The organism is Plantactinospora sp. GCM10030261 (assembly GCF_042666615.1).
Classification (GTDB): Bacteria; Actinomycetota; Actinomycetes; order Mycobacteriales; family Micromonosporaceae; genus KBS50.
The window spans coordinates 115209-226904 of sequence record NZ_JBHTDD010000004.1; the positions used below are offsets into that span (position 1 = coordinate 115209).

Sequence of the window (111696 nt, forward strand, 5' to 3'; positions counted from 1 at the left end):
CCAGCAGGAACGGGAATCGGCTGGGTAGCTGGCTCAGGTCGACCGAGGCCCGGTCGAACAGCCGCACGGTTGGCACCCGTTGCCCGGTGGCCAGCAGGTCGTCGGCGAGGCCGCGGGCGTCGAGGAGTTCCAGGGTGCGGGCGTGCACGGCGAACGCCCGGGTCAGGTTGGACTGGTCGGAGCGCCGCTCCAGGATCGCGCAGCGTACCCCGGCGGCCGCCAGGTCGCCGGCGAGCAGCAGGCCGGTCGGACCGGCACCAACGATCAGGACGTCATGGTCGGGGCGCATCGCCGCCTCCTTGATTTGCCAACACTTGTTGACAACCGTACGTCGACCACGCTGCCGAAGTCAACGCGCGTTGATTTCGGTGGAGGGGTTCCTCGTTCGGCTTCAGGTGAGGCGGACCGGCATCAACACCGAGAACCGGCGATCGTCGTCCGGCGACCGGACGGCCAGCGGCCGGATCGGCCCGTCCAGCTCCAGCACCAGTTGACCCCCTGCCCCGGCGTCGAGCGCATCCAGCAGGAACTCCCGGTCCAGCCCGACGTACGGGTCGGTCCCGGTCACCGCCTCCGTGCCGGCCAACCGGACCGCGCCAGCCGGGTCGACCGTCAGCACGACGATCTCCCGCGGTACGCCGTCGTGTTCACGGACCACCGTCGGCGCCGCCCGGTCCGCCAAATGGCCGCGCAGCGCCGCCGCGTCGACGCTGACCCGGCGAGGACCGGCGCCCGCCCGGTCACGCAGCAGCCGGTCCACGTCCGGAAAGTCGCCCGGCACCGCCGCGCCGGCCGTCCGTCGGCCGTCCGCCGTGATCACCAGGTCCGCTCCGTCCACCTCGACCACGGCGTCCGCCGGACCGGCCGCCACGAGCATCGCGTACGCCTCGTCGACCAGGTCGGCGGGTGCGGTCGCCCGGACCGCGGGCCCGGCGGCGTCCCGGACGTCGGCCCGTGCCACGGCGAGCCGGTACCGGTCGGTGGCGACGAGGCGCAGCCCGGTGGGGTCAAGCTCGATCAGGACCCCGGACAGGACGGGGATCGCCGGGTCGGTGCCGACGGCGAAGCGGACCGAGGAGATGGCGCCCGCCAGGTCGGCGGCGCACACGATGTGGCGGCTGAGCATCGGCGGCTCCTTCCGGTCGAGCAGGGCGTGGGCGCGGGAGAGTTCCTGGCGGGCGTCGGACAGCCCGTCCTCGAGCCGGCGTAGGTGGGCGTCGAGCAGTGGCCTGGCGCCGGTCGGGTCACCCCACGAGGCGAGCACCAGGCCGATCTCGGCCAGCGGCATGCCCACCCGGCGCAGGTGGGCCAGCAGTCGGGCCGGGCCGAGCTGCTCCGGCGCGTACCAGCGGTAGCCGGTGTGCGGATCCACCGCGGCAGGGACCAGCAGACCCGCGCCGTCGTAGAACCGTAGGGCGCTCACCGACAGTCCGCTGGCCCGGGCCATCTCGCCGATGCTGCGCATGTCCCTCCCCACGACGACCGATCCTCGCGCCTCGACCGGGTCGAGGGTCAAGCGGGGGCCGGTCGGCGGAAATGCTCCTCGGGCCTCGGGCGGGTAGCGGGGTCAGGTGGACGGCGGCCGGTCGAGGGCCCGGGACATCGCCCGCCGGGCCCGGTCGACCGCGGTCCGGTCGCCGTGCAGCCGGAGTTCGTGGTTAAGCATCATGATGGACGCCCCCAGGGCGAAGATGATCTCCTGGGGGTCGGTCTCGGGTGACAACTCTCCGGCGCGGACCGCCAGTTCGATCTGCCAGCTCAGCTCGCGCCGCCACCGGACGACACAGCCGCGTACGGCGTCCCGGACCGGCCCCGGGCGGTCGTCGACCTCGCCGATCGTCGCCACGAAGAAGCAACCACCGGGAAACGCCGCGCGTTCCACGTAGTCGACCCACGCGTCACACACCGCCCGCAGCCGGGGCAGCCCCGGAGGAGTGTCGGTGACCGGCGTCCAGACCTTGTGCCAGAAGATCTCGGCGGCCCGCTCCACCACCGCCAGTTGCAGGGACTCCTTGGTGCCGAAGTGCCCCAGCAGGCCGGATTTGCTGATCCCGAGGTCGGTGGCCAGCCGGCCGATGGTCAGGCCGGCCAACCCTTCCACGGAGGCCAGGTCGACAGCGTGGGCCAGGATCGCGGCTCGGGTCTGCCGGGCGGCGGCGACGGACGCGCGTGGGCTCACCGGGTCACTATAACGGCTCCGGCGGGACTATAGGGTCCGACCGTTCGGTCGCTATATACTCACTCCCGCACCAGGCCGACGAGGGGGAACTGTGCTCTACCGCGTCACCCGAGGGCTGCTCGCGCCGCTGTCCCGGCTGGTCTACCGGCCGGTCGTCGAGGGCCGGCACCACGTACCGAGGCACGGCCCCGTCATCCTGGCCAGCAACCACCTGGCCTTCGTGGACAGCGTCGTCATCCCGCTTGTCGCACCGCGTCCCGTGGTGTTCCTGGCCAAGGCGGAATACTTCACCGGCCATGGCGTACGCGGCCGGTTGCGGGCCTGGTGGTTCCGCGCGCTGGGCGCCGTGCCGGTGCAGCGGGGAGCCAACCGGGCGGCCCGCTCCGCCCTGGACACCGCCCTGGCGGTGCTGCGCCGGGGCGACGCGTTCGGCATCTATCCGGAAGGCACCCGATCCCGGGACGGGCGGCTTTACCGGGGCCGGACCGGGGTGGGCTGGCTGGCGCTGACCGCGGGGGTGCCGGTGGTGCCGGTGGCTCTCGTCGGCACCGACCAGATCCAGCCGCCCGGCGCCCGGCTGCCCCGGATCCGGCGGGTGACCGTCCGGTTCGGCGCGCCGCTGGACCTCGCCACCCGGCACGCCCACCTCCCACCCGCCGCCGCCCGCCGGGCCGTCACTGACGAGGTCATGCGGGCCATCGAGGACCTCTCCGGCCAGGTGCGGGCGCCGGGCTACAACGAGGCCCCGGCAGCCTGACACCGGCCGGGCATCGGAACTGCGGCGCGACCGGACCAGGTAGCCCGCTGCAGTGCCGGGAGCGGGCCCGCGACGCGACGGTGGTCCGGGTCAGCCGGCCGGTTCCAGTACGCGGAACGCCAGGCCAGCCCGCTGTAGCCGGTACGTCAGCGCGTCACCCATGGCGACCGCCGTGGTGACCTGCCCGGCCGTTGACGGCAACGCGTCCAGCGCCAGGCACAGCGCGGACTCGGCGAGCATCTTGGCGGTCTCGTCGTACCCGGGATCGCCGCCGGAGACCTCGGTGACCACCCGGCGACCACCGCCCGAGCCGACGAAACGTACCGTGAACCAGCTCCTGGCCCGCCGCTGCGCGGACGGCCCGTGGCCGGACGCCACCCGGCCCATCAACCACGTCCGGGCCGGCGGGATCCGCATCAGGCCGGCGACGCCGGCCAGCCCGACCACTCCGGCGGCCACCGTGGGCAGCCGCTTCACCGCGGCGTAGTGCGAGTAGCGGAAGTCCGGCCCGTACACCGGCAGGGCCGCCGCCGACCGACGGATCACCTGCGGGTCGAGGGTGGGCAGCGGCAGCGCCCACATGCCCAGCTCGGCGACCTTGCCCGGCCGGCCGGCCACCGCCCGGGCCCGCCGGCCCTCCGGCCGGGGTTCGGCCGCCCGCCGCGCCCGTGCCGCCTCGCTGGCCTGCCGCTGCCGGGAGATCGCGCTGAGCGCCGACTGGTACGTCCCACCGGAGAACCTGGCGTCGGCCCGGACGTAGCCGGCCACCGTCAGCGGCACGTCCCGGGGGAGCTGGCGCACTGTGAAGTACGCCCCCAGGTCGTGCGGGACCGAGTCGAAGCCGCATGCGTGCACCAGTCGCGCGCCGGTGCGGACCGCGGTCTCGTGGTGGCGCAGGTACATCTGGTCCACGAACTCCGGCTCGCCGGTGATGTCCGCGTAGTCCGTGCCGGCCGCCGCACAGGCCGCCACCAGCGGTTCGCCGTACCGCTGGTAGGGCCCGACGGTGCTGACCACCACGCGGCTGTCGGCGGCGACCCGGCGCAGTGACTCCGGATCGGCCACGTCGGCGGCGAGCAGCGGCAGTTCGGCGAGCGCGGGATCCGTCTCCGCCAGCGAGTCGCGTAACGCACCGAGTTTGGCCTGGTTGCGTCCGGCCAGCGCCCAGCGGAGCCCGGCGGGTGCGGCCCCGGCGAGGTAGCGCGCGGTCAGGCCACCGGTGAAGCCGGTGGCGCCGAACAGGACGATGTCGTACGAACGGTCAGCAGGCACCTGCGCAGTCTCGCATCTTCCGCCGCCCATTTTCTTGGTCGATCAAGAGCCGTGCGTCGCTCGGACCCGGAACACGTGACGCGAAGCTCTTGATCAACTCGGGCCGGAGGTGGGTGAGACGGAGTCCTCCGGTAGGGGTGAACCGCCGCGGGCCGGGTATCCGGGCGCCGCCGGATCGACACGACGGCCACCGAGCGCGCCGGATCGACACGACGGCCACCGAGCCGTCACCGAACGCGCCGGATCGCCGAGGCGACCGGCGTCACCGCCAGCACCGGGAGGACAGCGGGGTGATCGAGGAACAGAGCGCCGTCATCGCCGGACCGTCCCGCGCGGTGACTTCCGACCCATCTCCGCTGCTGGCCGCCAGACTCTCCGCAGCGCCGCTGCCCGCCGCGCTAATCAGCAGGTCGAGGTTACACCGGATGCTGGACGCCGGCGCCGCCGGACCGGTCACCCTGGTCGTCGCCCCGGCCGGCTGGGGAAAGACGGTCCTGCTCAGCTCGTGGGCCCGCGCCGCGGCGGACGGAAACGACGGCCGGGCGGCGTCAACGGACCCGGACGGCCGGGCGGCGGCGGCCCACGACGGCCGGGCGCCGACGTCAACGGACCCGGACGGCCGGGCGGCGGCGGTCCACGACGGCCGGGCGGACCCGGCCCCACCGGACAGGGCGGGCCGGATCGGCTGGGTGGCGGCGGAGTCCACCGACCAGGCTGGGCGGTTCTGGGCGTACGTCGCCGCGGCGCTCGGCGTCGAGCCGGCCGGAGACCAGCCCGGTGACCCGGGGTACCTCGACCGGCTCGCCGACGCGGCGGCCCACCGACCCATGCCGGCGGTGCTGATCCTCGACGACCTGCATCGGGTCGCCGATCCCTCCCTGCTGGAGGGTCTCGATGCCCTGGTCCGGCACGCCGCGGGCGCGGTGCGGTTGGTCCTGAGCAGCCGCACCGACCCGCCGCTCGCCATGCACCGGCACCGGCTGAACGGCGAACTGACCGAGATCCGGGCCGCCGAGCTGGCCTTCACCGCCGAGGAGGCCGCCGACCTGCTCGGCGCGTGCGGGGTACGCCTGCCCCCCGAACTGGCCGGAGAGCTGTGGGCCCGGACCGAGGGTTGGCCGGCCGGTCTGCGGCTCGCCGCGCTGGCCCTGCGCGACCATCCCGACCCGGCGCGCTACGTCGCCACCTTCGGCGGCGATGTCCCCGAGATCGCCGGTTACCTGACGCAGGAGGTGCTGGCCGACCTCACCGCCGAGGCGCGGGACGCGGTGCGCCGCGCGGTCGTCTCGCGCCGGATCACGGGGGACCTGCTGGAGGCGCTGACCGGGCGCGGGGACGGGGACCGGCTGCTGGCCGAGGCGGAACGGACCGGTGTCGTCATCGCCGTAGGCACCCGGCCGGCCGCCTGGCGCTGCCACCGGCTGCTCGGTGACCTGTTCCGCGCGGAACTGGCCGAGTTGCCCGGCGACGAGCTGCTCGACCTGCACCGGCGTGCGGTCGCCTGGGCGGTCCGGCACGGCCGGCCCGACGACGGACTTCGGCACGCGCTGGCCGCGGCCGACTGGCACCGGGCGGGGCAGATCCTGCTCGACCACTGGCCGGTACTGGTGTCAGCCGCCGTATCGGACACCGATCCGGACCAGGCGGCGATGTCCGACGCGCCGGCGCCGCCCCCGGACCTGGTGCGGAGCCAGCCGGAGGTGGCACTGGCCCGGGCCGTCGACCGGTTGCGGGCCGGCGGCCCGACGGCAGCCGACGATGCCCGCACGCTTATCGAAGCGGCCACCGAGGTGCCCCGGCTCCGGCTCGTCGAAGCCGCGGTGGCTCTCGCCGCGGAAAGGGTCGACGCCGATCCGGTACGCGTGACCGCGGCCGCCGAGCGGTTGCTCGGGCGCGTCGACCCGACGGACAACACGGTCCCGGCGAGCGGCGCCCGGGCGCTCGCCCACCAGGCCCTGGCGACATGCCGCCTCGACGCCGGTGATCTCGCCGGAGCCGCGGAGCACCTCGGTGCGGCGAACATCGCGGCCCGCCGGGGCCCGGTCCGTGTCCGGGTCGCCGGCATCGCCCGGCTGGCCCTGGTTCACGCCCTGCGCGGGGCGCTCCGAGCCGCCGAGGAGATGGCCCTCGGAGCCGAGGAAGCCGCCCGGGGGACGGTGGACGCACCCGGTGGACGGCCGGCACACCTTGCGGTCGACTGTGCCGCCGCGTACCTGGCCCGGGCGCTGGTGGCCGACGAGCGGGACCGTCCGGACGAGGCCGAGACACATCTCGCGCTGGCCGACGCGGCGCTGACCGCGGCGGCCGACCCGACGCTCGCGGCCATCGCCGAGTTGGTCCGGGCGCGGCTCCGGCGAGCGCGCGGGGACCGGGTCGGCTGCTTCCGGGCGTTGCTGGCCGCGCGGGAATCGTGGACGGGGCCGACACCACCTCTGATCGGGTACGCGGTGCGGGTTGCCGAGGCCGACCTGCGGGCCGCGAACGGTGATCTCACCACCGCCCGCGGCCTGCTCGCCGGCGTGCCGGCCGGCCCGTGCGAGCCGGGCGGCGGATCGGCGGCGTGGTCCGGCACCGGGGCCGCCGCCATGGCCGACGTCGCGGCTGCCGTGGTGCTGGCCCGGATCGAGCTGCTGGACGGTGATCCGCGGGGGGCGCTGCGTGCGGTGCCGTCCTGGGACGGGCAGGCCGCGGGGGAGTGGCCGCTACCGGTCCGCCTGGAGGCAGGATTGCTGGAGTCCGTGGCGGCCCGCCGGGCCGGCGAGGTACGGCGGGCCGGACGGGTGCTGGAACGGGTGTTGGAGCTGGCCGAACCGGAGGGCTGCCGGCGGGTCTTCACCCGGGCCGAGCCGCCGGTCCGGGATCTGCTGGCCGAGCACCTGGACTCCGGCACGGCGTACTGGCCGTTACTGGACGACCTGCTGCGCGCCGATGCTCCCGACCCGCTCGCGGCACCGGTGGCGCCGGTGGCACTGGGCGAGCCGTTGACCGAACGGGAGCTGACCGTCCTCCGTTACCTGCAGAGCATTCTGTCCAACGTGGAGATAGCCAGCGAGATGTCGCTGTCGGTGAACACCGTCAAGACGCACGTCCGCAACATCTACCGGAAGCTGGACGCGAGCCGGCGTCGGGAGGCGGTTCGTCGCGCTCGCGAGTTGCGGCTCATCTGAGGAGTGCCGCCGCTCACTCACCGGCCGCCCGGTCCACCGCGGCGAGCAGGTCGGGCAGTGCGTGGCCGGCCTCGTGCCGGACCCCGTTGACGAAGAAGGTCGGGGCGCCGTGCACGCCGCTGCGGATGCCGCCGACGAAATCCCGCCGGACCCGGTCCAGCCGCCGATGCGCGTTGACCTCCGCGGATACCTCGTCGGCGTCCACACCGGCCTGTTGCACGCCGAGTGACATATGCACCGGATCGAGTTGTTCTTGGTGGTCGAAGAGCCAGTCGTGGATCGCCCAGAAATGTCCACGCGCGCCGGCCGCCTCGGCCGTCTCGGCCGCCATCTCGGCGTACGGATGCACGTTGGCGACCGGGAAGTGCCGGAACACCAGGCGCACCGTGTCCGCCCGTTGCCGCAGCACCTCCCGCAGGTTCGGGTAGGCCTCGCCGCAGTAGGGGCACTGGAAGTCGGCGTACTCCACAATGGTGACCGGGGCGTCCACCGGACCGCGGACGTGGTCCTCGGCGGTGACCGGGTCCCGCAGCCGGTCGGAGGTCACCTGAAGCGTCGTACGCATGTCGTCGTCCGTCCGCTCGGCACCACCGGATCGTGGCTCCCATGGGTCATGGAGACAGGCTCGCCGCTGTGTGGGTGAGCCGGGATCACCCCCGTGGGGTGGTCGTCGTCTCGCTCAACGCCGGACGGTGAGATGGTTGTCCACCGTCGCCACCCCCGGCGCGGACCAGGCAACTCGTTCCGCTTCCTCGCGTTCGAGGCGGGACCGGACGGCACCGCGCAGGACGACCGTGCCCTCCCGGACCTCGATGCCGATCCGCTCGGCGTCCGCCTCCACGGTACGGACCAGAGCGCTGAGGATGCGGTGCCGTAGCTCGTCCGGCGAGGATCGGGTACGGGGTCGGACCACGATGCCGTTGCTGACGCCCTGGACACTTGTGAGCCGCCCCACCGCCTGCTCGGCGGCACGACGCTGGTACTCCCATTCCACCTCGCCGCGCAGCGTCACCCAGCCGTTCGACACGGTCACCTCGACGTCGCCCACCGGTACGAAGGCGTCCCACTCCAGCGCCCGGGTGGCGGCGACCGCGAGATCACCGTCGGTGCGGGTGGCCGAGGTCGGAAGCCGTACCTCGATGTCGTTGGCCACGGCCCGGACCCGGGGCAAGCGGTGTGCCGCCCGCTCGGCCGCCCACTTCTTCGCGTAGCTGTCCACCCATCCGGTCAGCGTGACCACGCCCTCGGTGACGGTCACCCCGACCTCGTGCGGACGCAGTCGGGGCTCCCAGTCCAACTCGTCCAGGACGTCCCGCTGGATGTCCTGGTCGGTACGGGGGATCGTGGTCGCCATCGCCGGATACCTCCCTCTTCCGCCGGCCCGCCCGCCGGCCCGCGTCGATCGTGCCGGCCCGTCTGGTGAAGCGGCGCCACCCGATTCGGGTGAGCGCAAGGCGGGCCAGGTCGGATGTCCGTCTCGGCAATGGGGGAGAACGGACGCACGGTGAGATGATTGTCGCGTGGGGTAGCGACTGTCGATCGGCGGGTAGCCGGTCGCCTGCGGGTTACCGATTATCGGCAGCGACCGGCGAGCCGATGGGTCCGGTCCATCGGCGGGTCACCGGCTTGTCGGCGGCGGAGGTGGCGGATGGACCGGCAGGCGGCGGGCATCTTCGGCGGGATCGTGGCGGTCGGGCTGGGACCGGCTATCTGGCTCGGCGCGCAACTCTTCCGGGTGGACCCGCCGCCGCCGCTGCCGTCGGTGGCGGTCACCGGAGTGCCGGAGGAGCCCCGGACCACCGTCCCGGGCGCCGCGTCCGAACCGGCCGTGACATCGCGTCCGTCCGGTGCCGTCCACGGCGGCTCCGGGGCGGGCCCGTCCGCACATCCCGGCGCTCCGGCCGCGGCCGTCACCGGAGGCCCGGTCGAGTCGCCCGGCGCGCCATCGAGGAGCCCGGGACCGACGTCGAACAACCCGTCGCCATCGAACAACCCGTCATCACCGAACAACCCGTCACCATCGGACGAACCCTCGTCACCGGTCCAGTCGTCCGACGGCCCGACCGATCCGGACGACGAACCCGAGGCGCCGGACGCCTCGGGTTCGCCCAGCGAGGTGCCGTCCGGGACGGTGGGGCCATCACCGGGGGGCGGCCGGACGTCCAGCGGTCCGGCGAGGCAGTTCTGATCGCTCCGCCCGATCCTTCCGGGTACCGGGTGCCGGTGTTGGAGATCCGTCAGTTGTCCAGTGGTGTCGCGGGGGAGCCGGGCCGGTCGACGTCGACGAACTCCACCTGGTCGCTCGAACCAAGGGCGGCGTTGTCGCGGTCCATCGCCGAGCGGAGCGCCGTGCCGGCGGCCCAACCGATGACCGCACCGACGAGACCGGCGCCGATGACGTAGGTCCAGGGTAGGGCGGGCCGACGACCGGCGAGCGCGTCGAAGGCCAGGCTCGCCCGGTGCCACGCCTCGTCCGCGACGGCTCCGATCCGACCACGCGCCTCGTCGGTCAGGTCACCGGTCGCGGACCGGGCTGAGCGGGCGGTGTCCTTGGCGGTGTCCTTGACGGTGTCGCCGGCGGCGTTGACCGCCGAGACCAGGTATTCCCAGGCCTGGTCGGCGATCCGCTCGGTCCTGCCCCGGCGGTCCAGCAGGTTGCTTCCGAACATCGGTGTTCCTCCTCGGCTGCCGAACGTCGCTGACCACATCGGACAGGGTGTCACGGCGTGGTTGCGGCTGCTCCAAACGACGTGCCCCGACACGGTCGGCCGCAAACTCGTGATCACCGCCGGGCCACGCCCTGCTGTGACGCTGGGTAAGGGTAACAGTACGATTCCAGTTGTTCTGTCCCGGGAGCCGATCGGGAGGATGTGGCGCGACACCGGGTTCCCGGATCGCCTGCGGAGGATCGAGTGGCTCACCGCCTCCCGGCGCCGGGGTGCCGCCGCAGATCGTGCCGGCCGGTCGTACTCCGCACGGACGGTGGCGGCGAGCGGCTAGGGTGGCATGCTGCGGGCAGGCGAGGAACGATCTCGGCCGCACGCGTGTTTTCTGGTGGGTTGTCCGAAAATATGCTGGCAATCTGCTGTGCGCCGAATAGATTGCTCGGCCGGGGGGTAGCGACCCGGGCGTCGGAGGAATACGCTCGGTCGCGGCCCGCGTACTAGAGGCGCCCGTTCTGAGGGCGAGTGGAGGTGCTCGCGTGAGCCTGTTGATCAGCACGTCGATCCTGCCCGGTGGGATCGTGGAGATCTGTCCCGACGGTGAGATCGACGTCGACACGGCGTTCGAGGTACGCGAGGGCATCGCCGGCGTCCTTGCCAAAGGCCGGCCGACCCGAATCGAGCTGAACATGCGTCGGGTCAGCTTCATCGACTCGGTCGGCATCAGCGCCATGGTCGCGGGCTTCCAGATGGCCGAGGTCAGCGGCGTCAAGCTGGTCGTGACCGAGCCCAGCCGGTTCGTGCACCGGCAGCTGTGGGTGACCGGTCTGCTCGGTTTGTTCGGCGCGCCGGAGCCCTACTTCGCGGGGGCCGGCAGCGCCTCCTGAGCCACAGTCCCGACGGGCCGGGACGCCGCCTCGCTGCGGACGCCACGCACAGTCAGTCCAGGTCGGTGAGGTCCACCTCGGTCACCTCGGTGATCGCACGAATCGCGGTTACCGAGGCGTACCCCTGATTGAGCCAGGCCACGTCGGTGCCGGGCTCGATCTCGGCGCCGGTCTCCTCCAACGACGTCCGGACGAAGCCGCTGCCAGCCTCGGCCACGGTCATCTGCACCTGACCGAAGTCGGCAAGCGAGCCTCGTCGCAGGCCACGCAGCCGCTCGTACGGCACGTCGGGTGTGTTCACGTTGAGCACCGACCCGGCGGGGGCCGCGATGAGCCGGGGCAGCAGATCCAGCGCCACCCGCGCGGCGGTCGACCAGTGCCGGGCGTGGTCGTGCACCTTGTTCGCGGCGGCCACGGCGGCCCCGCCGCTGGCCGCGGTCGCCTCCCCGGCGGACAGCACGTCGAGCGAGACCGCCACGGCGGAGCAACCGTTGGCGGCGGCGGTGCACGCCGCACCCACCGTCCCGGAGTGCAGCACCGCCCGGCCGGCGTTGGCGCCCCGGTTGATGCCGGAGAGCACCAACTCGGGTGGCGGGCCGAACGCCCCGTGCAGGGCGATAAGCGTGATGAACCCGGGCGAGCCGGCCACCCCGTATCCGGTGACGCCGGGCAGGTCGTCGAACTGATGTTCCTCGACGACCACCTGCCCGTCCCGCTCCACGGCGGTCATCGCGGCGCTGGTGCCGCTGGCCTCCCGATGCGGTGCCGCGAGCACCACGTCCAGGCCACGCTCGACTGCCGCCCGGGCGAGCCACCGGATGCCCGGCGCGGTCACCCCGTCGTCGTTGGTGATCAACACCCGGGTACGCCGTCCGGCTTCCGCGCTCACCGGTGCCGCTCCGCGAGTTCGTCGGCGGTCCTCCGGCCCTGGTCCCGCTCGGTCAGCGGGACCAGTTCCACCCGGTCGAGCAGGCCCTCCAGGGCGTCGGTGCGGCCCGTGCCGAGGCCGTGCCGGGTGACGTTCAGGGCACCGGCGGCGGCACCGGTGCGGACGGCCGTACGGATGTCGCCGCCCTTGGCCAGCACGGCGGCCACCCCGGCCGTCATCGAGTCGCCCGCGCCGCGCGGGTCGGCCGCTTCCAGCTTGGGCATCCGGACCTCCAGCACCTCGTCCTCGATCAGGGCGAGCGCCGGCTCCCCGGCCCGGCTCACCACGACCGTCCTGGCACCCCGGCCGGCCATTTCCCGCATGGCCCGGGTCAGTTCCTCGGCGCTGTCGTCGTGGATCAGACCGTCACCCTGCAACTCCTCGTGGCTGACCTTCAAGAACGTCAGCTCCCCACTGTCCAGGACGGCCGACAGAAACGGCCCGGACAGGTCGGCCACCACCTGGCTGCCATTACCGCCCAGGTCGGCCGCGAGTCGGCGGTACATGTCGGCCGGTACCAGGGGCGCCTTCCCCGTGCCACTGAGCACGCTCACCGGTGCGCGCAGTCCCTTGGCGAGGGCGAGGTTGTACAGCTCGTCCAGGTCGTGCCGGCCCAGCGGCGCGCCCGGCACGTCGGCGATCTCCAGGCGCTTCCCGTCCCGCCGGTCGTGCACGTACCCGCCGCTGGCGGTGTCCCGCCGGATCATCGCGAGGTCGACCCCCTCGCTGGCCAGCAGCGGTTCGAGGACCTGGCCGATCTCGCCGCCCGCCGTGGCGCACAGCACCACCGGTACACCGAGCCTCATGATCATGCGCGCCTGCCAGACCCCCTGCCCGCCCGGATGCAGGTGGATCTCCACGTCGTCGGCGGGTTGGTCGACGGTGATCGTCAACTGGGGGGTGGGGGCGAAGACCATCGCATGCTCGTCCATGCGCCGGTTCCTTTCCCCGGTCAGGCGGGCGTATGCCGACAAGCTGACGTCAGGAGACCAACAGGGCCGTCCGGATCGCCAAGTCGCGGGCCGGGACGAGTCGGCGGACCCGCGCCATCCGGTTGAGCACCCGGGCGGCGCGGGTGAGCCGTTGCGTGCTCGGCCGACGTCTCCGGTCGTACGTGGCCAGCCCGTCCGCCACCGACGGCGCCTCGACGAGACACTCGCCCAGCACCGCCGCGTCGATAAGCGCCTCGCACGCGCCGCGCCCGATGTCCGGGGCCATCGCGTGGGCGGCATCACCGATGAGGGCGACGGTGCCGGCCACGAAGCTGGGCAACGGCCGAGCCAGGTCGTAGACGTCGTGCCGGAGGACCTCCTCCTCCCGGATGCCGGCCAGGACCTGTCGCACTCCGTCGTGCCAACCACCGAACCGGGCCCGGATCTCGTCGAGTTCGGCACCGGGGCGCCGGCCACCGGCCGGAGCGATCGCGGTGGCGTACCAGTTGGTCCGGCCGCTCTCCCGGGGGGTGATGCCGAACTTGCGGCCGGCCCCCCACGTCTCGCTCACCGTGTTGGTGCTGCCTTCGACGGTGCCCCGCCAGGCCGTCATACCGACGTACCGCAGCCCGGCTTCGGCGCCGAACAGGGTGGTGCGGGTCCGGCTGTTGATGCCGTCCGCAGCGACCACCACGTCGTACCGCTTCCGCAGGTCCGTCACGTCCGCCGTGACGCCGTACCGCACGATGTCTGCGGGCATGGCTCGGGTCAGCAGGTCCAGCAGGCCGGCCCGGGAGATCAATCGGACCGTGTCGCCGGTGCGCCGGGTGACCTTGGGTACGTCGATGGTGCCGATCCGGCTGCCGTCGGGTCGCAGGAACACGCCGGCCTTCTGTTCGGCGCCCTGCGTGCGGACCACGTCACCCAGGTCGATCGTGTCCAGCGCGCGCAGGGCCTCCGGCCAGATGCCGAGCGCGGTGCCGATCAGCTCCGGCTCGACCGACCGCTCGTAGACCCGGACCTTCCATCCGGCCCGATGCATGGTGATCGCCATTGCCAGCCCGCCGATGCCGGCGCCGATGATCCCTACCGTCCGCGTCATGGGACCCACCATACTACAGATGTAGTGTTGGCACTATGGCTGTTGTAGGGTGACTGCCATGTCATCGCGGCGGGAGCAGGTGATCGAGGCCGCCATCCGGGTGCTCGGTCGAGACGGCCTGCGCCAGCTCACCCACCGGGCGGTGGATGCCGAGGCCGGCGTGCCGTCCGGGACGACCTCCAACCACGTACGCACCCGGGACGCCCTGCTGCGGGCGGTCATCGAGCGACTGGGCGCGCTGGACCAGGCCGACTGGGAGCGGTTCGCCGGCGAGGTGTCACCAGGGGACCCGACAGAGCTGGCCCAGGCGCTGATCGAGGTGGTGCGGGGTGCGGTCGGGCCGGCGCGAGACCGCACGCTCGCCCGGTACGCGCTCGCGCTGGAGGCGGCGGTCCGCCCGGAGTTGCAGTCGCACATGCTGCGCGGCAGGGCGGACGTCCTCCGGTGGGCCGTGCCGTGGCTGCGCCGGGCCGGTTCGGCGCAGCCGGAGACCCACGCCCGGTTACTGCTCGACTACCTGGACGGGGTGATCATGCACCAACTCTCGTTCCCGGAACCCGATTTCGACCCCGGACCCGGTGTCCGGACGCTCCTCACCGCCCTGTCCCGCACCCAGTAGCCCTCGCCCCCCGCCGGTGGCCCCGTCGATCTAGGGCAGATGGTTGTGATTGGAGATCAAAACGCGACCATCTGCCCTAGATCGACAGGGGCATACGCGTCAGGGGCATACGCGTGGGGAGGGCGTGCGACGGGGCGGCCGGCGCGGTGCGCCGACCGGCCGAGGTGGTCCGTCGCGGGTCAGTTCATCGACAGGTGGACGTGGTTGGTGTGGTCGCTGGACGGGTCGCCGCCCGCGCCGCTGTAGGACTTCCAGCCGCTGCTCGGCAACCAGATCTCCTTGAACCAGATGACGTACAGCACGCCGAGCCGGTTGGCGTTCTTCACGAAGTACGCCGCCAGGTTGTTGCCGTAGGTGCGGTCGCCGCCAGTGGCCACGCCGCCGAAACCGCCCTTCTGGGCGGCGAAGTCGCACGCCCGACCCTTCGGGTGCTCGCCCGATCCGCCGCTGCGGAAGCAGGAGACGAACCGGGTGAACCCGGCGGCCTTGGCCTGGTTCATGGCGTGCAACGTGCGTGGGGTGATGCAGCCCGAGGTCGTCGGGTCGTTGACGCTGCACGACTCGCTCGGCCACGAACCGTCGGAGTTGCGCGGCGCCGGCTTCGCCGAGGCGGACGACGTACCGCCGCTGCCGCCGGTGGACCGGGCTGAGCTGCCGGCGACGGCCAGGGCTCGTTCGGCCTGCTGTTTGCGCTTGGTCATCACGGTGAGCTGGGCGCGTTGCTCGGCGATCTCCCGGTCGACCGCGGCCTTCGCCTCGGTCTCGGCGTTGCGGGACTCGACCAACGCGCGCAGCTGCCGGTCCTCGTTGGCCGCCACCGCTTCGAGCCGGGCGGCCCGGTCCATCAGTCCGTCCGGACCGTCGGAGTTCAACAGGGCGGTCACCGGGCCGAGCCGACCGGTGCGGTACGCGGTGTCGGCCAACTCACCGACCGTCTGGCTCCGGGTGGTCAACTCGGTTTCGATGGTGCCCAACCGGCTGGCCAGCTCCTGCTGGCGTTTGGTCGAGGCGTCGAGCTTGGCTTTCGCGTCGAGGAACCCCCGGGACGCCTCGTCGAGTTGTTTGCGGAGAGCGTCGGTGCCGCCCTCGTCATCGGTGCCGGGCGCGGCCTGCAGTCCGGCGACCGGGGGTGGTGCCGCGGCCGCTGCTACCGGCGTGGCGACGGCGAGTGCGAGTCCCGCGGCGATCAGTGCCAGCACGGCGCGTACTCGGGAGCCGCGCTCGGGGGGCGTCAGTCGCGCGACGAAATGTCGAGCAGGTGCCATGAACCATCCTTCCGTCAGCCGCCGACCGGGTTAGCTGACGGGTTCGGGACGGAAGATCCCTACCGCTGACGCGGATGCACCCCAGGAACGTGGTTCCCCGGCTCGCGCGAGGCGATTAAGCGGCGGCCACCACCGGCGCCGGAAGGCACCTCCGGGTGGAGACCGCCGCCGAGTTTACGGGCGGTGACGGGGAATGGTGGCGGGGAGGTGCGGCGGGTCTGGCTAAATGTCCAATTAGTCCGGCTGATCCGGCGAAATTTAAGGCCCCATTAAAGCGATACGTGAACGGAGAGTAATGAATCGATCTCATCTCCGTGGCGGGGTGCGGTGCGGACGTGGGCCCTACGACCTACCAGCCGGTGGGTCCACAGGCCCCGGGTCGGGAGTCCGGCTCCACCTGCAAAGTGGCGTGGTCGATGTCGAACTCGTCATGCAGCGCCCGGCGCGCGGCGGAGAGCACCGCGCCGACCTCGGCCCCGGCGCGCACGGTCAGGTGCGCGGAGGCGACCTCCATGCCCGAGGTGAGCGTCCACACGTGCAGGTCGTGGACGTCGGTCACGTCGGGGAGGGCGCACAGTCGCGCCTGAACGGCGGGAACGTCGAGGTGCTCCGGCGCCGCCTGGACCAGGATCCGGATCGCCGCCCGCCCCAGCCGCCAGGTGCGCGGCAGGATGAACAGGCCGATCCCGACGGCCACCAGGGGGTCGGCCCACCACCAGTCGGTCAAGGCGATCACGCCGGCGGCGACGATGACGCCCACCGAGCCCAGCAGGTCGCCGACCACCTCCAGGTACGCGCCCCGCATGTTTATGCTTTCCCGTGCGCCGGCGCGCAGCAGCCCGAACGCGACGAGGTTGGCGCCCAGGCCGAGCACCGCCACCACGAGCATCGGTCCGACCACGACCTCGGGTGGATCCCCGAACCGGCGGACCGCCTCCACGAGCACGTAGATCGCGACACCGGAGAGCAGGACGGCGTTGGCCAGGGCGGCCAGCACCTCCAGTCGGTAGAGACCGAAGGTGCGCTGCGGATCGGCGCTGGCCCGGCGGGTGGCGGTGATCGCGGCGAGGGCCATGCCGATGCCCAGCACGTCGGTGAACATGTGACCGGCGTCGGAGAGCAGGGCGAGTGAGCCGGTGGCGAACGCCGCCACCGCCTCCACGATCATGAGGGTGGTGAGCAGGATCAGGGCCATCCACAGCCGGCCCCGGTGCCGCTCCGCGACGCGCAGCACCTGCCCGCCGTGGTCATGACCCGCTCCCACGCCCCTACCCTCCGTCCGACGGTCCCTCCCGGACCAATGTATGCTCACATTGCAATACATGCAATATTTTGGTCGACGGAAGGACGGACCTCCCCGGTCGGAGACCCGCCCTACGCGTAGTCGATCGTGGTCAGCCGCTGGGTGGCCCGGGACAGGGCCACGTACAGCGTGCGTACCCCGGCGGACGAGTCGGCCCGGATCTCCCCCGGCGCGATTAACACCACCCCGTCGTACTCCATGCCCTTTGCCTGCAACGCGTCGACCACCTGCAGGCGCGGACCGGAGAGCTCACGCAGCCATTCGGTGACCTCGGCCCGCCGCGGACCGGGGGTGATCACACCCACCGTGCCGGCCACCTCGTCGAGCAGCGCACGGACCGCCGCGACGGTCGTCGCCGGCAGGTCGGCGGCCGGCACGGAGAGCGCCACCGGCTCGACGCCGGTGGACCGGACCGCCGTCGGCAGGACCAGCGTCGGGTCCAGCTCCCGGATCACCCGGGCCGCCACGGCGAAGATCTCCGCCGAGTTGCGGTAGTTGGTGGACAGCACGTACTCGTGCCGGCGTCGGCGACCCAACGCCTTGTCCCGGGCCCGGGCAAGCTCCTCCGGGTCGCCGGTCCAGGCCGTCTGCGCCGGATCACCGACCACGGTCCACGACGCGAGCCGACCCCGCCGGCCCAACATCCGCCACTGCATCGGCGACACGTCCTGCGACTCGTCGACCACCACATGGGCGTATTCGCGGTAGTCCTCCGGGCGTCGGACCGCCTCGGCGCGGGCCGCCCGCTGCCGATCCGCGTACGTGCTGACCTCGCGTACCCCGCCGGCCACCCGGAACGCGTCCCGCCGTCGGCGAGCCGGCTGTGGCGGCCGTCCCAGCAACTCGTCCAACTCGTCCAGCAGCGCGACGTCGGCGATCGTCGGACCCTCGTCGGCAAGTGACCGGTAGGACCCGGCCACCATGTCGATCTCCGCCCGGGACAGGATCCCCCCGGCGTACGACCGTAGCCGCACCGGCCGGGCCAACCAGGCCAACACGTGTCGCGGGTGCAATCGGGGCCACCACGCCCGCAGGAAGTCACGGAACTCGGCGCGCTCGGCGAGTTCGTCCTCGAACTCGGCCTGTCCGGGCAGCCCACCGATCCGCAGCGCGCGGGCCTGGGCCCAGAGCGCGTCGAAAAGGCCGTCGATGCCGGCCCGGCGCACCTCGTTGCGGCGGGCTCCGCGAGGCAACGCCCGCTCCCGGATCGCGTCGAGTTCGTCGCGGCGCAACCGGAGCAACTGCCCGCGGTAGAGCAGCCGCAGCTCGGCGGGCCCGTCCGGAACGGCGTCCCGCACCGCCCGTTCGAGCACCCGGCGCATCCGCAGCGATCCCTTGACGGTCGCCACGGCGGCGGAATCCGTCCGGGTCGCGGTCAACCCGGCGACCAGCGAACCCAGCGAGTGCAGGGTGGCCGTCTCCTCGCCGAGCGACGGCAGCACCGAGGAGATGTAGTTCACGAACACCCCGGACGGCCCGACCACCAGCACCCCGCCGCCGGCGAACCGGGCCCGATCGGAATAGAGCAGGTACGCCGCCCGGTGCAGGGCCACCGCGGTCTTGCCGGTCCCCGGGCCGCCGGACACCACGGTCACCCCGGAGGCGGGGGAGCGGATCGCCTCGTCCTGCTCCCGCTGGATGGTGGCGACGATGTCCCGCATGCCGCGGCCGGTCGTCCTGGCGAGGGTGGCCAGCAGCGCCCCGTCGCCGATCACCCGCATACCCTCGGGAGCGGCGTCCGGGTCGAGCAGGTCGTCCTCGATCCGGGTGACCCGTTCGCCGGACGAGGAGATCATCCGCCGGCGCACCACGCCGCGCGGATCCGTCGCCGTGGCCTGGTAGAACGCCGCCGCGGCAGGGGCCCGCCAGTCCACCACCAGCGGCTCGGAGCCTTCCCCGCGCACCCCGAGCCGGCCCACGTGCAGCACCGAGCGGTCCCGCAGGTCCAACCGGCCGAACACCAGTCCCTCGTGCTCGGCGTCCAACACGTGTCGACGCCGGGCGGCGTGGAAGACCATCGCGTCCCGCTCCACCAGCGCGCCGAAGTTGCCAACCCGGGCCAGCCGGTACCCCTCCTTCTCGGCCAGCGCCGCCGACTGACGCAGCTGGTCCAGCCGGGCGTACACCCGGTCCAGGTGGCGCTGCTCGGCTGCGATCTCCTGCTGGAGAACGGTGTGGTCGGTCAACTGCGGACTCCTGCCGGAGATGAACGGTGGGCCCGAGCACAGCCGGGACCGGCAGCCAGGTCCCACGGCCGGGTGGCGGCGGCCGGGGACCGGCGGCGGGTCGACGGCCGGGCCAGGGCACCGACATGTCACCCGATCGCGTCACCGATCGGCGAGAACACGTGGTCGAGTCACGATACGCGGTCGGCCGCCCGCGATCCGGTGGTGGTCCCGGCCCGGCGCACGGCGCGGCGCGGTCGCGGAGCCCCGGCCCGCTCGTCGGCCCCGGCCCGCTCGTCGGCCCCGGCGCGCTTGCCGGCTCCAGCCCGCGCGCGCTTCGTCGCCCGGGTCACCCGATCGCGGCGCGACCCGGCCGACAGCACCCGCCGCACCACACCGATCAGGGCGGCGTTGACCTCGGCCGGACGTTCCATCATCAACATGTGGCCGGCGCCCGCGCACACCGTCAACTCGGTCGCGGGCAGGGCCGTGGCGATCGACTCGGCGCACGGCGGCGGGGTGAGCCGGTCCCGGTCGCCCACCATCACCGCGACCGGCAGGTCGGGTAGCCGGGCCAGCGTCTCCAGCCGCCGCTGGGAGCCCACCGAGGCCCGGAAACCGCCGATCGAGCGCAGCGAGGCGCGCGCCACCGCCGACGTGGTCAGGCGGATGTCGGCCGGCTCGCACCGGTCACCGAAGAGCAACCAGCGCAGGGTGGGCCGCAGCGCGCGGAGCAACGGCCGTGGCGGTCCCCAGGTGCCACACCGGGCCAGTACGCCCGCACCGGCCGTCTCGGCGAGCCGGATCAACCGGGCGATCCGCGGCGACAGGCCGTACGCCGTGTGCGTGTGACCCTCCGCGGTCGTGCCGACGAAGGCCAGCCCGGCAACCCGCGCGGCGAACGATCCGGGGTGCCGGTGGGCGTACTCCATGACGGTCATCCCACCGAGGGAATGGCCGGCCAGCACCACCGACCCGGTGGGCGCCACCCGATCGAGCACCTCGGACAGGTCGTCGCCGAGCTGTGCGAGAGTGGCGGCGCACAGCGGGGTGCAGCCGGACCGGCCGTGCCCCCGGGCGTCGTAGCTCACCACCCGGACCGCGTCACCCAGCGCCGCGGCGAGGGCGGTCGTCTGGCGGTGCCAGATGCGCCGGTCCAGGGTCCAGCCGTGCAGCAGGACCACCGTGACCGGGGCGTCGTCCGGGCCGGTGACCTCCACGTGCAGTCGTACCCCGTCCGGCAGCCGCACCGGCACCACACCGTCCGGCGTCCGCACCGGAACCTCGTCAGACATGGCCACCTCCCCAACCCGGCCAGGTCGGGTGTCTCTACCCGTTCCGGTCGGGCGGCGAACCGTGACGTGAGAAGATTCGCAACCCACTTTGCGACTGGCCGGTAGGACGCCAAGCTGTGCAGATGTCGTCGCAGCTCAGCGGCTCCACGCCGGCCGCCCCGGAGCCTGTTCCGTCCAGTATCGACCCGCGTGCCCCACTGCCGCCGCCCGGAAACCGGACACCCGAGGTGGCGCTGGCGGAACTGCTGAGTGGTAACCGCCGGTTCATCAGCGCCCAGCCGGTCCACGGCCACAACGTCACGGCCGCCGCGGCCGCCTCTGGTGACCAGCAGCCGTACGCCGTCGTGGTGGGCTGCCTGGACTCGCGTGTGCCGCTCGAAGCGATCTTCGACCAGACCTTCGGATCGATGTGCGTGGTCCGCTCTGGCGGTCACGTGCTGGACCGGGCCGTGCTCGGCTCCATCGAGTTCGCGGTCACCGCCCTGCGGGTGCCGCTGGTGATGGTGCTCGGCCACGAGCGGTGTGGCGCGGTGGCCGCCACCGTCGCGGCCCTGCGCACCGGGGAACGCCCGGACGGGCCGTTGGGTTACCTGGTGGACCAGATCACCCCGGCGGTCCGGGAGGTCGGAGTGGACCGGCCCGACGTCGTACCGTCGGCCCTGCGCCGGCACATCACCCGGACGATGGCGGTGATCGCCGGGATCGAGTCGCTGGCGGGTCCGTTGTCGGCCGGACAGGTGCGGCTCGTCGGGGCGGTGTACGACCTGGACAGTGGCCGGGTGGACCTGCTGGACGACGCCGATGCGGGGGGCTGTGCCGATCCGGGTGGCGACGCCGATGCGGGAGACGCCCGGGACGGGTGACACGGCGCCGCCCCGGCGCGATCGTCGCGCCGGGGCGGGGAACTCGTGACCGTCGGGCCCGGTCGGCTCAGGCCCTCGAAGGTTTGGTTCTGGTCTCCGAGGACCCGACTCAGGCCTCGAATACCCCCGCGTCGACCAGCCGCTTCTCGGTGCGGTCCCAGCCGTCGGACGGGTGCGCCGCGGCGAGGCCGTTGATCTCGGCACGGATCTTGGCGGCGTGACCGGCGGTGGCCAGCACCCGGATCTCCTCGACGAAGGCCTCGGAGTCGGTGCGCAGGTGGTTGGTCTTGCCATTGGTGAGGTTACGCACGTAGACGTGCTTGCCGCCGTTGAGCGGGATCAGGTACTTGAACTCACCGAGCACGCTCAGGGCGCCACCCTGGCCGGCCTGGCCGGCGCGGACGGACGCGCGCGCGGTCTTGGAGGTGTTGCTCGCCACGGGGTACTCCTTGCAGACGTACGGGAGGACGGAAGCCTGAGGGGATGTGCGGCGGCACAGGCCGCCGGGGAAATTTTACACGACCCCTCCGTCGGTCCGGCATGGTGACCGACTGGCAGACGCAACCCGGCCCCCGGCCCGGCTATTCCGGGCCGTCCGGGGGTGCCGGCCGGGCCCCTCGTGGGGTACGACTGCGGTACGAGTTTTACGAATCGCTGGCGCACCACTGTTCCCACCGTCATCATGTGTTGCAGGCCCACCAGTGGTCGAGGTCGTAGGGGAAGACGCACCTCGCTCACCGGGAGGTCATCGTGCCAACACGTGGCGTCGTATACGTCCACTCGACCCCGCTCGCCGTGTGCCCACACGTCGAGTGGGCGATCGCGCGCGTCCTCACCGCGCCGGTCAACCTGCAGTGGACGCCACAGCCGGTCGACGCGGCCGCGCGTCGGGCCGAGTGCGGCTGGTCCGGCCGGCCCGGCACCGGGGCCGAGTTGGCCGCTGCCCTCCGACAATGGCCGATGATCCGTTTCGAGGTCACCGAGGAGCCCAGCCCGGGGGTGGACGGCGAGCGATTCATGTACGTACCCGGACGAGGTCTGCATCGGGCGCCCATGGGAGCGGCCGGGGACATCCAACTCGGCGAGGACCGGCTGCGGGCGATCATGGCGGCCGCGCGTGCCCCGGAGGCACTGGCGCACGCGCTGGACAAGGCGCTCGGCTCGGCCTGGGACGCGGAGCTGGAGCCGTACCGGTACGCCGGTGACGGCGCCCCGGTGACGCTCCTCACCCAGGTCGGCTGACCGGACGTCGTCCCGGCGTCGAAAGGGCGCCGCCCCACGCCCCACGCCCCACGCCGCGCGCCTCGGGCCGGCGCCGGCAGCCCGTGGGTCGGTGTCGGCAGGCCGTGGGGGTTGGTGTCGGTAGGGCCGTGGGGCCGGTGGGGAGCCCCTGGGCGGAAAGGTCAAGTTGCCCCGATCCGGTGCGGCCTGCTGGGATAGGTCGCGTGCTGCTTAGAGGTACTCAGCGGAAGACCGGCGCCGCCCTCACCGCCCTGGCCATGCTGGTGGTGGCCGGCTGCGGGGATTCGCCCGAGCCACCCCGCCCGACGCCCTCATCCGGCTCGCCTGGCGGCTCGACCTCCCCGGCTCCCGCCGGTCCGGCCAACCGGGCCGCCGAGCTGATCGCCAGCCTCGACGACGCCGACCTTGCCGGCCAGGTGCTGATGCCGTACGCCTACGGCAGCTCGGCCACCGACGTGTCGGCGGGCTCCGCGGCCGGCAACCGCAAGCTCGCCGGGGTGGCCACCCCCGCCGAGATGATCGCCAAGTACCGGCTGGGCGGACTCATCCTGGTCGGCTTCTCGGCGGACGACCCGACCAAGGCCAACCAGGCCACCACGAACGTCGACGACCCGAAGCAGGTGCGCGAGCTGACCGCCGGGCTCCAGGTGGCCCGCGAAAAGCTGCCCGGTGGCGCGGCGCCGCTGTTGATCGGCACCGACCAGGAGTACGGCGTGGTGACCCGGATCCGGGACGGCGTGACCATGCTGCCCAGTGCCATGGCGGCCGGTGCCGCGGCCGATCCCGCCCGTACCGAGAAGGCCTGGTCCGTGGCCGGTCGGGAGCTGGCCGCGCTCGGCATCAACGTCGACTTCGCCCCCGACGCCGACGTGCTGCGCGCCCGCAGCTCCGTGATCGGCTCCCGGTCGTATGGGGCTGATCCCAAGGTGGCCGCCGACCAGGTGGCCGCCGCCGTCCGTGGCCTCCAGGGTGCCGGAGTCTCCGCCACCCTCAAACACTTCCCGGGGCACGGCAACACCGGGGGCGACTCGCATGAGGACCTGCCCCGGCTCGAACAGGACCGGGCCGAGCTGGACCGCACCGACCTGGCGCCGTTCGCCGCGGGCATCGCCGCGGGCGCCGACCTGGTGATGTCGGCCCACCTGGACGTCCGCGCGGTCGACCCGGGCACCGCCGGCACGTTCTCCCGCAAGTTGCTGACCGACGTGCTGCGCGGCCAGCTCGGCTTCAAGGGTGTGCTGGTCACTGACGGGATGAACATGGCGCCCGCGAAGAAGTACCCGCCGGGAGAGGCGGCTGTCCGTGCCCTCAACGCCGGCAACGACCTCATCCTCATGCCGCCCGACATCGGTGCCGCGCACGGCGGAATCGTGACCGCCGTCAAGGACGGGACGTTGCCCCGGGCCCGGCTGGTGGAGGCCGCGACCCGGGTGCTCACCCTCGCCTTGAGCCGCGCGGACCGGACCGCCCCGGACATCGCCACGCTGGGCAGCGGTGAACACCAACAGGCCGCGCGAGCGCTGGCCACGGCGGCCGTGACCCAGTTCCGCGGGGCCTGCGGACCCGTATCCGGCCCGGTGTCAGTGAGCGCCTCGAACGGCCGCGAGGCGACCCGCAAGCTGCTCGTCGACGCGCTGCGCGCCGCCGGGGTACGCGTCGTGGAGCGCGGCGGGACGGTGGTGCACCTCGTCGGGTACGGCGACGGAAGCGCGGACCTGCGGGCGGACGCGACCGTCACCGTCGCCATGGACACGCCGTACGTGCTGGCGGAGGCGCGGTCGAAGCGGCTGCTGGCGACATACTCGTCGAGCCCGGCGTCGATGGCCGGGCTCGCCGACGTGCTGGCCGGAAAGGCCAAGCCGACGGGCCGTTCCCCGGTCCCGGTGCCCGGCCTGCCCGCCACCTCCTGCGGCTGACGGCTTGCGGGCCCGCGTGGCTCGCTCGGCCCATGATCGTTGCCATACTCCCTCGCGCCGCACGCCTCCAACCCGCACCCTGTACGGATGGGACAGGCCAGCGGTTTCGCGTACCAGGTCCGGGGTGACGGCTCGGTGCTGATCACCCATCACGGCCGGACGGCGACCGTGCTGCGCGGCGGCCGGGCGGCCGAGTTCCTCGCCGAGGTGGACGCCGACCCGCAGCCCGTCATGGCCCGATGGACCGGCAACTACCGGCGGGGCAACGAACGGACGGCCCGCCAGCACCCGCGCAACCGCGGCTGAGCAAGGGTCCGCGCCGGCTGTCTCGTCAATGCGGCAGCGTCAACACGCCGCGGACGTACGGCGTGATGTCGACGCCGGCGACCAGGCCAGCGTCGATGGTGAAGCGGACCAGCGCGGCGGGATGCCCGCCGGGGGCGATGACCGCTCCGGGCTGGCCGTCGACGAACACCGGGACAGCGGCGGCGATCCGGTCGACGAAGCGCGTCGTTTCGGCCGCGACCGCGGCGGCACCCTGGACCGTGGTTGGCGCGTCGGTGGGAAGCAGCCGGGGATCGGCGGTGCGGACGGCGTCGGGCGCCATCAGCGTGACGAGTCGCGCGATGTCACCGCCCCGCGCCGCCGCCAGAAACGCCTCGACGATCTCGAAATGCTCGGCATTCCCGTCGGAGACCTCCTGGGCACCGCGCAATCGACCGCGGGCCCGGCTGGCGAGCTTCTTCGCCGAGCCGGGGTTCGTGTCCAAGACGGCGGCGACCTCGTCGAACGGGACGCGAAACAGGTCGTGCAGGACGTACGCCACCCGTTGCCTGGGCGACAGCTCGCGCAGGAGCACGAGCAGCGCCCTGGACACCTCCTCGCGATGGAGGAACGCCTCGTCAGCGCTGAGCCGGCCGTCGGGGACGTCCTCGATGTCCAGCGGAATTTCGCCACGTCGCCGGCGGCTTCGGATCTGGTCTAGGCACAGCCGAGCCGTCACGGTGGTGAACCAGGCGTCGGCATTGGCGACCTCGGTCAGGTCGGTCGTCTGCGCCCGCACCCAAGCCGTCTGGACCGCGTCCTCGGCATCGTGGCGCGAACCCACGATGCGAAAGGCCAGGGACATCAGCCGTGGGCGGGCCGCCTCGAATTGTTCGACGAGTTCCACGGGCGGGGTCACCTTTCACGCGTGCTCGACGTCGGGAGGGCGAGATGGGTCAACGACTCGACGAACACGCCTGCTGGAGACAACCATGAGCCTACAGATCGTCCGATTCAGCACCGACGCCGAGCGTATCCCGGAGGTGGAAGACGCCATCGGGAAGCTGTTCGCCGCGGTCGCCGAGGCGGCGCCGACCGGCGTCGAGTACACCGCGGCCCGGGTGGGTGACGGGGCGGAGTTCCTGCTGACCCTGCGGCTCGCCGGTGCCAACCCGCTGCTCGGCATCCGGGAGGCGGTCGAGTTCCGGGCCAGGGTCGCGGAGTGGGCGGGGACGCCGGTCCCGCCCCAGCCGGTCACCGTGCTGGCGCGGTACACCAGGTGACCGTGGTGTACGAAGCCCTGCTGCTCGCCGTGACGGTGGTCTGCGCCCTCGCCAACGCCGCCGAGGTGGTCGCCAAAGCGGTCCGCGCGCCGTTCGTGATGCGCAATTCGGCCGAGGTCGGACTCGCCCCGAGGTGGATTCCGTACCTCGCGGTCGTCGAGGGAGCAGGCGTCGCCGGCCTGACGCTCGGACTCCTCGGGCTGCCACTCATCGGTCTCGCCGCCGCGATCGGGCTGGTGCTGTTCTTCGTCGGGGCGGTCGGCGCCCACATCCGGGCCCGGGTGTTCCACAACATCGCCTTCCCGGCTGCGTTCCTGGTGTTGGCCGTGGCCGCGGTCGGGTACTTCGCCGGGACGGTCGGGTGAGCCGCGGACGGCTACCGACGACCGTCGTTGTGGCGTCCACGATGTCCGTCGCCTGCCCGGTCGCGCAGCGCCCGACGGAGCCGGTCGTTCTCGGCCGCGAGCAGGTTCAGCGCGTGCCGCAGGTCGGCCACCTCGTCGGCGACCAGGCGTTGGAACGCGCGTACCTGGTCAGCGTCGAGGCCACGCCGCCGCGGCTCGAACCACCGGGTCCGGATCTCGTACGGGGTCAGCCGGTGCGGTTCGCCGGCCGGGTAGAAGAGTCAGAACAGTCAACGCTAGTTGTTGGGCGGCGTGTTTCTGTGATCGAATCGGAGGTGCCACGCGAGGAGTGCCATGCCAGATATGCCGGACTATTGGCGTATCGCCGATGAGGTGATCGCCGATGTCAGAGCGGGAAAACTCAAGTCGGGGGACAAGCTGCCGTCGATCGCCGAGCTGCGCGAGAAGTACGACGTGAGTCATGGCACCGTACAAATGGCCTATGCGCGGCTGGAGGCGCTGCGGGTGATCCGGCGCCGGCAGGGCAAGGGCATCTACGTGACCGATCCGTCGACCTGGATGCGGGAGCCGTGATTCGACACCTCGCGGCTGCGAGGCGACGCGGGTGTCGAGTGCTCAGAGTGGGAGGACACGGCAGCCGGCGGGCCGATCCGACTGGCGTCGATCTTCGTCCACGGCTGATGTGCGCCGCCAGGACTTCCTGACGGCGACCCGGTGACGCATCGGCGGCCACGAAACCAAGATCGACTCAACGTCGGCGAAGTTGGGGTATCCGAAGGGCCCCTTCCTGGACGCGAGAAGCGACAAGAAGGGGCCCCGCACGTACCCGGGTCTACAAAGGGATGTTGCCGTGCGCACCGCGCGCGGCGGGGGCCGCCGCGAGGGTCTCGGCGAGCCTGCGGCGGGTCTCCGCCGGCTTGAGCACCTCGTCGACCACGCCGATCTCGAGGGCCCGGTTGACGCCGCCGACCCGCGTCTGCTCCTCGATGAGCTGGGCGCGCAGCGCCTCGCGCTCCTCGTGCGGTGCCGCGGCCAGCTTCTTGCGGTGCAGGACGTTCACCGCGGCGGGGGCGCCCATGACGGCGACCTCCGCGTTCGGCCAGGCGAACACGGCGGTGGCGCCGAGCGAGCGGGAGTTCATCGCGATGTACGCCCCGCCGTACGCCTTGCGGGTCACCAGGGTCACCCGCGGCACGACGGCCTCGGCGAACGCGTGCAGCAGTTTGGCCCCCCGGCGCACCACGCCGTCCCACTCCTGACCCAGCCCGGGCAGGTAACCGGGGACGTCGACCAGGACGACGAGCGGCACGCCGAGCGAGTCGCACATCCGCACGAACCGGGCGGCCTTCTCGGCGCTGGCCGCGTCCAGGCAGCCACCGAGCCGCAGCGGATTGTTCGCGATCACCCCGACCGTGCGGCCGGCGAACCGGCCCAGCGTGGTGACGATGTTCGGCGCCCACTTGGCGTGCAGTTCCACACCCGGCTCATCGAGCAGCGCCTTCACGACCGGCTTCACGTCGTACGCCCGGTTGGCCTCCGCCGGCATCTTGGCCGCGAGGTCGTGGCCGTCCTCAGCGTCGGCCGGGATGTCGGCGGGGGTGAACCGGCCCTGCCGGCCGAGCAGGGACGCCAGCTTGCGCGCCTCCGCCATGGCCGACTCGTCGTCGGAGGTGGTCACGTGAACCACGCCGGAACGTCGGCCGTGCGGCTCGGGACCGCCGAGCCGTTCCATGTCGACCTGCTCGCCGGTGACGCTGCGCACCACCTCGGGACCGGTCACGAAGATCCGACCGGCGCCCGACATGATGACGATGTCGGTAAGCGCCGGGCCGTACGCGGCGCCCCCGGCCGCGGGGCCGAGCACCACGGAGATCTGCGGCACCTTGCCGGAGGCACGCACCATCGCGGCGAAGACGAGACCGACGCCGTCCAGCGCGACGACCCCCTCGGGGATCCGGGCGCCGCCGCAGTGCCAGAGGCCGAGCACCGGCACCCGCTCCCGCAGCGCGGTGTCGATCGAGTCCACGATGTGCCGGCACCCGTCGATGCCCATGGCGCCACCCATCTTGGTGGCGTCGGTGGCGAACGCGATCACCGGCGTGCCGTCGATCTCGCCGCGCGCCCAGAGCACGCCGGACGTGTCCCGGGTCATGCCGTGGCGGAGCGTGCCGGCGTCGAACAGCCCGCGCAGCCGCACCTCCGGATCGCGATGGTCCACTGTTTCGGCTTCGACGCTGACAGATGTGGTGCTCACGATGCCTCCAAGCAGGGGGTCGGGTCTCACGCCCGGGTGAAGACGAGAGCCACGTTGTGTCCGCCGAAACCGAACGCGTTGTTAAGCGCTGCGGGGATCTCCATGTGTCGGGCCTTGTGGGCGGCGACGTCCAGGTCGAGGCGGTCGTCGGGGTCGTCGAGGTTGATGGTGGGGGGCACCACGCCGTCCCGGATGGCGAGGATGGTGGCGATCGACTCGAGCGCGCCGGCGGCGCCGAGCAGGTGTCCGGACATCGACTTTGTCGCGGTCAGCACGGGGTGGGTGCCGAGCGCGGTGCGCAGCGCTCCGATCTCCAGCATGTCGCCGACCGGGGTGGCGGTGGCGTGGGCGTTCACGTGCGTGATGTCCTTCTTCGGCACGTCCGCGTCGGCGATCGCCTTGGCGATGGCTCGCACCGCGCCCTCGCCCTCCGCGTGCGGCTGCACGATGTCGTACGCGTCGGAGGTGATCCCGGCGCCGGCGAGCCGGGCGTAGACCCGGGCCCCGCGAGCGGCGGCGTGTTCGGCGGACTCCAGCACGATGGCGCCGGCGCCCTCACCGAGAACGAAGCCGTCGCGCGCCTTGTCCCACGGCCTTGAGGCGCGCTCGGGGTCGTCGTTGCGGGTGGACATGGCCCGCATCGCCGCGAAGCCGGCGATCGGCAGCGGGTGGATCACCGCCTCGGTACCACCGGCGACGACCACGTCGGCCCGGCCGGCGCGGATGATGTCCAGGCCGAGGGCGAGCGCCTCGGCTCCGGTGGCGCAGGCACTGGCCATCGAGTGCACCCCGGCCTTGGCGCCGAGTTCCAGGCCGACCCAGGCGGCCGGCCCGTTGGGCATCAGCATCGGCACGGTGTGCGGTGACACCCGGCGCGGCCCGGAGGCCTCCAGGATGTCGTCCTGGGCGAGCAGCGTGGTGGCCCCGCCGATGCCCGACCCGAAGCTGACGGCGAGCCGTTCGCCGTCCAGCCCCGCGTCGGTCAGCCCGGAATCGGTCCACGCCTCCTTCGCGGCGATGAGCGCGATCGCCTCGGATCGGTCGAGCCGGCGCAGCCGTACCCGGTCGAGCACCTCGCTGGGGTCGACGGCGAGTTGGGCGGCGATCCGGACCGTCAGGGAGCCGGCCCATTCCTGGGTGAGCGGACTCACCCCGGAACGGCCGGCGACCATGGCTTCCCAGGTCGACGCGACGTCCCCGCCGAGCGGGGTCGTCGCGCCGAGCCCGGTGACGACGACGTCGGTGCGACTCATGTCAGGACTGCGCCTCGATATAGCTGACGGCGTCGCCGACGGTCTTGAGGTTCTGCACCTCGTTGTCCGGGATCTTCACCCCGAACTTCTCCTCGGCCGCGACCACGACCTCCACCATGGAGAGCGAGTCGACGTCCAGGTCGTCGGTGAACGACTTGTCCACGGCCACGTCGTCCGGGTTCACCCCGGCGACCTCCTCGAGGATCTCGGCGAGGCCGGCGGTGATCTCGTCACGGGTCATTGTGGTTCGGTTCCTCTCAACGGTGGGTGGAGCAATTGTGGTGTGCGGATGGTGCCGGTCCGAGGCGCGGACGCCGCCGGACCGGACGTGCGTCACGGGCAGCGGACGACCTGCCCGGCGTAGGTGAGACCGCCGCCGAAGCCGAACAGCAGCACCGGCGCCCCCGAGGGCACCTCCCGGCGCTCGACCAGCTTGGACAGGGCCAGCGGCACACTCGCGGCCGAGGTGTTGCCGGATTCGACGAGGTCCTTCGCGACGATCGCGTTCGGCATGCCGAGCCGCTTCACGATGCCGTCGATGATCCGGGTGTTGGCCTGGTGCGGGACGAAGGCGGCGATCTCCTCGGGAGCCACGCCGGCCCGCTCGCACGCCTGGAGGGCCAGCGGCGCCAGCTCCGTGGTGGCCCAGCGGAACACCGCCTGCCCCTCCTGCTGGATGTACGCGCGCCAGCCCTCGATCCGTACCGCGTCGCTCTTCGCCGGCACCGAGCCCCAGACGACCGGGCCGACCCCGCTCGGCTCGCCCTCGGTGGTGGCGGTCACCACGGCGGCGCCCGCGCCGTCACCGAAGATGATGCAGGTCGACCGGTCGGTCCAGTCGGTGAAGTCGGAGAGCTTTTCGGCGCCGATGACGATGGCGTTGCGGGCCGCGCCGGCGCTCAGCGCGTGGTCGACGGTGCCGAGCGCGTACGAGAAGCCGGAGCAGGCGGTGTTGAGGTCGTACGCCGCCGGGGCGGCCATGCCGAGCTTGGCCGCGACCCGGCAGGCGACGTTCGGGCTGCGGTCGACCGAGGAGCAGGTGGCGACCACGAGCATGTCGATGTCGGCGGGGGTAAGACCGGAGTTGGCCAGGGCCTTGCCGGCAGCCGCGGTGGCCATGTCGGCCACCGTCTCGGTGTCCGCGATGCGACGGGAGGCGATGCCCACCCGGTCCCGGATCCACTCGTCGCTGGTGTCCACCATCCGGGCCAGTTCGTCGTTGGTGAGGACGCGGGAGGGCTGGTAGTGCCCCATCGCCACAAGGCGGGAACCCATCGGATGTGTCATCCCTTCGTTCGTGGACGTGGGGCGGGTCAGGAGAGGTGGCCGCCGACGCGGGCCACGGGCTGGCCCGGCGCCACCGGATCGTCGTGGTCGGCGAGCCATTCGGTGAGTACGCCGTCGCCGTGCGCGGTGACCTCGACACTGCCCTGCCGGGTCACCACCTGACCGATGACCTGACCGGTGCGGACCGGGGCACCCTCGGCGAGGTCCGCGGCGGGTTCGAAGGTGCCGGCCGTGGTGGCCACCACCACCCGGAACGAGATGGTCGGCTCGTGTCCGGCGACGGTGCCGTGCCGGGCGATGAGATCCCGGGCGGCCGGCAGGTCGTCCGGGGTGTTCAGGGTGACGATCTCCGGTACGCCGGTCGCCTTCAGCTCGCGCTTCACGAGACCGGCCAGGGTGCCGGCGGGCGGCAGCTCGATAATGCCGGTCACTCCGAGGTCGGCCAGGGTACGCATGCACAGGTCCCAGCGAACCGGCGCGGTGACCTGGCGGACCAGTCGTTGCACCATCTCCCGGCCGTTGGTGACGGCCGCGCCGTCGAGGTTGGACAGCAGGATGCGGGCCGGGTCGGTGCCGCGCACGCCGGCCGCCACGCCGGCCAGCGCCTGCTCGGCCCGGTCCATGTAGGGGGTGTGGAACGCGCCGGCCACCTTGAGGGTGGTCACCCGGGCCCGGGCCGGGGGTTCGGCGGCCAGCTTCTCCAGCCGGTCGACCGCACCGGCGGCGACCACCTGACCGGCGCCGTTGCGGTTGGCCGGGTGCAGCCCGTGTGACTCGATCGCGGCGAGGACCTCGCCGGCGTCTCCGCCGAGCACCGCCGCCATCCCGGTCGGTTCCTGGGCGCACGCCGCCGCCATCTCCCGACCCCGCACACCGGCCAGGGCGATCGCGGTCTCCGGGGTCAGCACCTCGGCCAGCGCGGCGGCGCCCAGTTCCCCGACGCTGTGTCCGGCGGTGAGCGCCACGTCGTACATCGGGAGATGTTCGGCGGCGAGCAGGGCGGCGGCCACCAGCAGAGGCTGGGTGCGGGCCGTGTCCCGGATCTCCTCGGCGTCGGCCTCGGTGCCGAGGTGGATCAGGTCGACGCCGGAGACGGTGGACCACCAGCGCAGCCGGGACGGCGCGCCGGGCAGGTCGAGCCACGGGCGAAGGAAGTCGGGCTTTTGGGCACCCTGGCCGGGGGAGAGTACGGCTAGCACGTATTCGACTCTGCGGGATACCGGTCGGTCACATGGTTGCCGGCAGTCACCAAACCACACTACAGCCTTTGTGGGAATCCTCTAAATATGTATGGAGACCATCGCCGCGCGCCAGTGTGAGGTCCGATTCATGCCTGTTTGGGGGCGGCGCGCGTCTGTTTCGACGTGCCTCACGTCTGGTTCGAGACGGGTGGGGTCACCGGGTCCAGCCGGCCGATGGTCAACGCCACCCGCAACGCGTACGCGTCCCGGGCGGTCAGCGGCGAATAGCCGGTCACCTCGGCGATCCGTCGCAACCGGTAGCGGACCGTGTTGGGGTGCACGTACAACGTGCGCGCGGCACTCTCCAGCACGCCGCCGCTGGCGAAGAACGCGTCCAGCGTGGCCAGCAGTTCCCCACCGGCGCGAACCAGCACGGCGAAGACGTCCTGCCGCAGGCTGCGACGGGCCTCCGAGTCGCCGGCCAACGCCCGTTCCGGCAGCAGGTCGACCGCCGCGACCGGGCGGGGTGCCGCCGGCCAGGCGGGGGCGGCGCGGTAGCCGGCGACCGCGGCCCGCGCCGACTCCGTGGCGTCGTCCAGATTGGGTACGGCCTGACCCACCACCACCGGACCCGGACCGAACCCGGCCAGCAGCCGCTCGGTGGTGGCCAGCGGCTCGGGGGCACCGCCGAGCACCACCACCAGGCGGTCCCCGTGCACCCCACCGATGATCTCCACCCCCAACCGGCGGGCAGCCCGGTAGAGGGTGTGCAGCACGGCGGCCACCTCACCGCCCGGTGAACGGCCCACCGCAACCGCCACCGGCTGGGCGTCCGCCCAGCCCAGCGCGGCCGCCCGGCTGGCCAGCACGTCCCGGGAGTCGCCGCGCAGCAGGGCGTCCACCAGCAGCGCCTGGAGCCGGGCATCCCAGGCGCCCCGGTTCTCGGCCGCCCTCGCGTAGACCCGGGCGGCGGAGAAGGCGATCTCCCGGGAGAACCGGAGAACCGCCTCGCGCAGCGGCTGTTCCTCTCCGGTCGCGGCCAGGTGCGGCACCTGCTCCTCCACCACGTCGATCGTCACCTTGATCAACGCGACGGTCTGTTGGAGGCTGATCGTGCGCGCCAGCGTTCGGGGGGCCGCCGCGAACACCTCGTCGGAGACCTCCTGCGGGCTGTCCGCCGCACCGCCGCCCTTGCGCAGCCACTCGACGAGCGACCGGACGCCGGCCTGGGCGACAAGCATGACCCAGGAGCGTTGTTCCGCCGGGAGACCGCGGAACCACGGCAGGGTCTCCTCCATCCTGGTCACGCTGGCGGTGGCGAGGGCGCCCGCGGACCGCTCGATCCGGCGCAGGGTGGCGGTCAGGTCCGGGGCGCTCGGCGCCGGTCGGGCGGCGGAGGGGTCCGGGGCGTTCGGCGCCGGTCGGGCGGCGGAGGGGTCCGGGGCGTTCGGCGCCGGTCGGGCGGCGGCCGCGCGTGGCCCGTCCACGCCGTCGCCCCCGGCCTCACCCTCGGGGGTCGATCCGGTCGGCATTCGCACAGCCTGTCACGTCGACACCGGCCGGGCGCGCTGAGGGAGGGGAAGAGCGAGATCGATCTTTCGGTTGTGCCTCACGGCACCGGGAGCCCGAGATCCTGGGCGAGGATCGCGGCCTGTACCCGGCTTCGCAGTTCCAGCTTCGCCAGGATCCGGCTGACGTGCGTCTTGGCGGTGCTCTCCGCCATCGCCAGCCGTTCGGCTAGTTGCTGGTTGGACAGCCCGAGGCCGAGGCAGGCGAGCACGTCCCGTTCCCGCGGGGTCAGGCTGTCCACCGCCGCCCGGGCGGTTGCCGACGGGCTTGGCGCCGTGGCGGCGAAGGCGCGGATCAGCCGGCGGGTCACCCCGGGCGCCACGATCCCCTCGCCGCCGGCGACGGTCCGGACCGCCGCCACCAGGCCCTCCGCGTCCGTATCCTTGAGCAGGAAGCCGGCCGCCCCGGCCCGCAGCGCGCCGAAGACGTACTCGTCGAGGTCGAACGTCGTCAGCACCAGCACGTCGGCCAGTCCTTCGGCGACGATGCGGCGGGTCGCCGAAATGCCGTCCAGCCGGGGCATCCGCACATCCAGGACGGCCACCGCGGGACGCAACTCCCGGCAGGCGGTCACCGCATCCTCGCCGTCGGCGGCCTGTCCGACCACCGTGATGTCCGGGGCGCCGGCCAGGATCAGGGCCAATCCCGCCCGCACTGCCTCCTGGTCGTCGGCCAGCACCACCCGGATCTTTCCAGTCACCCGGCCAACACCTCCTCGGTGGTGGGCAGCTCCGCGCGGACCCGCCAGCGCCGGTCCGCCGGGCCGGCCTCGAACCGACCGGCCACCAGCGCGGCCCGCTCCCGCATGCCGATCAGTCCGGCACCGGCCCCGGGTACGGCGGACGGGACCGGCTCGGTCGGCAGCGGGTTCTCCACGGTGACCGTCACCCGGTCCGGCTGGTAGCCGACGATAAGCGCCACCTCGCCGTGACCGTGCTTGAGGGCGTTGGTGAGGGACTCCTGCACGATCCGGTAGGCCGCGAGGTCCACCCCGACCGGCAGCTCCCGCGCCTCGCCCGTGATGTCGGCCCGGATGGCCAGCCCGGCGGCCCGGGAGCGCTCCAGCAACTCGTCGAGGTCGGCCAGGCTGACCCGGGTGGCCGGCTCCACGCCGGGCTCCTCGCCGCTGGCGAGTTCGCCGGATTCCCGGCCGGTGGCCTGGTTCCCGGGGTCGCGCAGCAGGCCGATCATCTGGCGCATCTCGGTGAGCCCGCGCACGCTGTTCTCCCGGATCACCCGGAGGGCCTGGTCGACCTGTGCCTGGTCCAGGTCGCGGACGGACAACACCGCGGTGGCGTGCAGGGCGACCGCGCTGAGATGGTTGGCGACCACGTCGTGCAACTCGCGGGCCATCCGGTGCCGTTCCGCGGTGACGGCCTGGCTACGGTCCAGTTCGACCAGCCGGGCGGTCTGCTCGGACTGGGCTCGGGCGGCGGCGGCCTGGTCACGGTACTGCCGCACGCTGATCCCGGTGAGCACCGGCAGCAGCCCGGCCAGCACCACGATCACGCCGAAGGCGACCCCGGACCAGCGGCCGGTGACCAGCACCCCCGCCGCCGCACTGAGCACGGTCAGCCCGATGGTGACCCGGAGCAGCCACCGCCAGGTGCGCGGTGAGCCGTACACGCAGGCGTCGTAGAGCACCTGGGTGTAGACAAGCACGGTGGCCAGGGACCCGCAGAAGATCTGGTCGACGGCGACGGCGACGGTGCCCAGGGCCAGGCTGCCGCGGCTGGCAACCCGGCGCAGCGCCACCGCCACGCAGGTGGCCAGCAGGGTCACCGCGGACCACGCCGTCGGCTCGGGCGCGTCCGGGTCGAGCCGCCAGTCCGCCCCGACGGCCAGCAGGAGCAGGCCACCGGCGTACGAGGCGGCGGCCAACCCGGCGTCGCGCACCCACGTCCGCCGCCAGAGCGCCGCACCTGTCATGCCCCGATCCCAGCACACCGCCGCCCGCCCCACCTCATCCCCGGGTACCGGCCCGGTCACCGCCCGTCCGTCGAATGGTGTATGCGTGCCCGGCCCGGCCTCCGGGACGATCTTCGGGGACGGTGCCGGCGAGCCTGTCGGTAACGACCAGTACGGTGGGCAGACCGGACGCGGTGGCGGTCGCCCGGTGCACCGGCTCCGGCGGGGTCACCGGCCGCGGACCACCGACGACGTCGAGGTCTAGGGGGGCCGATGGTGCACGGGGAGGTCGGGCGCGACTGCGTCGACGGTGAGCAGCCCTGCCGGTCGGGGGAGGCGGCCGGGGCGGCGGGCACCGCCGCCGGGCGACCGGCGGCCGGCGCGGACGGATTCACCCCCTGCCAGAGCATTCTGCCCGGCTGGGCGGGCGGCCATCGGCACGGCGGCGTGCGACCGCGCAGCCGGCGGGTTCGTCGGGAACGCCCACCCGGCCGATGGTGCTGATATGGCGCGCTGCCGGGTCAGCGGGTACGGCGGCGGACCAGCAGCGCGATCCCGCCGATACCGAGCGTGAGCACGACGATGAGCCCGGCGTTGAGCAGGAACAACCGTCGCAACTCGCCCAGCACCCGGTCGAGGTTCTGCTTCGGGTCGACGTCCTCGTCCACAAGCGAGTCGCCGCCGCCGAAGCCGCCGGTGATGCTCTCTGCCTGCTCGGGGAGGGGCACCCCGGCGGCCCGCAGGGTCTCGGACATGTTGAGCCGTCCGTAGAACCACGCGGGGGTCCTACCCGGCCGGCACGCCCGGGGTCCGCCCTTGGCCAGCGGGTAGAGGTCGTACGTCTGCTTGGCCGCTCCCTCGACGTCGACCACGAGCGTGTACTTGTGACCCAGGTCGGCGTCTTTCGGCGCGCCGCCCTGCCCCGCGCCGCTCAGCCAGCTCACCTGGCCGAGCAGGGCCGCGAACAGGGCCTCGTCCTCCTTGGCATGCACGACCAGCGGCTCGCCGAGGCCCGTTCCGCTGATCGTGACCGAGGTGGGCGTCGGGCGGGGGGCCGCGTGGGCGGGATCGACCGACCCGATCAGCGCCGCGGCGGCGCCCGCCAGGACGACCAGCAGGGAACCGATCCGGCGTCTCATCCCACACACCATGGCCGACCTCCTCGCCCAGTATGTACGGCTGGCGCCCTGCGGATCCCGGACGCAATAGGTGATCATCGCTGGCCGGGTACCGTTTGTCGGGTTCCGGTGCGACGATTGCGCAGATCACCGCTCGGGGAGCAGCCACCCACCGGTATGTGGAACTTTCCACGATCCCGCACCGACAAATCTTCGAAACGTGATCGACATTGGAATCGTAACCGGATGGAGGCCATCGTGGGGGACCGGGTCACGCGGGCCGTCGGCCTGCTCGCGGCGAGCCTGCTGGGTGCGCTGGCCGCGGTCTCGCCAGCGGGACCGGCGGCCGCGCACAACTCGCTCACCGGAAGCGTCCCGGCCAACGGCGCCCGGGTCGCGACAGCGCCGGCCGTCGTGCAGTTGACCTTCCTGGCGAAGCTCAATCCACAGCGGACGAAGGTCGTGGTGACCGGTCCGGACAACGTCGACGCCGTCGGCGGCGCCCCCGCCTTCGCCGGATCCAAGGTCACGGTGCCGTTCCGACCGGGACTGGCCGGGCTCTACATCGTCTCGTACGAGGTGGGCTCGGCCGACGGGCATCCGGTCAAGGGGGAGGTCCGGTTCACCCTGACCACCGGCACCGCGGCGGCCCCACCGACCGGCACGCCGTCCCCGGGAACCTCGCCGGGCGGCGCTGAGCCGTCCGGCACCGGCGCGCCTACCTCCGCGACGGTCTCCGGAACCCCCGACGCCGCACCGGCTCCGGCCGCGTCCGCCGGTGAGTCCGGCCGTGGATGGCTGGTCGGCGGCCTGCTGGTCGGCCTCCTCCTGGTGGCTGGCGTGGTCGGGACGCTTGTCGTCCGCCGCCGCCGTTCGTAGCGGGCGGGATTACCCAAGCTCCGGGCCGACTGGTAGAAGTAAGGCATGTCCAGCCATGCCGACCGTTACCTCGTCCGTCCCGGCCGCGCCTCCGACGGCGCCGAGCTGTCCCGTCTGCAGGCGGCGGTGCAGTTGCAGCCGAAGACCGGTGGGAGTCCGCACTCCGGCATCGCGGCCTGGGTGGACGGGCTGATGTCCGGCGACCATCCGTCGGTCAAGCCCGACGACTTCCTGGTCGTCGAGGAACGGTCCACGGGCCGGCCGGTGGCCAGCCTGGTGAGCCTGCGACAGGACTGGAGGTTGGCCGGGCTCCGGCTGCCGGTGACCCAGGTGGAACTGGTCGGCACCGACCCGGAGCATCGCGGGCACCGGCTCGCCCAGCGGCTGTTCGCCGCGCTGCACGAGCGGTGCGCGGCCGACGGGGTGCCGATCCAGATGATCGAGGGGATCCCGTACTTCTACCGCCGGCTCGGCTACGACTACGCCTTGTCCAACGGCGGTGCTTCCGCCGTGCCGGCCGCGGCACTGCCTGCCCCCGAGGACCGTGGCATGGTTGTCCGTCCGGCCACCGTCGCCGACGCGACCGCCCTCGCCCGCGTCGACGAGCGGGTCGGTGACGATGGCGCGCTGGTCTGCCCCCGCGACGCGGCGGTCTGGCGGCACGAGATCGCCGGCCGGGCATCGGCCGACCTGGTCCGGCGCCAGGTCACCGTCCTGGCGAACGGCGATGAGGTGCGGGGCTACCTGGTGCACGGCGCCCGGCTGTACGCCGGCGGTGAACTTGCCGTCTTCGCGGCCGCCTGCGAACGGCCGGCCGACTGGCCGACGGCGACCGCCGCCATGTACGCGTACCTGGGCGACGCCGGCCGACGGTACGCGACCGCGGACCGGCCGTTCACCGCGATTCACCCCATCCTCGACGTGGACCATCCGCTGGCGCGGTTCGGCCCGGCCGGCGTACCGCGTCGCGCGAGGGCCTGGTATGTCCGCACCGGCGACCCGATCGACCTGCTCGGCCGGCTGGCCCCGGTGCTGCGGGCCCGGTGGGCCGCCGCCGGACTCCGCTGGCCCGTGTCCGAGCTGGTCATCGACACGTACGGTCGCGCCGCCCGATTGCGGTTCACCGACGGCGAGCTGGCGGCCGTGACGCCGGCACCGGGCGCCGCCGACCCGAGCACCGATCCCGGTACGCACGCGGCCATCCCACCGGACGCCGTGCTCCAGTTGGCGCTCGGCTACCGGACCCTCGCCGAGGTGCTCGACGCCTGGCCGGACTGCCTGCTCCGGGACCGGCTCACCGAGCGTTTCCTGGCGGCGGCGTTTCCCCGGGTGCCGAACCGGCTCTGGACCCGCACCTGACACTTGGCCCGGGGTGCCGGGCAGTCAGGGCAGCCGGATCCGGGCGGCCCGCAGCCGCACCAGCGTGCGGTCCCGGCCGAGCACCTCCAGCGACTCGAACAGCGGCAGCCCGACGGTACGGCCCGTCACCGCCACCCTGACCGGCGCCTGGGCCTTGCCGAGCTTGAGCCCTCGGTCGGCGCCGACCCGCTCCAGGGTCGCCTTCAGTGTCTCCGAGGTCCAGTCCGGGACGGCCTCGAACTCGGCGACGGTGGCGTCGAGCAGCTCGGCCGAGCCCTCCTTCATCGCCTTCGCCCAGGCCGCCTCGTCGATGAGCGGCGTGTCGAGGAACAGGAAGTCGACGTTGGGAACGATCTCGCTGAGCACCGCGATCCGGGTCTGCGCCAACGGCGCCACCGCGGCGAACGCGGTCGCGTCGAACTCCTCCGGCTGCCACGGCGGCGGCGGGATGGTGTCGGTGCCGGTGAGCCACGGCCGGCAGGCCGCGGTGAATTCCTCGATCGACAGTGCCCGAATGTAGTCGCCGTTGAACGCTCGCAGCTTCTTCTCGTCGAAGAACGCGGGGGAGGGGTTCACGTCCTCCAGCCGGTACTCCGACTCGATCACCGACCACGGAACGATTTCTCGGTCCCCGGATGGCGCCCAGCCGAGCAGCATCAGGTAGTTGCGCATCGCGTCGGGCAGGTAACCCTCGTCACGGTAGGCCTCGAGCGCCACCTTGTCCCGCCGCTTGGACAGCTTCTGCCGCTTCTCGTTGACCACCACGGGGACGTGCGCCCAGATCGGCGGTTTCACCCCCAACGCCTCCCAGAGCAGCTGCTGCTTGGGCGTGTTGGGCAGGTGCTCCTCGGCCCTGATCACGTGCGTGATGCCCTGCGTCATGTCATCCACGACGTTGGCCAGCAGGAACACCGGTGAACCGTCGCCGCGGGCGATCACGAAGTCCTCGATGAGCCGGTTCTCGAAGGTCGGCTCACCGCGGATCAGGTCGACCACCGCGGTGACGCCCTCGTCCGGGGTGCGGAACCGCAGCGCCCGCTTCTCGCCGGGGTCCAGCGCGCGGTCCCGGCAGTGGCCGTCGTACCCGGAGTACTGCGTCCCGCCGCGCAGCTGCACGTCCTCGCGGGTGCAGTCGCAGTAGTACGCCCGGCCGCCCGCGTACAGCCGCTGGGCGGCGGCCCGGTGCTCGGCGGCGTTCTCCGACTGGAAGTACGGGCCCTCGTAGCTGCCGCGCTCGATGCCGATCCAGTCCATCGCCGACAGGATGCCCTCGGTCCACTCGGGGCGGTTGCGGGCGGCGTCGGTGTCCTCGACGCGCAGCACGAACACCCCGCCCTGCTGCTTGGCGAAGATCCAGTTCTGCAGCGCCGACCGGGCGCCGCCGACATGGAACATACCGGTCGGGGAGGGGGCGAAGCGCACGCGTACCGTCACGACCCCAGCCTACGGTCGACGCCCGGGGTGCCCGCCACCAGGTTTACCTACCAGCCTGATCAGGGCAGACAGGACCGGCCGGAGGGTGGGGCGCCCCCCGCGGTCGAGGAGGGGCCATGACGCGCGGTGACGTCCGATCCGCCGGACCGGCCGGTACGCCGGCTCCGCGGGCCCGGCGCCGCCGGTGGAGCGGGGTGGACCTGCTGGCCTTGGCCCTGCTCGCGGTCGGGCTGGGAATGCTGGCCACCGGCCTGGAGCCCGGCTACGACGCGCGAGCCACCCTGGCGCGGATCGGCCCGCTACTGATCTTCCTGGCCGCCGTGCTGGTGTTGGCCGACCTGGCCGCCCGCGCGGAACTCTTCGACGTCCTCGCGAACCGGCTGGCCGGCGTCGCCCGGGGCAGCTATCCGGCGCTGTTCGCGCTGTGCGTGGTCCTGGCCGCGCTGACCACGACGATCCTCAACCTGGACACCACCGCGGTGCTGCTGACTCCGGTGCTGATCGCCGTGGCCGTCCGGGCCGGCCTGCCAGCGGAGCCGTTGGCGATGACCACGGTGTGGCTTGCCCACACGGCGAGTCTGCTGTTGCCGGTGTCCAACCTGACCAACCTGCTGGCCGCCGACCGGATCGACCTGGCGGGACCCCGGTTCGCGGAACGGATGGCGGTGCCGCAGCTCGTCGCGGTCTCGATCACCGCCGCCGGGCTGTGGTTCTGCTACTGGCGCCGATCCCGCCCGCGGGGCGGTGTCCCGGTGCCCGAGCCGCGTCGGCCGGCCGACCGGCTGCTGTTCCGGATCGCCGCGCTGACCTGTACCGGGTTCGCCGTCGGCGTCCTGGCCGGCGCGCCGGTCCAACTTGTCGCGGTGGCCGGCGCCGTCGTGCTGGTGGTGGCGTTCGCCGTACGGGACCGTCGGGCGCTGCGCTGGGAGCTGGTCCCGTGGCGGCTGCCGGCGCTGGTGACCGGCCTGTTCCTGATCGTCGACACGGTCGGCCGCTACGGCCTGTCCACCGTGCTGGCCGCCGCCGTGGGCGATGACCCCGGGGCGCTCGGGGTGTGGCGGGCTGCCGGTGTTGGGGCGGTGTTGGCCAATGTCATAACCAACCTGCCCGCGTACCTGGCCGCCGAGACGGTCGTCCCGGTCGGGCACACCGATCAGCTTCTGGGGCTGCTCGTCGGCACCAACGTGGGGCCGCTGCCGTTGCCCTGGGCGTCGCTCGCCACCCTGCTCTGGTGGGACCGCTGCCGGGCGGCCGGGTTGGAGATCGACTGGCGGCGGTTCGTGCTGACCGGGGCGCTGACCGCCGCCGTCACCCTGGTGGGCACGGTGGCCACCCTGCTGGCGACCGGCTAGCCGGAAGGCCGGCGCCGTCCGCTCGCCGCGTCGCTCACGGCACCGAGCGGATGCGCAGCACCAGCACGCTGCCGAGCACGGTCACCACCGCGGTCACCACGTACAGGGTGGGATAGCCGCCGAGGTGGACGACGATCGGCGCGGACAGCGCCGGGCCGAGCACCTGGGGGGCCGAGTTCGCGATGTTGATCACGCCTAGGTCCTTCCCCCGGTCGGTGGCCCGGGGCAGCACCTGGGTGATCAGCGCGGCGTCCACCGCGAGATAGACGCCGTACCCGGCGCCGAGCAGCAGCGCGGCGATCATCGCCATGGGCCACATCGGCCACCCGGCCAGCAACAGCGCCGCCACGGCCATCACCAGACCGGACACGATCACGTACACCTTGCGCCGGCCGGAGGCGTCGGAGAGCCGGCCGGAAACCACGGCGGTGGCCATCATGCCCATGGTGTAGAGCAGGATCAGCACCAGCAGCCCGCCCTGCGGGTCCGCCAGCCGGACCCGGTCGGTGAGAAAGTAGAGCAGGTAGAGCGTGCCGAGGGCGTTGCCCATCTGCACCAGGAACCGGGTGGCCCAGGCCCACGCGAAGTCGGGGTACCGGCGCGGACTGATCCACATCCCGGCTGCCAGCGCCCGCCAGCGCAGCACCGGCCGGTTCGCCCGGGGCAGCGGATCGTCCGGCGTGAACAGGGCGAACGGGACCGCCAGCAGAATCACGGCGCCGGCTACCGCCGCGTAGCCGGCGGCGTTCCCGGTCACCAGCGCCGTGACCAGCAGCGCGCCGACGACCAGGCCGAGCGCCTGCGGGATGCCGATCCAGCCCGACACGCCGCCGCGCTGGGTCACCGGCACCCGGTCCGGCACCGCCGCGGTGAGGCTGGCCAGCATCGCGTTGAAGCACACCTGAGCGGCCACCCAGGCGACCGCCACCCCGGCCACCGTCCGCTGCTGCGCGAGCAGCAGCAGCGACGCCGCGCCGAGCAGCGCGCCGCCGACCGTCCAGACGTGCCGGCGGCCGAGGTCCCGGCCGAACAACCGGAGGCAGGTGCGGTCCGACAGCGCCCCGGCCAGCGGGTTGGCGACCACGGCCGCCAGCGCGCCCAGCCCGGTGACCAGGCCGAACATTGTTTCCTTGCCGGCCGGGTCGATCCGCTCGATCTGCTGCGGCAGCAGGATCTGGATCGGCGTGAAGAAGGCCATCCAGACGCCGAGGTTGGCCGCGAAGATCAGCGCGATCCACCGGCCGCGGACCCGGACTGTCGGTTCGGTGAGCGCCGCCGGCACTCCCGGAGTGGGGTCGAGGGTGGTCACCGGCGGTTGATCAGGGCGCGGTACCAGGAGAAGGACGACTTCGGAGTACGCGTCTGGGTGGCGTAGTCGACGTGGACGAGCCCGAACCGCTTCGTGTAGCCCTCCGCCCACTCGAAGTTGTCCAGCAGCGACCAGACGAAGTAGCCGCGCACGTCGACGCCGTCGTCGATGGCGCGGGCCACGGCGCGCAGGTGGCCGTCGAGGTAGGCGATCCGCTCGGGGTCGGCACACCGGCCGTCGGGGCCGACCACGTCGTCGTACGCGCACCCGTTCTCGGTGATCTGGATCGGCGGCAACCCGGCGCCGTACTCCCGGCGCAAGCCGACCAGCAGGTCGTACAGCCCGTCCGGCACGACCGGCCAGTCGAAGCTGGTACGCGGAAAGCCGGCAAGTGGCACCAGCTCGAACGGCAGTGGCGAGCCCTTCTCGGGGGCCCGGACGCCGGTCGGGTTGTAGTAGTTCACGCCAAGTGTGTCGATCGGTGCGGCGATGACGTCAAGGTCGCCGTCGCGTACCACGGACAGGTCCAGCCCCGGGGCCTGTTCCGGGTAGCCCCGGCCGAGCAGCGGGTCGGTGAACAGCCGGTTGTGCAGCGCGTGGTATGCGTCCCGGGCCGCCCGGTCGGCGAGTTCGGCGCCGCCGCTTGTGGTGCCCGGATCGGCGCCGGCGCTCGTGCCGCTGGTGCTCGTGGCACCCGCGCCGCCGCCGGTGTCGGTCGTCGTGGTGCCCGCGCCGATGATCCGGACCGGTGAGTAGTTGTTGGTGATGCCGACCGCCGCCGCACCACGGGCGCGCAGCGCGGCCACCGCCAGTCCGTGACCGAGCAGCTGGTGGTGGGCGGCCGGGAAGGCGCCGAACATCTCGGTCCGACCCGGCGCGTGCACGCCCAGGCCGTACCCGAAGGTCATGTGTACGAACGGTTCGTTCAGCGTGATCCACAGCCGCACCCGGTCGGCGAGGCGTTCGGCGACCATATCCGCGTAGCCGGCGAACCGTTGCGCGGTGTCCCGGGTCAGCCAGCCGCCGCGATCCTCGAGTGCCTGCGGCAGGTCCCAGTGGAACAGCGTGGCGACCGGGTCGATGCCGTGGCTCAGCAGCTCGTCGACGAGCCGGTCATAGAACGCCAGCCCGTCGGCGTTGGCCGGACCGGTGCCGGCCGGCTGGATCCGTGGCCAGGCGATGGAGAACCGGTACGCGCCGATCCCGAGGTCGGCCATCAGCGCCACGTCCTCGGCGTACCGGTGGTAGTGGTCGCAGGCGACCTCGCCGGTGCCGCCGTCGGCGATCCGGCCCGGTTGGGCGGCGAAGGTGTCCCAGACGGACGGCCCCCGGCCGCCGTCGCGGGTGGCGCCCTCGATCTGGTACGCCGCGGTGGCCGCACCCCAGGTGAAGCCGTCCGGGAACCCGGGCATGGGCGCCGAGTCGCTCATCTCGCCTCCGGTAGAAACGCGAACGATCCTCGGGACTTTAGACCGCGCGGCGTGTCGAAGGAAAGTTGTCCGATTCACCCCCTAAATACGGATAAGCTGCACAAATTCATGTGATGTCCTCGACGGAGGCGGGCGAGATGATCCTGGTTGAGCGCAGCGCGTACGTGCGTGCGTCCATCGACATGGTGTGGGACGTGGTCCAGCGGGCCGATCAGTTGCCCGCCTGGCTGGCCGGAGTGCGGCAGGCCGAGGTGCTGTCCGGCGAGGGTTACGGGCGCAAGCAGCGGGTCTACGCGTCGGGACGGGGCGCCAGCCATGAGGCCGAGGTGATCGTCTATCAGCCGCCGACGCTGATCGGCTGGCGGGAGCGGGCCAAGGGCGCGGGGGCTCGGGCCGAGGCGCGCACCGAGGTGTACGTGCAGCTCAGCGAGGAACCCGAGGGGACCTCCGCGCGACTGATCGTGGTCCGTTGGCCGGCCGGCAAGGTCAGCGGTGCCCTGCTTCGCCTCGGCATGCGCAAGGTCGGCGCCGACCTGGAGAGTTCCCTGGCTCGGCTGACCAACCTAGCCGCCCTGGACAAGTCCCCGGCCGCCGTCGGCGCCGGCGCAGCCGAGCCCGCCGACCCCGGCCTCGGCCTCCTCACCCACTGACCCACCCCCCTGTCCCCCACCCCCCGGCCCCTCCCCACCGCCGATCTAAGGCAGATGGTCGCGTGTTGATCTCCAATCACGACCATCTGCCCTAGATCGACGGGAAAGGGGGTGGGGCCCCAGGGGGAGGGGACAGGGAGGGTTAGCCGGAGTCGCCGCCGGTTTCGCCTACGGGGGCGGCGGTGACGTCCTCGATGGCGTACTTCTTGGCCGCCTCGGCCGGCACCGTGGCTGGCACGGTGCCGCTGACCGCGAGCTGGCGCAGCGCGGCCACCGCGATCGACTCGGCGTCCACGTGGAAGTGCCGGCGCAGCGCGTGCCGGGTGTCGGACAAGCCGAAGCCGTCGGTGCCCAGCGAGGTGTAGTCGCCCGGTACCCAGCGCGCGATCAGGTCCGGCACCGCCCGCATGAAGTCGCTGACCGCGATCTTCGGACCGTCCGCCTCGGCGAGCTTGCTGGTCACGTACGGCACCCGCGCCTCACCGCCCGGGTTGAGCAGGTTGTGCTCCTCGCACTCGACGGCGTCCCGGCGCAGCTCGGTCCACGAGGTGACCGACCAGACGTCGGCGGCCACCCCCCAGTCCTGGGCCAGCAACTGCTGCGCCTTGAGCGCCCACTGCATGCCGGTGCCCGCGGCCAGCAGGTTGACCCGCGGCGCGTCGTCGGCGAGTTCCGGCGCCGGGGCGTACCGGTGGATCCCCCGCCGGATCCCCTCGACGTCGACGTCGGCCGGCTCCGCCGGCTGCACGATCGGCTCGTTGTAGACCGTGAGGTAGTAGAAAACGTTCTCCGGATTCTCGCCGTACATCCGGTGCAGGCCGTCCTCGACGATGTACGCCACCTCGAACGCGAACGCCGGGTCGTACGCGACGACCGCCGGGTTGGTGGCCGCGATGAGGTGCGAGTGCCCGTCCTCGTGCTGCAACCCCTCGCCGTTGAGCGTGGTCCGTCCGGCGGTGGCGCCGAGCAGGAAGCCCCGGGCCATCTGGTCGGCGGCCGCCCACAGGCTGTCGGCGGTCCGCTGGAAGCCGAACATCGAGTAGAAGATGTACATCGGGATCATCGGTTCGCCGTGCGTGGCGTACGACGAGCCGGCGGCGGTGAACGAGGCGACCGAGCCGACCTCGTTGATCCCCTCGTGCAGGATCTGCCCGCCGGTGGCCTCCTTGTACGACAGGAAGAGCTCGCGGTCGACCGGGGTGTAGTTCTGGCCGTGCGGCGAGTAGATCTTCTGCGTCGGGAACAGCGAGTCCATTCCGAAGGTACGGGCCTCGTCCGGGATGATCGGCACCCAGCGCTTGCCGAACTCCTTATCCTTCATCAGGTCCTTGAGCAGCCGGACGAAGGCCATCGTGGTGGCGACCTTCTGCTTGCCGGAGCCCTTCTTGATGTCGCCGAACCGCTCGGTCTCCGGGATCCGCAGCGAGCCCTTGTGCTGCCGGCGGGACGGCAGGTAGCCGCCGAGCGCGGCCCGCCGCTCCTTGAGGTACGCGAACTCCTCGGAGTCCTCGCCCGGGTGGTAGTACGGCGGAAGGTACGGGTTGTCCTCCAGCGCCTTGTCCGGGATGTCCAGGTAGAGGCGGTCGCGGAAGGTCTTCAGATCCTCCAGCGTCAGCTTCTTCATCTGGTGGGTGGCGTTGCGGCCCTCGAAGTGCGAGCCGAGCGTCCAACCCTTGATCGTCTTGGCGAGGATCACGGTGGGCTGACCGGTGTGCTCCACGGCCGCCTTGTACGCCGCGTACAGCTTGCGGTAGTCGTGCCCGCCGCGCTTGAGGTTCCAGATCTCGTCGTCGGACAGGTGCTCGACCATCTTGCGGGTGCGCGGATCGCGGCCGAAGAAGTGCTCCCGCACGTACGCCCCGGACTCGGCCTTGTAGGTCTGGTAGTCGCCGTCCGGCGTCACGTTCATCAGGTTGACAAGCGCGCCGTCGGTGTCGGCGGCGAGCAGCGGGTCCCACTCCCGACCCCAGACCACCTTGATCACGTTCCACCCGGCGCCCCGGAAGAACGCCTCCAGTTCCTGCATCACCTTGCCGTTGCCGCGTACCGGACCGTCGAGCCGCTGGAGGTTGCAGTTGATCACGAAGGTGAGGTTGTCCAGCTCCTCGCGGGCAGCCGCGCCGATGGCGCCCAGGGTCTCCGGCTCGTCCATCTCACCGTCACCGAGGAACGCCCAGACGTGCTGGTCGGAGGTGTCCTTGATGCCCCGGTGCCGCAGGTAGCGGTTGAACCGCGCCTGGTAGATGGCGTTGATCCCGCCAAGACCCATGGAGACGGTGGGGAACTCCCAGAAGTCGGGCATGAGCCGGGGATGCGGATACGACGGCAGCCCGCCGCCGGGGTGCGACAACTCCTGGCGGAACCCGTCGAGCTGGTTCTCGCTGAGTCGACCCTCCAGGTAGGCGCGGGCGTACATGCCCGGTGAGCCGTGCCCCTGGTAGAAGATCTGGTCGCCGCCGCCCGGGTGGTCCTTGCCCCGGAAGAAGTGGTTGAAGCCCACCTCGTAGAGCGAGGCCGAACTCGCGTACGTCGAGATGTGACCGCCGACACCGATCTCCGGCCGCTGCGCGCGATGCACGAGCATGGCGGCGTTCCACCGGATGTACGCCCGGAGCCGGCGCTCGACGTGCTCGTCGCCGGGGAACCAGGGCTCCTGCTCCGGGGGGATCGTGTTGATGTAGTCGGTGGTGGTCAGGGGCGGGACCCCGACCTGGCGCTCACGGGCGCGCTCCAGCAGGCGGAGCATCACGTACCGGGCCCGCTTCGCGCCCCGCTCGTCGATCACGCCGTCGAGCGACTCGACCCACTCGGCGGTCTCTTCCGGGTCGATGTCCGGCAGCTGGCTCGGTAGGCCGTCGCTGATCACCGGGCGCTTGCGCTCCGTTGCCACAGGCGTTCCCTCGGGTGTGTGTGGAATAGGTCTCTTGACGCCCATACTGCCCTCTCCGGCGGGGGCGCGTCACCTCCGGCGCCCGGAGAGGCGACGCTCGACACACGTACTGACCAGTAACCGCAGGGAGGGGGCCCTGTTGTCGGATTCCCTTGCCCGAGGGCACTTGTCGACCGCATGCGCGGGTAAGACTGTCAGCCATGCGTACCGACGTGATCACCATCAACACCGGCTCGCGGCCGAGCGTCCGGGACATCACGGACGAGGCACGCCGGTTCGTCGCGGGACAGGGCGACGGCCTGCTGCACGTATTCGTGCCGCACGCCACGGCCGGGCTGGCCCTCATCGAGACCGGCTCCGGGTCCGACCAGGACCTGATCACCGCGCTGGACGAGTTGCTGCCCACCGACAGCCGGTGGCGGCACCGGCACGGTTCACCCGGGCACGGTCGGGACCACGTCATGCCCGCCCTGGTGCCGCCGTACGCGTCGGTCCCGGTGGTCGACGGCGAGCTGGCGCTCGGCACCTGGCAGTCGATCTGCCTGGTCGACCCCAACGGGGACAATCCGACCCGCCAGGTCCGGTTCTCCTTCCTCGCCGGCTGACCCGCAGGCCGGGCGCCGGCTGACCCGCCGGCCCGTCCGGTGGCCGTATCCGCCGACGGGACCAGCCATCGGGCGACGGTGGCGGGTGCGCGAGCCGCGACCGAGCCCCGGGGGACGGCGGAGACCGTGCGGCGCCGCCCCCGCGGGGTGCGGATCACGGGCGGACGGTCTCCTGCTCCACCGTCCGCTGGCCCTGGTCCGGTCCGGTGCCCCGGGCTGCCGGCGCCGGGTCGAGCGGCCGGTCGTACGTCAGGTGCAGGCCGGGCACCCGGTCCTCGGTGACGAACGTGGCCCGCCGGTGAGCCGGGGCGCCGGGCGTCGTGACGTGCGGCAGCACCATGAAGTCGGCAGCCAGTTGACCGGGGGTGATCGTGGTCCGTACGTATCCACGCAGGTTGTTCTGGAACCGCAGGTGCGGGTTGATGGCCAGCCACGGGTGCGAGCCGGTGACCGAGTCGGCCCCGTCCCCACCCGAGGTGATCGACGAGCAGACCAGTTCGCTGCCGACGGTGCGGGAGGTCGGGTCGGTGTAGTCCAGCTTCAGGTCGGACGCCCAGTGCGCGTGCACGTCGCCGGTCAGCACCACCGGGTTGCGGACCCCGGCGGCCACCCAGCCCCGGGTGATCCGGTCGCGGGAGGCCGCGTACCCGTCCCAGGCGTCCATGCTGGTCACGGTGAGCGGCCCGGCGTTGTTGTCCCGCTGGGCGAAGAAGACCTGCTGCCCGAGCACGTCCCAGCGGGCGTCCGAGCGGTTGAACCCGTCGATCAGCCAGCGTTCCTGCTCGGCGCCGGTGATCGACCGTGCCGGGTCGTACGCCGCCGGGCAGGCGTCGTAGCCGTCGCCGCACGCCTGGTCGTCCCGGTACTGCCGGGTGTCCAGCAGGTGGAACGTCGCCAGCCGGCCCCACCGGAGCCGACGGTAGAGCTGCATGTCGATGCCGCGCGGAATCGAGGTGCGCCGCAGCGGCATGTTCTCGTAGTACGCCTGGAACGCGGCCGCCCGGCGGGCCAGGAACTCCGGCTGCGGGATCTCCGGCTTCTCGTACACCTCGTCGGCCCAGTTGTTGTCGACCTCGTGGTCGTCCCAGACGACGGCCCATGGCGCGACGGCGTGGGCGGCCTGGAGGTCGGGGTCGGTCTTGTACTGGGCGTGCCGCTGCCGGTAGTTGGCCAGCGTGACCGTCTCCGGTCCCTCGTGGTCGCGCGGGTTGCCGCCGGGGATGGTGTACGTGTCCCTTGTGTACTCGTACTGGTAGTCACCGAGGTGCAGGACCAGCTCGGGCTCGTCTTCGGCGAGCCGCCGATAGGCGGTGAAGTACCCGTGCTCGAACTGGGAACACGAGGCGAAGCTCATCGCCAGGCTGGCCGGCATGGTCCACGGCGGCGGGGCCGTCCTGGTGTGGCCGACCGGCGAGATGTAGCGCTCGGCCCGGAACCGGTAGAAGTACTCCCGGCCGGGTAGCAACCCGTTCAGCTCCACATGCACGCTGTGTGCCGTGGCCGGGCGGGCCAGCGCGACGCCGCGCCGCACCACGTGCCGGAATCGCTCGTCGGCGGCCAGTTCCCAGTGCACCGGTACGGTCCGGGCCGGCATCCCGCCGAGACCGTCCTCGGCGAGCGGCTGCGGCGCCAGCCGGGTCCACAGCACGAATCCGTCGTGGTCCGGGTCGCCGGAGGCGACGCCGAGGGTGAACGGGTCCTGACGCAGCGGCCCGCTCGGCTTCGCGGCGGCCGTGGCGGGCAGGCCGGCGATGGCGCCGGCGGCACCGGCCACCGTTCCGGTGGCCAGCAGGGTACGTCGAGTCAGGTTCATCGCAGCTCCAACGATCCGGGAGAAACGGACTCCCAGGATCCTCACGGCAGTCGATGGACGGCAGGTAACGCGCGCTGCCCGTGGAGATCGACGGTGGATGACACCCCGGGCGTTCAGCGCAGGAGGTGGCGGAGCCGGCCCGGCGGGTGATCCAGGTGCTGGCGCATCGTGCGGGTCAGGTGCGCCTGGTCGGCGAAGCCCAGCTCGGCGGCGAGCCCGGCCAGGTCGTCGGCACCCCGCTGCAACGCCTCCACCGCGCGCCCGACCCGCAGCCGGTTGCGGTAGCGGGTCAGCGACACGCCGACCTCCGCCCGGAAGGAGCGGCTCAGCCGGTACGGCGAGACGTCGAGCAGCCGGGCCAGCGGCACCAACCCGACCGCCGCGGGATGGCCGGCGCGCAGCGCGTCGCGGGCCCCGTCGACCAGAGCCCGGTCCCGTCCGGTACGCCAGCTGCCCGTCCGGTCGGCGGTGCCGCGCACGGCGGCGGCGAGCAGCCGGAGCAGGTGTTCCGCCGCCGCGAAGTCGGGGTCCTCCGGCGCGCCGCGCAGCATCAGCCGGTGCGCCAGATCCACCCGGGCGTCGACGTAGAGGGCGGCCGGCGTGGGTCGTTCCGCCACGAGCCCGTGCCACAGGTCGGGGGAGACACCGATCGCCGTGCACTCGTCGCCGCCCGCCGGATGGGCGAACTGCTCCTCGCTGCCCGGTACGTTCAGATAGCCCATCGTCGGGTCGATCGTCCCGGTGCCGTCGGGGCCGCGCCGCCGGAACGCGCCGCGCCGGACCAGCACCAGCCCGTACCGGACGACCGGCTCCGGCGCTGACCAGCGGGTGTGATCCTCCCGGCAGCGCACCCGGCGGACGGTGAAGTCCGGCCGGTCGACAAGTGTCGTGACGGCGTGCACTGCCGAAGGTTAGCCGGCGCAAGAATCTTCAAGACCGGCGCCGGCCGGCGATCCCAGAGTGTCCGCATGACGAACGCGCTGCCGCGGACCGGCCCGGTCGCCGCGGTTCGGGGCGGCGGTCCGGCCATGCTCGCCGTCCTGCTTACCGGTCAGGCCATGTCCTCGATGGACACGTCCATCGCCGCGGTGGCCGGCCCGGCCATCCGGGACGACCTGGCCGCGTCCGCCGCGGTGACACAACTCGTGCTGGCGGGCTACACGCTCGCCTTCGGTGTCTTCGTGGTCACCGGCGCCCGACTGGGCGCCCGCTACGGCTACTCGCGGATCTTCCAGCTCGGCCTGACCGCGTTCACGGCGGCCTCGGCCGCGTGCGGGCTGGCCCCGCAACCGTGGGTGCTGGTGGTCGCCCGGGTGTTCCAGGGGCTCGCCGGGGCGCTGCTGGTGCCGCAGGTGCTCTCGCTGATCCAGCGGGAGTTCACCGGAGCCCGACGCGACCGGGCGATCGGCTGGTACTCGCTGGTGTTGGCGCTCGGTGTCGCCGCCGGCCAGATCGTCGGCGGGCTGCTGGTCACCTGGAGTCCGGCGGGCCTGGCCTGGCGCGCGGCGTTTCTGATCAACGTGCCGATCGGCGTACTGCTGCTGGTGGCCGGCCGCCGACACCTGCCTGGCGCGGGGCCGGGCGCCGGTCGACCGGACCGGCTGGACCCGATCGGTATCGCCGGCCTGGCCGGCGCGATGACAGTGCTGGTGCTGCCGCTGGTCCTGGGCCGGGACCTGGGCTGGCCAGGGCCGTTGCGCGCGGTACTGGTGCTGGTCGGCGCTGCCGGTCTGGTCGGCGTGCTCGCCCGGCAGCGACGGCTCGGCCGGCGCGGTGGCCAGCCGCTGCTCGACCTGTCGGTGCTGCGGTTCCCGTCGGTGCCCGCCGGCCTCACCGCCTGCTTTCTGATCATGGGCTGCTACGCGAGCCTGCTGTTCGTGCTCACCCTGCGGTTGCAGGACGGGCTGGGCTTCTCCGCCCTTGACGCCGGCCTGGCCTTCGTCCCGTACGCCGCCGGCTTCGCGGTGGCCAGCCTGACCGCTCCGCGGCTGCCGGCCCGAGCGGCGGGCCGACTGCCCGTCACCGGACCGCTGATGATGACGGTGACGGTGGCGATGGTGGCGGTGATCAGCCGGGACGGGTGGCCGTGGTTGCCGGCGAGTGCCCTCCTGCTGCTGGCCGGCGCGGGCCACGCGGCCGGGTTCTCCCCGCTTGTCGGCCGGATGTCCGGGCTGGTGCCCCCGGCTGCGGCTGCCTCGCTCTCCGCGCTCATCTCCACCGGGACGCTGCTGGCAAGCGTGCTGGGGGTGGCGGCCGTCGGCGCGTTCTACCTCGCGTCGGCCGGCCCCGAGGGCGGTCGGTCGGCGGGCGCCTTCGGGGCGGCCACGGCGATCCTCGGGGCCGTGCTGCTGGTGGTGGCCATCGTCGCCCGGCGGGCGCTGCGATGATCCGTACCATGGGGGGATGGCGCATCCCACCCGGCACGCTTCCACGGCGGGTGCCGGCCGGGCTGCGGCCGGTGCGGACGTGGTACGCCATCTCACCCGGATCGCCGGGGCGCTGCGGCAGGCGATCGACGAGGACGTGACGGCGCTCGGTCTGACGCCGGCCGCCGCCCGGGCGTTGGCCGCTCTCGACCCCGACCGTCCGATGCCGGCCCGCCACCTGGCTGACGAGTTGGCGTGTGACCGGTCCAACGTCACCGCTCTGGTCGACCGGCTGGAAGAGGCCGGGCTGGTGCGGCGGGCGCCGGACCCGACCGACCGGCGGTTGAAGACGCTCGTGGTGACCGACGCCGGCCGGCGGGTACGGGCCGATGTCCACCGGGTGATGGCTGACTCCCGGCTGCTCGCCGGGTTGACCGACGGCGAGTTGACCACGTTGCGGGACCTGCTCCCGAAGGTGTCCGGCGGCGCCGCCCCGATCGACTGATCAACGTTTGACCTGGACGAATGTCGCGACACGCGGATGTTTGGCGCCCTCTGTAGTGGGCGATGCCGGCACGGATCGGTAATGCTGTCCGGCGTGACCACCCCTCAAGATGTGGACGAGCGGTTCCGGAGCGCGGTGGCTGGACTGGTCGGTCCGGCCCAGCGTCGCGCGCCGGAGGAGCCGGTACGCGACGGCGCGCCGCTCACCGGTGACCAGGCACGAATGCTGTTCGACGCGCAGGTGACCAGCCGGCACCTCGATCTCGCCGCGCGGTGGTTGCGCAGCTTCGGTGAGGGCTACTACACGATCTCCTCGTCCGGGCACGAGGGAAACGCGGCGGTGGCGGCCGCGCTCCGGCCGACCGACCCGGCGTTGCTGCACTACCGATCCGGCGGGTTCTACTGCACCCGGGTGGCGCAGTCGCTGCCTGCCGAACCCACAGCGGACGGCGCGGTTGGACCGACAGCCGACGCCGTGCCGGTCCATGTCGGCTCGCCGGTCGACGATGCCGGAGCGGACGACGGAGTCGCTGCCGCCGCCGACGATGGCGGGACGGACGGCCCGGCCGCGGGCGCCGGTGAGCTGCCGCGGTGGATCGAGGAATCGGCCCGTGACGTGCTGCGCGGGGTGGTCGCGTCGGCGGCCGAACCGATCGCCGGCGGCCGGCACAAGGTGTTCGGCAACGCCGCGTACGCGGTCGTTCCCACCACCTCGACGATCGCCTCCCACCTGCCGCGCGCGGTTGGGGTGGGGCTGGCCATCGAACGGCAGCGCCGGCTGGGCGGCTCTCCCTGGCCCTCGGACGCGATCGTGGTCTGCTCGTTCGGCGACGCCTCCGTCAACCACGCGAGCGCGACCGCGGCGTTCAACACGGCCGGCTGGTGCGACCACACCGGCCTGCGGGTGCCGGTGCTGTTCGTCTGCGAGGACAACGGCCTGGGCATCAGCGTGCGTTCGCCGGACGGCTGGGTGGCCGCCACGCTGCGTTCGCGTCCGGGGCTGCGGTACTTCACTGCCGACGGCACCGACCTGGTCGCGACGCACCAGGTCGCGACCGAGGCGGCAGCCTGGGTACGCCGGCACCGCCGCCCCGCGGTGCTGCACCTGACCACCGTACGACTGATGGGGCATGCCGGCGCGGACGCCGAGGTGGCGTATCGGCCGGCCGACGCGATCGACCGGGACGTGGCCCGGGACCCGCTGCTGGCGTCCGCCCGGCTGCTGGTGACGGCCGGCCTGGTCGAGCCGGCGGAGCTGTTGGCTCGGTACGACGAGATCGGCTGGCGGGTCCGCGCACTGGCCGAGGAGGTGTTGGCGGAGGAGAAGCTGGCCGGCGCCGCCGCCGTGGTCGCCCCGCTGGCGCCGCGCCGGCCGGCCCGCGTCTCGCTGCTGGTCACCGCCCGGGCCGCCGAGGCGGCGGACGCGCTCGCGGCCGGTCGGGAGGCGGCGTTCGGCGGGCGGCTGCCGGAGCAGGCCGGGCCGCTGACCCTCGCCCAGACGATAAACGCGGCGCTGGCCGATGGCCTGTCCGGAAACCCCGCGATGGCGGTCTTCGGCGCGGATGTCGCGGTCAAGGGCGGGGTGTACGGCGTGACCAAGGGGCTGCGGGAGCGGTTCGGACCGGCTCGGGTGTTCGACACGCTGCTCGACGAGACGTCGGTGCTGGGATTCGCGCTCGGGGCGGGGCTCACCGGGTTGCTGCCGGTGCCGGAGATCCAGTACCTGGCGTACCTGCACAACGCCGAGGACCAGGTGCGTGGCGAGGCGGCGACGATGCGGTTCTTCTCGCGGGGCGCGTACCGGAATCCGATGGTGCTCCGGCTGCCGGGCCTGGGCTACCAGGAGGGGTTCGGTGGCCATTTCCACAACGACAACTCGATCGCCGTGCTCAGGGACGTACCCGGTCTGGTGCTGGCGGCACCGGCGCGGCCGGACGACGCGGCGCCCATGCTGCGGACCTGCCTGGCCAGCGCGGAGGTGGATGGCAGCGTGTGCGTCTTCCTGGAGCCGATCGCGCTCTATCACACCCGCGATCTGTACACCGACGGTGACGAGGAGTGGTTGGCACCCTACCTGGAGCCGGCGGCCTGGGCGGATGCCCACGTGCCGATCGGCCGGGCCAGGGTGTACCCGGTAGGGTCCGGCGAGGACATGACGATCATAACGTTCGGTAACGGGGTGCGGATGTCGCTGCGGGTGGCCGCGCGGTTGGCGGTCGATGGCGTCGGCACCAGGGTGGTGGACCTACGCTGGCTGGCGCCGCTGCCGGTGGCGGATCTGGTGCGGGAGGCGACGGCGACCGGCCGGGTGTTGGTGGTGGACGAGACGAGGAGGTCCGGTGGCGTGGCCGAGGGCGTCATAGCGGCACTTGTCGACGCCGGTTATGTCGGATCTGTGCGTAGAGTGGCATCTGTGGACTCGTTCATACCCCTGGGGCCGGCGGCCCGTCAGGTACTGGTCACGGAGGACGCCATCACCGAGGGTGCCCAGACGTTGCTGGCAGGGTAAATTCCTGGGCACCCCGGTGCGCCACTTGCGCGCCGACAGACAACTGTGTGAACTCTGCCTGTCGGCGTCGACCTGACGCCGAGGCAGCTGAGATGAGGAGGCACGCGACAGTGAGCGCGACCGCGGGTCAGGCCGCCGACGGGGTGCGGAGCCTGGCGGACCGGTTCGGCATCGAGCCGGGGATGGTCGTCATGGAGATGGGGTACGACGACGACGTCGACCAGGATCTCCGGGACGCCCTGACGGACCGGTGCGGCGAGTTGGTCGACGAAGACACCGACGAGGTGGTCGACACGGTGCTGGTGTGGTACCGGGACGGCGACGGTGACCTCTTCGAACTGCTCGTCGACGCCCTCGGCCCGCTGGCCGACAACGGCGTGGTGTGGCTGCTGACCCCCAAGGCGGGTCGGGAGGGCCACGTCGAGCCGAGCGAGATCAGCGAGTCGGCCCCCACGGCTGGCCTCCAACAGACCTCGACGATCAACGCCGGCAAGGACTGGAGCGGTGCCCGTCTGGTGCTGCGCCGGGGCAGCAAGGGCAAGAAGTAGGCGCGGTGTCCCCGGGTGCCGGCCGGTCCGGTCGGCGCCCATGGCAGGCTGGGGACCTACCGTGACTACCAAGGAGCTCGCATGCCGATCGAGGTAGGTGCCGAGGCGCCGGACTTCGTCCTCAAGGATCAGAACAACCAGGAGGTCCGGCTGTCGGACCTGCGTGGCAAGAAGACCGTGCTGCTGGTTTTCTACCCGCTCGCCTTCACCGGTGTCTGCCAGGGTGAGCTGTGCGAGGTGCGGGACAACCTCAACGAGTACGTCAACGACGACGTCCAGGTGCTCACCGTGAGCGTCGACTCGGTCTACAGCCACAAGGTCTGGGCCGACCGGGAGGGTTACCAGTTCCCGCTGCTCAGCGACTTCTGGCCGCACGGAGCGGTGGCCCAGGCGTACGGGGTGTTCAACGACGTGGCCGGCATCGCCAACCGGGGCACCTTCGTCATCGACAAGGCCGGCGTGGTCCGGTTCGCCGAGATGAACATGCCCGGCGAGGCGCGCGACCAGCAGGCGTGGCGCAAGGCCCTGGCGGAGGCCGCGGCGGCCTGATGGCTCCTCGGCGCCGGTGCCGTGAATGGCCCGACGCCCTCGGCGGTCGGCCCTGGCGCTGCCGTCGGGGCGTTGACCGGCGCTGGCGCCTTCGGCGGTCGGCGGCGGGCAGGGTAAGCTTTCCGCCGCCGGCCGCCTTGGTCAGAGGTGGTCCCGGGCGCGTAGCTCAGTGGGAGAGCACTCGCCTTACAAGCGAGGGGTCGCAGGTTCGAAACCTGCCGCGCCCACACTCCGACCAGCAACGGAAACGGCCCGCCGGATGACCGGCGGGCCGCCTCGTCTCAGTTGTCGTCTCAATCGGTCTTCCACAGCAGGCCGGATCAGCTAGCGACCTGGTGACTTGCCCGGAGGCGTTATCCACCGGGTGCGCAGGTCCGGCGCAACCACTGCGATGTCGTCGAAGTCGTGGTCATGGTGTACCAACACGGCATCGTGGTCTGCGGCAACCGCTGCGATGATGAGATCCGGGATGGGCTTCCGGTGCATACCGGCAGCCAGCATGCTTTCTTGTAGTTTCACGGCTGCGGCGAGGGTGTGATCACTCGTCTCCAACCACACGCATTGGTCCCGCAGATAGGTCTTGAGCCGTCGGTGATCGGTGGGGTTGCGGGCGGAGTACAAGATTTCGAGTTCGACGATCGCGCAGGTAGCCAGCACGCCGGTGATGGCCATGGTCTCGAACGTTCGTCGAGCACCCATGTCGCGCCGGGCGAGTTCGTGCGCAGACTTGTCGAGTAGGAACAGCATCGCGTGGTGTCAGGCCGCCCGCCAAGCTTGGGTCGGATCTTCCTCGCCCATGTCCAGCTCGGCAAGCAGGTCAAGGTAGGCGGCCGTGCGCTTGCGGGCCGCAGCTAGCCGTAGCGCCTCGTTAACGGTCGCCACCTTGGTGCTGGTGCCCAGCTCCGCCGCGGCGTCGGCCAGCGCCTCGTCGTCCAAGTCGATCACGGTCCGCATCTCAACCCCCTGCTGATATCAAATGATGTCCGGTAACGATATCAGGAATGGTGAACGAGATCGTTCGATCAAGCACCAGGCCAACGCCCGACCTACCGGGTCGTCGGTATGGCCTGGGGACACTGCAACGCTTCGTCCCTGGCGGTCGGCGCGCGACAAGCCGACGACAGGCGGGCGCCGTGCCCCTCGCCCGCCGCGCCGCCGCGATGCTCAGGCGCCCGCCATGGCGTACGTCGCGATGATGACGCCGGTCGTCGTCACCTGGCTCCCGGTGAGCCGTAGCTGCCGGAGGGTGCCGCCGCCGGGGAAGATGCCCTTGCCGCCGCCGACGAGCACCGGCTCGATGAACAGTCGCAGCTCGTCGACGAGGTCGTTCTCGATGAGCGTCCGGGTCAGTTGGGAGCTGCCGACGACGTGGATATCCCCGCCGTCGTCCTGCTTCAGCGACGTCACGGCCTTGACCACATCGCCGTGCAGGACAGTGGAGTTCTGCCACGCCAGCGGTTCGGTGAGCGTCGTCGAGACGACGTACTTCGGCCGGTTGTTGAGTGCCTCGGCGAGCGTGGCCAACGCCTCGGGGGCGGTCGGCCAGAACGACGCGAAGATCTCGTACGTGCGGCGGCCGAACAGGAACGCGCTGGTCTCGACCGTGGTCCTGGTGACCCAGTCCGTCGAGATGTCGTCGATGTGCCGCATGTGCCAGCCGCCGTGCCGGAAGCCGCCGTCGCTGTCCTCCCCGTCGTAGCCGGGGGCCTGAACGACCCCGTCGAGGGTCATCCACTCATCCGCGATCAGTTTCATGTCAGCCGTACCTCCAGGATCGGAGCGGAAGATTGTCGCTGTCATAGACCGACCGGCCGGTCGGAACTCATCGGTCGCGTCCGCGAACAGGGCCACCTGTGAGGGGATTGGCCATCGTAGGGGACGGGGATGCGTGCTGGAATCGCCACATGCTCGTTATCGCGCATCTCAGCGACACGCATCTGGACGGCGGCGACCGGGCCGCCGACCGGACGACCCGGGTGATGGCGTACCTGAACGACCTGGCACAACCGGTCGACGCGGTGCTGGTCACCGGGGACATCGCCGACCACGGCAAGCCGGCCGAGTACGAGGAGGCACGCCGGCTGCTCGAAGCCCCGTACCCGGTGTTGCACTGCCCGGGCAACCACGACGAACGCGCCGCGTACCGCGAGGTGCTGCTGGACCGGCCGGACGGCGCCGCGCCGATCAACCAGGCGCACCGGGTGGCCGGCGCGGTATTCGCGCTGTGCGACTCGACCATCCCGGGCCGGGACGACGGTCTGCTGACCGACGAGACCATCGCCTGGCTGGAACGGCTGCTCGCCGAGACACCCGCCGACACACCGGTCTTCGTCTGCTTCCACCACCCGCCGGTCACGCTGACGATCCCGTACGTCGATGGCATCCGGCAGTTCGGCGAGGGCCGGCTCGCGGAACTGGTGGCGGGGGATCCGCGGATCGTCGCGCTGCTGTGCGGCCACGCGCACACCCCGGCGGCCACCACCTTCGCCGGCAAGCCGCTGCTGGTGGCGCCCGGGGTGGTGTCGACCACCGTGCTGCCCTGGGAGCGGGGTGATCTGGTCGATCTCGACCATCCGCCCGCGGTCGCGTTCCACGTCCTCGACGACGAGGGACGACTCACCACCCACTACCGGGTCGTACCCTGAGCCCGACGGCGTCAGCGACGTCGACGGCAGCCAGGGCAACGCTCGGAAGAATTTTCCAACCGTGTCCTGTGGCGGTGTTCCTTGTTCGACGCGTAGGTGAGGCGGCTGCCGGCCGGCGCCGCCGAAGCGGTGGGACCGATCGGGTCCGACGAAGGGAACGACATGTCGCAGCAGATCACCCCGTACCTGTGGTTCGACGGACAGGCGGAGGAGGCCGCCACCTACTATGTCTCGGTTTTCGACGACGGCCGGATCCTGAACGTCCAGCGGTACGGCGAGGGCGGTCCCGCTCCCGCCGGCACCGCCATGATCGTGGAGCTCGAGCTGAACGGGCAGCGGTTCATCGCGCTGAACGGTGGACCGCAGCACACGTTCAGCGAGGCCGTCTCGTTTCACGTGAGCTGCCGGGAGCAGTCCGAGGTGGACCGCCTGTGGAAGCAACTCACCGCCGACGGCGGCGAACCCGGCCAGTGTGGCTGGCTGAAGGACCGGTGGGGGCTCTCCTGGCAGATCATCCCCGTCGCCCTGCCGGAAATGCTTGGTGACTCCGATCCCGAACGCGCCGGGCGGGTGGTGCGCGCGATGCTCGGGATGCAGAAGATCGACATCCAGGGACTGCGGGACGCGTACGACGGGCGGGACTGACCCGCCGGCCCGCCCGCACGGGGCCGTTGTCGGGCCGGGACCGGCGGCTCCCCGTCGCCGGTCCCCGCCGCGGTGGTCTGTTGCCGGTCTCGTCCACTCGTGCACAATTCGACGATGGACGATCCGCGTCTTCCCGCCCTCACCCGGGCCGAGCAGGACCTGGTGGAGCACTACCTGCGGTTGGTGGACTTCGTCGGCCGGGCCAACCCCGCCGCCGAGACCGGCCACTTCGACGTCATGCGCTGCGTCCTCGCCGCCCAGGGCATCCTCGCCGAGGCCCGCGCCCTGCTGGTGGCGGCTGAGACGATGCGCGAACGCGGGGAGACCGAGGTCTTCGCCGACACGCTGGCCCGCGCGATGCGGGTGCTCGACGGGGAACGCCGTACCGCCCGGGTCCTGCTTCCGCCCGAGTGAGCGCGGTGTCCCCGGCGGTTGCCCACGTCCTCCCGCACCCGTGATCTTGCACTTTCGGCTCGGGAAACTAGGAACTAAAAGTGCAAAACGACAGCCCAAGGTGCAAGATCGCGGAGGCCAGGAAGGGCGCCAGGGCGAGGTGGGGCGGGGGAGGCCGGGAGCTGGGACATGAGCCGCGCCGTTTGGGGAACGCGGCCGGCATGCCGCGCACCGGCCCGGTCATCGGGGTCCTCGGATCGTACGGCGGTCGGAACCTCGGTGACGAGGCGATCCTCACCGGGTTGCTGGCCGACGTGTGGGCCCGGCGACCCGACGCCCGGATCGTGGTGTTCTCCCGCGACCCGGCGCACACCCTGGCCACCCACCCCGGCGTGCTTGCCGAACCCTGGGAGGGGGTCAGCCGGAACGACTCCGGCGCCATCCTCGACCGGCTCGACCTGCTCCTGCTCGGCGGCGGCGGCATTTTGTACGACAGCGAGGCCCGCCGCTACCTCCGGCTCGTCCTGTCCGCCCAGGAACGCGGCCTGCCCGTCTGCACGTACGCGGTGGGCGCCGGCCCGCTCACCGAATCACTCGACTGCACGATGGTGCAGGAGACGCTCAGCGCCGCCGTCGAGGTGACGGTCCGCGACTCGGAGTCCCGGCTGCTCGTCGAGGAACTCGGCGTCACCCGACCGGTCACCGTCACAGCCGACCCGGCGATGCTGCTGGAGCCGGAGCCGTTCCCCGCCGACCTGCTCCACGAGGAGGGGATCCGTCCGGCTGGCCGGCTCGTCGGCATCAGCGTCCGGGAACCCGGCCGGGCCGCCGTCCAGCTCGACGTGGACGGCTACCACCGGCTGCTCGCCCAGGTCGGCGACTTCCTCGTCACCCGGCTCGACGCCGACGTGGTGTTCGTCCCGATGGAACACGACGACATCAGGCACTCGCATGGCGTGCTGTCCCACATGGTCGCCGCCGCCCGGGGCCGGATCCTGCACAACAGCTACCGGCCGCGCCAGTTGCTCGGCCTGATGCGGCATTTCGACCTGGCGGTCGGCATGCGCCTGCACTTCGTGATGTTCGCCGCCATGGCCGGCGTCCCGCTGCTTCCCCTGCCGTACGCCGGCAAGGTCTTCGACTTCGCCCAACGCATCGGCGCACCCACCCTGCGCGGTGTGGAACGCGAGGTCGAGGGCCCGCTGCTGGCCGAGGTGGACCGGTTGTGGGACGAGCGCGACAAACGCGTGGCGGACACCGCCGAACGGGTCGCCGAACTCCGCCGCCGAGCCACCGCCACCGGCGAACTCATCGGTCCCGTCCTGACCGGCCTCAACACCTGCTGAGATGCTCGGTGGGCGGGGCACGACCTCAGGTGGCCGGTCCCCGCCAGCGGTAGCACCACGGCCCGTCCGAACTCGTGCTCTCCAGCTCGTAGATGTCCGCGTGGGCCAGGCCCCCCTCGCCGAGCCAGTGATGGGTGAGCGGAGGACGGCCGGTCGGATCCAACTCGACAGTGATCACCTCACCGTCGGCCGGACCGTCCGCCAGCCGCACCCGTGTCGTCGACGCCATGCCCTCATCGTGCCCGTTATCCCACGCCAGAAACGGGAAACGCGGCGGGCGAGGCAGCCGTACCCGGGCCGGGAGGTCCGTACCGGAGCGGAAGGGAGACCGCGATGGCCCGGTCCACCGCCGAGGCGTACGACGTCCGCCGCGTCGACGCCCGCGAGCATGGACTGGTGGGTGACGGCGTCACAAACGACCAGCCGGCGCTTGCCGCGCTCGTGGACCGGCTCGGTGCCGCCTACGCGGCCGACGGCCGGCCCCGGGCCATCTACTGCCCACCCGGCGACTACGCGATCCGCGATGGCGGCACCGTGTGGCGCAGCGGCGTGTCCCTGCTCGGCGCCGGCATCGGCGTCACCCGCTTCCTGCTCGCCAACCCCGCGGACCCCAGCCAGCCCACGCCGCTGGCCTGGTTCACCACGCTCCAGCACGGTGCCTCCCGGGACAACCACATCGCCGACTGCACCTTCGCCAGCTTCGAGATCGACGGCTCCGGCGTCCAGATGGCCCGGTACAACTACCTCGCCAAAGGGCTCGGGCTGCAGTACGTGCTGCGTGGACGGTTCCGCGACCTCTACATCCACGACACCGGCGCGACCGGGCTGGGCTGCGACTTCCTCCAGGACACCGTCATCGACGCGGTGGTCACCGAACGGTGCGGCCGGCTCGACAACGGGCAGCAGATGGGCGGTGCCGGTATCGGCGTCGGCATCGGCGGCTGGGGCACCAGCGAACGGCTCACCATCACCGCGTGCAGCACCATCGGCAACGGCACCAACGGCATCTTCGTGGAACTCCAGAAGAACTACTGGACGCCCCCACGCGGCATCCGGATTCTCGGCTGCCACTCCGAGGGCAACCGGTTCGGCATCTCGGACTGGGGCGCCGACGGCCTCATCGTCACGGGCTGCACCATCCTCGACAACCTGGAGGCCGGATACGACGTCTCCGCAAAGGGAACCGCCGGCGTCGCCGGCCGCGGCGGGATCCTCGCCGACTGCGTCATCGACGCGAACGCCGAGGACGGCGTCAGCATCGGCAACACCCCCGGGCCGTACCTGGTCCGTGGCAACCGGATCAGCCGCAACGGCCGGTACGGCTACCGCCAGCACAACCTCTCCGGAAACGTCGACCAGCCGGCCCGGGGCATCGTGATCGACGGCAATGACATCTGGGGCAACGGGCTCGACGGCGTACACGTCGACGCCGACCTCACCGACGGCGCCATCGTCGGCAATCGCCTCCACGGCAACGGCCGGCGGGTCGAACCGGCCGGCACCGCCGACGGTGGAACCACCCGGTACGAACGTGGCAGCATGACCGACTGCGCGGCGAACTGGCGCCCCGACGGCCAGCTCGGCAAGCGACTGACCGTCGGCAGCCAGACCGCGACCGTGGTGGGCAACGACCGCACCACCCTGACTCTCGCCCCGGTACGCCCCGGAGTGACCACCGCCTGGCGTGGCACGGCACCGGCCGACGGCACCGAATACCACCTGCCCGACCCGCCCGCCTGGCGGGCCGGGATCACCATCGCCGCCGCCACCGTCGGTCTCACCGTCCGCGGCAACCGGATCTGGGACGACGGCGACCCGCCCACCCAGACCGACGGGCTGTGGCTCACCGATGCCGGCAGCTGCGTCGACGCCGTGGTCGAGGACAACGATCTGGCCGGCAACGCCCGGGCCGGGTTGCGGTTGGACAACCCACCCGAGGGCGGCCGTTGGCACCGTAACCACGGCGTCGCGGGTCGAGCCGACTGAAACCCGAACTCAGGTACGGTCCCGGCCGCGCGGGAGACTCGCGGTATTTCGCCGGTGCCCCGGGGTCAGCCGGAACCAGGTGTTAGAAAGGGACCCTTCCGTAACTGGCGACACAGGGGGTCCTCCTTGCGAGTGGTGCACGGGGTGTGGCGGCCCGGCGGCCGGCTGATGCTGTGGGGCGAGGACTCCACCCTGCCGGCCACCCCTCCCCGGCGCCCCGGCCGGCCGCCCCGCGAGCGCCCCCACCCCTACGCCTGCGGCCACCAGACCCTTGTCGACCAGCTCGGCGACCTCGCCGCCAAGGCCGTCACCGGCAGTGCCGCGCTGACCCTGCCCACCCGAGCCGGAGCGCCCGTCGACTCCCCGGAACTCGTCCGCGACGAACCCCCCGACACCGGCCGTGCGGCGCCCACCCTGGCCCGCTGGCGGGTACCCACCCTCGACTACGACGCCGACCAGGCACTCGCTGTCCTGGCAGCCAGCGCGGCCGGGATGGCCGGTGGGCCCCCCGGTGCGGCCGGTGCTCCAGGCAGCACCTCCGGCCCCGCCCTCGCCAGCCAGGGCGGGACCCTGCGCCACCTCGCGGAACTCGCCGGTTTCGCGGAGGAACTGGTCCGCCGCGGTCGGGTCCTGCCGGGTCTGATCATCGAACCGGACACCGCCCGCGCCGCCTGGCGACCCGTACTCACCGGCGCCGACGCCGCGTGGGCCCGCCACCTCGCCGCCGCGCTGCCACCCGCGGCCCGCGCCGCCGACCCCGACACCCCGCTCGCCGCGCTCGTCGCAGACGCGCTGGACACCCTCACCGACGCCGCCGCCCGAGCCGCCCTGGAGGGGGTACGACTCGTGCCCGCCGGCCGGTCCGGCGGCCAGGACGCGACCGTCCACGCCTGGCTGCGCGCCCTCACCGGTGACCAGCGAACCGTCCGGGCCGGTGCCGCCCCGCTCGCCGCCCTGGCCCGCGAACTCGACGACTGGCAACGGGACGCCGCCGGCAGCCCGATCCGCGCCTGCTTCCGGCTCGTCGAACCGGCCGAGGACGCCCCGGACGATCTGGAAGCGCCGGCCGAGGACGCGTCGACCGAGCAGGGCGCCGAGCCGGCCGGGCCGGATGCCGACCCGGCCGGCGGTGCGGGCTGGCGGGTCGAATTCGCCCTGCAGCCCGCCGACCAACCCGGCGCCCAACTCGCCGCCGACCACATCTGGACCACCGGCGACGTGCCGGAGCCCTTCGCCGGCACGCTCGCCTCCCCCCGGGAGACCCTGCTCACCGAACTCGGCCGGGCCAGCCGGCTCTGGCCGGAACTCACCGACGCCCTCCGCGTCGCCGCGCCCACCGCCGTCGACCTCGACACCGAGGGCGCCCACCGGTTCCTCCGCGACGCCGCCCCGGTGCTGCACGCCGCCGGCTTCGGCGTCCTGCTGCCCGGCTGGTGGCGCGAGCCGGGCGCCCGGCTCGGCGCCCGGCTGCGCGCCGGCACCCCCACCGCCCCCGGCGCCGTCACCACCCGCAGCGCCCTCGGCCAGAACTCGCTCGTCGACTACGAGTGGGAGGTCGCCCTGGGCGACCAGCCACTTACCGAGGACGAACTGCGCTCGCTCGCCGCGCTGAAGACCCCGCTGGTCCGGCTGCGCGGCCAGTGGGTCGAGCTGGACGCCAAGCGACTCAAGGCGGGCCTCAAACTGATCGGCTCGCGGGGCCGGATGACCGTCACCGACCTGCTGCACCTGGCCCTGACCAACCGCGACGAGCCGGACGCGCTGCCGGTCACCGCGGTCACCGCCGAGGGACCGCTCGGTGACCTGCTCTCCGGCCGACTGGACCACCATCTGGCGCCCGTCGATCCGCCCCCCGAATTCGTCGGGAAATTGCGCCCATATCAACAGCGCGGGCTTTCCTGGCTGTCTTTCCTGCAATCTCTGAAATTGGGCGGCATTCTAGCGGACGACATGGGATTAGGCAAGACTATTCAGCTACTTTCTTTGGTGGCGGGCGACGACGCCGCGACGAGGACCGGGCCGACGTTGCTGATCTGCCCGATGTCGCTGGTCGGCAACTGGCAGCGGGAGGCCGTCAAGTTCACGCCGGGACTGCGGGTGCACGTACACCATGGGTCGGAACGGGCGCGGGGGGCGGCGTTCGCGGCGGCGGTGCGGGACGCGGACGTGGTGGTGACGACGTACAGCATCGCGGCGCGGGACGCGGCGGCGCTGGCGGCGGTGGACTGGCATCGGATCGTGGTGGACGAGGCGCAGGCGATCAAGAACGCGGCGACCCGGCAGGCGGAGGCGGTGCGGTCGCTGCCGGCCCGGTACCGGATCGCGATGACCGGTACGCCGGTGGAGAACCGGCTGGCCGATCTGTGGTCCATCATGGAGTTCGCCAATCCGGGACTGCTCGGCCCGGCGTCGTCGTTCAGGAAGAGCTACGCCGAGCCGATCGAGCGGCACGGTGACGCGGCGGCGGCCGAGCGGCTGCGCCGGATCACCGGCCCGTTCGTGTTGCGTCGCCTCAAGACCGACGCGTCGATCATCTCCGATCTGCCGGAGAAGCTGGAGATGGAGGTGCTCTGCAACCTGACGGCCGAGCAGGCGTCGCTGTATCAGGCGGTGCTTGACGACATGCTGGACCGGATCGAGCGGAGCGAGGGGATCGAGCGGCGGGGTCTGGTGCTCGCCACGATGACCAAGCTGAAGCAGGTGTGCAACCATCCGGCGCAGTTGTTGCGGGACGGTTCGGCGTTGCCGGGCAGGTCCGGCAAGCTGGCGCGGCTGGAGGAGATCGTCGAAGAGGTGCTGGCGGTGGGGGAGAAGGCCCTGCTGTTCACCCAGTACGCGGAGTTCGGCGGGATGTTGCGGGCACACCTGTCGGCGCGTACCGGTCGGGAGGTGTTGTTCCTGCACGGCGGGGTGGGCAAGGCGGCCAGGGACGACATGGTGGCCCGCTTCCAGGCGGGGATGGATTCGGCCGACGGTCCGCCGTTGTTCGTGTTGTCGCTCAAGGCCGGCGGTACGGGGTTGACGCTGACCGCCGCGAACCATGTGGTGCATGTGGACCGGTGGTGGAATCCGGCGGTGGAGGATCAGGCGACGGACCGCGCGTTCCGGATCGGGCAGCGGCGGGCGGTGCAGGTACGCACGTTCGTCTGCGCCGGCACGGTCGAGGAGAAGGTCGCTACGCTGATCGCGGACAAGCGAGGACTGGCCCGCCAGGTGGTGGGGTCGGGGGAGCAGTGGCTGACCGAGTTGTCCACCGGGCAGTTGCGGGAGTTGTTCGCCCTGGACGCGGGGGCGGTGGTGGAGTGACCGACTTCGCCGACTTCGGCCCGCGTCGGCGGGTGGACGGCGGCCTGCGGGCCAGGTCGACGCGGGGGACGATCGGGAGTTCCTGGTGGGCGCGCCGGTTCGTGGAGGTGCTGGAGTCGTTCGCGTTGGGCACCCGGTTGACCCGGGGCCGGTCGTACGCACGCTCGGGCCAGGTGCTGGCGCTGACCATCGAGCCGGGTGTGGTGACGGCGTCGGTGCAGGGTTCCCGACCGAAGCCTTACGCGGTGCGGATCGGTCTGGCCGCCTTCGGGGAACCGGTGTGGGCGCGGGTGGAGAAGCTGCTGGCGGCGCAGGCGTTGTACAACGCGCGAATGCTGGCCGGTGACCTGCCGCCGGAGTTGGAGGAGGTGTTCGCCGGGGCGGGGGCGGCGCTGTTTCCGGCGTCGGTGGACGAGTTGGCGATGCGGTGCAGCTGTCCCGATTTCGCGGTGCCGTGCAAGCATCTGGCCGCGACGTTCTACCTACTGGCCGAGGCGCTGGACGCGGATCCGTTCCAGTTGCTGCGGTGGCGGGGCCGCAGCCGCGAGCAGTTGCTGTCCCGGTTGCGGGCGGCGGCGCCGGGGGCGACCGCGACCGCGACCGGTTCCGCGACGCGGTCCGCTGCCGGTTCCGTCGCGCCTGGCGTGCGGCCGGGTACGGCACCGGGTCCGGCCGGTCCGCCGGAACGGGTCGCCGGTTCCGCCGCGGGGGCCGGTGCGGCACTTGGCGATCTGGCGGAGGTCGGGTTGGCCGACGCGGTGGGCCGGTTCTGGCATCCGCCGGTGCCGCTGCCCCGGCGACCGGCGAGTGTGCCTGCCGGGGCGGATCTGTTGCTGCGCCAGCTCGGCTCGCCGGGGCGGGTGCTGGGCGGGCCGGGGCTCACCGAGCGGCTACGGCGCGCGTACGAGAGGTTCGCTGTCGAACGGGACGGACCCGAGGGTCCGCCCGTGAGATGAGCGGTTCAGCGTCGTCGGCGGCGGATCTGCCACACCAGGGCGGCGTTGCCCAGCAGGATCAGCGCGTACACGGCACCGGTGACTCCGCCGGCCACCACGGCGAGGGCTGGTACGGCCGTCCAGAGCGCGATGGTGAGGGCCATCATGAGACGTCTGCGGCGGATCCGGTGCCGGTCGTCCAGCCGGGCGAAGAACCTGGGGTCGGACGCCCGAAGTTCCCGGGTGATCTGTTCGAACCGGATCTGATCCTCTTTGCTGAGCATGGCGCTGGCCTCCCCCGTGGCCGGTGAACCAGGTCGAGGCGGGGTTACCCGGCGTGGCACGGGTCACGCTCCTCCTCGCCCTGCTACTTCGGGCCGAGCGCTCGATGGTTCGCGGTGCCGGTGAAGGGACGTACGAGGCGCACCAGGTGTTGAGGTTTGGCTTAGCCGTACCTTAATTTTTCCTTTGCTGGCGTAACGCCCGCCTTGTGGTCTCGTTTGAGCGGACGCGCGGAAACGTGCGGATCTCCTCACATCGTGCCTGGCTGGTGGGTCTGCCCGCTACCGGCCGGTAGACCGGCCCGCGCGGGCGCCGATGAGAACCGCCTTAAGTGCCCATCGCGGTAGCAATCCATTGACCTTGAAGCAGTTCGGACACTTGGCTACGTTGCCCTGGCAACCCCCTCCAGCAGCTTCGTCGCACCACCATCCGCCGCCCGTGACGGCGGTGCTGGCGCGCCCCCTCACCAATGGGATTGGTACATGGCCGACCATTTTGTGCCACCACACCGGCGTGACGAACGTCAGTGGGACGGCCGAGAGCAGCCGCCCCAGTACGGCTACCACGATCATCAGAGCGGACCGGCCCACTCGTGGGCGGAACGGACTGGAGCGGTGTATGCCGATGGTCCGTCCTACGAGGATCAGGGTTACCCCGGTCCGGCGGCCCATCCGCAGTCGCCGGCGGGTCCGGCGTACCAGCCGGCGAGCTACCGGGAGCCCGGCGCCTACCAGCCGGCCGGTTACCCGGAGCGCGGCGCCCACCAGCCGGCCGGGGCGTACCCGGGGTACGAACCGCAGCGCGGTCCACAGTGGGTCGGTCCGGATGGCCTGGGTGCCCGCGGGACGGACGGGCGCGGTCCGGCGGCGGCGCTGCCGGACCTGGCGGACGTCGACGACGACGAGCGCACCGTGGCACGCCGCAAGGCGCTCGTCGCCTTCGGCGGCACGGCCGCCGTGGTGGTCGGCGGTGCCGCCCTGGCCATGTCGCCGCTCGGCCGCAGCGCGACCGACAAGCTGTTCGGCGGCGGTGAGGACGCGGTGGCGGCGGGCAGCACCCCGGCCGGTGCGGCCGGTCAGCAGCCGAGCACGGTGCGGACGTACACCGAGCAGAACGAGAGCTACATGGGTTCGCGGGCCGGTGAGGCCCTCAAGCGCAACTCGCCGACCACCGGGCAGCTCTTCGGCAGCCCGGCGGAGGCGGCGAGGCGGACCCAGGTCACCGTCAAGACCGTGCTGGCCAAGGACCCGGTGCGCCACCTGGCGAGCCGGGCCACGTTCGGGCCGACGCCGAAGGTGCTCGCCGACATCAGGCGGATGGGTATCGACGCCTGGCTGCGCCAGCAACTCGACGCCGACAAGATCGCGCCGAGCAAGGCGGAGCTGAAGCTCGCCGAGCTGCCCACCCTGAAGATGACGCCCACCCAGCTCAAGGCGCAGCGCGACAGCCTGCGTGACCGGGGCATCCGGGCCGACCAGGAGTACATCGACGCCACCATCGCGCGGCAGATCTGGTCGGACCGGCAGCTCTTCGAGGTGATGGTGGACTTCTGGAACGACTTCCTGCACGTCGGGCCGGAGTTCGACAACTCCGACCTGGTGCGCGGGGCGTTCGACCGGGACGTCATCCGCAAGCACGCGATGGGCAACTACGCCGACATGCTGGTGGCGGCGAACCGGCACCCGGCACTGCTGATCTACCTGAACCAGACCCAGTCGTCCAAGGACGAGATCAACGAGAACCTGGCCCGGGAGAACCTGGAGCTGTACTCGGTGGGGGTGGACGGCGGCTACAAGGAGGCCGACGTCAAGGCCGCCGCCAAGCTGCAGACCGGCCGCACGATCAATAAGGACTTCGAGTACGTCTACCAGCCCGGCCGGCACTTCGTCGGCAAGGTGAAGATCCTCGGCTTCACATCCGCCAACAACACGGCCGAGGGTGGCGAACAGGCCAGCGAGGCCTACTTCCGCTACCTGGCCAACCACTCGTCGACCGCGCGGTACGTGGCGCAGAACCTGGCCACCCGGTTCGTCTCGGACACCCCGCCGAAGGCGCTTGTGGACCGGTTGGCGAAGACGTACACGGCGAACAAGACGGCGATCAAGCCGGTGCTGATGACGCTGTTCTGCTCGTCCGAGTTCTGGGCGGCGGTGGGCCAGAAGGTGCGCCGCCCGATGGAGTATCTGGTCGCCACCTACCGGACGCTCGGTGTCTCGCCGGAGCCGTCCGCCGGTTACCAGGCGGGGGACAGCAAGCGGCCCGCGTTCGCCTCGGGCCTGTCCGGGATCCGGCGCAAGATGGTCGAGCTCGGCCAGTTCCCGACCGGCCAGCCGACCCCGGACGGGTACCCCGACGTGTTCGTCGCCTGGACCTCGGCCGGCACCATGATCAACAGTTGGAACGAGGCCGCGACGCTCATCGACGGCCAGCGCAAGGAGTTCTCGTACGCCAAGCCTCAGCAGCTGGTGGGCAAGGCGCCGGCCACCGCCGGGGCGTACGTCGACGCGCTGGCCAAGCGGCTGGTGCACCAGACCCTGTCCGCCAAGGAGAAGGCGCTGATCCTGAGCATCGCCGGTGTCCCGGCGAGCGCCAAGGTGGACGCCGCGTTCCTCGGGGCCGTGCCGGCGATCGCGCGGGCGCTCCTCGCTTCCCCCCAGCACCACCTCCGGTGAGGCCCGAGATGGAGAAGATCGTGCACTCGTTCCCCCTGCACCCCGACTGCCCGGACCTGCGCCGGCTGGGCCCCAACCGCAGCGAGGCGCTGTTGCGCGCCGAGGCCGCCGCGGTCGAGGCGGAGAACGCCGCGGAGCGGGACCGCTACCGGCGGCTCAACGATCTGGAGGAGCAGCAGCAGGACGGTCGTGGGGTCACCCGCCGCACCTTCGTCGCGGGCACGGCCGCGACCGTCACGGCACTGGCCACCAGCCAGTTCGTCTCCACCCAGGCGTCGTTCGCGGCGACCAAGACGGGCACCCTCATCCACGTCTTCCTGTACGGGGGTCTGGACGGGCTGAGCCTGGTGGCGCCGGCCGACGACCCGGTGCTCCGGAAGTCCCGGCCCGACCTGCTGTTGGGCAACGACTCGGTGGCGCTGGGCCGCGGCTTCCAGATGAGCAAGGCGTTCGCGCCGCTGGAGGGCTACCTGGCCAAGAAGCAGCTGGCGTTCGTTCCGGCGGTCTCCGACCCGCGGTTGTCGCTTAGCCACTTCCAGGCCCAGGACGCCTGCAACCTCGGTGGCCTGCCGGGGGAGACCGGCGGCCGTGGTTGGCTGGACGCCCTGGTCGACGCGCTCGGCCCGGGCACCGCGTTCCGCAGCGTGGGCATCGGCAGCACGCTGCCCCGGTCGCTGGTGGGCACCAACGGCGCCATCTCGCTGAACAGCGTCGGCGCGTTGACCCTGCGCGGCGACCGGCGCTACACCGACGCCACCGAGAAGGCGATCAAGGGCCTGTTCACCGACATCAACCACCCGGTGGAGGAGTCGGTGCAGGCGGGCCTCAGCGCCCTCGGCCTGGCCAAGAAGCTGGCGGCCACGGAGTACACGCCGGCGAACGGCGCCACGTACGAGGGATCCGTCGGCCGGTCCTTCCGGGAACTGGCGCGGCTCATCAAGGGCGGCGCGAACGTCCGGGTGGCGACCATCGGCACCGGCGGCTACGACACCCACGAGAACCAGGGCCCGCGCGAGGGTGGGCAGTTGTTCCGCCGGCTGAACGACCTGGCCCAGGGGATGGCCGACTTCTTCGCCGACCTGGGCGAGCTGTCCAAGGACGTCACCATCCTGGTGTCCAGCGAGTTCGGTCGCCGGGTCGCCTCCAACGGCGGTGGCACCGACCACGGCCACGGCGGCGTGGTGACGCTGCTGTCCGGCAAGCCTCTGTCCGGCCCGGTGCTCGGCACCTGGAACGGGCTGAGCACGCTGGACAACGGCAACGTTCCCGAGTTCAACAACATGTTCAACGTGTACGGATCGGTGGCGCAGGGCCGGTTCGGCCTGACGAACGCCCAGGTGGACAAGCTGTTCCCCCGGCAGAAGTACGCCCCCATGAAGATCTACGGGTGACGTACCAGCTAGCTCCGTCGGCGGGCCGCCGGGCCGGGACCTCGTCCCAGGCCGGCGGCCCCGTCGGCGTACCCGAGCCGCCAGCCCGGCGCGGTCCGGTGGGGCGGTGGTTCGTCGTCACCGTGTTCTGGCTGGGCCTGGTGGCGAGCGTGCTGCCGTGGTGGTGGCAGACGGCGGACGGCTCGTTGACGGGTCCCGGCGTCGCGTTGACCGCCGCCGGCCGGATCACCGGCCTGGTCGCCGGTTACCTGCTGCTGACGCAGGTCCTGCTGATGAGCCGGCTGCCGGTGCTGGGCCGGTTGGCCGGCGCGGAGCGGCTGGCCCGCTGGCACCGGGACGTCGGCGCCACCCTGCTGGTCGCGGTGCTGGCGCACGCGGCGCTGATCCTGGTCGGGTACGCCCGGATGGAGCGCAACTCGCTGCTGGACGAGGCGACCGTGCTGCTGCGGGACTACGAGGACATGCTGTCCGCGTTCGCCGCCGCCGGCATCCTGGTGGTGCTCGGCCTCACCGGGATCCGGGCGATCCGTACCGCGGTGCCCTACGAGCTGTGGCACTGGCTGCACCTGAGCAGCTATCTCGTGCTGCTGCTCGGCTTCGGTCACCAGTTCGCCAACGGACAGCAGCTGTTCCGGCCGGGACCGGTGCGTACCTGGTGGATCGTCATGTACGTGGTGGTGCTGGCGGCGCTGGCCTGGGGACGGGTGGTCGCGCCGTTGATCTTCAATCTGCGGCACCGGCTCGAGGTCGCCGACGTGGTGGCGGAGAGCCCGGACGCGGTGTCGGTGTACCTGACCGGGCGGCGCCTGGACCGCGTCCCACACCTGGGCGGTCAGTACTTCCGGTGGCGGTTCCTGGCGCCGGGATACTTGTCGCAGTCGCACCCGTTCACCCTCTCGGCGGCCCGCAACGGGCGGTGGCTGCGGATCACCGTCAAGGTGGTCGGCGGGTACACCGCCGAGCTGCGTGACCTCCGGCCGGGCACCCGGGTCTGGGCGGTGGGTCCGTCGGGCACCTTCACGGCCGCGCACCGTCGCCGGGACCGGGCCCTGCTGATCGCCGGCGGCAGCGGCATCACACCGATCCGGGCGCTGCTGGAGGAGTTGCCACCGGGCGCCGCGGTGGTCTACCGGGCCCGTACCCCGGCCGAGGTGTTGCTGCACCGGGAGCTGGACTGGTTGGCCGAGGCGCGTGGCGACGAGCTGTGGTACGTGATCGGCTCGCGGGAGGATCCGGGGCCCCGCCAGGTGCTCAGCGCGCGCGGGTTGCGGCACCTGGTGCCCGACCTGACGGAGCGGGACGTCTACCTGTGCGGGCCGCCCGGGCTGGTGTCGTCCGCGGTGACCGCGCTGCGCCGAGCCCGGGTGCCGCGCCGGCAGATCCATCTGGCCACTTTCGAGTTGTGACGTCCCCGTAACCCCGAAAGGACGGAACGTGCGTCGCGCCCTGTTCGCCATCGCCGGCCTGGCCGCCGGAACGACGCTACTTGTGGTTCTCAAGAGCGGGCCGGCGGCGACCGCCGGAACCGAGGACGTCCCGGCCGGGCTGGCCCGGGAGGCCGGTGCCGCCGGACCGGACGGGTCGCCGGGCGCGGTGCCGCCCGGCCAGACCCCGGCACCCGGGGAGCCGGCCGCCGCCGACCCGACCGGCAAGCCGGGACCGGCGGCGAGCCGTACGCCGGCCGCCCGGCAGACCGGCAAGACGCCCAGCGGCTCCCGTACCAGCTCCGCGCCGGCGAAGCCGAGCGGACCGCGCACCGTCTTCGGCACGACGGCCAAGGCGGACTCGTACGGCGTCGTCCAGGTGCAGATCACGGTCTCGGGGAGCACCGTCACCGCGGTCCGCGCCGTCGAGCTGCCGTTCGAGACGCCAACCTCGGAGCAGAAGAGCGCCTCGGTGCGTAACGCGTACGAGTCGCAGGGCAAGGCGCTGGCCTACGCCACCGGGCGGACGGCCACCCTGGACACGGTTTCCGGGGCCACCGCCACCAGCGGCGCCTACCGGAGGTCCCTGCAGGCGGCGCTCGACCAGGTGTGAGTCGGGTGCCGGCGGCGGTGCCGGTCAGTGGCCCCGCCAGCGGCGCCGGGTCAGTAACCCCGCCGGGGGGCCGGTAGTTGGGCGGTGAGCAGCGACACCGGCGTCGCGGGGGTGACCGCGCGCAGGGCGTCGACCAGGATCTCCTGGACCGAGTACGGGTCGGGCAGCCGCCAGCGGTTCTCCTCGGGTGCGACCGCCCAGCGCACCGTTCCCTCCGGCAGCCGGGTGGGCGGTGCCGGGATCCACGAGCCGACCCCGTGGCGTACCACGTAGAGACACTGGTCCAACTCGGGTCGCAGCGGCTCGCCCGGCTGGACCAGGAAGATCCACCGACCGCTGGGGGTCACCGCCACGGGACCGCGACCCTCGGCCGCGGTCTCGGTCCGCCCGTACGGCCGGGTCGCGTCCAGTACGCGTTGGCCCAGGTAGGCCGGCACCTCGATGGCGTCGAAGGCTCGCCCGGTGGCGAGCAGGACGCCGTGCGGTCGGACCCGCCACCAGGTGGCGACCCGGGCGGGATCGGCGGTGGCCGACCGTTCCCAGTCCTCCAGGGCGGGATGGCAGCCGGTCGTCGGGCAACCGACCCGACCGCAGACGAACCGGTGTCGGGCCAGGCAGGCACCCGGCGTCACGTCCCAACCGTGTGCCGCGTAGCGCACGGCGATCCGACGCAGCCGGACCCGCTCCAACGCCGCCAGCTCCATGATCGGCGGTCGAACACTGCCCCACATCTACTCGGACACCCCACTCTCGAATTCGAATTTGTCGACCAAGAGATCGATTCCCGTCACCAGTAGCGCGGGGGATCGTTGTCTCAGGCGAAACGTCGGTTGCAAGTTGCATGCAAGCTACGGGGGTGATGCGGTCCAATGCCGCACAGGTGGTGCGACTGCCCTCAATGCGAGCAAAAAGCCGCATAGTTGTCAGGGGTCGGAAGTGGCGGATACAGGGGAGGGTGGCCTCGTGGACGAATTGCCCATCGGGCGCCGCGTGGCGTACTGGCGCGCCCGTCGGAGGATGTCCCAGCAGGTGTTCGCCGACCGGCTCGCCAAATCCAAGAGCTGGGTCGACAAGGTCGAGCGGGGGGTACGACGACTCGACAAGTTCTCGGTGCTGCACGAGATCGCCGACGTCCTGCAACTCGACGTGCAACTGCTGCTGGGGCGGGACCCGGAGCGCCGCACCGACGCGTTGAACTGTATCGACCAGATCGAGGTCGAGGAGATCCGCGCCGCGCTCGAGCGGTACGACTCGATGACCGCGTTCTTCGACGCCCCGCCGTACCCGCCCCCGCTCGACGAGATGCGCAAGGCGGTCAGTCACGCCTGGCTGACCTACCAGTACGCGCGGTACGGGGTGCTGACCCGGGCCCTGCCCAAGCTGCTGCGGGACGCCCAGGCGGCGGACGCCGCCTACTCCAGCGGCGACGACGCGATCATCGCGGCGCACCAACTCGGACAGGTCTACCAGATCGCCTCCTCCACGCTGCGCAAGCTGGGCGAGCACGAGCTGGCCTGGCTGGCCGCCGACCGGTCGATGGCGGTCTCCCAGCGGGCCGGCGACCAACTGCTGGCCGGGATCGCCACCTACCGGGTCGGTAACGCCCTGCTCGCCCTGGGCCGCGCCCGACCGGCCCTGGAGATCAACGTGAACATCGCCAACCGGTTGGCGCCGGGTGGCGAGAACGACGACCGGCCCGAGCGGCTGTCGGTGTACGGAATGCTGCTGCTCCAGGGCGCGATGGCCGCCGCCCGGATCGGTGACAGCGCCACGGTCCGAGACCTGATCAACGGTGCCGAGGAGGCGGCGGACCGGCTCGGCGGTGATCACAACCACTACTGGACCTGCTTCGGTCCGACGAACGTCCAACTGCACCGGGCCTCCGCCGCCGTGGAACTGGGCGAGGGGCGGCAGGCCCTGGACACCCACGACAAGATCGAGCCGGCCGAGTTCAACGCGCTGCTGCCCGAACGGCGGGCCCACCACCTGCTCGACGTGGCCCGCGGCTGCACCCAGGTCGGCGACGTCGAGAAGGCCGGCCAGTTGCTGATCGAGGGCGACCGGCTGGCCCCGTCCGAGATCCGCTGCCGGCCGCTGGCGCACGAGGTGATGTCGGACGTGTTGCGGCGGACCCGGGGGACTCCGCCGGCCCCGATCGCGGAGTTGGCGGAGCAGATGGGAGTCGGCGTATGACCGAGCCGGGACGGCGGGTGCTGTACGCCATCGGCTGCGGCTCGCCGTTGACCCGGAACCTCGGTCGGCTGGTGGCGGCGGGGCAGCGGGACGGTTGGGACGTCTGCGCGGTGCTGACTCCCGACGGGCGCAAATTCGCCGACGAACCGTCGCTGGCCCGGCAGTGCGGCCACCCGGTCCGCTGGGCCTACAAGAATCCCGGTGAACCCGATGTGCTGCCGCCGGCCGACGCCATGGTGGTGGCGCCGGCCACCGTCAACACGGTAAACAAATGGGCCGCCGGGATCACCGACACGCTGGCGCTGGGGCTGCTGGTGGAGGGCCAGGGCAAGGGACTGCCGATCGTGGCGATGCCGTTCACCAACGCCGCCATGGCCGCCCACCCGGCGTTCGTCGAGAGCCTCGCCCGGCTGCGTGCGTGGAACGTGACAGTGCTGTTCGGCGACGACGTCATGCCGCTGCACGCCCCCGGCACCGGCGAACGCCATCTCGACCACTTCCCGTGGGAGCTGGCGGTGGGCGCGCTACGCGCCCGGGCGGGCACCAACGGCCGCGTCCACTGAGCCGCGAGCGGGCCCGCTGGCCGGGTCATCCGGTCCGCGGCCGCCGGTGCCGCCGGCCGGCCGCTCCGCGGCCCGCGTCGGCGCCGGTAAGCTGGGCCGTCGTGAACATCTCCGGATCCGGTACGCCCACCAGCCTGGCCGAGGTGGTGGCGGCGTTGGACGACCGCTACCCACCGGCCTGGGCCGAGCAGTGGGACCGGGTCGGGCTGGTCGTCGGTGATCCCGCCGCCCCGGTACGCCGGGTCGTCTGCGTGGTGGACTGCGTACCGGAGACGGCCGACGAGGCGATCGACGCCGGTGCCGACCTCATCGTGGCCCACCATCCGCTGCTGCTGCGCGGCGTCTCCTCGGTGGCCGCCACCACGTACAAGGGCCGGATCGTGCATCGCCTGATCAAGCACGACGTGGCGCTCTACGTCGCGCACACCAATGCCGACGTGGCCAACCCCGGCGTCTCGGACGCCCTCGCCGCCCGGCTCGGGCTGACCGCCCTGCGCCCGGTACGGCCGGCCGAGGGAACGGCGGCTGGCGACGGCCGCGGATCGGGCCGGATCGGCAGGCTGCCGCGGCCGACCACGCTCGCCGAGCTGGCCCGCCGGGCCGCCACCGTCCTGCCGGCCACCGCATGGGGCGTCCGGGCGGCCGGCGACCCGGACCGCACCGTCGAGACACTGGCGGTGTGTGGCGGTGCCGGCGACTTCCTGCTCGACGCGGCCACTGCCGCCGGTGCGGACGCGTACCTCACCGCCGACCTGCGCCACCATCCGGCAAGCGAGCACGGCGCCGAGGGCGGGCCGGCGTTGCTGGACGCCGCCCACTGGGCGACCGAGCGGCCCTGGCTGGATGACCTCGCCGACTTCCTGCGGGCCGGCCGGGACCTGACCGTCACGGTGTCCGACCTGGTCACCGACCCCTGGACGGTGCACGCGGCCGGGCCGGAGCCGCGGATCGAGGTCGGCTCCCCGAGCCGCGCGATCGCCAACCGGGCGGCGCCGCCGCCGGATCCCACCGCACCCGAGCCGACCACCGCAGCGCGACCCGCCACCGAATCCGTACCCGCCGCAGACGCCGTTCCCCCCACCGACAAGGAGCCCGCCCCGTGAAGGCCGACCCGCAAGACCAGCGCCGCCTGCTCGACCTGCAGGCGATCGACACCGCGCTCGCCCAGCTCGCCCACCGCCGGCGGACGATGCCGGAGCACGCCGAGCTGGACGGGCTGGCCCGGGAACTGTCCGCGCTCGAGGACGAGCGGGTACGCGCCCAGGTGGCGGTCGACGACCTGGACCGGGACATCGCCCGGCTGGAGCGGGACGTGGAGCAGGTCCGCATCCGCAAGGACAAGGACCAGGCCCGGCTCACCGTCGGCACCGGCCCGGCCCGGGAGCTGGAGGCGTTGCAACACGAAATGGCCTCCCTCAACCGCCGGCAGACCGAGCTGGAGGACGCCGAACTGGAGCTGATGGAGCAGCGGGAGACCGCCCAGGGCGTACTCGACGGGGTCGAGCAGCGGCTGGCCACGGCGCGGGAGAAACGCGACGAGGTCGAGCGGCGCCGGGACGAGACGCTCGCCGGGATCGGCAAGGAGGAGGAGTTCAAGGTGGCGGCCCGCCGGCCGCTGGCCGCGGACCTGCCGGCCGACCTGGTCGCGCTCTACGACCGGATCCGCGAATCGGCCGGCGGGTTGGCCGCCGCGCTGCTGCGCGGCGGCCGGTGCGGCGGTTGCCGGCTGGATCTCTCGGGGGCCGACAAGGCGCGGATCCGGGCCGCGGATCCGGACGAGGTGGTGCGCTGCGAGGATTGCCGGCGGATCATGGTGCGTACCGCCGAGTCGGGCCTGTGACGGCGGGCGCTGCCCGGGTCGTCGTCGAGGCGGACGGCGGTGCCCGGGGAAATCCCGGGCCGGCCGGTTACGGGGCCGTGGTCCGGGACGCGGACACCGGTGAGGTGCTCGCCGAGCGGTCCGAGTCGATCGGCGTGGCCACGAACAACGTGGCCGAGTACCAGGGCCTGATCGCCGGCCTGGAGGCGGCGGCCGAGGTGGGCGCGGCCCGGGTCGCCGTGCGGATGGACTCCAAGCTGGTGGTGGAGCAGATGTGCGGCCGCTGGCAGATCAAGAACCCGGGCCTCCGGCCGCTCGCCGCCCGAGCCGCGGCACTTGTGCGCCGGTTCGACGGAGTCACCTTCGACTGGATCCCCCGGGACCGCAACCGGCACGCGGACGCCCTCGCCAACGCCGCGATGGACCTGGCGGCCGGGCGCGCCCCGGCTGTCGAACCGGAACGGACCGAGCGGCCGGCCACCGGTGGTCCGCGACCGGACACCGAGCGGGCCCCGTCCAGGGAGACGGTCGTACAGGGCTCCACCGCGCGTGGTTCCTGGGAGCCGCCGCCGGCGGACACGGCCACCCGGTTGCTGCTGGTGCGGCACGGCGAGACGGAGTTCACCGAGCAGCGGCGCTACTCCGGCCGCGGCGACGTGGCACTGTCCGCCCGGGGCGTCGAGCAGGCCCGGGTCACCGGTCCGCGGATCGCCGGCCTGGCCCCGTCCGTCGCCGCCGTGGTCACCTCGCCGTTGTCCCGGTGTACGGCGACCGGCGCGCTGATCGCCGAGGCGCTCGGTGGTCCGCCGGTGGTCACCGAGGACGACCTGATCGAGTGTGATTTCGGGGCCTGGGAAGGGCTGACGTTCGCCGAGGTGAACGAGCGGTGGCCGGTCGAGATGCGGGCCTGGCTCGGTTCGCCGGCGGTCGCCCCACCGGACGGCGAGTCGTTCGAGGCGGTGACCGAGCGGATCCGGCGCGTGCTGTCCCGGTTGCTGGCGACGTACGCGGGGGAGACCGTCGTGGTGGTCTCGCACGTCTCGCCGTTGAAGATCCTGCTGCGCGACGCGCTCGCGGCACGTGACGCGTTCCTGCACCGGCTGTACCTGGATCCGGCCGGCATCTCGGTGGTCGACGCCTGGCCCGACGGCGGTCTCGCGGTACGCGCGGTCAACGAGACCGCCCACCTGGGCCGGGTGTTCTGACGCGGGGAAGGCTCCTGCCAGGCACCAGACCCGCGCGCCTCGGGAGGCGGCCCCGGAGGCGTGCCGTTCGGCGCAGGACATCCGCCGTTCGGCGCATCGCCCCATTTCACTTGGCGCTCCGGTGTGGGTCGGGTCATAGCGTCCGGCCCGACCCAATCCATCAATGGCTCACCGGAGGTGTGGCAGATGAGCGAATCCCGTGCGGGGGGCTCGCCATCGGGGGACGAACCCGCCGAGCCGGCTCCCGCCCAGGACGCGTCCGCCGACAGTGCCCCGGCCGAGAGCGTGCCGGCCGGTAACGACGCGGGCGCGCCCGCCGAGACGACGGAGACGGCGCTCTCGGAATCGAAGGACCGCAGCCCCTGGAACTGGCTGCTCTTCGTGCCGATCATCGTGCCGCTGCTGACGCCCCTGTTCAATCACGACTCCCCCCGGCTGCTCGGGTTCCCCACGTTCTACTGGTTGCAACTCGCGTTCATCGCGCTCGGCGTGACGACCACGACGGTCGTCTATCAAATGACGAAGAAGCGGGGGTGACGGAGATGTGGCGGGACCATCTCACCGAGATCATCATCTTCACCTTGCTGTTCCTGCTGGTCAGCGCGATGGGATTCGTGGCCGCCCGGTGGCGCGCTCCGAACGACATGGCCCACCTCGACGAGTGGGGACTGGGCGGACGCAGCTTCGGCGGCTGGATCACCTGGTTCCTGATCGGCGGTGACCTCTACACCGCGTACACGTTCGTCGCGGTGCCAGCCCTCATCTTCGGCGCCGGTGCGGCGGGCTTCTTCGCTGTGCCGTACACGATCGTGATCTATCCGATGGTGTTCCTCGTGCTGGTCAGGCTCTGGTCGGTCTCGCACCGGCACGGCTTCGTGACACCGGCCGACTTCGTTCGCACCCGGTTCGGTTCGCCGACGCTGGCTCTGCTCGTGGCGATCACCGGCATCGCGGCCACCATGCCGTACATCGCGTTGCAACTGGTCGGGATCGAGGCCGTGCTGAAGACGATGGGAGTGACCGGGGAGAGCGCGATCGCCCGGCACCTGCCCATCATCATCGCGTTCGCCATCCTGGCCGCCTACACCTACCAGTCGGGGCTACGGGCGCCCGCCCTGATCGCCTTCGTCAAGGACACGCTGATCTACATCGTGATCCTGGTGGCGGTGCTGTACCTGCCGTACAAGTTGGGCGGTTGGGGGTCCATCTTCGACGCGGCGGACCAGAAGTTCCAGGCGTCGCCGAACCCGAACGACGGCATCCTGCTCAACGCCAACAACCAGTTGCAGTACATCACCCTGGCCTTCGGGTCCGCGCTGGCGCTGTTCCTCTACCCGCACAGTCTCACCGGCGTGCTGGCCAGCAAGAACCGCGACGTGATCAAACGCAACATGTCGGCGCTCCCCGCGTACAGCCTGCTGCTCGGCCTGATCGCGCTGCTCGGCTACATGGCCATCGCGGCCGACGTCAAGCCGCTGCCCGGCGCGAAGGCCGGCAGCACGGACAGCAACACGGTGGTCCCGCTGCTGTTCGACCAGCAGTTCCCGGACTGGTTCGCGGGCATGGCGTACGCGGCCATCGGCATCGGTGCCCTGGTGCCCGCGGCGATCATGTCGATCGCGGCGGCCAACCTGTTCACCCGCAACATCTACAAGGAGTACCTGAAGCGGGACGCCACGCCGGCGCAGGAGGCCAACGTCTCCAAGATCACGTCGCTGGTGGTGAAGGTCGGGGCGGTGGCCTGCATCGTCTTCCTCGACCCGCAGTTCTCCATCGACCTCCAGCTCATCGGTGGCGTGATCATCCTCCAGACGCTGCCGGCGGTGGCGCTCGGTCTCTACACCCGGTGGTTCCACAAGATCGGCCTGATCAGCGGCTGGGCGGTGGGCATGGCCCTGGGCATGTGGATGCTGTACCAGATCCCGAACGCGGCGACCGGGCGCAAGCACTTCGGCGGCTCCGCCTTCCCGCTCAGCGACTTCGGCGTCGACACCAAGAAGACGATCTACGTCGGGATCGTCGCGGTCCTGGTGAACCTGCTGGTCGCGGTGCTGGTTACGGTGGCCATGCGACGTGCCAAGGTGGCCGACGGGGTGGACGGCACCGCCCACGGCGACTACTTCGCCGACGAGGGCGACCCGCGGGTGACCCCGGGCCCCGCGAAGGGCGCCGAGGCGGCTCCCGAACCGGTCGCCTAGGAGTTACGGACGGGCCTCTTGTGGGCGCTACGCGTTGACAAGAGGCCCGTCCGTGCGCTCCGGGTGCGCGATCCGCAGCGCCTCGACGAGCTGGCGGTAGAGCGCGTCGGTGGCCACCAGCTCGGCGTGGGTGCCCCGGGCCCGCACCCGGCCGTCCTCCAACACCACGATCGTGTCGGCGTCCAGCACGGTGGAGAGCCGGTGGGCGATGGTCACCACGGCAGCCTCGGTGGCCCGGCGCCGGATCACCTCGTGCAGCGCCGCCTCGGTGAGCCCGTCCACCTGGGCGGTCGCCTCGTCGAGCAGCAGCACGTCCGGCGCGCACAGGATGGCCCGGGCCAGCGCGACCCGCTGGCGCTGGCCGCCGGAGACGGAGTGCGCCGACAACGAGGTGTCCAGGCCGTCCGGCAGCGCGTCCACCAGCTCGGTCAGGCCCACCGCGGCCAGCGCCGCCTGCACCTGCGCCTGGTCCGCGTCCGGCCGGCCGAACACCAGGTTGTCACCGATGGTGCCGGGCACCACCGGGGTCTCCTGCTCGACGTACGCCAGTCGCGCCCGGACCTCCGCGTGTGACCACGAGTGGTACGGCCGGTCGTCGAGCAGCAGCTCCCCGGCCTCCGGCTCCAGGAAGCGCAGGATCAGCGAGAACAGGGTCGTCTTGCCGGCGCCGGACGGCCCGACGATCGCCGTGTGCCCACGCCGGGGGAGGTCCAGCTCGATATCGCGTACGGCCGGCGGGGTGCCCGGCGCGTACCGGGCGGTGACGCCGCGCAGGCTCAGGATCGGCCCGTCGGCCGGTGCCGCGTCGCCGGTGGCCGGCCGGGTGTCGGTTGGTGCCGGGACCGGCCGGGTGTCGTCCCGCGCCGGGGTCGGCCGGGGGTCGGTCGCCGTCGGCGACCGCTGCTCGCTGGTGTCGACGCTCCCGGCGCTCGCCACGCCGACCCCGGTGGCCATCGCGTTGAGCCCGGTGGTAGTCGCATCGACCTCGGTGGCCATCGCGTTGACCTCGCGGATCCGGGCGGCGGCGGCCACCCCCGACTGGATGGCCGTCACGTTCTGGGTCAGCTCGGTGATCGGCCCCATCAGGTTGAACGCGTACAGCAGGAACGCGACGAGGGTGGAGACCTCGATCAGCCCTCGCCCGGCCCGCCACGCGCCGACGGCGAGGATCACGATGATGGCGAGTTGGATGCCGGTCCACGAGATGGTCCAGACGACGGCGGCCCGGCGCGCCGCGCGTACCCCGTGGGTGGCCGACTCGCGCGCGTCCGCCACGATCCGGTCGGCCTGGCGTGCCTCCGCGCGGCTGGCCTTGACGGTACGGATGGCCCGCACGGCGCCTTCCAGCGTGCCGCCGAGCCGGCCGACGGATTCCTGCGCCGCACGCTCGGCGGCGGCGATCGTCGGCAGCAGCACCGACATGACGGCGCCCAGCAGGGTCACGGCGCCGAGCGTGCACCCGAGCAGGACGGGGTCGAGGATCCCCATCAACACCAGGGTGGCCACCATGGCGAGGGAACTGTTGACCACGCCGACCACACTGGACGAGGCGCTGTGCAGGAGGCCGGCGTCCGAGGTGACCCGGGTGACCAGTTCGCCGGGCGGCCGGTGGGTCAGCGCGCCGATCGTCGCGGCGAAGAACCGGCGGACCATCGAGACGCGCGCGTCGAGGACGACCTGTTCCGCCACCGTACCCATGATGATCCACTGCCAGAGCGAGATGGCCGCGCCGACGACGACGAGCGCGAGCAGGACGGCGACCGGGCGGGCCAGGGAACCGCTCTCCCCGAGCGTGTCCAGCACCCACTTGGTGACCAGCGGGGTGGCCAGGCCGATCGCGTTGGCGACCAGGCCGAGGAGCAGACCCCGGACCAGCACCGTGCGGTGCGGGCGCAGGAACGAGGCGAGGACGGAGAACGTGGACGGGTCACCCATGCGTCGTAGTGGAACATCTGTGTTCCGTTCGGGTCAAGGACAATTCCATTACGGCGCTGCTAATCTCGGCGCGTGGTTCACACGCAGGAGCGCGGTCCCCGGGCGCGGACCCGGCAGGCCATCATCGACGCGGCCATCACCGTGCTCGGGCAGCAACCGGCCGCCTCGCTCGGCGATATCGCGGCGGCCGCCGACGTCGGCCGCACCACCCTGCACCGCTACTTCGCCGAACGGTCCGACCTGCTCGGCGCCGTCAAGGCCGAGGCCATCGCCCGGCTGACGCGGGCCACCGAACTCGCCCGCCTCGATGAGGGCACGGGGGCGGCGGCGCTGCTGCGGCTGAGCGCCGAGTACTTCGACTTGGGTGACCTGCTCTCGCTGCTGTTCGGCGAGGCACAGCCGATGAGCGAGGCGGACTGGGCGGAGGCGACCGGCTGCGACCGGGGCGTCGCCGCGGTCGTGGCGCGCGGTCACCGGGACGGCACCATCGACCCGGACCTGCCGGCCGACTGGGTGGAGAGCCTGCTCTGGTCCCAGCTGTACGCGGCGTGGAGCTACCTCGCCGTGAGCGGTGCCTCCCGGCACGCGGTGCTGCGGCTGCTCACCCGGTCGCTCGGCGGTGCCGTCACCCCGGGCGCGCAGTGAGCGGCCGGCTGGTGCTCGCGGTGGCCGGTAGGCGAGTCCGTCCGAGCGGCTGTCGCTCGCGTCGCTGACGGAAGGTTCGGTTCGCGAAGGAAGCCCGGCTCACGAGCGGAAGGCGCGGTAGAGCAGGAACCCGCCGATCACCGTGCCGAAGACGACGATCACCGTCTTCAGGACGATCGGTGGCAGCCGTCGGGCCAGCCGGGCGCCGGCGTAACCGCCCACCACCGTCGCCGGGGCCAGCACCGCGACCGCCACCCAGTTCACCGGTCCGAAGAGGGCGAACACCGCTACTGTGATCAGCCCCACCACCGCCGAGAGCAGGTTCTTCACCGCCGTCACCCGGGTCAGCGTCTCGTCCAGCACCAGGGCCAGGCCGGCCACCAGCATGACGCCCAGAGCGGCGCCGAAGTAGCCGCCGTACACCGAGCCGAGCGCGACCATCGTCTGGAGGGTGACCGCCCGGCGGCGCGGGCTCAGGTCCCGGGGATGGCCGACCAGCCGCCGCAACCGCGTCTGGAAGGCCAGCACCGCCGTCGCCCCGAGCACCAGGAACGGGACCACCAACTCGAAGGCGCGGGCCGGTGTGACCAGCAGCAGTGCGCAACCGGCCCCGGCGCCGAGCACGGTGGTGGGGATGAGCGGGAGCAGCCGGCGGCGCTCCGGCAGATCTTTCCGGCTGCCCACCACGCTGGACAGATAGCCGGGACAGACCGACACGGAGTTGGTCACATTCGCCGGCACCGGGGCGAACCCCACCCCGATCAGCGCCGGGAACGTGATCAGCGACCCGCCGCCGGCCACGGCGTTCACCGTTCCGGCGGCCAGTCCGGCGCCGACCAGCAGCGCCGCGTCCGAGAGATCCATGATTGTGCAGAGATTAGTACGCTGGCCGGTGGCTCACCTCCCGAGCCCACCAGGTGCCGGACCGGATCACGCCGAAGTATTGTCAGACGGGATGCCGAGATGCGCAATCGTCGGGTGGCGATGAGGGCCGTGCTCGCGGTCGCGCTGGCCGCCGCCACCGCTGGACTCTCCAGTTGCCTGGGCGGCGGGGGGAGAGCCACCGGCTGCACCCCGCCGACCGACGAGCCGGGACTGCTCGACGAGTACGCCCGGGATCCGGTGCTCGCCGTCCGGCCCGCGGGCGCCCGGATGCTTTCCCTGGAACACTCGGCGGCGTGTCACGTGAGCCCCGACTGGCCGGACGACCACACCATGAGCGCGGTCTACCTGCGGTTGTCGGTGCCGCACCGGTACGACCTGGATGCCCTGGCTGAGGCGTACCGACAGGTGGTGGTCGCCGAGGGCTGGCAACCGGCGCCGGACCCGGGAACCGGCGACGCGTTGCGCTACTGCAAGCGGATCCGCACGGTCACCAGTTACCTGCGGATCAGCGCCCCCGATGTCCGGCCGGAGGCCGGCGTGATGGGACCGGGAGGCTCGCCCGTCCCGCAGCCCACCCCAACGAGGAGCCGGGGTGGCGACATCTACGTCGCGATATCCGCCGCTCCCACCGAGACGGCCTGCCCGGTCGCCGGCTGACCGGTGTGCCGGCCTGCTCGGCCGCCGGCTGACCGGTGTGCCGGCTCGCTCGGCCGCCGGCCGGCTGGGCGGTCCGTCCTGGACGGCCGGCTGACGACCCGGGTGTCGACGGCGCTTGGCCGACGACACCCGGGTCACCGGTCAGCGGGTCAGCCCGAATACGGTGCGCCCGAGCGTGTCCTCGATGCCGGTGAAGCCTTCGTTCGGGTTGAGCACGTCCTCGCCGAAGTCGACGTCGGTGTCGTCGGCAGTGCCGCCAACACCGTCCGGCCCGACGGCGAACATGAGGGCGAAGTTGCCACCCTGGTCCATCAGGTTGGCCTGCTCGTTGAACTGGTCCACGTGCCAGTTGCCGAAGAAGTGGCCGGCCTCGTGCGAGACGATGTTGCCCACCGCCTGACCGACGAAGGCGACCCGGTCACTGGACTCGTTGACGTAGTGGTTCAACGACGCTTCCTCGTCGGCAGGATCGCTGAGCACGTCCAGCAGTACGAGTGCGGATTCCTCGGCGTCGAAGTTCCCCGGATCGATCGACTGCGCGATGCCGATTGTCGGAATCCCGGACTCGTCAATGGTGCCACCGACGATGACCCGGCTGACGTTGGGCTTGCCGAACGGGTCGGCGTGGTCCCGGCTGTTGCGGATCCGGAGGTCGAACCGCTTGTTCAGGCCGCTGGCGACGAGGTCCCGGCGCAGGTTCTCCTCGACCTCGGCGATGATCGCGTCGATCAGGGCGTCCTCGTCGTCGGCGGAGAGCCCCCACCGGCCGAGGAAGGCCCGCATCGGGCTGAGCGTCCGGACTCCCGGCCCTCCGAAGATCGCCGTGTTCAGGCGGGCTCCGTCGAAGTCGAGGAACAGCGTCTGCGAGGGCTTCTGCCCCTCAAGGCCCGGCCGGTACGCCTCGACGGTGATGTCGTAGTTCCCGTCGCCGTTGGTCACCCCGACGTAGTGCCAGCCGGCCTGGTCCGCCACATGCTCGGTTACCGCGTTGCCGCCACCGGGCAGCGGCGAGTTGGCGGAGTAGATCCCGGACGCGTCCTGTTCGGAGCCGTGCACCTCACGGCGGTCGGTGTCGTAGATCGTCACCCGGGTGGCGGAGCCCTTGACGGAGGCACCGAGCACGTCACCCGGCCGCAGTCGCACCGCGAAGAAGTCGGTGTCCTGATCGGCGAGCTGGATGGTGACGTCGTACGGTCCCTCGCTGGCCGCACCCGACCCGCTGCCCGAGTCGTAGAGATCCTCGGGCAATGAGTAGTACCCGGCGACGAGCGCGTGGTAGGTGCCGTCCTCGGCGAACGTGTGCAGCAGGTGGCTGTCGGTGCCGCCCCCGGAGTCGTCGTTGAAGGCCACCACGCCGCCGGCCTCGTCCAGCAGGAGCACCAACGGGTCAAGCGTGCCGGGCGGAGTCTTGATGTCGATGGTCACGGTCTCGCCGGCGGTGCCGGTCAACTGGTAGAAGTCGAAGTCTCCCGAGCCGCTGCCGGCACTGCCGTGCGGACCGTCACCGATGGCGGCGGAGGTGCGGTAGCCGTCCCGGGTGGTGCCGATACCGGTCTCGCTGGCCAGTGGGATCGAGCCGTCGTCCTCGGGATTCGGCGCGACGGTGTCCACGACGACCTGCTCGGGGGACAGTTCGCCGAGAACCCGCAGCCGGGACGTCCGGTCGGCGGCGGTGCCGAACGCGGCCACCCGCTGAGCCGTGGCCGGTGTGTCGTTGCCGCCCCGGATGCCGGCCGGTTCCTCCTCGTCGACCAGCAGCGGCGCGGGCGCCGCCGCGGTCACCCGCTGCCGGGCCTTGAGATCGGCGCGCTGCTCACCCTTTGCCGCGAGCCAGTGGCGCCAGGCGACGTGGTCTGCCTTCGTCGGATCCGGGAGCAGCGCGAGCAGGGGATTGGCACCCGCTGGAGTGCCCTTCGCGGTCGGCTTGGTGATGGTCGGTAGCGCCGCCGGGCCGGCGGACCGGCTCGGTCCGGCGGTCGGCCCACTCGGGCCGGCCGGATCGGGTTGTGCCATCGCGGTGTTCGTTGTCATCAGCGTGATCGCCAGTGTCCCGACGGTGACCAGCGTGATCCTTCGACGCATCCGGTCCCTCCCCGTGAGCCGTCGGCCGGCGGGCATATCGCACCGGCCCCGGACAGCGACGCTACCGAGCATCAACCATGAACGATAGAAAGCGGGGAATTGATAAATTCAGGGGTCAACTTCGTGGCATAGGTGTCCCTGACCGTGGCGAGCCGGTTCAGGGTTCGATGAGACCGGCCCGGATGGCGTACCGGGTCAGCTCCAGCCGGCCCCGCAACCCGAGCTTCTGCAGCAGGTTCGCACGGTGCCGCTCGACCGTTTCCACACTGATGTACAACATCTCGCCGATCTGCCGGGAGGAGACCCCTCGGCCACCAACTTCAGGATCGCCTCCTCGCGATCCGTGATCGGCTTGGTGGCCTGGTCCTGACCCGGGTGCTCCAGGTAGGTCCGGATCAGGACGGTGACGGCGCCCGGGTAGAGGAACGGCTCCCCCGCATGGCGGACCGGCACGCCTCCACCAGGTCGCGGTCGGCGACCGACTTGAGGACGTATCCCGAGGCACCCGCCCGAAGCGAAGCCGCATCCCAGCGGGGCCGCAGGCCGATGTCGGGGTGTCGGGCGGCCTACCGTGCAAACGACGGGTCAGACCCCGGTCAGCAGGTCGGTGAGCGCCGTCACCGCGTCCCGGTCACCGACCGCCAGCGCCGTGTCCCCGCCGCGCATGGGGCCTGCCTCGACCCGGGCCTCTGGCCCCGACCCGACCCGACCCGGGCTTGGCGCGGCCCGCCTGTCGCGGCCTCCCTCGCGCCTTAGATCTTGGACAGCTTCCGTCGTATCTCGACGGAAGCTGTCCAAGATCTAAGGGTGTGGCCCGGCAATACGCCGGCCCGCACCGTCGTTACGATGATGGAGCGACGGACGAGTCGACCGGGCGGTCGCGTCGGCGGGCCACAAGCCCGCCGCCGAGGAACGTCCGGACTCCACAGGGCAGGGTGGTTGTTAACGGCAACCCGGGGCGACCCGCGGGACAGTGCCACAGAAAACAGACCGCCGGGCCGAAAGGTGCCGGTAAGGGTGAAACGGTGGGGTAAGAGCCCACCAGCATCCCGGGTGACCGGGATGGCTTGGTAAACCCCACCCGGAGCAAGGCCAAGAGACGGTCGTCAGCTAAAGATGACGGCCCGCGCAGGCGTTCGAGGGCGGCCCGCCCGATGCCTGCGGGTAGGCCGCTGGAGCCTGCCGGCGACGGCAGGCCGAGATGGATGACCGCCATCGGCGTACGTCGGCAACGACGCGCGCTGGGACAGAATCCGGCGTACAGGTCGACTCGTCCGTCGCCCTCCAGCTCAGACCCGTGATCATGGTTCTGAGCTGGTTCTATGTTCTGCCGTCGATGGTCGTTGTTGGTCAACTTCGGCCGTCGTTTGACGCCCTGACGCCATGGCGACGCCCTGAGTACCGGATCAGTTGACTCGTCCCGGGTCGGTCTCGCTGTGCCGTCGTGGGGCTTCTCCGGCCTGCCGCTCGGTCGTTCCGGAGTCGGGGCCGGCGGCTGCGGGGAGGGCCGTTCACGTCCTGGCGGTGGAATTGGCGGAACGCCGACCCGGAACGCCCGCCAGCCTCAGTCGATGACCGGTGACGGATCGGTGCGCAGCCGGCTGTAGAGGTGACCGTCGCGCCACTGGCCGGCCCGGAACTCGCAGGCCCGGAGCACGCCTTCCAGGTGGAAGCCCGCCTTCTCCAGGGACCTCTGTTCGGCGGTGTTCTCCGCCTGGGTGCCGGCCGCGATCCGGTGCGCCGGGGTGTGGCTGAAGAGGTAGTCGCAGAGCATCGCCTGGGCCCGCCAGCCGATGCCCCGCCCGCGCCATTCGGGCAACAGCACGATGCCGATCTCCCAGTGCTTGGCCACTCCGCCGTACAGCACCGGTTGCCAACTCACCAGCCCCGCCGCCGCCCCGTCCGCCGGGCCGCCCGGCTCCGCCGATCCACCATCCGGCTCCGCCGATCCACCATCCGGTTCCGTCGCCTCGGCCGTCGCTGTGCCCGCTGATCCGGTTGTCGGGTCGACCTCGACGATGAGCCGTCCGTCCTCCTCGCCGAGAAACCCGTCCTTGGCGAATCGCCGGGTGACGGACTGCGCGTCCTGGAATCCGCGCCAGTCCGGGCCCAGCAGGAAGGGCTCGGTGAGGAAGCGTTGGAGCATCGGCAGGTCGTCCACGGTCACCGGCCGGAGCCGGAGGTTCAGTTCGCTCATTCCGTACCTCCGAACGAAGGGCCGCCGACGGCGGCGAAGGTGTCCGCGACGGCCGCCGTGTCCGCGCCGCCGGCCAGCAGCAGCCGGAGCAGCACCCGTGCCTTGTACGGGTCCAGGAAGCCGGCCGCGATCAGTCCGCGTTTCCGCAGGTCCGTCTCGGACCCGGGGAATCCGTAGGTGTGCCTGAACACCGATCCGGCTCCGGTCCGCGAGGCGAGCACCACCGGCATCCGGCGGGCCAGTTGGCCCAGCGGTTCGGCCAGTGCGGCGGGCGCGTGGCCCACGCCGAAGCCGGCCACCACCAGGCCGGCGTACCGGGCGGCGATCCCGGTGAGCAGTCCGCCGTCGTCGTCGAGGGTGAGCGTGACGAGCGCGACGCGGACGTCGGCGGTGCTGGCCGGGCGTGGCACGCACGTCCGGCCCGATGGCCGGGCCAGCAGCATCGGTACGCCTTCGACGAGGTGACCCAGTGGACCGGTGTCGGGCGACGTGAAGGCCGCCGGGCTGGCGCTGTGTGTCTTGCGGACCCGCTGGGCGGCGTGCACCTGGTCGTTGAGCACCACCAGGCAGCCGAGCCCGGCGAACTGCGGGTCGCCGGCCACCTGGGCGGCGGCGAGCAGATTGGCGGGGCCGTCCGCCCCGGGCAACGTGGGGTTGCGCATCGCACCGGTAACTACCATTGGCGGCTCGTGCGGCCACACGAGGTCGATTCCGAACGCGGTTTCCTCGATCGTGTCGGTGCCTTGCACCACGATGATGCCGGTGGCGCCCTCGGCGACCGCGTCCTCGGCGGCGGCCACGAGGGCCAGGATGTCGTCGAAGGTGAGGCAGGCGCTGGGCATGGCGCGGAAGTCGTGGGCCCGGATCGTGGCGTCCAGGCCGGCGAGTTGGGGGACGGCCGCGAGTAGGGCGTCTCCGCCGAGTCGCTGCACCACGCCGTCCCGGTGGCCGGCCATGCCGATCGTCCCGCCGAGGAAGAACACCGCCAGGCTCGCCGTCACACCCCTCACCCTAACGACTGAAGATCGTCAGGGTGAGGGGTGGTGGCCCGGTCAGCCGGCCGTTGTGGGGGCGTTCGCGGCCAGGACGAAGACGAACACCATCCACGCGATGCCCAGGGCGGTGAAGACGTAGCCGAGGATCAGCCCGGCCTTGGCCAGGCCGGCGCCGTCCTGGCCGGTACGCGCGATCTGGTTCTTGGCGATGTGACCGAAGACGATCCCCAGCGGGGAGAAGACGAAGGCGAAGACCAGCGACAGGATCGCCATCGTGTTGGTTCCACTGACCTGGCCGGCGTGGGTGGTCTGTGGTTGCTTACTGTCCTCATAGGACATCGCGGTCATGGTTCTGCCCCGTTCTTTCGATGGTTGAGGTGTGCTGCCGGACCGGTGCTCGGCCGCGCGCATCGCCTGGTTACCCGGGAGGGCGGCCCCAGATGATCACCAGTGCGGCTTTGTGACGATCCGCAAGATCTCCCAATTACCCGCAACCAACCAAGATCCCCGCGCTCCGCCCGCAATCGGCCACGGAACGGCTTCAGGCGGCACGAAGCCCGGCGGCGACGGGTTACAGCCAGCCGTGTTCCCGGGCTACCCGCACCGCCTCGGTCCGGCTGGCCACACCGAGCTTCTGCACCGCCGTCGCGAGATAGTTGCGCACCGTACCGCTGGACAGGTGCACCCGGCGGGCGATCACCGCGACCGGGGTGCCGTACTCGGCGAGCCGTAACGTCTCCAGCTCCCGCGGGGTGAGCGGACACGGCGGAATGGTCAGCGCGTCCGCGGCCAGCGCCGGGTCGACGTACCGGCCGCCGGCGTGTACCCGCCGGATAACGTCCGCGAGGGTGCCACCCGGGGAACCCTTCGGCACGAAACCGCGGGCCCCCGCGGCCAGCGCCTGCGGCAGGTGCGCCGGCCGGCCGTGGCCGGTCAGGATGACCACCGCACAGGACGGCAACGCCCGGACCAGGTCGGCGGTCACCTCGAAGCCGGTGCGGCGCGGCATCTCCAGGTCGACCACCGCCACGTCCGGGCGGTGGTCCAGCGCGGCCCGCACGGCGGCGTCACCGTCGGCCGCCTGCGCCACCACATCGAGGTCCGGCTCCAGGTCCAGCAGGGTCGCGAGCGCGACCCGGATCAACTCCTCGTCGTCGGCGAGCAGGACCCGGATCACGGCGTGCCGGGCACCGTCGCCACGAGGGTGAACACGCCCTCGTCGGTGCTGGTCCGCAGGCTGCCACCGGTCGCTGACAGCCGGTCGGCGAGCCCGGCCAGGCCGTGGCTGTGCCGGTCCGGCGCGCGGCCGGTGGCGCCGTCGTTGGTCACGGTCATCGTCGCCATGCCGTCATTCTCGCTAACCTCGATCCGGCACCAGCCGGCCCGGCTGTGCCGCAGCACGTTGGTGCTCGCCTCGCGCAGCACCGTCGCGAGCTGGGTCGCCACCTCCGCTGGCAACTCACCCGTCGGGGGGACCACCGTGCACCGTACCCCGGACGAGCGCAACAGCCGCCCCACGACTTCCAGCTGGTCGGTCAGGTCGACGGCCCGGTAGCCGTGCACGGCCCGCCGCACGTCGGCGAGCGCGCCGGCCGCCAGCCGCTGCGCCTCGGTGGCCTCGCGGGCGGCGCGGGCGGCGTCCACCGGCGCCAGCCGGGCCGCGAGTTCCGCCTTCAGCGCGATCACCGTGAGGTCGTGTCCGAGCAGATCGTGCACGTCCCGGGCGAACCGCAACCGTTCCTCGGCGGCGGCCAACCGGCCCCGCGCGTCCTGCCCCTGCCAGGCCCGCACCAGCAGGTCCCAGAACCAGACCTGCAACCAGTTCACCGCCGCGATGCCGGCGCCCACCCCACCGGTGACTGTCAGGTAATGGCCCGGGTCGCCGCTGGTCCAGCGGGCGAGCGCCAGGGCGACCGCCACGGTCACCGCCATCGTGGGCAGCGCCACCCGGAGCGGGCCGAGCAGCGGCGCCGTGCCGACGATCGACGCGCCAACCCAGGCCCAGGTGGGCCAGGCTCCGTCCCCGACGGGCGCGAGCAGCGGGACGCTGAGGACCGCCGCGACCGCGAAGCCGAGCTGGCACCACAGCCGGGCCCGGTCGGCCAGCCAGGGCGTCACCGCCGCGTACAGGGCCGCCGCCTGGGCGGTGACGAACGCGACGAGGCCCGCCGCGCCGAGCGCGACCCACCGTCCGTCGGTTTCCCGGGCCAGCCCCATGCCGGGTAGCAGCACGCTGGCCCACACCCCGGATGCCAGCACGGCCAGCGTCGCCACCCGGGCCCGTCGCAGCCTGCGGTCCACCGCGGTCACCGCCGGATCCATCACGTCCCGGATGGTACGGACGTCCGGCGCACCCGCGGCCCGGGCGTTGTGCACGCTCCGGCCGGGCGTCGTGCCCGGTCCGGCCGGGCGTCGTTGGGCACGCTCCGGCCGGGCGTCGTTGGGCACGGTCCCCGGCTCGCGTACCTCTCATTGCCCATCGCGGCGCCGGCGTCGGATGGCTCGCCGCGCGGGCGCCGTTACTGCGTCATGCCCATCGGGTCGGTCCGGACGAACCGCATCGTCCACCCACCCGCGTCCGGACCAACCCGTTCGTACAAGTGGTCGCCGGGTACGTCGTGACCGCGCACCACCCAACGCGCCGGTGGCCGGCCGTCCGGGTCTGCCGGAAGGTCCCGGGGGCCGCCGGCCGGCCCGCCGGTGAACTGAACGCTGACAGTGCTCATCGCCACTCCTCGGTGCCGGTATCCGGCATGGTAGGGCCTGCGTCAACGGCCCGGGGCCGGCTCAGGCCGGGGGGACGAACCAGGTTTCCGGTACGTCGGCCCGGGCCCGCTCGATGGTCAGGGTGGCGTGCTCGTCCAGCGGTGGCAGGTCGTCCGGCGAGAACCACCGGACCTCGGTCGACTCGTCGTCGTTGACCCGCGCCTCGCCCCTCACCGGGCGGCACCGGAAGCCGATGTTGAGGTACTGGCACCGGTCACCGTTGGGGTAGACGTGTGGATGGGCCCAGACGCTTGTGATTCGCTCCGGGGTGACGATGACGCCGGTCTCCTCCTCGACCTCGCGGACCACGGCCGCCGCGGGTTGCTCGTCCGGCTCCACGAAGCCGCTGATCACCGACCATCGGCCGTCGTCGGACCGCTTGCCGAGCAGCACCGCACCGGCGTCGTTCAGCACGACGGCGCTGACGCTCGGTAGCCAGAGCAGGTCCGTCCCGACCTGCTTGCGCAGCCACCTGATGTATTCCGGAATCGCCACCCGGTGACCGTACCTGGCGAAATCGGTGGTCGCCCGCCAGCGGCGGTCGGGTCCACGCCGAAATCCCTTTGTACGCACGGAATTCGACGTCGGAGGATCCATTTGCGGATTCCTGACCTGCGAAAATGAGGCCGGGTCTATTGTGGAGAACATCGCGTTTTTTGTGCGAATCGGTGGCGCGCGGGCGCCGTACGGTGCACAGTGATTGCCATGAGCGACAGCGGACGTGGTGCGCGGTACTTCTGGTGCACGCGCCACCACCGGGTCGAAACCGACGCCGACGTGTGTCCCGCCAGGTACGTCCTGGGCCCATACACCAGTTCCTCGGACGCGGAGAACGCGTTGGAGCAGGTGCGGGACCGGAACGAGGCGTGGGACGCGGAGGACGCCCGCTGGGCCGGGGAGGAGAGATAGGTCGACGCGGCAAGGGTCCGCGTCGAAGAGACTCCGGCGCCTCGACGGGGAGGCACCGGGGGAGCACGTTCCCGAGGAGGAACTCAGATGGCCGAAGCAGCACGGGCCACCACCCGGCCGGCGACGAAGCGCGCCGCCACCAGAAAGTCCACGGGCGCCACCAAGGCCACCACCGGCCGCGGCTCGGCGGCCAAGAAGACGGCGGCCAAGAAGACCGCCGCCAGGAAGACGGCGGCGAAGAAGGCCCCAGCCAAGAGGACGGCCGCGAAGAAGTCGACCGCGGCGAAGCGGACCACGGCGGCCAGGAAGACCACGGCCAAGAAGACCACGGCCAAGAAGACCACGGCAAGGAAGACCACGGCGGCGAAGAAGTCGACCGCGAAGAAGGCTCCCGCTAAGCGGACCACGGCGGCGAAGAAGTCCGCCGCGGCGAAGAAGACCACGGCCCGCAAGGCGACGGGTGCCAAGAAGACGGCCGCCGCCCGGAAGACCACGGGAGCCAGGAAGACCACCACCGCCAAGCGGACCGGGGCCAAGAAGGCCCCCGCAGCGAAGCGGACCACGGCCCGCAAGGCCACGTCCGCGGCCAAGCGGACCGGCGCCGCGGCCAGGAAGACCGCCGCCAGGAAGACCACGGCGGCCAGGAAGTCGACCACTACCAAGCGGACGTCAGCGGCGGCCAAGAAGTCGACGGCGGCCAAGAAGTCGACGGCGGCCAAGAAGTCGACGGCGGCCAGGAAGTCGACGGCGGCCAGGAAGTCGACGGCGGCCAGGAAGTCGACGGCGGCCAAGCGGACCGGGGCCAAGAGGACGACGGCGGCGCGAAAGAGCACCGCCAAGAAGGCACCGGCGAAGAAGGCCACCACCGCCCGCAACGCGGGATCTACTCGGCCGAGCATGCGCAAGGCCACCACCGGCAAGAAGGCGCCGGCCAAGCGGGCGAGCGGCGCCGTCACCGCCGCCCGCCGAAGCGGCACCGGCATGGCCACCAAACGGGTGGGCACCCGGACCGCGACCAGCCGTGGCGCGGCGACCAGGAAGATGGCCGCCCGCCGGGCGCCGGCTCGGCGGACCATGCGGGGTTGACCGCACCGCTGCGGGGACTCCCCGGTACGTACGACGCGGAATGGTGCCCGCGCTGGTAGGAATGGCCCGTGGTGATCCGACGGGTAGTGGCACCCCGCATCGATTTCGGTGCGCTGCGTCGCGAGCTGGAACTGCCCACGCGGTTCCCGCTCGCGGCGCAGCGCGAGGCCGACGAGGTGGCGGCTCGTCCGCCACGGCCGGACACCGACCGCACCGAGATCTCCTTTGTCACAATCGATCCCGCCACCTCCACCGATCTTGACCAGGCGATGTTCCTGGCGAGGCGGACCGGAGGTGGCTACCGGGTGCGGTACGCCATCGCCGACGTGGCGGCTCACGTACCGCCCGACGGGCCGTTGGCGGCGGAAACCTGGCGGCGTGGGCAGACGATCTACCTGCCCGATGGCAAGATCCCACTGCATCCCGAGACGCTCAGCGAGGGTTCCGCCAGTCTGCTGCCAGACGTCGACCGTGCCGCGGTGGTCTGGACCATCGACCTGGCCAGCGACGGTGCCGTGGTCGCCGTCGACCTGGAACGGGCCCTGGTACGCAGCCGGGCCAAACTCGACTACGTCGGGGCGCAGGCCGCCGCGGACGCCGGGCGGCTCCCCGAACCGATCGCGTTGCTTCCCGAACTCGGCAAGCTGCTGCTCGACCGCGGTCTCGACCGAGGGGCGGTCAACCTGCCGCTGCCCGAGCAGGACGTCGAGCCGGACGGGGACGGATGGCGCCTGGTGCTCCGCGCGCCCGTGCCGATGGAGGACTACAACGCCCAGATCTCGCTGCTCACCGGCATGGCGGCCGGCGACATCATGCTCGCGGGGCGGATCGGGCTGCTGCGGACGATGCCGGATCCCGATCCGGCGGCGGTGCGGCGGCTGCGGGTCGCCGCTGGCGGGCTGGGCATCGACTGGCCGGCCGAACTGTCGGTCGGCCGCCTGTTGGCCACCATCGACCCCGCCCAACCGAGAGCCGCCGCGCTTCTCGACCAGGCCGCGGAGCTGATGCGCGGGGCCGGTTACACCGCGTTCGACGGCGACCAGCCGAGCATCGCCCGGCACGGTGGCGTCGCGGCTACGTACGCCCATGTCACCGCCCCGCTCCGGCGGCTCGCGGACCGCTACGCCACCGAGGTCTGCCTCGCCCTGCACGCCGGCGGGGAGGTGCCCGAGCATGTCCGATCGGCGCTGCCCCGGCTGCCCGCGGTGATGGCCGGAACCGACCGGGTCGCCTCGGCCGCCGGGCGGGGCGCCATCGAGCTGGCCGAGGCTGTGCTGCTGCGCGAGCGGGTGGGTGACACCTTCGAAGCCGCCGTGCTCGACGTGACCGGCGGCACCGGTGACCGGCCGCCCGGCGGCACCGTGGCGCTCGACGAACCGCCGGTGCGCGCCCGGTGCACCGGCGAGCTGCCGCTCGGTGAGCGGGTCACCGTGCGGCTGGTCACCGCCGATCCGGACAAGCGCCGGGTGCGCTTCGCCAAGGCATGACGGTCATCGACCGCGGTCATGCTTCCGCGTCCCGAGCGGTCGGCCGGGCCCGGGGTTTGCGAGGATGGCGGGCATGGCATACGACGCGAGCACGCTTCCGGACGTCTCCGGGCTGACCGTGGGCATCATCGGAGGCACCGGTGACCAGGGGCGAGGGCTGGCGTACCGGTTCGCCCGGGCGGGGCAGCAGGTGCTTATCGGATCCCGGTCGGCCGAACGCGCCGAGCAGTCGGCGCGCGACATCGCCGCGCTGCCCGGCGTGGCCGCCGGCGCGGAGGTGACAGGCGCCGACAACGTGGAGACGGCCCGGCGCTCCGATGTGGTGATCATCGCGGTTCCGTGGGACGGTCACGCCGACACCGTGGCGGCGTTGCGCGAACCGCTCGCCGGCAAGCTTGTGGTGGACTGCGTCAACCCGCTCGGCTTCGACAAGCAGGGGCCGTACCCGCTGCGGGTCCCGGAGGGCAGCGCCGTGCAGCAGGCCGCCGCGCTGCTGCCCGAGTCGCGGATCTGCGCGGCGTTCAACCACGTCAGCGCGCCGCTGCTGGCCGATCCGGAGCTGGACCGGATCGACCTGGACGTGCTGATCTGCACCGAGGATCGGGAGGCCGCCGGGATCGTCGCGGCCCTGGCTGAGCGGATCCCCGGTATGCGGGGGATCTACGCTGGCCGGCTGCGCAACGCCCACCAGGTGGAGGCGTTCACGGCCAATCTGATCGCGATCAACAAGCGGTACAAGGCGCACGCCGGGATCCGGGTGACCGACCTCTGAGGGACGATCTGGGCACGGAGGTGGTGCTCGCCGGGCCGCCGCGGCGAGTGGTGTCACTGGTGCCGTCACTCACCGAGGCGGTCGCCGCCACCACTGCGGAACTGCTGGTCGGCGTGACCGACTACTGCACCCATCCGGCCGACCTGGCGGTGCCGCGGGTGGGCGGCACGAAGTACCCGGACCTGGGACGAGTGCTCGCCGCCGTACCGGATCTGGTGCTGGCCAACGCGGAGGAGAACCGGCGCGAGGACGTCGCGGCACTCCGTGCCGCCGGGGTGCCGGTCTGGGTGACGTTCCCGCGCACGCTCGACGACGCGCTGGTGTCGTTGGCCCGGATGCTGGACCGGCTGGGGGTGACCGAGCCGCCGTGGCTGGCCGCCGCCCGTACCGCGTGGGCTGGGTTGCCGGCGGCCTCGGGATCGTCGGGCTGCGCGTCGCCTGGCGTGCGGCGGGCGGTCGTCCCGGTGTGGCGGCGGCCGTGGGTGGTGCTCGGCTCGGCGACGTTCGCCGGCGACCTGCTGACCCGGCTCGGCGTGCGCAACTGCTACGCCGACGCCGCCGAGCGGTATCCCCGGCCGCCGCTGGCCGAACTGGCGGCCCGCCGGCCCGACCTGGTGGTGCTGCCCGACGAGCCGTACCTCTTCACCGCCGAGGACGGCCCGGAGGCGTTCCCCGGCATCCCGTGCGCGCTGGTCTCCGGCCGGCACCTCACCTGGTACGGCCCGTCGCTCGCCGAGGCGCCGGCCCTGCTCGCCGCCCAACTGGCCACCACCGTCATCGCGCCGTCTGGCGGCTGAGCCGGACCCGGTCAGCGGTCTGGCAGCACGGGCGGCGTGATGGCCAACCGTCGGTCGACGGTTGCCACCAACGGCTCGGTCAGGCCGGGTACGACGTCTCCCGCCCACCGTTCGAGCCCCGCGAGGAAGCCGGTCAGATCCTGGTGTACGCCACGGAGCAACGCGGGGAGGGTCTCGCGGCGGATATCGATGTGCTGGTCGGTCGGGCCGGGCACCTCGCCCGGACGGAGCTGGTCCTTGTCCCGCCAGAGCCGGAACACCGCGTCTCGCCGTTCGAGCAGGACGTCCGGACTGTGGCCGAGGTAGATGTCGGCGCCGTCGAGGACCGTCGACCAGTCACGCCACTCGTCAAGGCCGACGCAGCAGCCCGGCTCGACGACGACATCTCCCGCCGACACGCGGAGGCCGCCGCTCGGGTAAGGCCCCTCGGAGCTGGTCAGGAAGCCCTCGATCACCTCGGTCGCGCTGGTGGCGGCGGTCGGGCCGGTGGTGTGGGTCGGGGCGGTGGCCTCGGCGCTGCCGGCAGACTGGTCGGCGTCGGCGTCGGCGTCGGCGTCGGCGTCGGCGTCGGCGTCGTGACCGACCAGTGCCCACACCACGGCTCCGATCTGTGCCGATGTCAGCCGGCGGGACACCGGCAGGTAGAACTCGGGCTGTTCCACAGCCCAGAACGGGCAGTCCTCGGCCCATCGCGCGACGACCGGAGTCATGGTGATCGCTGTCATCGCGGTCATGAAGTCTCGGGCTGGTCGCCCGGCAGCACCGCGCCGGTAGGTGGGCCATCGCGTCGCCAGAACTGGCGCGGGGCGTAGCCCTCGCGGCGCAGCCAGTGCTCGGTGTAGACGATCCGGTCGGCCTCGACAACGACGAGCGGACCAGATGGCGGTTCGTCCAATGGACGGGACCGTTCGACATGATCCGACTGCCAGCGGACAGCGGGCCAGTAGCGGCCGAACGAGGGCTCACCCGGCAGCAGCACCCGCGCCCGACCGAAGATCTGCGCGCCTCGACTGCTCGCCTGGCCGACCAGCGGAGCGAACACACCGATCGAGACGCGCGGGTCGGCCGCGATGTTGCGCATCTTCGGTGACTCGGCGGCTGCGGTGAACAGGACGGCGAAGTCGAGGTGGAAGTAGCGCACCGGGGTTGCCAGCGGACCGTCCGGACCGGTGGTGGCCAGAACGCACATGTTCTGCGACGACAGGAGGTTGAGGATCCGCTCGGTCAACCGGGCGCGATCGAGCCGCTCGCGTGGCGCGGGACCGGCCAGCCATGGGTTGGTCACGGGCATGATCCAGTGTCGCATCGGCCCGGTACGTGCCGGATGGCGGGCGTGGCCGTCCGGCAGCGACCTCAGCATCGTCGGTGGTAGTTGTTTCGCAGCGGGCGTTGTTGTGGGTCCACCCAGGGCGGCGGGATGAATTCGGGGTGACCGCCGGGGACCGACCGGACTTCCCAGCCGTCGTGGTGGACGGCGCGGTGGTGGTGTCCGCAGAGCAGGACGCCGTTGTCGAGGGTGGTGGGGCCGCCGTCGGCCCAGTGGACGATGTGGTGGCCGGCGCACCATCGTGGTGGTCGGTCGCAGCCCGGGAAGGCACATCCGCCGTCGCGCAGGACGAGGGCGCGGCGGATCGGGCCGGTGAACAGGCGGCGTTGGCGGCCGAGGTCGAGGGGTTGGCCGTCGCCGCCGAGCACCGCTGGCAGGATCTGTGCCTGGCAGCCGAGGCGGCGTACCGCAGCCGGGCTGATGTCGATGCCGGTGTCCAGGGTGCCGGTGCCGAGTCGCTGGGCGAGTGGGTCGAAGGTGGTGGTGACGACCAGCTGTGTCGCCTCGCCGCCGCTGTCGGGTAGCTGGTCGCAGCTCAGCGCGAGTCGGCACAGGTCGGTGAGGGCGTCGTGGCGGCGTTGCCCGGGGTCGCGGGTGTCGGCGGTGCCGTGCGGCCTGGTCAGCGGGTCCAGGACCGTGCGCAGCATGGCAGCGGTTTCGCGGTCGAGCAGGCCGCGTAGTCGGAGGCGGCCGTCGCCAACAGGTGACAGCGCGAGATAGCGGTCGCGTTGGTGACGCTTGTCCTCGGCGTCGAGGGCCCGCCGTTGCACGTCCTCGGCTATCTGGGGTGCGACGTGCTCCAGGATCCGGGCGGCCAGTCTGCCGAGTTGGTGTTTGTCGAACTCGCCGGCCCAGCTCAGCATCATCCCGAGGGCCTTGTCAGCCGCGGCGGTGCCGGCTTCCCGGTCTACGGTGGCCACGGTCGAGGTGATCACCCGTGCCTGGTCGACCGACACGGCGCCGGAGGTGACGGCGTCGGCCAGGGCGACCGGTGCGGTGTCGAGACGTTCGGCGTCGTCGACGAGTTGCCGGGCCGTGAGGCCGGTGATCCGGAGCCGGTGGCGCAGCCATCCGGTGGTGGAGGTGGCGCCCTGCTCCCGCGGCAGGTCGATGCCGTGGGCCTGGCGCACCAGGAGCAGCATCAGGGCGGCCACCTTGCGTTGCACCACCGAGGCGGCGTCGATGGCGGCCGTCAGCTCGGCGCCGGTCAGTGACCAGACCCGTCGGTCGAGGCAGTCGTCGACCGCCTCGCCCACCGCTGCCAGCGCCTCCCGCATGACCGCAGATTCGCACACAGGTACGACATGATCACTGTGAGTCAAGGATGGCGTGGCGGCATCCGCGCCAAGGGGCATAACCGGCGCGGCAGGGCGTCACCAGTACGGCAGCCGCCGCTCGGAATCCTGGCTGGGTCCGAGGTTGAGTCTGCGTGTTGTGGGATTGTCGGGCTGGGCTTGATGCCCCCGCTTCACCACCTCGGCGGCGAAGCCCGAGCCCGCGGCGACCGTCGGTTCCACCGCGCGGGGAGCCTGCCGGTAGCGGTGGTCGCCAGCCAGCCCACAGGCGGTCAGTGCGGTAAGCGTGACGACGAGGCTGGCCAGACTGAGGCTCTTCCGCCCGTCGGGATCATGCCAGGAGGCGCGGGTCGCCGGGCCACGCGGTTGCCCGCGTGCCCCGGCAACCGATCAGCTCGGCCGCCCTTCCTCGACGGTGCCGCCCTTCCTCGACGGTGCCGCCCTTCCCTGACGGTGGAGTGATCAGAACGTGTGCTCGGCGGCCGGGAAGGACCCGCCCCGCACCTCCTCGGCGAACTGTTTCGTCGCGTCGGACAGCACACCGGCCAGGTCGGCGTACCGTTTCACGAAGCGTGGCGCCTTGCCGGCCCGCAGGCCGGCCATGTCCTGCCAGACGAGCACCTGGGCGTCGGTGTCCGGACCGGCACCGATGCCGATGGTGGGCATCGGCAGGTCGGCGGTGATCCGCTTGGCCACCTCGCCCGGCACCATCTCCAGCACCACCGAGAACGCTCCGGCCTCGGCCACCGCCCGGGCGTCCGCCAGCACGTCCTCGGCGGCGTCGCCCCGACCCTGCACCCGGTAGCCGCCGAGCGCGTGCTCACTCTGCGGGGTGAACCCGATGTGCGCCATCACCGGAATCCCGGCGCCGGTGATCGCGGCGATCTGCTCCGCGCAGCGCCGGCCACCCTCCAGCTTGACGGCGTGGCAGCCGCCCTCCTTCATGAACCGTACGGCCGTCCGTAGTGCCTGCGCCGGACCCTCCTCGTACGAGCCGAACGGCAGGTCGCCGACGACAAGCGTGTGCCGGGTCGCCCGGACCACCGCCCGGACCAGGGGCAGCAACTCGTCAACGGTCACCGGCAGCGTGGTCTCGTAACCGAACACGTTGTTGGCGGCCGAGTCCCCCACCAGCAGCACCGGAATGCCGGCCTGGTCGAAGATCGTCGCGGTGTACTGGTCGTACGCGGTGAGCATCGGCCACCGCTCGCCGCGCTCCTTCGCGGCGAGCAGGTCGCGGGTGCGGACCCGTCGGGTGGCAGGTCCGCCGTACAGGGCGGTCACCTCGGTCGGGGTGGATTCCACCATCGCTGTCTCCTCTCCTCGAGGCCGCGTGCGCGGTCCCCGGGTGCCGAGCCCGCGCCAACGGCGCGGGCTCTCTCCGCCGATCGTCGCACCGGATGGACGGGCCCGGGCAGAGCGCAGTGGAGGTTGTCACACCCTCGTTCACACGCCGTGTTCGCGCCACCTGTTGGTGATCGGCAGCCGCCGGTCCCGGCCGAACGCCTTGATGGAGATCTTCGTGCCGGGGGCGGACTGCCGGCGCTTGTACTCGGCGGTGTCCACCATCCGCAGGACCCGGTCGACCACCTCGGGGTCGTGTCCGGCGGCGATCAGGTCCTCCCGGCCGGAGTCGCCGTCGACGTAGCCGACCAGGATCTGGTCGAGCACCGTGTAGTCGGGGAGGGTGTCGGTGTCGAGTTGCCCCGGGCTCAGCTCCGCGCTCGGCGGCTTGCTTATCGAGTTCTCCGGGATGGGCGGCGTCTCGCCGCGCCGGGCGGCGTCCTCGTTGCGCCACCGGGCGAGCTTCCACACCAACGACTTCCAGACGTCCTTGATGGGGTTGAAGCCGCCGACCGAGTCGCCGTACAGGGTCGAGTAGCCGACGGCCAGTTCGGTCTTGTTGCCGGTGGTGAGGACCAGATGCCCCTCCTGGTTCGACAGCGCCATCAAGATCACGCCACGGACCCGGGCCTGGAGGTTCTCCACCGCCACGCCGGACAGCGACATGTTGGCCAGGAAGGTGTCCACCATCGGCTGGATCGGTTCGGTACGGAAGTCCAGTCCGGTGCGCTTGGCCAGGTCGGCGGCGTCGGATTTGGAGTGTTCCGAGGAGTGCTGGCTGGGCATCGCCACCGCCACCACCCGATCCGGGCCGAGCGCGTCCACGGCCAGCGCGGCCACCAGCGCGGAGTCGATCCCGCCGGACAGGCCGAGGATCACCGAAGGGAACCGGTTCTTGTCGACGTAGTCCCGCAACCCCAGCGTGAGCGCCCGCCACACCTCGGCCTCCTGGTCGACCGGCTCGACGGTCCCGCCGACGGCGGCCGGGCCGGCCGGCCCCGGAGCCGTCTCGGTGATCGGGACCCGGACCACCCGCATGCCGTCGGGCGCGGTCTCCTCGCCCGGATCGGCCGCCGGCCGGTCCGGGTCCGCCGCCGGCAGTTCCACATCGTGTACGAGCAGGTGCTCGACGAACTGGGGCCCCCGGGTCAGCAGCGTGCCGTCCGCCGACACGATCATGGAGTCGCCCTCGAACACCAGCTCGTCCTGGCCACCGACCATGTTGACGTACGCGATGGCGGCGTTCGCCTCGGCGGCCCGGCGGCGGACCAGCGGCAGCCGGACGTCGTCCTTGTTCAGCTCGTACGGCGAGGCGTTGATGCTGACGACCAGGCCGACGCCCGCCCGGCGGGCGACCGCGAACGGCCCACCGGCCTGCCACAGGTCCTCGCAGATGGTCAGGGCCACGTCCACCCCACCGAGCCGCACCACGGTCAGCGTGTCCCCGGGGGCGAAGTAGCGGTCCTCGTCGAAGACGCCGTAGTTGGGCAGGTGGTGCTTGAAGTAGGTGGCGGCGACCCGGCCGCCGTGCAGGACGGCCAGGGCGTTACGCGGACCCCGGTCCGGCTGGGCCTCGGCGCTGAACGACGGTGGTCCGTCCGAGTCCAGGTAGCCGACCACAACCGGCAGCTCACCCAGGCCGTCGGCGGCCAGGTCCCCGGCGAGCGCGCGCAGCGCGTGCCGGGACGCCTTCACGAAGGAGGCTCGGAACACGAGGTCCTCCACCGGATATCCGGTGAGCGCGAGTTCCGGGAAGGCGACCAGGTGGGCGCCGGCGTCCGCGGCTGCCCGGGCGGAGCGTCGGACGACGGCGGCGTTGCCGGCGAGGTCGCCGACCGTGGGGTTGACCTGGGCGAGAGCGAGACGCAGCGTGGGCATGCCCCCATCTTGCCGCAGCGTCCGCGACGTCGCCCGTGGTCACCCACCAGCCGTCCGGTGGCGCCGCCAGTGGCGTAACGTCTGGGAAATCGGAAGGGTGCAGACTTGCCGCCAGGTCCGGTCGGCGGCATCGGCGCGTACGAGGGGTGGATGGTGGACCGTCAGCAGGAGTTCGTGCTCCGCACGCTGGAGGAGCGGGACATCCGGTTCGTCCGGTTGTGGTTCACCGACGTCCTCGGCACGCTGAAGAGCGTCTCCGTGGCGCCCGCCGAGCTGGAGGCGGCGTTCGACGAGGGGATCGGCTTCGACGGCTCGGCCATCGAGGGGTTCGCCCGGGTCTTCGAGTCGGACATGATCGCCATGCCGGACCCGACCACCTTCCAGGTCTTCCCGTTCGAGGGCGGTGCCAGCGGCGAGAGCGCCCGGATGTTCTGCGACATCCTGATGCCGGACCGCACGCCGTCCTGGGCCGACCCGCGACACGTGCTGCGTCGGGCGCTGTCCCGGGCCGCCGAGAAGGGTTTCACCTTCTACACCCACCCGGAGATCGAGTTCTTCCTGCTGGAGGAGGGCCCGAACGACGGCTCGGTGCCGGTGCCCGTGGACGACGGGGGCTACTTCGAGCACACGACGCACGCGGTGGCCCGCGACTTCCGGCGGCAGGCGGTGCTCGCGCTGGAGCGGATCGGCATCTCGGTGGAGTTCAGCCACCACGAGGTGGCGCCCGGCCAGCAGGAGATCGACCTGCGGTACGCCGACGCCCTCGCCACCGCCGACAACATCATGACCTTCCGGCACGTGGTCAAGGAGGTCGCGCTCTCCCACGGGGTACGGGCCAGCTTCATGCCCAAGCCGTTCACCGACCAGCCGGGCAACGGGATGCACACCCACCTGTCGCTGTTCGAGGGCGAACGCAACGCGTTCCACGACGCCGGTGACCCGATGAAGCTGTCCAAGGTCGCCCGCGCCTTCATCGCCGGACTGCTGCGGCACGCCCGGGAGTACACGGCGGTCACCAACCAGTGGGTCAACTCGTACAAGCGGCTGTTCCCGCTCACCCTGCCGGACCGGATCACCGAGTCGCCGGCGTACGTGTGCTGGGGGCACCTGAACCGATCGGCCCTGGTCCGGGTGCCGGCGTACGGCAAGCCGACGTCCGCGCGGGTCGAGGTGCGTTCGGTCGACTCGGCGACCAACCCGTACCTCGCCTTCGCGGTGCTGCTCGGCGCCGGCCTCAAGGGCATCGAGGAGGGGTACGAGCTGCCACCCGGCGCCGAGGACGACGTGTGGTCGCTGTCCAACGCCGAACGGCGGGCCATGGGGTACGAGGCGCTGCCGGAGAACCTCGCCGAGGCGATCGACGTGATGGCCGGTTCCGAACTCGTCGCCGAGGTCCTCGGCGAACACGTCTTCGACTACTTCCTGCGCAACAAGCGCACCGAGTGGGAGGAGTACCGGCGCGAGGTCACGCCGTACGAGCGGAAGCGCTACCTGTCTCTCTAACCGAGGTGCGGGTCGGCCGGTGGCCGGCCCTTCAACTCGTGGAACCCCGGTGTGCCGGCGACCAGCAACGCGCCGTCCCACAGCCGACCGGCCATTTCGCCGCGCGGTACCCGCGAGATGACCGGCCCGAAGAACGCCACCCGCTCGTCCCCGGGGCCGTCGGCCGCGATGATCGGGGTGCCGACGTGCCGGCCCACCAGCCGGATGCCATCGGCGTGCGAGGTGCGCACCGCCTCGTCGTACTCGATCGTTTCGGCGGCCTCGGCCAGCTCCGCATCCAGGCCGGCGTCGGCCAGCGCCACGTCGAACCCAGCCCACTCGCCGCGCTGATGAACCCGGGTGCCGTACGCGGAGTAGAACCGGCCCAGCGCCGCCGTGCCGTACCGGTGCCGCACCGCCGCGCACACCCGCACCGGCCCCCACAGCCAGCCTTCCGGGTCGCCCTCGGATTCGTCGTCGCGGTCCTCGTTGAGCACGGACAGGCTCATCACGTGCCAGCGGATCTCGAACGGCCGCACCGCCTGCGCCTCGATCAGCCAACGCGAGGTGACCCAGGTGTACGGGCAACTCGGGTCGAACCAGAAATCGGCGAACCTGTCCACTGTGGCACTCCCCGGCCGGCGCGACACTGCGCCCGTCACCGTAGCGCCGAAACCCGCTCGCGTCGCGCTGGATCCGACGGCGCGTCGCGACGGGCGGGGCTTGCGGGTGGGCGGCATGCTGAGCGACGTGTCAGACGCCCTCAGTTACGCCGACGCGGTGCGCCTCCTCGGTGGACAGAAAAACCGGTTCGTCGAGACGTTCGACAGGCTGACCGGGGGAGTGCTGCTGGCCGGGTCGGTGCCGGTCCCGGCGCTGCTCGGCCTCTTCGACGCCAAAGCCGAGTTCGTCCGGCTCGGCCACGATCTCGTCCGCGCGGTCTCCGAGCGTCGGTCCGGCCTGTCCCGGTACGACCGGACGCGCCGGCTGGAGGCGGCGCACGCCGTGATCGCGGTGACCGCGTACTTCGAGGCGCTCGCCGAGGTGGAGCTGCCGGCCGATCCGGGACCCGAGAAGATCGAGCAGTTGACGCTGGCGGGCGCCCGACCGGCGGATCCCCGGTCGGTGGTCGAGGCGTTCTTCGCCCTCCCGGCCCCGGTGCCCGGCCCGCACCTGCCGTACCCGGAGCTGCGCGCCCGGTTGTTCCCCTACTATTCGACGCTCTCGGCGCGGTTCAGCGTGTTCCTCGCCGGTCTGGCGGGGTGGCAGCTGATGCCCGTGGACCAGCTACGCGCCATCGAGGACTTCATCAGCGACGAGGTACCGGGCCGGGCCGTGGACCGGCACCGGGAGCTGCTGACCCGGTTGGCCACCGACTTTCCCGAGGTGGCGTTCTGGATCGGGCTGGACGAGCACGCGGCCACCCGCGCCGAGCTGCGGGAGCTGACCACCGGGCTGGCCGAACTGCGCCGTACCCTCGACGAGATCTCCACGGGCGCGGCGCCGGACGACCGGCGGGCGGCGCTGCACCGGGCGTACGCGGCGGAGCTGGACCGGCCGATCGTGCCGTCCGGGGACGTGCCCGCCGAGCTGCGGCTGCCGACGCTCGGCGCGGCGTACGTGCCGCCGCTGTGCCGGGTCGCCGAGCTGGCCCCCGGGTCCCGGGCCGGCGACGAGTCGTGGTGGGCGCAACGGCCGGTGCGGGTGGACCTGCCGGACTTCCTGACCGGCTACCTCACCTCGCCCGGGGCGGTGCGCGCCCCGCTGCTGGTGCTCGGTCAGCCCGGCTCCGGCAAATCCGTACTGACCAGGATCCTCGCGGCGCGACTGCCGCCGGCCGACTTCATGGTCGTGCGGGTGGTGTTGCGCGACGTGTCGGCGGCGGCCGACATCCAGGAACAGATCGAGCAGGCGATCAGGATCCAGACCGGGGAACGGGTGGAGTGGCCGGCGTTGGCCCGCTCGGCCGGCGACGCGCTGCCGGTGGTGCTGCTGGACGGCTTCGACGAACTGCTCCAGGCCACCGGGGTCAGTCAGAGCGACTACCTGGTCAGGGTGGCGCGGTTCGCCGAACGGGAGGCCACCCAGGGACGGCCGGTGGCGGTCCTGGTCACCACCCGGACCAGCGTCGCCGACCGGGCCCAGTCGCCACCCGGAACGGTGGCGCTGCGCCTGGAGCCGTTCGACGACGACCGGGTGGCCCGGTGGCTGACTGTCTGGAATTCGCTGAACGCGGCCCAGTTTTCGGTTCTCGGGGTCCGGCCGTTGGATCCGGCGACCGTGCTGGCGCACCGGGAGTTGGCCGAGCAGCCGCTGTTGCTGCTGATGCTCGCCCTGTACGACGCCGGCGGGGGCGACCTGGCCCCGGCCGGTGACCTGCGACGCGGCGAGCTGTACGAACGGCTGCTGCGCAGCTTCGCCCGCCGAGAGGTGGTCAAACACCGGCCCGGCCTGTCCGTCGCGGAGCAGAACCGTGCGGTGGAGGACGAACTGCGCCGGCTGTCGGTGGTGGCGTTCGCGATGTTCAACCGAGGCACGCAGTGGGTGACCGAGGCGGAACTGGAGGCCGATCTGGCCACGCTTCCGTTCGGGTCCGTGCCGGCGGCCGCCCGCACGGACCAGCGGGCACCCCTGCGGGCCGCCGAGATCGTGCTGGGCCGGTTCTTCTTCGTGCACCGGTCGCAGGCGTCCCGCGACGGCGACCGGCCCACCGCGTACGAGTTCCTGCACGCCACCTTCGGGGAGTTCCTGGTGGCCCGGCTGACCTGGCTGGTGGTCGACGACCTGGTGGCCCGGGAGTCGGCGGCCAGCCTGTCGTTGGGCGGCGTCCCGGTCGACGACGACCTGCCGCACGCCCTGCTGTCGTACGCGATGCTCAGCGGCCGGGCCCCGGTGCTGGCGTTCCTGGTCGAGCGATCATCCACCCTGGATGTTCCGATCCGGGATGCGTGGACGGAGCTGCTGGTCCGGCTGTTCCGGGCCGCGCCGTACGCGGCCGGCAGCCGACGGTTCGACGGCTACCGGCCGCTGGAGGTGCCGGTGCCGGCCCGGTACGCCGCCTACACCGCGAACCTGTTGCTGCTGATCCTGTGCGTGGCCGGCGAGGTCACCGGCCGAAGGCTGTATCCCGGCCGGGACGACGTGGTCCGGGCGTGGAGCGCACAGGCGCTGTCGTGGCGGGCGCAGCTCCCGATGCCCCAGTGGGTGAGCGTGGTGCAGTTGGTGGTGCTGCGCCGGCTGCGGGACGAGGCCGGTCGGGACGTGTCGCTGTCGCTGTCGCTCGGGGACGATGTGACAGTCCCACCGATCGACATCGGCTGGAGCTACTGGACGGAGGCTGACGACGGACCGGACGGCGGTGCTGGCCCGATCTTCTACAGCAACGAGCAGGACGCCTTGTTGCTGCGCCGCAAGGCGCACTTCGAATGCGCGATCGACGGAGACGTCGTGCAGCACGCGCTCGACCCGCTGACCGACCACCTGTCGGAAACAGTTAACGTCTTCGCGGAGGCGTTCTCCGGCCTGCGGTCGCCTGCCAACGACCTCCTGACGCTGCTGCTCGGACCGTGGGGCGACCCGATCGAGGGACGGATCGATCGATACGAGCGGTGTCTGCGGACGGCGTCCTCGCTGCTTTCCGGCGAGGCCGAACGCCTCGTGGCTCTGGTGCTCGACCTGCTGGCCATGGACCGGGACGTGCCGGCGAGGGCGGCGATGGCCATGGTGCGTCTCGCGACCGATCACTTTCTGGTGGTGCCGGACTACAACAGTCTTGTGACGCCGGTCCTGCGCTGCTGCCTGTCGTTCGCCGGGCGCGACCGCCTGGTGGACAGGCAGATCTCGGCGCTTCTCGCGCGGCTCATCGACGCGGACCGGTCCGAAGACCGGCTCTGGATCGACGAGTTGGCGCTCGAACTACGGGTCCGGCTGCACGAACTGGGCATCCCGACGCTGCGGATCGATCCGGCGGACGCGACGTGGCTGACCTCGCGGATCGGCGACCGCCGGCCGGACCTCGTCGCCCGGCTCCAGCCGCTGATCACCGGCGAGGACGCACGCATCCAGCGGCGGGACCGGACCCGGGACGAGTCGTACTGATCGCCCGCCCTACGAATCCTGTTCCGAGGTGTCGGCCACGAAGACGCCGATGCCCATGCGTCCGACGAGTTCGCCAAGCTCGATCATGGAGTCCAGGGCTCGTCGGACCGTCATGTGGCTGGTGTCGTACTCGTCGGCCAGGAGTCGCACCGAGGGCAGTTTGCTCCCTGGCGGATAGATGCCAGCCCGGATCTTCGCGCGCAGATCAT

103 protein-coding genes, 1 tRNA gene, 1 other RNA gene, 3 pseudogenes and 1 riboswitch (2 of these 109 running past the window's edge) are annotated in these 111696 nt (G+C 72.1%); of the genes and pseudogenes, 53 read left to right on the top strand and 55 right to left on the bottom strand.

The genetic code is table 11. The features are described from left to right. From ACFQUZ_RS06995 to ACFQUZ_RS07005, 3 genes are all read right to left on the bottom strand, one after another. A protein-coding gene (locus ACFQUZ_RS06995; protein ID WP_377439084.1) for an FAD-dependent monooxygenase crosses the window boundary here: on the bottom strand, positions 1-289 show its beginning. 1205 nt of this gene lie to the left of the window's left edge; 289 of the gene's 1494 nt are visible here — the first part of the coding sequence; its start codon is at positions 287-289; its stop codon lies off the left edge, out of view. 102 nt (positions 290-391) lie between these two features. Next, complete coding sequence (locus ACFQUZ_RS07000) at positions 392-1465, bottom strand: MerR family transcriptional regulator (RefSeq protein ID WP_377439087.1); 1074 nt, start codon at positions 1463-1465, stop codon at positions 392-394. Positions 1466-1567: 102 nt separating this feature from the next. After that, positions 1568-2179 (bottom strand): TetR/AcrR family transcriptional regulator, encoded by a 612-nt coding sequence (locus ACFQUZ_RS07005; RefSeq protein ID WP_377439090.1) that lies wholly within the window; start codon positions 2177-2179, stop codon positions 1568-1570. A 91-nt stretch (positions 2180-2270) separates the two neighbouring features. Between ACFQUZ_RS07005 and ACFQUZ_RS07010 the strand changes: the two genes are divergently transcribed. After that, positions 2271-2936, top strand: coding sequence for a lysophospholipid acyltransferase family protein (locus ACFQUZ_RS07010; RefSeq protein ID WP_377439093.1), 666 nt, complete (start codon positions 2271-2273; stop codon positions 2934-2936). Between the two features lie 90 nt (positions 2937-3026). Here ACFQUZ_RS07010 and ACFQUZ_RS07015 read toward each other — a convergent pair whose 3' ends face one another. After that, on the bottom strand, positions 3027-4208 hold the full coding sequence (locus ACFQUZ_RS07015) for a saccharopine dehydrogenase family protein (protein ID WP_377439096.1): 1182 nt from the start codon (positions 4206-4208) through the stop codon (positions 3027-3029). Positions 4209-4498: 290 nt separating this feature from the next. Between ACFQUZ_RS07015 and ACFQUZ_RS07020 the strand changes: the two genes are divergently transcribed. Then, positions 4499-7375 carry a LuxR C-terminal-related transcriptional regulator gene (locus ACFQUZ_RS07020; RefSeq protein WP_377439099.1) on the top strand — a complete coding sequence of 959 codons (2877 nt, stop codon included), beginning with the start codon at positions 4499-4501 and terminating at the stop codon, positions 7373-7375. Between the two features lie 13 nt (positions 7376-7388). Here the strand turns inward: ACFQUZ_RS07020 and ACFQUZ_RS07025 are convergent, their stop codons facing one another. Both ACFQUZ_RS07025 and ACFQUZ_RS07030 read right to left on the bottom strand, forming a co-directional pair. Further along, positions 7389-7940, bottom strand: coding sequence for a DsbA family protein (locus ACFQUZ_RS07025; protein ID WP_377439101.1), 552 nt, complete (start codon positions 7938-7940; stop codon positions 7389-7391). A 114-nt stretch (positions 7941-8054) separates the two neighbouring features. After that, positions 8055-8729 (bottom strand): BON domain-containing protein, encoded by a 675-nt coding sequence (locus tag ACFQUZ_RS07030; RefSeq protein WP_377439104.1) that lies wholly within the window; start codon positions 8727-8729, stop codon positions 8055-8057. 294 nt (positions 8730-9023) lie between these two features. On the opposite strand from ACFQUZ_RS07030, the gene ACFQUZ_RS07035 reads away from it, so the two are divergent. Continuing rightward, entirely contained in the window at positions 9024-9563 is a 540-nt protein-coding gene (locus ACFQUZ_RS07035; RefSeq protein ID WP_377439107.1) for a hypothetical protein, read from the top strand. A 49-nt stretch (positions 9564-9612) separates the two neighbouring features. Here ACFQUZ_RS07035 and ACFQUZ_RS07040 read toward each other — a convergent pair whose 3' ends face one another. Further along, positions 9613-10044: a hypothetical protein gene (locus tag ACFQUZ_RS07040; protein ID WP_377439110.1), complete on the bottom strand. Its 432-nt coding sequence runs from the start codon at positions 10042-10044 to the stop codon at positions 9613-9615. Positions 10045-10577: 533 nt separating this feature from the next. Between ACFQUZ_RS07040 and ACFQUZ_RS07045 the strand changes: the two genes are divergently transcribed. Further along, entirely contained in the window at positions 10578-10925 is a 348-nt protein-coding gene (locus ACFQUZ_RS07045; protein WP_377439113.1) for an STAS domain-containing protein, read from the top strand. Positions 10926-10977: 52 nt separating this feature from the next. Here the strand turns inward: ACFQUZ_RS07045 and surE are convergent, their stop codons facing one another. From surE to ACFQUZ_RS07060, 3 genes are read right to left on the bottom strand one after another with little or no spacing between them, the layout of a single operon-like run. After that, positions 10978-11814 carry a 5'/3'-nucleotidase SurE gene (surE, locus tag ACFQUZ_RS07050; protein WP_377439115.1) on the bottom strand — a complete coding sequence of 279 codons (837 nt, stop codon included), beginning with the start codon at positions 11812-11814 and terminating at the stop codon, positions 10978-10980. Further along, on the bottom strand, positions 11811-12785 hold the full coding sequence (locus tag ACFQUZ_RS07055; RefSeq protein ID WP_377439118.1) for a 1-phosphofructokinase family hexose kinase: 975 nt from the start codon (positions 12783-12785) through the stop codon (positions 11811-11813). The genes surE and ACFQUZ_RS07055 overlap by 4 nt, the downstream gene beginning before the upstream one ends. Positions 12786-12834: 49 nt before the next feature. Next, a complete protein-coding gene (locus tag ACFQUZ_RS07060; protein WP_377439121.1) occupies positions 12835-13887 on the bottom strand; it encodes an FAD-dependent monooxygenase in 1053 nt (350 codons plus the stop codon). A gap of 58 nt (positions 13888-13945) precedes the next feature. On the opposite strand from ACFQUZ_RS07060, the gene ACFQUZ_RS07065 reads away from it, so the two are divergent. After that, a complete protein-coding gene (locus ACFQUZ_RS07065) occupies positions 13946-14506 on the top strand; it encodes a TetR/AcrR family transcriptional regulator (protein ID WP_377439124.1) in 561 nt (186 codons plus the stop codon). A gap of 179 nt (positions 14507-14685) precedes the next feature. Here ACFQUZ_RS07065 and ACFQUZ_RS07070 read toward each other — a convergent pair whose 3' ends face one another. The 4 genes and pseudogenes from ACFQUZ_RS07070 to ACFQUZ_RS07085 form a co-directional block, all read right to left on the bottom strand. Continuing rightward, the gene (locus ACFQUZ_RS07070; protein ID WP_377439126.1) at positions 14686-15771 is read right to left on the bottom strand and encodes a coiled-coil domain-containing protein; all 1086 of its coding nucleotides are present in this window, start codon (positions 15769-15771) and stop codon (positions 14686-14688) included. Between the two features lie 3 nt (positions 15772-15774). Beyond that, a riboswitch (cyclic di-AMP (ydaO/yuaA leader) is annotated at positions 15775-15903 on the bottom strand. Positions 15904-16120: 217 nt separating this feature from the next. Beyond that, complete coding sequence (locus ACFQUZ_RS07075; RefSeq protein WP_377439129.1) at positions 16121-17035, bottom strand: cation diffusion facilitator family transporter; 915 nt, start codon at positions 17033-17035, stop codon at positions 16121-16123. 110 nt (positions 17036-17145) lie between these two features. After that, positions 17146-19260: a HelD family protein gene (locus ACFQUZ_RS07080; RefSeq protein WP_377439132.1), complete on the bottom strand. Its 2115-nt coding sequence runs from the start codon at positions 19258-19260 to the stop codon at positions 17146-17148. A 350-nt stretch (positions 19261-19610) separates the two neighbouring features. After that, positions 19611-20534 (bottom strand): annotated as a pseudogene (locus tag ACFQUZ_RS07085) (alpha/beta fold hydrolase); the annotation flags it as partial. A gap of 122 nt (positions 20535-20656) precedes the next feature. On the opposite strand from ACFQUZ_RS07085, the gene ACFQUZ_RS07090 reads away from it, so the two are divergent. Further along, the gene (locus ACFQUZ_RS07090) at positions 20657-21397 is read left to right on the top strand and encodes a carbonic anhydrase (protein ID WP_377439135.1); all 741 of its coding nucleotides are present in this window, start codon (positions 20657-20659) and stop codon (positions 21395-21397) included. A gap of 109 nt (positions 21398-21506) precedes the next feature. On the opposite strand, the gene ACFQUZ_RS07095 is transcribed toward ACFQUZ_RS07090, so the two are convergent. After that, positions 21507-21836, bottom strand: a complete 330-nt coding sequence (locus ACFQUZ_RS07095) for a hypothetical protein (RefSeq protein ID WP_377439138.1) — start codon at positions 21834-21836, stop codon at positions 21507-21509. A gap of 311 nt (positions 21837-22147) precedes the next feature. On the opposite strand from ACFQUZ_RS07095, the gene ACFQUZ_RS07100 reads away from it, so the two are divergent. The 3 genes from ACFQUZ_RS07100 (at position 22148) to ACFQUZ_RS07110 (ending at position 24861) form a co-directional block, all read left to right on the top strand. Beyond that, positions 22148-22639 (top strand): DUF3145 domain-containing protein, encoded by a 492-nt coding sequence (locus ACFQUZ_RS07100; protein ID WP_377439140.1) that lies wholly within the window; start codon positions 22148-22150, stop codon positions 22637-22639. 257 nt (positions 22640-22896) lie between these two features. Beyond that, a complete protein-coding gene (locus ACFQUZ_RS07105) occupies positions 22897-24555 on the top strand; it encodes a glycoside hydrolase family 3 N-terminal domain-containing protein (protein WP_377439430.1) in 1659 nt (552 codons plus the stop codon). Positions 24556-24642: 87 nt separating this feature from the next. Further along, the gene (locus tag ACFQUZ_RS07110) at positions 24643-24861 is read left to right on the top strand and encodes a hypothetical protein (protein ID WP_377439141.1); all 219 of its coding nucleotides are present in this window, start codon (positions 24643-24645) and stop codon (positions 24859-24861) included. 25 nt (positions 24862-24886) lie between these two features. On the opposite strand, the gene ACFQUZ_RS07115 is transcribed toward ACFQUZ_RS07110, so the two are convergent. Next, a complete protein-coding gene (locus tag ACFQUZ_RS07115) occupies positions 24887-25726 on the bottom strand; it encodes a sigma-70 family RNA polymerase sigma factor (protein WP_377439143.1) in 840 nt (279 codons plus the stop codon). An 85-nt stretch (positions 25727-25811) separates the two neighbouring features. Between ACFQUZ_RS07115 and ACFQUZ_RS07120 the strand changes: the two genes are divergently transcribed. The 3 genes from ACFQUZ_RS07120 to ACFQUZ_RS07130 all read left to right on the top strand — a co-directional run bounded on the left by ACFQUZ_RS07120 (position 25812) and on the right by ACFQUZ_RS07130 (position 27040). Beyond that, positions 25812-26102: a hypothetical protein gene (locus ACFQUZ_RS07120; protein WP_377439146.1), complete on the top strand. Its 291-nt coding sequence runs from the start codon at positions 25812-25814 to the stop codon at positions 26100-26102. Further along, positions 26099-26467 carry a DoxX family protein gene (locus tag ACFQUZ_RS07125; protein WP_377439147.1) on the top strand — a complete coding sequence of 123 codons (369 nt, stop codon included), beginning with the start codon at positions 26099-26101 and terminating at the stop codon, positions 26465-26467. The genes ACFQUZ_RS07120 and ACFQUZ_RS07125 overlap by 4 nt, the downstream gene beginning before the upstream one ends. A 333-nt stretch (positions 26468-26800) precedes the next feature. Continuing rightward, the gene (locus ACFQUZ_RS07130) at positions 26801-27040 is read left to right on the top strand and encodes a winged helix-turn-helix domain-containing protein (RefSeq protein WP_377439150.1); all 240 of its coding nucleotides are present in this window, start codon (positions 26801-26803) and stop codon (positions 27038-27040) included. 259 nt (positions 27041-27299) lie between these two features. Here the strand turns inward: ACFQUZ_RS07130 and ACFQUZ_RS07135 are convergent, their stop codons facing one another. The 8 genes from ACFQUZ_RS07135 to ACFQUZ_RS07170 form a co-directional block, all read right to left on the bottom strand. After that, positions 27300-28721 (bottom strand): acyl-CoA carboxylase subunit beta, encoded by a 1422-nt coding sequence (locus ACFQUZ_RS07135; RefSeq protein ID WP_377439152.1) that lies wholly within the window; start codon positions 28719-28721, stop codon positions 27300-27302. 26 nt (positions 28722-28747) lie between these two features. Beyond that, positions 28748-29974 (bottom strand): beta-ketoacyl-ACP synthase II, encoded by a 1227-nt coding sequence (fabF, locus tag ACFQUZ_RS07140; RefSeq protein ID WP_377439155.1) that lies wholly within the window; start codon positions 29972-29974, stop codon positions 28748-28750. 1 nt (position 29975) lies between these two features. After that, a complete protein-coding gene (locus ACFQUZ_RS07145) occupies positions 29976-30215 on the bottom strand; it encodes an acyl carrier protein (protein WP_377341070.1) in 240 nt (79 codons plus the stop codon). 92 nt (positions 30216-30307) lie between these two features. Continuing rightward, the gene (locus ACFQUZ_RS07150; protein ID WP_377439158.1) at positions 30308-31249 is read right to left on the bottom strand and encodes a beta-ketoacyl-ACP synthase III; all 942 of its coding nucleotides are present in this window, start codon (positions 31247-31249) and stop codon (positions 30308-30310) included. 38 nt (positions 31250-31287) lie between these two features. Then, positions 31288-32460, bottom strand: coding sequence for an acyltransferase domain-containing protein (locus ACFQUZ_RS07155; RefSeq protein WP_377439161.1), 1173 nt, complete (start codon positions 32458-32460; stop codon positions 31288-31290). A gap of 170 nt (positions 32461-32630) precedes the next feature. Continuing rightward, positions 32631-33974, bottom strand: a complete 1344-nt coding sequence (locus ACFQUZ_RS07160) for a PucR family transcriptional regulator (RefSeq protein ID WP_377439163.1) — start codon at positions 33972-33974, stop codon at positions 32631-32633. A 77-nt stretch (positions 33975-34051) separates the two neighbouring features. Continuing rightward, complete coding sequence (locus ACFQUZ_RS07165) at positions 34052-34711, bottom strand: response regulator (protein ID WP_377439165.1); 660 nt, start codon at positions 34709-34711, stop codon at positions 34052-34054. Continuing rightward, the gene (locus ACFQUZ_RS07170) at positions 34708-35940 is read right to left on the bottom strand and encodes a sensor histidine kinase (RefSeq protein ID WP_377439167.1); all 1233 of its coding nucleotides are present in this window, start codon (positions 35938-35940) and stop codon (positions 34708-34710) included. Before ACFQUZ_RS07170 ends, ACFQUZ_RS07165 begins: the two co-directional genes overlap by 4 nt. Positions 35941-36025: 85 nt before the next feature. On the opposite strand from ACFQUZ_RS07170, the gene ACFQUZ_RS07175 reads away from it, so the two are divergent. Further along, on the top strand, positions 36026-36184 hold the full coding sequence (locus ACFQUZ_RS07175; RefSeq protein WP_377439170.1) for a hypothetical protein: 159 nt from the start codon (positions 36026-36028) through the stop codon (positions 36182-36184). A gap of 256 nt (positions 36185-36440) precedes the next feature. On the opposite strand, the gene ACFQUZ_RS07180 is transcribed toward ACFQUZ_RS07175, so the two are convergent. Then, a complete protein-coding gene (locus ACFQUZ_RS07180; protein ID WP_377439172.1) occupies positions 36441-37058 on the bottom strand; it encodes a hypothetical protein in 618 nt (205 codons plus the stop codon). 225 nt (positions 37059-37283) lie between these two features. Here ACFQUZ_RS07180 and ACFQUZ_RS07185 point away from each other — a divergent pair, with 225 nt between their 5' ends. Both ACFQUZ_RS07185 and ACFQUZ_RS07190 read left to right on the top strand, forming a co-directional pair. Further along, complete coding sequence (locus tag ACFQUZ_RS07185) at positions 37284-37916, top strand: copper resistance protein CopC (RefSeq protein WP_377439174.1); 633 nt, start codon at positions 37284-37286, stop codon at positions 37914-37916. Between the two features lie 45 nt (positions 37917-37961). Continuing rightward, the gene (locus ACFQUZ_RS07190; protein ID WP_377439177.1) at positions 37962-39275 is read left to right on the top strand and encodes a GNAT family N-acetyltransferase; all 1314 of its coding nucleotides are present in this window, start codon (positions 37962-37964) and stop codon (positions 39273-39275) included. A gap of 24 nt (positions 39276-39299) precedes the next feature. Here ACFQUZ_RS07190 and gltX read toward each other — a convergent pair whose 3' ends face one another. After that, positions 39300-40709 (bottom strand): glutamate--tRNA ligase, encoded by a 1410-nt coding sequence (gltX, locus tag ACFQUZ_RS07195; RefSeq protein WP_377439179.1) that lies wholly within the window; start codon positions 40707-40709, stop codon positions 39300-39302. Positions 40710-40825: 116 nt separating this feature from the next. On the opposite strand from gltX, the gene ACFQUZ_RS07200 reads away from it, so the two are divergent. After that, complete coding sequence (locus tag ACFQUZ_RS07200) at positions 40826-42061, top strand: SLC13 family permease (RefSeq protein WP_377439182.1); 1236 nt, start codon at positions 40826-40828, stop codon at positions 42059-42061. A gap of 34 nt (positions 42062-42095) precedes the next feature. On the opposite strand, the gene ACFQUZ_RS07205 is transcribed toward ACFQUZ_RS07200, so the two are convergent. Together ACFQUZ_RS07205 and ACFQUZ_RS07210 are read right to left on the bottom strand one after the other, a co-directional pair. Beyond that, positions 42096-43370: an MFS transporter gene (locus ACFQUZ_RS07205; protein ID WP_377439185.1), complete on the bottom strand. Its 1275-nt coding sequence runs from the start codon at positions 43368-43370 to the stop codon at positions 42096-42098. Then, positions 43367-44800 carry a family 1 glycosylhydrolase gene (locus ACFQUZ_RS07210; RefSeq protein WP_377439187.1) on the bottom strand — a complete coding sequence of 478 codons (1434 nt, stop codon included), beginning with the start codon at positions 44798-44800 and terminating at the stop codon, positions 43367-43369. The genes ACFQUZ_RS07205 and ACFQUZ_RS07210 overlap by 4 nt, the downstream gene beginning before the upstream one ends. Positions 44801-44937: 137 nt before the next feature. Between ACFQUZ_RS07210 and ACFQUZ_RS07215 the strand changes: the two are divergent. After that, positions 44938-45378: pseudogene (locus tag ACFQUZ_RS07215) on the top strand (SRPBCC family protein); the annotation flags it as partial. Positions 45379-45592: 214 nt separating this feature from the next. Here ACFQUZ_RS07215 and aceE read toward each other — a convergent pair. After that, on the bottom strand, positions 45593-48340 hold the full coding sequence (aceE, locus tag ACFQUZ_RS07220) for a pyruvate dehydrogenase (acetyl-transferring), homodimeric type (protein WP_377439190.1): 2748 nt from the start codon (positions 48338-48340) through the stop codon (positions 45593-45595). A gap of 200 nt (positions 48341-48540) precedes the next feature. On the opposite strand from aceE, the gene ACFQUZ_RS07225 reads away from it, so the two are divergent. Continuing rightward, the gene (locus ACFQUZ_RS07225) at positions 48541-48945 is read left to right on the top strand and encodes a secondary thiamine-phosphate synthase enzyme YjbQ (protein ID WP_377439193.1); all 405 of its coding nucleotides are present in this window, start codon (positions 48541-48543) and stop codon (positions 48943-48945) included. 154 nt (positions 48946-49099) lie between these two features. Here the strand turns inward: ACFQUZ_RS07225 and ACFQUZ_RS07230 are convergent, their stop codons facing one another. Together ACFQUZ_RS07230 and ACFQUZ_RS07235 are read right to left on the bottom strand one after the other, a co-directional pair. Then, positions 49100-50758 carry an alkaline phosphatase D family protein gene (locus ACFQUZ_RS07230; protein WP_377439195.1) on the bottom strand — a complete coding sequence of 553 codons (1659 nt, stop codon included), beginning with the start codon at positions 50756-50758 and terminating at the stop codon, positions 49100-49102. Between the two features lie 113 nt (positions 50759-50871). After that, positions 50872-51660, bottom strand: coding sequence for a helix-turn-helix domain-containing protein (locus ACFQUZ_RS07235; RefSeq protein ID WP_377439197.1), 789 nt, complete (start codon positions 51658-51660; stop codon positions 50872-50874). A 66-nt stretch (positions 51661-51726) separates the two neighbouring features. On the opposite strand from ACFQUZ_RS07235, the gene ACFQUZ_RS07240 reads away from it, so the two are divergent. The 6 genes from ACFQUZ_RS07240 to ACFQUZ_RS07265 all read left to right on the top strand — a co-directional run bounded on the left by ACFQUZ_RS07240 (position 51727) and on the right by ACFQUZ_RS07265 (position 57461). Next, positions 51727-53145 (top strand): MFS transporter, encoded by a 1419-nt coding sequence (locus ACFQUZ_RS07240; RefSeq protein WP_377439199.1) that lies wholly within the window; start codon positions 51727-51729, stop codon positions 53143-53145. Between the two features lie 16 nt (positions 53146-53161). Further along, a complete protein-coding gene (locus tag ACFQUZ_RS07245; RefSeq protein ID WP_377439201.1) occupies positions 53162-53629 on the top strand; it encodes a MarR family winged helix-turn-helix transcriptional regulator in 468 nt (155 codons plus the stop codon). An 81-nt stretch (positions 53630-53710) separates the two neighbouring features. After that, complete coding sequence (locus ACFQUZ_RS07250; protein WP_377439203.1) at positions 53711-56137, top strand: thiamine pyrophosphate-dependent enzyme; 2427 nt, start codon at positions 53711-53713, stop codon at positions 56135-56137. 110 nt (positions 56138-56247) lie between these two features. After that, on the top strand, positions 56248-56685 hold the full coding sequence (locus ACFQUZ_RS07255; protein WP_377439205.1) for a DUF3052 domain-containing protein: 438 nt from the start codon (positions 56248-56250) through the stop codon (positions 56683-56685). An 81-nt stretch (positions 56686-56766) separates the two neighbouring features. Then, the gene (locus ACFQUZ_RS07260; protein ID WP_377439207.1) at positions 56767-57234 is read left to right on the top strand and encodes a peroxiredoxin; all 468 of its coding nucleotides are present in this window, start codon (positions 56767-56769) and stop codon (positions 57232-57234) included. 155 nt (positions 57235-57389) lie between these two features. Beyond that, positions 57390-57461, top strand: a tRNA-Val gene (locus ACFQUZ_RS07265). Positions 57462-57558: 97 nt separating this feature from the next. Here the strand turns inward: ACFQUZ_RS07265 and ACFQUZ_RS07270 are convergent. The 3 genes from ACFQUZ_RS07270 to ACFQUZ_RS07280 all read right to left on the bottom strand — a co-directional run bounded on the left by ACFQUZ_RS07270 (position 57559) and on the right by ACFQUZ_RS07280 (position 58989). Continuing rightward, the gene (locus ACFQUZ_RS07270; protein ID WP_377439209.1) at positions 57559-57981 is read right to left on the bottom strand and encodes a PIN domain-containing protein; all 423 of its coding nucleotides are present in this window, start codon (positions 57979-57981) and stop codon (positions 57559-57561) included. 9 nt (positions 57982-57990) lie between these two features. Further along, positions 57991-58188 carry a type II toxin-antitoxin system VapB family antitoxin gene (locus ACFQUZ_RS07275; RefSeq protein WP_377439212.1) on the bottom strand — a complete coding sequence of 66 codons (198 nt, stop codon included), beginning with the start codon at positions 58186-58188 and terminating at the stop codon, positions 57991-57993. A 210-nt stretch (positions 58189-58398) separates the two neighbouring features. Next, the gene (locus ACFQUZ_RS07280; RefSeq protein ID WP_377439213.1) at positions 58399-58989 is read right to left on the bottom strand and encodes a dihydrofolate reductase family protein; all 591 of its coding nucleotides are present in this window, start codon (positions 58987-58989) and stop codon (positions 58399-58401) included. Positions 58990-59138: 149 nt separating this feature from the next. Here ACFQUZ_RS07280 and ACFQUZ_RS07285 point away from each other — a divergent pair, with 149 nt between their 5' ends. From ACFQUZ_RS07285 to ACFQUZ_RS07300, 4 genes are all read left to right on the top strand, one after another. Beyond that, positions 59139-59879: a metallophosphoesterase gene (locus ACFQUZ_RS07285; RefSeq protein WP_377439214.1), complete on the top strand. Its 741-nt coding sequence runs from the start codon at positions 59139-59141 to the stop codon at positions 59877-59879. A gap of 162 nt (positions 59880-60041) precedes the next feature. Beyond that, on the top strand, positions 60042-60524 hold the full coding sequence (locus ACFQUZ_RS07290; protein ID WP_377439216.1) for a VOC family protein: 483 nt from the start codon (positions 60042-60044) through the stop codon (positions 60522-60524). Between the two features lie 114 nt (positions 60525-60638). After that, a complete protein-coding gene (locus ACFQUZ_RS07295; RefSeq protein ID WP_377439217.1) occupies positions 60639-60938 on the top strand; it encodes a hypothetical protein in 300 nt (99 codons plus the stop codon). Between the two features lie 200 nt (positions 60939-61138). After that, the gene (locus ACFQUZ_RS07300; RefSeq protein ID WP_377439219.1) at positions 61139-62263 is read left to right on the top strand and encodes a polysaccharide pyruvyl transferase family protein; all 1125 of its coding nucleotides are present in this window, start codon (positions 61139-61141) and stop codon (positions 62261-62263) included. A 25-nt stretch (positions 62264-62288) separates the two neighbouring features. On the opposite strand, the gene ACFQUZ_RS07305 is transcribed toward ACFQUZ_RS07300, so the two are convergent. Next, positions 62289-62492, bottom strand: coding sequence for a hypothetical protein (locus ACFQUZ_RS07305; protein ID WP_377439220.1), 204 nt, complete (start codon positions 62490-62492; stop codon positions 62289-62291). A gap of 104 nt (positions 62493-62596) precedes the next feature. Between ACFQUZ_RS07305 and ACFQUZ_RS07310 the strand changes: the two genes are divergently transcribed. From ACFQUZ_RS07310 to ACFQUZ_RS07320, 3 genes are all read left to right on the top strand, one after another. After that, positions 62597-64249 (top strand): right-handed parallel beta-helix repeat-containing protein, encoded by a 1653-nt coding sequence (locus tag ACFQUZ_RS07310; RefSeq protein WP_377439221.1) that lies wholly within the window; start codon positions 62597-62599, stop codon positions 64247-64249. Positions 64250-64375: 126 nt separating this feature from the next. Further along, positions 64376-67555 carry a DEAD/DEAH box helicase gene (locus ACFQUZ_RS07315; RefSeq protein WP_377439222.1) on the top strand — a complete coding sequence of 1060 codons (3180 nt, stop codon included), beginning with the start codon at positions 64376-64378 and terminating at the stop codon, positions 67553-67555. Continuing rightward, positions 67552-68511, top strand: coding sequence for an SWIM zinc finger family protein (locus ACFQUZ_RS07320; RefSeq protein ID WP_377439224.1), 960 nt, complete (start codon positions 67552-67554; stop codon positions 68509-68511). Before ACFQUZ_RS07315 ends, ACFQUZ_RS07320 begins: the two co-directional genes overlap by 4 nt. Before the next feature lie 5 nt (positions 68512-68516). On the opposite strand, the gene ACFQUZ_RS07325 is transcribed toward ACFQUZ_RS07320, so the two are convergent. Then, on the bottom strand, positions 68517-68774 hold the full coding sequence (locus tag ACFQUZ_RS07325) for a DUF3040 domain-containing protein (RefSeq protein ID WP_377439226.1): 258 nt from the start codon (positions 68772-68774) through the stop codon (positions 68517-68519). A 480-nt stretch (positions 68775-69254) separates the two neighbouring features. Here ACFQUZ_RS07325 and ACFQUZ_RS07330 point away from each other — a divergent pair, with 480 nt between their 5' ends. The 4 genes from ACFQUZ_RS07330 to ACFQUZ_RS07345 are packed head-to-tail and all read left to right on the top strand — an operon-like array spanning position 69255 to position 74872. Next, positions 69255-71444, top strand: coding sequence for a DUF1800 family protein (locus ACFQUZ_RS07330; RefSeq protein WP_377439228.1), 2190 nt, complete (start codon positions 69255-69257; stop codon positions 71442-71444). A gap of 8 nt (positions 71445-71452) precedes the next feature. Next, the gene (locus ACFQUZ_RS07335; RefSeq protein ID WP_377439231.1) at positions 71453-72835 is read left to right on the top strand and encodes a DUF1501 domain-containing protein; all 1383 of its coding nucleotides are present in this window, start codon (positions 71453-71455) and stop codon (positions 72833-72835) included. Continuing rightward, positions 72832-74241: a ferric reductase-like transmembrane domain-containing protein gene (locus tag ACFQUZ_RS07340; protein WP_377439234.1), complete on the top strand. Its 1410-nt coding sequence runs from the start codon at positions 72832-72834 to the stop codon at positions 74239-74241. Before ACFQUZ_RS07335 ends, ACFQUZ_RS07340 begins: the two co-directional genes overlap by 4 nt. A gap of 28 nt (positions 74242-74269) precedes the next feature. Beyond that, entirely contained in the window at positions 74270-74872 is a 603-nt protein-coding gene (locus tag ACFQUZ_RS07345) for an FMN-binding protein (protein ID WP_377439238.1), read from the top strand. Between the two features lie 50 nt (positions 74873-74922). Here the strand turns inward: ACFQUZ_RS07345 and ACFQUZ_RS07350 are convergent, their stop codons facing one another. After that, positions 74923-75603, bottom strand: coding sequence for a bifunctional DNA primase/polymerase (locus tag ACFQUZ_RS07350; RefSeq protein ID WP_377439241.1), 681 nt, complete (start codon positions 75601-75603; stop codon positions 74923-74925). Between the two features lie 232 nt (positions 75604-75835). On the opposite strand from ACFQUZ_RS07350, the gene ACFQUZ_RS07355 reads away from it, so the two are divergent. From ACFQUZ_RS07355 to mctP, 7 genes are all read left to right on the top strand, one after another. Further along, the gene (locus tag ACFQUZ_RS07355) at positions 75836-77065 is read left to right on the top strand and encodes a helix-turn-helix domain-containing protein (protein ID WP_377439244.1); all 1230 of its coding nucleotides are present in this window, start codon (positions 75836-75838) and stop codon (positions 77063-77065) included. Then, complete coding sequence (locus ACFQUZ_RS07360; RefSeq protein WP_377439247.1) at positions 77062-77628, top strand: flavoprotein; 567 nt, start codon at positions 77062-77064, stop codon at positions 77626-77628. Before ACFQUZ_RS07355 ends, ACFQUZ_RS07360 begins: the two co-directional genes overlap by 4 nt. A 107-nt stretch (positions 77629-77735) precedes the next feature. Continuing rightward, positions 77736-78731, top strand: a complete 996-nt coding sequence (locus tag ACFQUZ_RS07365; RefSeq protein WP_377439432.1) for a Nif3-like dinuclear metal center hexameric protein — start codon at positions 77736-77738, stop codon at positions 78729-78731. After that, a complete protein-coding gene (locus tag ACFQUZ_RS07370; protein WP_377439250.1) occupies positions 78728-79468 on the top strand; it encodes a zinc ribbon domain-containing protein in 741 nt (246 codons plus the stop codon). The genes ACFQUZ_RS07365 and ACFQUZ_RS07370 overlap by 4 nt, the downstream gene beginning before the upstream one ends. After that, positions 79465-80652 carry a bifunctional RNase H/acid phosphatase gene (locus tag ACFQUZ_RS07375; protein WP_377439253.1) on the top strand — a complete coding sequence of 396 codons (1188 nt, stop codon included), beginning with the start codon at positions 79465-79467 and terminating at the stop codon, positions 80650-80652. The genes ACFQUZ_RS07370 and ACFQUZ_RS07375 overlap by 4 nt, the downstream gene beginning before the upstream one ends. A 372-nt stretch (positions 80653-81024) precedes the next feature. Continuing rightward, positions 81025-81189, top strand: a complete 165-nt coding sequence (locus ACFQUZ_RS07380) for a DUF3311 domain-containing protein (RefSeq protein WP_377439435.1) — start codon at positions 81025-81027, stop codon at positions 81187-81189. Positions 81190-81194: 5 nt separating this feature from the next. Further along, positions 81195-82850 (top strand): monocarboxylate uptake permease MctP, encoded by a 1656-nt coding sequence (mctP, locus tag ACFQUZ_RS07385; RefSeq protein ID WP_377439438.1) that lies wholly within the window; start codon positions 81195-81197, stop codon positions 82848-82850. Between the two features lie 27 nt (positions 82851-82877). Here mctP and ACFQUZ_RS07390 read toward each other — a convergent pair whose 3' ends face one another. Further along, the gene (locus tag ACFQUZ_RS07390; protein ID WP_377439256.1) at positions 82878-84785 is read right to left on the bottom strand and encodes an ABC transporter ATP-binding protein; all 1908 of its coding nucleotides are present in this window, start codon (positions 84783-84785) and stop codon (positions 82878-82880) included. 72 nt (positions 84786-84857) lie between these two features. Here ACFQUZ_RS07390 and ACFQUZ_RS07395 point away from each other — a divergent pair, with 72 nt between their 5' ends. After that, positions 84858-85430 (top strand): TetR/AcrR family transcriptional regulator, encoded by a 573-nt coding sequence (locus ACFQUZ_RS07395; RefSeq protein WP_377439259.1) that lies wholly within the window; start codon positions 84858-84860, stop codon positions 85428-85430. 99 nt (positions 85431-85529) lie between these two features. Here the strand turns inward: ACFQUZ_RS07395 and ACFQUZ_RS07400 are convergent, their stop codons facing one another. Then, positions 85530-86294, bottom strand: coding sequence for a sulfite exporter TauE/SafE family protein (locus ACFQUZ_RS07400; protein ID WP_377439262.1), 765 nt, complete (start codon positions 86292-86294; stop codon positions 85530-85532). Between the two features lie 99 nt (positions 86295-86393). Between ACFQUZ_RS07400 and ACFQUZ_RS07405 the strand changes: the two genes are divergently transcribed. Next, positions 86394-86972, top strand: a complete 579-nt coding sequence (locus ACFQUZ_RS07405; RefSeq protein WP_377439265.1) for a hypothetical protein — start codon at positions 86394-86396, stop codon at positions 86970-86972. Between the two features lie 141 nt (positions 86973-87113). On the opposite strand, the gene ACFQUZ_RS07410 is transcribed toward ACFQUZ_RS07405, so the two are convergent. Both ACFQUZ_RS07410 and ACFQUZ_RS07415 read right to left on the bottom strand, forming a co-directional pair. Beyond that, positions 87114-89054, bottom strand: coding sequence for a PPC domain-containing protein (locus ACFQUZ_RS07410; RefSeq protein ID WP_377439267.1), 1941 nt, complete (start codon positions 89052-89054; stop codon positions 87114-87116). A 157-nt stretch (positions 89055-89211) separates the two neighbouring features. Next, the gene (locus tag ACFQUZ_RS07415) at positions 89212-89580 is read right to left on the bottom strand and encodes a response regulator transcription factor (RefSeq protein WP_377439270.1); all 369 of its coding nucleotides are present in this window, start codon (positions 89578-89580) and stop codon (positions 89212-89214) included. A 336-nt stretch (positions 89581-89916) separates the two neighbouring features. Here ACFQUZ_RS07415 and rnpB point away from each other — a divergent pair. Beyond that, an RNA gene (rnpB, locus tag ACFQUZ_RS07420) (RNase P RNA component class A) lies at positions 89917-90331 on the top strand. A 287-nt stretch (positions 90332-90618) separates the two neighbouring features. Here rnpB and ACFQUZ_RS07425 read toward each other — a convergent pair. The 7 genes from ACFQUZ_RS07425 to ACFQUZ_RS07455 all read right to left on the bottom strand — a co-directional run bounded on the left by ACFQUZ_RS07425 (position 90619) and on the right by ACFQUZ_RS07455 (position 95507). Continuing rightward, positions 90619-91251 (bottom strand): GNAT family N-acetyltransferase, encoded by a 633-nt coding sequence (locus tag ACFQUZ_RS07425; protein WP_377439273.1) that lies wholly within the window; start codon positions 91249-91251, stop codon positions 90619-90621. Continuing rightward, positions 91248-92252, bottom strand: a complete 1005-nt coding sequence (locus tag ACFQUZ_RS07430; protein ID WP_377439276.1) for an asparaginase — start codon at positions 92250-92252, stop codon at positions 91248-91250. The genes ACFQUZ_RS07425 and ACFQUZ_RS07430 overlap by 4 nt, the downstream gene beginning before the upstream one ends. 51 nt (positions 92253-92303) lie before the next feature. Then, positions 92304-92585 (bottom strand): DUF4190 domain-containing protein, encoded by a 282-nt coding sequence (locus ACFQUZ_RS07435; RefSeq protein ID WP_377439279.1) that lies wholly within the window; start codon positions 92583-92585, stop codon positions 92304-92306. Between the two features lie 232 nt (positions 92586-92817). Beyond that, positions 92818-93423 (bottom strand): DNA-binding response regulator, encoded by a 606-nt coding sequence (locus ACFQUZ_RS07440; protein WP_377439282.1) that lies wholly within the window; start codon positions 93421-93423, stop codon positions 92818-92820. Beyond that, positions 93420-94694 (bottom strand): sensor histidine kinase, encoded by a 1275-nt coding sequence (locus ACFQUZ_RS07445; RefSeq protein ID WP_377439284.1) that lies wholly within the window; start codon positions 94692-94694, stop codon positions 93420-93422. The genes ACFQUZ_RS07440 and ACFQUZ_RS07445 overlap by 4 nt, the downstream gene beginning before the upstream one ends. A 71-nt stretch (positions 94695-94765) precedes the next feature. Next, positions 94766-94972, bottom strand: a complete 207-nt coding sequence (locus ACFQUZ_RS07450) for a hypothetical protein (RefSeq protein WP_377439287.1) — start codon at positions 94970-94972, stop codon at positions 94766-94768. Between the two features lie 61 nt (positions 94973-95033). Then, positions 95034-95507, bottom strand: a complete 474-nt coding sequence (locus ACFQUZ_RS07455; RefSeq protein ID WP_377439290.1) for an NUDIX domain-containing protein — start codon at positions 95505-95507, stop codon at positions 95034-95036. A gap of 210 nt (positions 95508-95717) precedes the next feature. On the opposite strand from ACFQUZ_RS07455, the gene ACFQUZ_RS07460 reads away from it, so the two are divergent. The 6 genes and pseudogenes from ACFQUZ_RS07460 (at position 95718) to ACFQUZ_RS07485 (ending at position 100063) form a co-directional block, all read left to right on the top strand. Next, on the top strand, positions 95718-95921 hold the full coding sequence (locus tag ACFQUZ_RS07460; RefSeq protein ID WP_377439293.1) for a hypothetical protein: 204 nt from the start codon (positions 95718-95720) through the stop codon (positions 95919-95921). An 87-nt stretch (positions 95922-96008) separates the two neighbouring features. Next, positions 96009-96371: pseudogene (locus tag ACFQUZ_RS07465) on the top strand (histone H1-like repetitive region-containing protein); the annotation flags it as partial. 447 nt (positions 96372-96818) lie between these two features. Then, complete coding sequence (locus tag ACFQUZ_RS07470; protein WP_377439462.1) at positions 96819-97007, top strand: hypothetical protein; 189 nt, start codon at positions 96819-96821, stop codon at positions 97005-97007. Between the two features lie 68 nt (positions 97008-97075). After that, on the top strand, positions 97076-98494 hold the full coding sequence (locus ACFQUZ_RS07475; protein WP_377439296.1) for an RNB domain-containing ribonuclease: 1419 nt from the start codon (positions 97076-97078) through the stop codon (positions 98492-98494). Positions 98495-98567: 73 nt separating this feature from the next. Then, a complete protein-coding gene (npdG, locus tag ACFQUZ_RS07480) occupies positions 98568-99266 on the top strand; it encodes an NADPH-dependent F420 reductase (RefSeq protein WP_377439297.1) in 699 nt (232 codons plus the stop codon). A gap of 23 nt (positions 99267-99289) precedes the next feature. Further along, positions 99290-100063 (top strand): helical backbone metal receptor, encoded by a 774-nt coding sequence (locus ACFQUZ_RS07485; RefSeq protein WP_377439300.1) that lies wholly within the window; start codon positions 99290-99292, stop codon positions 100061-100063. 11 nt (positions 100064-100074) lie between these two features. Here the strand turns inward: ACFQUZ_RS07485 and ACFQUZ_RS07490 are convergent, their stop codons facing one another. The 5 genes from ACFQUZ_RS07490 to ACFQUZ_RS07510 all read right to left on the bottom strand — a co-directional run bounded on the left by ACFQUZ_RS07490 (position 100075) and on the right by ACFQUZ_RS07510 (position 105907). Beyond that, entirely contained in the window at positions 100075-100788 is a 714-nt protein-coding gene (locus ACFQUZ_RS07490; protein ID WP_377439302.1) for a hypothetical protein, read from the bottom strand. Between the two features lie 5 nt (positions 100789-100793). After that, positions 100794-101354 carry a pyridoxamine 5'-phosphate oxidase family protein gene (locus ACFQUZ_RS07495; RefSeq protein ID WP_377439303.1) on the bottom strand — a complete coding sequence of 187 codons (561 nt, stop codon included), beginning with the start codon at positions 101352-101354 and terminating at the stop codon, positions 100794-100796. A 62-nt stretch (positions 101355-101416) separates the two neighbouring features. Further along, positions 101417-102667, bottom strand: coding sequence for a DUF222 domain-containing protein (locus ACFQUZ_RS07500; RefSeq protein WP_377439305.1), 1251 nt, complete (start codon positions 102665-102667; stop codon positions 101417-101419). 480 nt (positions 102668-103147) lie between these two features. Then, on the bottom strand, positions 103148-103993 hold the full coding sequence (gene panB / locus ACFQUZ_RS07505; RefSeq protein WP_377439307.1) for a 3-methyl-2-oxobutanoate hydroxymethyltransferase: 846 nt from the start codon (positions 103991-103993) through the stop codon (positions 103148-103150). 138 nt (positions 103994-104131) lie between these two features. After that, entirely contained in the window at positions 104132-105907 is a 1776-nt protein-coding gene (locus tag ACFQUZ_RS07510) for an NAD+ synthase (RefSeq protein WP_377439309.1), read from the bottom strand. Between the two features lie 153 nt (positions 105908-106060). Between ACFQUZ_RS07510 and glnA the strand changes: the two genes are divergently transcribed. Beyond that, positions 106061-107410 carry a type I glutamate--ammonia ligase gene (gene glnA, locus ACFQUZ_RS07515; protein WP_377439440.1) on the top strand — a complete coding sequence of 450 codons (1350 nt, stop codon included), beginning with the start codon at positions 106061-106063 and terminating at the stop codon, positions 107408-107410. Here the strand turns inward: glnA and ACFQUZ_RS07520 are convergent. Continuing rightward, on the bottom strand, positions 107407-108012 hold the full coding sequence (locus ACFQUZ_RS07520; RefSeq protein WP_377439311.1) for a disulfide bond formation protein DsbA: 606 nt from the start codon (positions 108010-108012) through the stop codon (positions 107407-107409). The two genes, glnA and ACFQUZ_RS07520, sit on opposite strands and share 4 nt — an antisense overlap. Before the next feature lie 127 nt (positions 108013-108139). On the opposite strand from ACFQUZ_RS07520, the gene ACFQUZ_RS07525 reads away from it, so the two are divergent. Then, entirely contained in the window at positions 108140-111487 is a 3348-nt protein-coding gene (locus ACFQUZ_RS07525; RefSeq protein ID WP_377439314.1) for an NACHT domain-containing protein, read from the top strand. A gap of 9 nt (positions 111488-111496) precedes the next feature. Here ACFQUZ_RS07525 and ACFQUZ_RS07530 read toward each other — a convergent pair whose 3' ends face one another. Next, positions 111497-111696: the 3' portion of a GntR family transcriptional regulator gene (locus ACFQUZ_RS07530; RefSeq protein ID WP_377439316.1), read on the bottom strand. The gene runs 37 nt beyond the window's last position; only the last 200 of its 237 coding nucleotides appear in the window; its start codon lies beyond the right edge, outside the window — the gene reads right to left on this strand; its stop codon occupies positions 111497-111499.

What these genes read in the sequence shown, in the direction of transcription:
- ACFQUZ_RS07000 (WP_377439087.1), bottom strand. Translation starts at nt 1,465, where the DNA reads ATGCGCAGCATCGGCGAGATGGCCCGGGCCAGCGGACTGTCGGTGAGC.
- ACFQUZ_RS07025 (WP_377439101.1), bottom strand. Translation starts at nt 7,940, where the DNA reads ATGCGTACGACGCTTCAGGTGACCTCCGACCGGCTGCGGGACCCGGTC.
- ACFQUZ_RS07030 (WP_377439104.1), bottom strand. Translation starts at nt 8,729, where the DNA reads ATGGCGACCACGATCCCCCGTACCGACCAGGACATCCAGCGGGACGTC.
- ACFQUZ_RS07035 (WP_377439107.1), top strand. Translation starts at nt 9,024, where the DNA reads ATGGACCGGCAGGCGGCGGGCATCTTCGGCGGGATCGTGGCGGTCGGG.
- ACFQUZ_RS07040 (WP_377439110.1), bottom strand. Translation starts at nt 10,044, where the DNA reads ATGTTCGGAAGCAACCTGCTGGACCGCCGGGGCAGGACCGAGCGGATC.
- ACFQUZ_RS07055 (WP_377439118.1), bottom strand. Translation starts at nt 12,785, where the DNA reads ATGGACGAGCATGCGATGGTCTTCGCCCCCACCCCCCAGTTGACGATC.
- ACFQUZ_RS07060 (WP_377439121.1), bottom strand. Translation starts at nt 13,887, where the DNA reads ATGACGCGGACGGTAGGGATCATCGGCGCCGGCATCGGCGGGCTGGCA.
- ACFQUZ_RS07065 (WP_377439124.1), top strand. Translation starts at nt 13,946, where the DNA reads ATGTCATCGCGGCGGGAGCAGGTGATCGAGGCCGCCATCCGGGTGCTC.
- ACFQUZ_RS07070 (WP_377439126.1), bottom strand. Translation starts at nt 15,771, where the DNA reads ATGGCACCTGCTCGACATTTCGTCGCGCGACTGACGCCCCCCGAGCGC.
- ACFQUZ_RS07090 (WP_377439135.1), top strand. Translation starts at nt 20,657, where the DNA reads ATGTCGTCGCAGCTCAGCGGCTCCACGCCGGCCGCCCCGGAGCCTGTT.
- ACFQUZ_RS07105 (WP_377439430.1), top strand. Translation starts at nt 22,897, where the DNA reads ATGCTGGTGGTGGCCGGCTGCGGGGATTCGCCCGAGCCACCCCGCCCG.
- ACFQUZ_RS07110 (WP_377439141.1), top strand. Translation starts at nt 24,643, where the DNA reads ATGGGACAGGCCAGCGGTTTCGCGTACCAGGTCCGGGGTGACGGCTCG.
- ACFQUZ_RS07120 (WP_377439146.1), top strand. Translation starts at nt 25,812, where the DNA reads ATGAGCCTACAGATCGTCCGATTCAGCACCGACGCCGAGCGTATCCCG.
- ACFQUZ_RS07130 (WP_377439150.1), top strand. Translation starts at nt 26,801, where the DNA reads ATGCCAGATATGCCGGACTATTGGCGTATCGCCGATGAGGTGATCGCC.
- fabF (WP_377439155.1), bottom strand. Translation starts at nt 29,974, where the DNA reads ATGAGTCGCACCGACGTCGTCGTCACCGGGCTCGGCGCGACGACCCCG.
- ACFQUZ_RS07145 (WP_377341070.1), bottom strand. Translation starts at nt 30,215, where the DNA reads ATGACCCGTGACGAGATCACCGCCGGCCTCGCCGAGATCCTCGAGGAG.
- ACFQUZ_RS07150 (WP_377439158.1), bottom strand. Translation starts at nt 31,249, where the DNA reads ATGGGTTCCCGCCTTGTGGCGATGGGGCACTACCAGCCCTCCCGCGTC.
- ACFQUZ_RS07160 (WP_377439163.1), bottom strand. Translation starts at nt 33,974, where the DNA reads ATGCCGACCGGATCGACCCCCGAGGGTGAGGCCGGGGGCGACGGCGTG.
- ACFQUZ_RS07170 (WP_377439167.1), bottom strand. Translation starts at nt 35,940, where the DNA reads ATGACAGGTGCGGCGCTCTGGCGGCGGACGTGGGTGCGCGACGCCGGG.
- ACFQUZ_RS07180 (WP_377439172.1), bottom strand. Translation starts at nt 37,058, where the DNA reads ATGAGACGCCGGATCGGTTCCCTGCTGGTCGTCCTGGCGGGCGCCGCC.
- ACFQUZ_RS07185 (WP_377439174.1), top strand. Translation starts at nt 37,284, where the DNA reads ATGGAGGCCATCGTGGGGGACCGGGTCACGCGGGCCGTCGGCCTGCTC.
- ACFQUZ_RS07190 (WP_377439177.1), top strand. Translation starts at nt 37,962, where the DNA reads ATGTCCAGCCATGCCGACCGTTACCTCGTCCGTCCCGGCCGCGCCTCC.
- ACFQUZ_RS07200 (WP_377439182.1), top strand. Translation starts at nt 40,826, where the DNA reads ATGACGCGCGGTGACGTCCGATCCGCCGGACCGGCCGGTACGCCGGCT.
- ACFQUZ_RS07210 (WP_377439187.1), bottom strand. Translation starts at nt 44,800, where the DNA reads ATGAGCGACTCGGCGCCCATGCCCGGGTTCCCGGACGGCTTCACCTGG.
- ACFQUZ_RS07225 (WP_377439193.1), top strand. Translation starts at nt 48,541, where the DNA reads ATGCGTACCGACGTGATCACCATCAACACCGGCTCGCGGCCGAGCGTC.
- ACFQUZ_RS07230 (WP_377439195.1), bottom strand. Translation starts at nt 50,758, where the DNA reads ATGAACCTGACTCGACGTACCCTGCTGGCCACCGGAACGGTGGCCGGT.
- ACFQUZ_RS07240 (WP_377439199.1), top strand. Translation starts at nt 51,727, where the DNA reads ATGACGAACGCGCTGCCGCGGACCGGCCCGGTCGCCGCGGTTCGGGGC.
- ACFQUZ_RS07245 (WP_377439201.1), top strand. Translation starts at nt 53,162, where the DNA reads ATGGCGCATCCCACCCGGCACGCTTCCACGGCGGGTGCCGGCCGGGCT.
- ACFQUZ_RS07250 (WP_377439203.1), top strand. Translation starts at nt 53,711, where the DNA reads ATGCTGTCCGGCGTGACCACCCCTCAAGATGTGGACGAGCGGTTCCGG.
- ACFQUZ_RS07260 (WP_377439207.1), top strand. Translation starts at nt 56,767, where the DNA reads ATGCCGATCGAGGTAGGTGCCGAGGCGCCGGACTTCGTCCTCAAGGAT.
- ACFQUZ_RS07270 (WP_377439209.1), bottom strand. Translation starts at nt 57,981, where the DNA reads ATGCTGTTCCTACTCGACAAGTCTGCGCACGAACTCGCCCGGCGCGAC.
- ACFQUZ_RS07275 (WP_377439212.1), bottom strand. Translation starts at nt 58,188, where the DNA reads ATGCGGACCGTGATCGACTTGGACGACGAGGCGCTGGCCGACGCCGCG.
- ACFQUZ_RS07280 (WP_377439213.1), bottom strand. Translation starts at nt 58,989, where the DNA reads ATGAAACTGATCGCGGATGAGTGGATGACCCTCGACGGGGTCGTTCAG.
- ACFQUZ_RS07285 (WP_377439214.1), top strand. Translation starts at nt 59,139, where the DNA reads ATGCTCGTTATCGCGCATCTCAGCGACACGCATCTGGACGGCGGCGAC.
- ACFQUZ_RS07290 (WP_377439216.1), top strand. Translation starts at nt 60,042, where the DNA reads ATGTCGCAGCAGATCACCCCGTACCTGTGGTTCGACGGACAGGCGGAG.
- ACFQUZ_RS07295 (WP_377439217.1), top strand. Translation starts at nt 60,639, where the DNA reads ATGGACGATCCGCGTCTTCCCGCCCTCACCCGGGCCGAGCAGGACCTG.
- ACFQUZ_RS07300 (WP_377439219.1), top strand. Translation starts at nt 61,139, where the DNA reads ATGCCGCGCACCGGCCCGGTCATCGGGGTCCTCGGATCGTACGGCGGT.
- ACFQUZ_RS07305 (WP_377439220.1), bottom strand. Translation starts at nt 62,492, where the DNA reads ATGGCGTCGACGACACGGGTGCGGCTGGCGGACGGTCCGGCCGACGGT.
- ACFQUZ_RS07310 (WP_377439221.1), top strand. Translation starts at nt 62,597, where the DNA reads ATGGCCCGGTCCACCGCCGAGGCGTACGACGTCCGCCGCGTCGACGCC.
- ACFQUZ_RS07325 (WP_377439226.1), bottom strand. Translation starts at nt 68,774, where the DNA reads ATGCTCAGCAAAGAGGATCAGATCCGGTTCGAACAGATCACCCGGGAA.
- ACFQUZ_RS07330 (WP_377439228.1), top strand. Translation starts at nt 69,255, where the DNA reads ATGGCCGACCATTTTGTGCCACCACACCGGCGTGACGAACGTCAGTGG.
- ACFQUZ_RS07335 (WP_377439231.1), top strand. Translation starts at nt 71,453, where the DNA reads ATGGAGAAGATCGTGCACTCGTTCCCCCTGCACCCCGACTGCCCGGAC.
- ACFQUZ_RS07350 (WP_377439241.1), bottom strand. Translation starts at nt 75,603, where the DNA reads ATGTGGGGCAGTGTTCGACCGCCGATCATGGAGCTGGCGGCGTTGGAG.
- ACFQUZ_RS07360 (WP_377439247.1), top strand. Translation starts at nt 77,062, where the DNA reads ATGACCGAGCCGGGACGGCGGGTGCTGTACGCCATCGGCTGCGGCTCG.
- mctP (WP_377439438.1), top strand. Translation starts at nt 81,195, where the DNA reads ATGTGGCGGGACCATCTCACCGAGATCATCATCTTCACCTTGCTGTTC.
- ACFQUZ_RS07390 (WP_377439256.1), bottom strand. Translation starts at nt 84,785, where the DNA reads ATGGGTGACCCGTCCACGTTCTCCGTCCTCGCCTCGTTCCTGCGCCCG.
- ACFQUZ_RS07400 (WP_377439262.1), bottom strand. Translation starts at nt 86,294, where the DNA reads ATGGATCTCTCGGACGCGGCGCTGCTGGTCGGCGCCGGACTGGCCGCC.
- ACFQUZ_RS07405 (WP_377439265.1), top strand. Translation starts at nt 86,394, where the DNA reads ATGCGCAATCGTCGGGTGGCGATGAGGGCCGTGCTCGCGGTCGCGCTG.
- ACFQUZ_RS07410 (WP_377439267.1), bottom strand. Translation starts at nt 89,054, where the DNA reads ATGCGTCGAAGGATCACGCTGGTCACCGTCGGGACACTGGCGATCACG.
- ACFQUZ_RS07415 (WP_377439270.1), bottom strand. Translation starts at nt 89,580, where the DNA reads ATGCGGCTTCGCTTCGGGCGGGTGCCTCGGGATACGTCCTCAAGTCGG.
- ACFQUZ_RS07425 (WP_377439273.1), bottom strand. Translation starts at nt 91,251, where the DNA reads ATGAGCGAACTGAACCTCCGGCTCCGGCCGGTGACCGTGGACGACCTG.
- ACFQUZ_RS07435 (WP_377439279.1), bottom strand. Translation starts at nt 92,585, where the DNA reads ATGTCCTATGAGGACAGTAAGCAACCACAGACCACCCACGCCGGCCAG.
- ACFQUZ_RS07450 (WP_377439287.1), bottom strand. Translation starts at nt 94,972, where the DNA reads ATGAGCACTGTCAGCGTTCAGTTCACCGGCGGGCCGGCCGGCGGCCCC.
- ACFQUZ_RS07460 (WP_377439293.1), top strand. Translation starts at nt 95,718, where the DNA reads ATGAGCGACAGCGGACGTGGTGCGCGGTACTTCTGGTGCACGCGCCAC.
- ACFQUZ_RS07470 (WP_377439462.1), top strand. Translation starts at nt 96,819, where the DNA reads ATGCGCAAGGCCACCACCGGCAAGAAGGCGCCGGCCAAGCGGGCGAGC.
- npdG (WP_377439297.1), top strand. Translation starts at nt 98,568, where the DNA reads ATGGCATACGACGCGAGCACGCTTCCGGACGTCTCCGGGCTGACCGTG.
- ACFQUZ_RS07490 (WP_377439302.1), bottom strand. Translation starts at nt 100,788, where the DNA reads ATGACAGCGATCACCATGACTCCGGTCGTCGCGCGATGGGCCGAGGAC.
- ACFQUZ_RS07495 (WP_377439303.1), bottom strand. Translation starts at nt 101,354, where the DNA reads ATGCCCGTGACCAACCCATGGCTGGCCGGTCCCGCGCCACGCGAGCGG.
- ACFQUZ_RS07500 (WP_377439305.1), bottom strand. Translation starts at nt 102,667, where the DNA reads ATGCGGGAGGCGCTGGCAGCGGTGGGCGAGGCGGTCGACGACTGCCTC.
- panB (WP_377439307.1), bottom strand. Translation starts at nt 103,993, where the DNA reads ATGGTGGAATCCACCCCGACCGAGGTGACCGCCCTGTACGGCGGACCT.
- ACFQUZ_RS07510 (WP_377439309.1), bottom strand. Translation starts at nt 105,907, where the DNA reads ATGCCCACGCTGCGTCTCGCTCTCGCCCAGGTCAACCCCACGGTCGGC.